Below are 110,444 nucleotides of genomic sequence, written 5' to 3'. Positions count from 1 at the left end.
GAGCCACCTGGACACCGGCGACCCCGAGGCCGTCGCCAGGGAGTGCGCGGCCGGGGATGTGGCGGCCGTCGTCTTCGAGCCCATCCAGGGAGAGAACGGCGTCATGCCGCTGGACACCGCCGTGCTGGCCCGCTGGTGCGAGGACGCGCACGCCGCGGGGGCGTTCGCGGTCGCCGACGAGATCCAGTGCGGGCTGCGCCGGGCGGGCGAGCGGTCGCTCGCGCTGCACGCGAGCCTCCCGGTGGACGCGGTGCTGCTCGGCAAGCCGCTGGGCGGGGGCGTCGTCCCGCTGTCGGCCGCCGTCTGCTCCGACGAGCTCTACCGGCCGCTGCTCGACGACCCCTTCCGGCACAGCGCGACCTTCGCCGGGCAGCCGCTGTGCGCGGCGGCCGTCCCTGCCGCCCTGACTGCCATCGAGGACCTCGCCGACCAGGGCGCCGCGGTCTCCGCCTGGATGGCCGCCGGGCTCGCCGAGCTCATGCGCGCCCACCCGGGCGCGGTCACCGCGATCCGCGGCCGGGGCCTGCTGTGGGGGGTCGACTTCGCGTCCAAGGAGCTGTCGGGAGAGGTCCAGATCGGGCTCGCCAGGCGCGGCCTGCTCGTATCGCCCTGCCTGAGCAGGCCGGAGACGCTCCGGCTGCTGCCGCCGCTCATCGCGACCAGGCGCGAGGTGGACCGCGCGCTCGACGCGCTGACGTCGGCGGTCGAGGCGGCCGAGGCGGAGGTGGCGCGATGACCGCACCCGTCCGCGCACCCGTGCTCGGCGCCGATCTGTCGCCGGAGGTCTGGCCGGACACGAGCGCGCTGCTGCCCCCCGACGCGCTGGAGGAGATCGCCGGGCACGCCGCCGAGGCGGATCTGCGCGGGGCCCCTCCGCTGGAGAGCCTCGCCCTGCTGAAGAAGCTGAACTGGCCCGGCCTGCCCGTCCCCCGCGACTTCGGCGGCGCCGGTCTCGGGCTGACCGGCTGCTGCGCCGCCCAGCGCGCCCTCGGGGCCGCCGACCCCGGGCTCGCCGTGGCCGTCAACATGCACATGTTCTCCGTCGGCCTCATGGTGGAGCACTGGCGTCGCAGGACGGACACGTCGTGGCTGCTCATGGAGGCGATCGCCACCCAGAACCGCCTGCTGGCGTCGGCCTTCGCCGAGCCGAACCTGGGCGGGTCGGCCTCCCGCTCCACGCTCACCGCCGTCCCGGTCCAGGGCGGGTGGGAGGCGTCGGGTGTCAAGCGCCCGTGCTCCCTCATCAAGGAGGCCGACCTGGTCTGCCTCCAGCTCGCCACATCGCCCGCCGGTGGGCCCGGCGGCGGGCCCGGCGACGTCATCGTCGCGCTGCTGCCGACCAACGCGCCGGGACTGTCCGTACGGGAGGACTGGGACACCCTCGGCATGCGTGGCGCGGCCTCGAACACGCTGCTGCTCGACCGGTGCGTCGTACCGGACGAGCTGGTCTTCTACCGGGCGCCGGCGGGCGCGGAGGACGACGACATCCTGGCCGCCGGGGTGGTCTGGTTCGCCCTGACCGCCACCGCCTGTTACCTCGGCCTGGCGGCGGCGGCGCTCGACGCGGCCGCAGACCTGCTGCGCCGCCAGCGGATCGCCCATCTCGACGCCGCCCGCGCCGAGCTGCCGAGCTACCAGGCGGCGATCGGCGAGCACGTCGCCGACCTGCTGACCCTGGAGGCCGCCTGCGCGAACACCGCCGCCCGGATGGACGCCGGGGTGGCGCCCCAGACGCTGCTGGCCGGAGCGCTCGCCGTCAAGCAGCGGGCCGTCAGGGCGGTGCCCGACCTCGTCGCCGCCCTCGCGGAATGCGCGGGAGGGGCGTCCTACGCCAGGAAGGGCCCTCTGGAGCGCCTGTGGCGCGACGCGCAGGCCGTCCGTTTCCACCCGCCGACCCCCGCGGCGACCCGCCAGTACCTCGGGCGCAGGGCGCTGGGCCTGCGGGCCTCGCTCGATCTCGACGAGTCCTCTCCCGGGCTGCGCGCGCCGGCCGTCCCCTGAAGGAGTTGATTGCTGTGGACCGCAGTGAGCTGTCCGTCCTGGTCCGTACGAAGATCGCCTCGGTCATGGGCGTGGCGGAGACGGAGGTGACCGAGCAGACCGACCTCCGTGAGGAGTACCAGGTCGACAGCCTGGAGCTGATGGAGATCGGCGCCCGGCTGGAGTCCGCCCTCGGCGTGCGGATCAAGGTCGACGCGCTGCTGGAGATGGAGAACGTGGGCGACGCGGTCGACGCGTTGCACCGGCTCAGCCTGGAGCGGGCGTGAGTGAGCGCGGTGGCCGCCGGCACCGCGTCGCGATAACCGGCCTCGGCCTCAAGGCCCCCGGCGGGCTCACCGTGGACGAGGCCATGGAGGCGCTGCTGTCCGGGAAGTCGGCGGCGGAGACGCTGCCGCACCTGGTGGAGGCGCGGTCGCCGGTCACGTTCGCCTGCCGGGTCCCCGACTTCGAGCTGTCCTCCTATCTGGGCCCGCGGGAGTGGCGGCAGATGGACCGCTCGGCCGTCCTCATGGCCGCCGCCACGGCCGACGCCGTACGGTCCGCCGGCCTGGCCGAGACCGGCCAGGAGGACATGGGCGTCGCGGTGGGCACCGGCATGGCGGGGCTGGACGTCGCCGCCGAGGTGGCCCCGGCGCACGTGGACGACCCGGCGGGGATGCCGACCTACACGGTGCTGCGCATCATGGCCAACTCGGCCGCCGCCCGCGTGGGGCTGCGCCTGGGCGCCAAGAAGTCCTGTCTCACGTACGCCACGGCGTGCGCCAGCGGCGCGACGGCGATCGGCGAGTCGATGGAGAAGATCCGCTCAGGTGAGCTGGAACGCGTGGTCGCCGGCGGGGTCGACTCGGCCCTGTCCCCGCTCGTGCTCGGCGCGTTCTTCCGGGTCGGGGCGGTGTCGCGGCGCAACGACGATCCGGGGGCCGCGTCGAGGCCGTTCGACCGCGACCGCGACGGCTTCGTGATGGGCGAGGGCGCCGCGATGATGGTGATGGAGCGGTGGGAGTCGGCCGAGGCGCGCGGCGCGACGATCCTCGGGGAGGCCCTCGGCTACGCCTCCACCTCCGACGCCCACCACGTCGTCGCCCCCGTGCAGGACGGGTCAAGCGCGGCGGCCTGCATGCGCCTCGCCCTGGCCGACGCGGGCCTGGCCCCCGCCGGCATCGGCCACGTCAACGCCCACGGCACCGCGACGGTCCTCAACGACCGGGCCGAGGCCAGAGGCATCGCGGCCTGTTTCGGCGACGACATGCCGCCCGTGACCGCGTCCAAGGGCGTCACCGGGCACCTCGTCGGCGGCGCGGGGGCGTTCGAGGCGGTGATGGGGCTGGTCTGCGCCGCGCGGGGACTGGTGCCGCCGGTGGCGAACCTCGGCGGCGGCCCGGACGCCGACCTGCTGGACCTGGTCACCGGCGGGCCGCGGCGGATCCCTCCTGCGCCCGTGCTGTCCAACTCCTTCGGGTTCGGCGGCCACAACGCCTGTCTCGTGCTGGCTCCCGCCGCCTGGGACCGGCGGCCGTGAGCGCGGGAGGCGGGGGACGCGGCGGAACGCGTGTGCTGCTCACAGGGTCGGGAGGCGTCGTGGGCTCCGAGGTGGCCCGGGTGCTGGCCGAGCGCGGCGCAGACGGCGAGGGCGTCGAGCTGACCCGGGTCACCCGCACCGCGCGGCAGGCGGGAGAGGTGCGCTGGGCGATCGGCGCCGAGCCTCCGCCGGAGGAGCTGGCCGGGCCGTGGGACGTGATCGTGCACACGGCCGCGTCCACCCGGTGGACCATGACGAGGGACGAGGCCGTCGCGGCCAACGTGAATCCGGTCAGGAGCGTGCTGGAGCTCGCCGGGCCCGCCACGCATCTCGTGCACGTCTCCACGGCGTACGCCGACGGCCGCGATCCCGGCGACGATCCCGGCGGCGGTCCGCCGTCGGAGTTCGGCCGGTACCGCAACGCGTACGAATGGTCGAAGGCGCGGTGCGAGGATCTCGTGCTGGAGCGCGCGGGGCCGGTGACCGTGGTCCGGCCGCCCCTCATCCTCGGTCGTGCCGGTGACGGCGCGATAGCGCGCTTCTCGGGCCCCTACACGCTCTTGCAGACGCTGGTGTCGGGGCTCGCCGCCGCCGTGGTGGGCGATCCGGGCGGGTACGCGGAGATCGCGCCGGTCGACCAGGTCGCCGACGTCATCGCCGACGCCGTCCACGGGCCCGCGCCTCCCTCGCCGAAGGTGGAGGTGGTCGCGGGCGGAGCGGCCAGCATGACCCTCGCCGGGCTCATCGACGTGGCCTGCTCCACGCTCAACGCGCTGCGCGCCGAGGCGGGCGTGCCGCCCATCGCCCCGCCGCCGTTCATCTCCGCCGAGCGGTGGCACCGTTTCTTCCTGCCGCTCGCACGGCAGCACCTGTCGCCCGTCCAGTCACAGGCCGTCGAGCTGCTCGGCATGTTCGAGAGCTACACGAGCATGCCCCGGCCGTTCACGCCGACCCGGCCGGTCGCCGACCCCGCGCTGATCCTGGTGCGGTCGATCCGGTGGTGGGCGCGGCAGCGGCCCCGGCTGGCCCTGCGCGTCCCCGAGCCGTGGGCGCTGATCGGCTGAACCGGCCCGTCCACCAACCGGGTGTCCACTAGGGGAAATGCCGTAACCGGACAGCGGAGCCGCATGGACGCCCGCGCCGCGCGGGTTGAAGAATCACGATCGTCCGACTCCCGGAGAGGAGGTGTTGACAATGCACCTGACCACCGAGGAACTCGAGGGTCTCGCGGAGATCGTCGTGCGCGCCGAGAGCGCCGCGGACGAGCTGCGCCCCGCGGTCGTCGAGTAGAGGGCACACCGGTGCCGGGAGGCCGTCTCCCGGCACCTTCCCCAGCTCACTCCCACACAGCCCGCTCCCGCCCATCCCACACAGCCCACCCCAGCCCAGCTCATGCAGGGAGGACGCGTGAAGCTACGCCGGACGGCCCCGTTCCTCGTGGGTCCCGCAGGGGACCCGGCGCTTCTCCTCGACCGCGCCGAGATCCCGGCCGAGGCGGCGTGCGGCGCCGAGTTGCTCGACCGGATCCGCGCGACTCTCGTCACGGGGGCGGCGGACGCCACGCTGACCGTCGAAGAGGCGCAGGCCATCGTGCTCGGGCAGTACGAGGCGTGCCTGGAGTTCATCTACTCCCACCCGTCCTGGAGCCGTGTGCGGGCGGGGGAGGCGACCCGTTTCCTCCACGCCTACCTGCTGGAGAACCGCCACTACCTGGCCGCCGCGCCGTTCCGCATGGCGACCGGCGTCGGCGGCAGCCCGCGGCCGGACGCGCTCAACGAGCTGCAGGCCCGCCACGTGGTCGAGGAGGCCGACCACGACACCTACTTCGAGAACGGCCTGGCCGCGATCGGCTGCGACCGCGCCCTGGTGCGGGCCGCCCGGCCGTGGCCCGCGACCGTCGAGTGGATCCACCTGATGCGCACGGTCGCCGACTCCGGCCCCCTGCCCGCCGCGCTCTGCTCCGGCCTGCTGGAGTTCACCGCGGGCAACCGGACGGCAGTGGCGGGCTGGCACGAGCACGTCGCCGCCGGCGGCCAGGTGAGCGCCGACGCGATGGCCGCCATCTTCGAGCACGTCAAGACCGACCTCGGGCTCGGCCACGGCTCGAACTGGAAGGAGGCCATCGAGGTGGCGGGCCTCGTGACCGCCACCCAGCTGGCCGACTCGCTCAACGAGATCACCCTGGTCGCGGAGGCCATCGTCCGCTGGCTCGACTCCCTCGACGAGGGGCTGTCCGGCGACCTCGTGGGGGTCATGCCCGAGCTCACGAGGGACGCCGCGGCCGTCCCCGCCCTGCTCGGCGGGGAGGCCGACGGCCTTCCGGTGTGGCCCGCCGAGATCCTCCACCTCGCCGCGCACGGCGATCCCTCGCTCACCACGGGCATGCGCGCCGCCCTCGCGACCGCGTTCGCGTACGGCGAGGGCGTGATCGAGCGGACGGCACCGGTGGAGCAGGCCGCGGGCCGCCTCGCCGGGCCGTACGCGCACCAGCCGGTCGACGGCGGCGGCGCCGCGCTGGAGAAGCTGGTCGGCGAGTGGATGCGGGCCATCGACGGGCACCGCCTGTGGACGGAGATGACCGAGCGCCCCACCCTGCCCCTCGTGTACGGCTGGCTGGTCGAGAACCACCACTACGTGGCGGCGATCTGGCAGCACTGCGGCGCCGGCATCGCCGCCTGCCCCGACCCCCGGCTGCGGGCGCTCCTCGTCCACCACCTGGAGGAGGAGTTCGAGCACGGCGCGATGTTCCGCGAGGGCATCGACAAGGCGCGGGGCGGGGACTTCGGCGGGCTGCCTGTCGCCCACATGCGGCCGCTGCCGACCACGCGATCATTCACCGGGATGCTGCGCGGCCTCGCCCAGCGGGACTGGAAGGCGTACGTCCTCGGCGTGGCCTACCTCCAGCTCACGCTGCGGGCCGAGGGCGACGGGCCGGCGGCCCGGCACGTCTCCTTCTACGAGGCCGTCACCGGCCGACTGCCCGAGGCCCGGCCGCTGCTCGACGTGATGCGCCGGCACGACGCGGAGGACACCGACCTCGGGCACGCGCACGACGTCAGGCAGATGCTCGACCTGCTGTCCGAGCACTCGATCGGGCCGGACACGCTCGCCTCGGCCGCGCTCGTGCCGCAGCTCACGTGGAGCTTCCTCGACGGCATCCGCTGCCACTACGCCCACGGCCCGGCGGCGGTGGTGCAGCGCGCCGGCTGGCACACGGACGCCGTGACGGGGTCGTGACGGGGACGACGCCGGCGCCCCCGGAGTCCGAGCGCGGCCACCGCACGCGCGACCTGCCCTTCCTGCTGCTGTGGGGAGGGCAGAGCGTGTCGGCGGCCGGCGACGGCATGGCCCTGCTCGCCCTTCCCCTGCTGGTGCTCCAGCAGACCTCCTCCCCTGTGCTCGCCGCGCTGGCCGCCACCCCGCAGACCATCGCCTACCTGCTGTCGGGTCTGTTCGCGGGGGCGGTCGCCGACCGCCTCGACCCCCGGCGGCTCATGCTCTGGTGCGACACCGTCCGGCTGGCTCTCTTCTCGCTGCTCACCGGGCTCGCGCTGGCCGGAGCGGCCCCCGTCGCCGTCCTGCTGGGGCTGGCCGTCGCGGCGGCGGTCTTCGGCGTGCTGTTCGACACGGCGCACGCGGCTCTGCTCCAGGGCATCCTGCGGCCGTCGCACCTCGTCGCCGGCAACTCGCGGCTGGAGCTCACCACCCAGCTCGGCCTGCTCGCCGGCCCGGCGCTGGCGGGGGCGGTGGCGGCCGGCTTCGGGCTCGGCTCCTGCCTGCTGGTCAACGCCGCCTCCTACGGCGTCTCGGTCGTGACGCTGTGGCTGCTACCGCGCGGGGCGGTGAAGCGAGACATCCGGGGCGGCCTCACGGTCCGGGGGGCAGCCGCCGACCTGCGCGAGGGCCTCGGCTACCTCCGGCGGCACCGGCTGGTCCGGGCCGTGTGCTCGCTTCAAGTAGTGATCAACTTCGTGCTGGCGGTGGAGACCCTGGTCGTCTTCTACGCCGTCCACACCCTGGACGGCGGGCCGGGCGGGGCCAGCCTCGCCCTCGCCGCCGGGGCCGCGGGGGGCGTGCTCGGAGCCGCCGCCGCCGGCCCCGCGGGACGCCGGTTCCCGGCGCACAACCTGATCGGCGGCGCCCTGCTGGTGCTCGCCGCGGCACTGGTGGCGGCGTCGGCGGCCTCGTCGGCGGTCTGGCTCGCGGCGGCGAACGCCGCCATCGGGCTGACGAGCGTGCTGGCCACCGTGCACATCCGCGCGCTGCGTCAGCGGGTGGTGCCGCCGGAGCTGATCGGCCGGGTGACCGCCACCGCGCGCACGTTCGCCGTCGCCGCCTACCCGCTGGGAGCCGTCGTCGCCGGCCAGCTCACCGCGCTGGCCGGGAACAGCCCGCGCGTGCCGTTCGCGGTCGCGGGCCTGCTGGGGGCGGGAGCGGTCGTGGTGGGCTACCGGACCGGGCTCCGCCCGGCGGCCGAGTGATCGAGGGAGCGCGCATGCCGACGCGTTGGGGCCCGGGCAGGCTCGGGCTGGGCTGCATGGGGATGTCGTTCGCCTACGACCCCGAAGGCCGGGACGAGGACACCTCGCTGCGGGTGATCAGGCAGGCCCTCGACCTGGGGGTGACGTTCGTCGACACCGCCGACGTGTACGGCCCGTACACCAACGAGGAGCTCGTGGGCAGGGCGCTGGCCGGGCGCCGGGAGGAGACGGTGCTGGCCACCAAGGCGGGCCTGGTGGCCGACGAGGCCGGGCGGCTCTACCACATGGGCCGGCCCGATCACGTCCGCAGGGCGATCGACGGCAGCCTGCGCCGGCTCGGCACCGACCACGTGGACCTCTACCAGCTCCACCGGGTCGACCCGGACGTACCGCTGGAGGAGAGCTGGGGGGCGATGGCCGAGGCGGTCGCGGCCGGCAAGGCCCGGGCCATCGGGCTGTCGGAGGTCACCGTGGACCAGATCGAGCGGGCCGCCGCCGTGCACCCCGTGGCGAGCGTCCAGTCGGAGCTGTCGCTGACGACCCGTGACCCGCTGGCCGAGGTGGTGCCGTACTGCGCCGCACACGGGATCGCGTTCATCGCGTTCGCGCCGCTCGGACGGGGGCTGCTCACCGGCCGCTTCGCCTCCGCGCCCGTCCTGTCCGAGGGCGACATGCGGCGGCGGCTGCAACGCTTCCAGCCCGCCGCGATGGCCGCCAACCGGGCGATCGTCGACCGGGTCGGTGCCGTCGCCGCCCGCCACGACGCGACGCCGTCCCAGGTGGCGCTCGCCTGGGTCCTTTCGCTGGGGGAGCACGTGATGGCGATCCCCGGCACCAAGAACCCCCGGCACCTGGAGAGCAACGTCGCGGCGGCCGGTCTCAGGCTCACGCCGGACGACCTCGCGGAGCTCGCCGCGCTCCCGGAGCCGGCCGGCACCCGGCACTGACCTGGCGAAAGGACGGACATGCACCCCGAACCGCGATTCTTCGGTGTCTTCGAGATGCTGAGCCGGATGAACCTCCCGCTGACCGAGGTCATGCCGGTCTACACCGGCTACTACGCCGCCCTCTACGACGCGCTGTCCGAGACGTACGAGTGGGACCTGGACGACTACCTCAAGCTGGCCGACCGGAGCCCGGGGGGTGTGCTGGAGCTGGGCTGCGGCAGCGGGCGGATCACCGTGCCGCTGGCCAGGGAGGGCCATCAGGTGGTCGCCCTCGACTCCTCCCCTGACATGCTGGCCCTGCTGCGCCGCCGGCTCGCGAAGGAGGACGAGAGCGTGGCCGGGCGGGTGACGATCGTCCGGTCGGACATGCGCGGCCTGCGGCTCGACCGGCGCTTCGGCCTGATCCTGCTGCCCGCCAACAACATCAGCCTGCTGGCGGACGAGGCCGACCGGCGGGAGGTCTTCGCCCGGGCACGCGAGCACCTCGCCCCCGGCGGGCGGTTCGCCTTCGACAACGCCCTGGCGGAGGACGAGCGGCTGCTGACCCAGAACGGCGATCTGGTGGCCTTCCCCGCGTCCTCCGCCGGTGAGGAGCAGTTCGTGCTGAGCGCCCACCGCTACCTGCCGGACGAGGGCGTGCAGCTCATGAACTTCTACGCCGAATCGGTGGACGCCTCGGGGCGTACGCGCAGATTCCTCGGCGGCTGGACCAAGGCCGTGCTGCCCGACGAGGCGATCGACGACCTGCTGGCGGAGGCCGGCCTGCGGACCGTGGAGACCCAGACGTACGACCTCGACTTCGACCGCCGCCGCATGCGGCTGTACACCTGCGTCGCCGGCGGCTGAGGGAGGTCGCTAACGTCTGACGCATGAGCTCGTCCTTGACCGTGCTGGGAGCCTGCCCGCTGGACTGCCCCGACGGGTGCTCCTGGACCGTGACCGTGCGGGACGGCGAGGCCGTCGCCCTGCGGGGCAACCGCGACCATCCCTACACGCGCGGCGCCCTCTGCGTGAAGGTCAACCGCTACCTGGAGCAGGCCCGGGCGGCCGACCGCGTCCTCCACCCGATGCGGCGGACCGGCCCCAAGGGGTCGGGCCGGTTCGAGCGGATCGGCTGGGACGAGGCGCTGGCGGAGATCTCCACCCGGCTGACCGCCATCGTCACCGAGCACGGCGGCGAGGCGATCTGGCCGTACCAGGGGACCGGGTCGCTGGGCTTCCTCCAGGGGACCGACGCGGCGCTGCCCGCCCGCTTCTGGAACGCCCTCGGCGCCTCCCGGCACGACATGAACATCTGCTCCCGGGCCGGCAACGACGGCCTGCGGTACACCAACGGCACCCCCGGCGGCATGGACCCGGAGACGTTCGCCCTGTCCCGGCTGATCCTCCTGTGGGGCACCAACACCCTCACCAGCGGCCACCACATGTGGAAGTTCGTCCAGGACGCCCGGGCCGCCGGGGCGTACGTGGTGGCGATCGACCCGGTCAGGACGCGTACGGCCGACCAGGCCGACGAGCACCTGCCGATCCGGCCGGGCACCGACGCCGCGCTCGCCCTCGGGCTGCTGCACGTCGTGCTCGACGAGGGCGCGGAAGACCGCGACTACATCGAGCGGCACACCCACGGCTGGGACGAGTTCGAAGCCGAGATCAGGAAATATCCCGTTGAAAGGGTCGCGGAGATCACCGGGCTGCCCGCGGACCGGATCAGGACCCTCGGCGTACGGCTCGCGCACACCCGGCCGACCGGCATCCGGGCCACGATGGGCATCCAGCGCCACGAGGGCGGCGGCACGGCCATGCGGACGATCGCCTGCATCCCCGGGGTCACCGGCGACTGGCGGTATCCCGGCGGCGGAGTGGCCTACTCCACCTCCGGCCACGTCCCGCTGCGGCCCGACCGCCGCCCCGACCTGCTCCCCCACCCGGTCCGCACGCTCACGATGACCCGCCTGGCCGACGGCCTCGACGACTCGGTCAAGTGCCTGTGGGTCTACGCGGCCAATCCCCTCGGCTCGACCTCCGACCAGAACCGGATCAGGGCGGCGCTGGAGCGCGAGGACCTGTTCACGGTCGTGATGGAGCAGTTCCCGACCGACACGGTCGACTACGCCGACATCGTGCTGCCCGCGACCATGCAGATCGAGCACCTGGACGTGCACGCCGGCTACGGGCACATGTACCTCATGTGGAACGAGCCCGCCGTCGAGCCGCCGGGCGAGTGCCTGTCCACGACGGAGACGTTCCGCCGCCTGGCCCGCCACATGGGCCTGACCGAGCCGTCCCTGTACGACACGGACATGGAGCTGGCCGAGCAGGTGCTCGCGAGCGGCGGGATCGCCATCGAGGAGATCCGCAAGCGCGGCTGGGTCAGGCTCGACGTCGCCGACCCGTTCGTGCCGTTCACCGAGGGCTTCCCCACACCCAGCGGGCGGCTGGAGTTCGTCTCCGAGCGCGCCGAGGCGGCGGGCCTCCCCCGGGTCGCGGGCTACGTCCCTTCCCTGACCGCCCGTACGGCTCCCGCCGACCGCGAGTTCCCGCTCACGATGATCACCCCGGCGTCGCACACGTTCCTGAACACGACCTTCGGCAACAACCCCGAGCTGCTCAAGCGGTCGAAGGGGCCCCGCGTGCTGGTCAACGAGGCCGACGCCACGCCACGCGGGCTCGCCGACGGGCAGGCCGCGCGGGTGTTCAACGGCAGCGGGGAGTTCACCGCGTACGTCGAGATCAGCGACCGGGTGCGGCCGGGGGTGGTCGCGGCGCCGAAGGGGCACTGGCCCAAGCTCAGCGCGGGCGCCAACCCGAACGCCGCGATCGACGAGCGCGACGCCGACATGGGCCGGGGCGCGGTCTACCACGACACCATGGTCGAGGTCGCCCCGCTCTGATCAGCCGTCGTGCTCGGCGACGGGCTCCACTGGGATCGATCAGCCGAGCCGCAGCTTGAACCCCTCGTGGGAGGCCGTGAACCCGAGCGAGGAGTAGAAGCGGTGCGCGTCGGTGCGCGCCTTGTCCGAGGTGAGCTGCACCAGGCCGCAACCGCGCTCGCGGGCCCGCTCCACCGCCCACGTCATCATGGCCCGTCCGATCCCCCGGTTCCGGTACGGCACGGCCACGCGGACCGCCTCGATCTGGGCCCGTTCCGCGCCGCGCCGAGACAGCCCGGGGATGTAGGTGAGCTGCATCGTCCCCACGATCTCCCCGCCGGACTCCACGACGATCAGCTCGTTGCGCGGGTCGGCGTCGACGGCGGTGAAGGCGGCGTCGTAGTCGGGTGCGGGGCCGGCCGGCGCCTCGCGGGCCGCCGTGACGGGGTCGTCCACCATCAGGGCCACGATCACCGGGACGTCCGCGCGCCGGGCCGTACGGAAGGAGAGGGACATCCCGAGAGCCTAACCGGGGCGGCTCAGGGGGTGGTCAGGGACTTCCCCGATGCCCGGGTGCCCCTCTCGGAGGCACGCTGTAAGCATGAACGAACTGACCAGAATGGACGAGATGTCCTTGACCGGGGCGGCCCTGCGCGGCGCGCCTTGGGGGGCTGCGGCGATCTCCGGTGGAGCGATCGCGGTCACCAGCTTCCTGATGGGCGTGGTCCTTCCCGGACCGGCCGACCTCACCTGGGCTCTGTGCTCGGGGATCACCCTGTTCGCTCTCGTCGCCGGGATCGGCGCCATCTCCAAGCCCGACCAGGGTGACCGGGTGACGCGCCAGGCGCGGAACTGGGCGCTGACGCACCCGTGGCGGTTCGCCATGTTCCTCGGGCTCGGCGCGGCGGCCCTGATGTACCCCGTCCAGTTCGTCGTCGACGGCGAGGGTTTCTTCGGCGCCGCCTGGGACGCCATGTGGGGCGGCCTGATGGTGCTGCTGGTCACCGCGTTCATCACACACTCCATGAGGGGACGCGCCCGGCGCTCCTAGACATAGCCGGGCGGTCCCGGACGATCAGTTCCGCACACGGTCAGTGATCACAGGCGGTCAGCGATGAAGCTGACCGCCTGACTTGTCTTTCCGGCCACGCGTCCCCCCGCGACATGGCCGCACACCCCCGCTGACGGTTCACAAGGTGATCGACGGCTGAAACCTCTCAAGGGCCGCGATCAGAATGCCGCCGCCCATCGCACGCATCGCGACCCGCTGATCCCGTCGCGGCGGCACATCGCACCCGCCGATTGCGGCCGCGCATTGCGGCAAAAGGCCTCCTGAGCACTCGATTTGCGATTGCATGCCATTAATGGAGACAATGAGCGCGCCAAGGACGATGCGCATTCATGCGCAGCCGGATCGGCGACGGCCAGCATCGCACAAGCCGTCGCCCGCGTGATTACACAGGTTTCGCCGCAATCGGTCAGGCCAAGGACTGCAGCCTTGTGAACCGGCCTACGGCGGACGGATCTGCACCAGATGTGACCTGCACGTACGTGACCTGCACAGATCGACTCGCACAGACATCGACTGCACCGGCGACCGGCCGGCGACCCTCGGATCACGGCACGGACAGTGCGCCACCCGAAGTTTCACTCGATTATCTCCTCCTATTAACGTGCCGGTAATACCTGCCGCGCCAAAGGACTGACAACGGGTGGGGCTTTCGGCGAATGCCGCAATTCTTGCCGCCGTTTTCCGGCCGCTCACCGTACGGTTACCACGGAGGAATGTCCTTGAAATTCACCCGCATCATTTCCGCAATGACGGCGACGGTGAGCATCGTCGTCCTGATGGCGAGTCCCGCGAGCGCCACCTTCGACCCCATCGGCACCGAGCCCGTCGGCCCGTACGCTCAGCCGGCCGACGGGAACGTTCCCAAGCGGGGCTGCACCACGACACTGACGGACCCCAAGAACGCGGCCGGCAGCACCCCGGCGGTCCAGGTGATCTACGCCTGGCACGACGGCAACGGGAACAACTACGAGAGCTACGTCGACCGGATCGCCAAGATCGTCGACAGGATGGACTGGTTGCTCGACGAGTCGACCAACTACGACCAGCACATGAAGCTCAGTTGCCGTACGGGCTACACCACCGGCACCTACACCGGCTACGCCCACGCGCTCGTCATACCCGAGAAGATCGAGAACGCCAATATCACGGGCGAGACCTCCGCGGACGTCGTCGCCACGGACCTGGCGGCGGCGGGATACGACAGCGCGAACCGCAAGTACGTGGTGTTCGAGGACTTCGACGGGACGGGGCAGGCCTACTGCGATCCCGCCAGCCAGGTCTGCGTGGGGGGCGCCGACGAGTGGGACAGCGGCACCCTCATGCACGAGCTGGTCCACCTGGACGACGTGGACCACGCCAAGGTCAGCGAGGTGCCGGACGTCTTGTCGGTGAACGACCTGATGAGCAGCCAGTACAACGACTGGCAGATCGACCAGGAGTTCAACACCTACTACGACCCGAGCGAGACGTCGGCGACGTTCTGGACGTCCAACTATCCCGACCCCCGAAGGCTGAACCTCGCAACCTGGCCGTACTTCACCACGCCGACCTGCTGTGACGTGGGGTACAGCAACGACCTGCTGACCGCGCAGGAGCGCACGATCGAGGACCAGGCGCCGTACGGGTACCCGTCGGGCTTCACCGCCTCCGGCGGCGGATGGATGCAGGTCACCCCGCCCGGGCCGGACAGCCAGACCTCGGCCCGGTGGTACGACGGCCGCCGGTCGCTGACCATGAACGTCCAGTCGTACGCCGAAGGGCTGGTGTCGGTCACCCGCAGGCCGCCGGTCACCGCGGGGCAGCGATACAAGTTCTTCGCCCGGCTGACGACAGGCACCTCCGGCGACGTCAAGCTACGGCTGTCCTGGTACAACTCGTCGGGCTCCCCGATCTCGAACAGCGACAGCTCGACGTACTCCCTGTCGTCCGGCTGGAACGAGTACGCCGTCTCGGCCATCGCGCCGGCCGGCGCGGCCACTGTGCAGCTCTCGGTGGCCAGCCCCATCGGCCAGACCTTCGCCTACCTGCTGGACAGCCTGCAGCTGAACCAGTGCAACAACGGCAAGACCGCCGACGGGTGCCGCCTCGACGGCTGACCCGCCACTGGATGACCGCCCGCCCGGCCGCCTCGGCGACCGGGCGGGCCGTCGTGTGCCAAGACTCACACCACGCGGATGGCAATAAAACGTGCGTAGAGATGGTTACCCACGGGTAGCATAGGTTTATAGTTACCCACCAGTACGTTACCCCCGGGGTCCGGTTCTAGGAGCACAGACGAATGGGTCACTACAAGAGCAACCTCCGCGACCTGGAGTTCAACCTCTTCGAAGTGTTCGGGCGTAAGGAGATCCTCGGCACCGGCCCGTTCGCCGAGGTCGACGAGGACACCGCGCGCAGCATCCTCGACGAGGTGAACCGTCTGGCCACCGGGCCTCTCGCGGAGTCGTTCGAGGACGCCGACCGGCATCCCCCCGTGTTCGACCCGGCGACCCACAGCGTGACGATGCCGGACAGCTTCAAGAAGTCGTACCAGGCGTGGGTGGACGCCGAGTGGTGGCGGCTTGAGCTTCCCCCGGAGCTCGGCGGGACGACCGCGCCCCGGAGCATCGTGTGGGCGATGGCGGAGATGGTGCTGGGGGCCAACCCCGCCGTGTGGATGTTCGCCTGCGGCCCCGCCTTCGCGCACCTGCTGCACGAGTGGGGCACCGACGAGCAGAAGCGGTTCGCCGAGCTGGCCGTCGAGCGGCGCTGGGGCGCCACCATGGTGCTGACCGAGCCCGACGCGGGCTCCGACGTCGGCGCCGGCCGCACCAGGGCGGTCGAGCAGCCCGACGGCACCTGGCACATCGAGGGCGTCAAGCGCTTCATCACCAGCGCCGAGCACGACATGGCCGAGAACATCTTCCACCTCGTGCTGGCCCGTCCCGAGGGCGCCGGTCCCGGCACCAAGGGCCTGTCGATGTTCCTCGTGCCGAAGTACCTGGTCGATCTGGAGACCGGCGAGCCGGGCGAGCGCAACGGCGTGTACGTGACGAACGTCGAGAAGAAGATGGGCCTGAAGGTCTCCACGACCTGCGAGCTCACCTTCGGCGACCGGCACCCGGCCGTCGGCTATCTCGTGGGCGGCGTGCACGACGGCATCCGGCAGATGTTCATGGTCATCGAGCACGCCCGCATGATGGTGGGCGCCAAGGCCATCGCGACGCTGTCCACCGGCTACCTGAACGCCCTCGACTTCGCGAAGAACCGCCTCCAGGGCGCCGACCTCACCCGATCCGGTGACAAGACGGCCCCGCGCGTCCCGATCACCCACCACCCCGACGTACGCCGCGAGCTCATGCTGCAGAAGTCGTACGCCGAGGCGATGCGGGCTCTGGTGATCTACACCGCGACCGTCCAGGACACGATCCAGATCGCCGAGTTCGAGGGCCGCCGCGACCCTGCCGCCGAGGCGCTGAACGACCTGCTGCTCCCTCTGGTCAAGGGCGTCGGCTCCGAGCGGTCGTCCGAGCTGCTCATCCGCTCGCTCCAGACGCTGGGCGGCTCCGGCTTCCTGCAGGACTACCCGATCGAGCAGTACATCCGGGACGCCAAGATCGACTCGCTGTACGAGGGCACCACGGCGATCCAGGGCCTCGACCTGTTCTTCCGCAAGATCCTGCGCAACCAGGGCGCCGCGCTGGGGTCGCTGCTCGGGGAGATCAAGGCGTTCGCCGGCTCGGAGGCGGGCAACGGCCGGCTAAAGGTGGAGCGCGCCCTGCTCGACGAGGCCGCCGACGAGGTCAAGGCGATGGCGGACACGATGGCCGGCTGGGCCATCGGCTCGATGGAGACGCCGCGTGAGGTCTACAAGGTGGGCCTCAACACCACCCGGTTCCTGTTCTGCCTGGGCGACCTCGTCCTGGGCTGGCTGCTGCTGCGCCAGGCGGAGGTCGCGCTCAAGGCCCTCGGCGAGGCCGCCGCGGACACGGACACGGCTTTCTACACCGGCAAGGTGGGAGCCGCCGCGTTCTTCGCGCAGACCGTGCTGCCCCGGCTGGCCGCCGAGCGCCGCGTGCTCGCCGCCACCGGCCAGGACCTGATGGACCTGCCCGAAGACGCGTTCTGACCTTCCACGTTCGTACGGCTGCCCCCCGGCGGCAGCCGTACGAACGCGAGCATCAGGCGGCGCCGGCGGGTAGGGGCCGGGCGGCGCTGTCGTCGTCGGTGTTGATCGTCTGGATCAGCTCCTCCCGGTCGGGGGTGCTCTCCGGACGCAGGAAGCCGATGAGCGTGAACAGCACCAGTGACGTCGCCACCGGCGCGGCGGTCGACACGGCCGTCGAGACCCCGTGCAGCCCGTAGTTCGTCAGCCAGAAGACGAACAGGCCCGCCGCCCACGAGGTCAGCGCGGCCGTCGGCCCCGAGCGGCGGAACAGCGGCAGCATGCCGAGCAGCAGCGGGATGGAGATCGGGCCGATGAGCCCGGCGACCCACTTGATCACGACGGTGATGATGTCCTTCAGCGCGGGGCTGTTAACCTGGGTGGCCACGCTCATCGACAGCGCGATGAACGCCACCGTGGTGACCCGCGCCGCGATCAGGCCGGCCCGGGTGTCCCACTCGCGCGCCCTGCGGGACAGCACCGGGATCACGTCACGGGTGAAGACCGACGCGATCGCGTTGGCGTCGGAGGAGGCCATCGCCATCGTGTGCGAGAAGAACCCGGCGACCACGAGCCCGAGCAGCCCGTGGGGGATGAGCTGCGTGGTCAGCAGCGCGTAGGAGTCGCTGGCGTCCGGCTTGTTCGCGTGGACCAGCAGCGGGGCCGCCCACATCGGGAAGAACAGCAGCAGAGGCCAGACGCCCCACAGCGCGGCCGACAGCCTCGCGCTCCGGGCGGCGTGAGCGGGGCTGGTGGCCGCCATGTAGCGCTGGGCCTGGTTCCACATGCCGCCGTTGTACTCGAACGTCTTGATGAACAGGAACGCGAGCAGGAACGTCACGGTGTACGGGCCGTTGAGCGGCTGCGCGTGGTCGGGCGGGAGCCTGTCCCACACGCCGCCGATGGCGCCGACGCCGCCCAGCTTGGCCAGGACGGCGCCCAGCATGACGAGCCCGGCGACCAGCTGGATGACGAACTGCCCGAAGTCGGTGAGAGCGTCTGCCCACAGGCCGCCGACCGTGCAGTAGACGGCGGTGACCACACCGGTGAGGAGGATGCCCTGGTTGAGGCTGAGGCCGGTGAAGGTGGCCAGCAGGGTGGCGATGGCCGCCCACTTGGCGCCGACGTCCACGATCTTCAGCAGGCCGCCCGACCAGGCGATCGCCTGCTGCGTCGGCACGTTGTAGCGCTTGGCCAGGAACTCCAGCGGGGAGCTCACCTTGAGCTTCGCCCGGATCCGGTTCAGCCGGGGGGCGAACAGCACCGAGCCGATCGCGATGCCGATCGCGATGGGGAACGCCCAGGTGAAGTACGAGGTCGCTCCCCACAGATACGCCAGACCGGCGTACCCCGTGAACATGACCGCGCTGTAGCCGGACATGTGGTGCGAGATCCCCGCCAGCCACCAGGGCATCCTGCCACCGGCCGTGAAGAAGTCGCTGATGTTGTGGATGCGGCTGTGCGAGTACAAGCCGATCCCGACCATGACGACGAAATAGCCGCCGAGCACGATCCAGTCCAATGCGGTCATGCGCGCCAGACCTCCGGGTGAACGTGCGGCACCACGGACCGTCAACCGCCTGGCCCCGTTACGATGCGCCCGCCCCGCACGCCCCGTCAATGGCGGAAATCCAGGTCATGGACCCCGCGGAGCCCGTACGAACACGGTGACGCAGGTCATCCGCGATTCACACATATGAACGCTTTCCGCGTATCTGAATCGTTATCCGACACGGCCTTGATCTCGCACATGACGGCGGGTGAAAGTGTGCGGCGAGTGACACATCGAAACGCGGACACCCAGGACCCCTCACCGCCTGGCATCGGTGAACGTCCCGAACCTGGAGGCCCATGGGAAAAGGCCCGCCGGCCGGAGTCTCCCGCCTCGCCGATCGAGCCGCTAGCGTGCCCGCCTATGACCCCGCCTATGACCCCGCCTATGACGGAGCCCTCGTTCATTCACGCCACCCGCGAGTCCTACGACGCCATCGCCGTCCACCACCCGGGCGGGATCGGCCCCGATCTGGAGGGCAAGCCGCTGGACCGGGCGTTGCTGGCCGTGTTCGCGGAGTGGGTGCGGGCCGCCGGCAACGGTCCCGTCGCCGACGTGGGCTGCGGCGAGGGCGGGATCACCAGGGCCCTGCATGATCTGCGCGTGGACGCGTTCGGTGTCGATCTGTCTCCGGAGATGGTCGCGCTGGCCCGCCGGAGGCATCCGGACCTGCGGTTCGAGGTGGGGTCGATGCTGGCCCTGGACATACCGGACGGATCTCTCAGCGGCGTGCTGGCCTGCTACTCGATCATCCACGTTCCCTGGGAACGCCGTCCGGAGGTGTTCGCCGAGTTCCACCGGGTGCTGGCACCGGGCGGGCACCTCATGCTGATCTTCCAGGTGGGTGACGATCGCGGGCACCGCGATGAGCTGGACGGCCTGGAGATCTCACTGGACTGGTACCGGCAACGACCCGACGAGGTGGCGGACCTGCTGGACGAGGCGGGGTTCGAGGCTCGCGTGAGCATGGTGCGGGCCCCTGAACCCGGCGTGGAGAAGGTCCCGCAGGGCTACCTGCTGGTACGCAAGCCGCCCGGCTCCCCCCGGCACTCCCGTTGAGAGGCCTGCTCAGAGGTCGTACTGGACCGCCGCCCGGGCGGCGAGGATCGGCGCGATGGACTCGGTGACCACTGCCCGGTGCACGGGGTGGTCGCGGTAGACGACGTAGTCCTCACGCGAGTCGAAGCCCGCCACCACGGCGAACGAGAAGTTCCCCTCGTTGATCCCCGCGTCCGCGCCGATCTGATAGCTCCGCACCTCGGGGATGGCGTCCGGCAGCGTGCTCAGCCGCTCGGCGACCTGTGCCTTCTGCTCCTCGGTGGCGTCCTCGGTCCAGCTCATCAGCACCACGTGCCGGAACATGATCCTCCTCAGGGAAAAACGACGGGCCCCATCTTCTCACCCGCCGGCGGCCGGACGGGCCGCGGCCCTGGACGGCCGCGGCCTGCCGGCTTCGTCAGCTCCAGGCGAGCATCCGCAGCGGGTCCTCCAGCATGGCGCCCACCTCGCGGAGCACGTGGGAGCCCAGCTCGCCGTCGACCACCCGGTGGTCGAACGACAACGCGAGCGTGGTGACCTTGCGGACGGCGAGCTGCCCGTCCACCACCCAGGGCATGTCCCTGATCTGGCCGAACGCCAGGATCGCTACCTCACCGGGGTTGAGGATGGGAGTCCCGGCGTCGACCCCGAACACCCCCACGTTCGTGATGGTGATCGTGCCTCCGGTCAGCTCGGCCGGCTGGCACCTCCCTGCGCGGGCGCGCTCGGCCAGCTCGGTCAGCGCCCGGGCCAGCCCGGGAAGCGACAGCGTGTGCGCGTCCTTGATGTTGGGCACGATCAGCCCCCGCTCGGTGGCGGCCGCGATGCCGAGGTTCACGTAGTGCTTGACCACGATCTCCTCGCCGGTCCACGAGGCGTTCGCCATCGGGTGCCGCCGTACGGCGGTGAGCAGGGCCTTGGCGACCAGCAGCAGAGGGGAGACCTTCACCTCGGCGAAGTCCGGGAGCCGCCGCAGCCGCTGGACCGCCTCCATCGTCTCGGTCACGTCGACCTGGAGGAACTCGGTGACGTGCGGGGCCGAGAACGCGCTGGCGACCATCGCCTGCGCGGTCGCCTTGCGCACACCCCGGACGGGGATGCGCTCCTCCAGCTCCGGCGCCCCGCTCCCGCGCGGCGCCGTCACCGGAGCCGCCACCCGCGTGTCCGCCACGGCGGCCTGGACGTCCTCACGGGTGATCGAGCCCTGGGGCCCGGTGCCGGTGATGGTGGCGAGGTCCACGCCCAGGTCCCGGGCGAGCTTGCGCACCGGAGGCTTGGCCAGCACCCCCACCCTCCCGGCGGAGCCGGCCGCGGGCACCTGGACGGCCGGAGGCACGCGGACGACCGGAACGGCCGGAGCCTGAGCCTTAGCCGGGGCCGGGGCCGGGGTCTCCGCTCCCGGCTTCCTCGGGCGGCGCCTGGTGGAGCTGGTCTTGACCCCGTAGCCGACGAGCACCGGGGTCCGCACCTCCTTCTGAGGAGCGTCCTTCTGAGGAGCGGGCGTCGGCACCAGGTCCTCCGCGAGAGCCTCGGAAGCCGTGGGGCCGCCGTCCTCGTCCCCGCCGGTCTTCACCGCGATGATCGGGGAGCCGACGTCGACGGTCTCGCCCTCGGCGGCCATCAGCGACGACACGGTGCCCTCGAACGGGCACGGCAGCTCGACCACGGCCTTGGCCGTCTCGATCTCGACGATCGTCTGGTTGATCCTGACCGAGTCGCCCGGCGAGACGTGCCACTTCACGATCTCGGCCTCGGTCAGGCCCTCGCCCACATCGGGGAGCTTGAACTCACGCAGCACGAGAATCCCTCCCTTTTCAGTAGGCGAACGAGCGGTCGACGGCGTCGAGCACCCTGTCCAGGTCGGGGAGGTAGTGGTCCTCCAGCCGCGACGGCGGGTAGGGCGTGGAGAAGCCGCCGACGCGCAGCACGGGCGCCTCCAGATGGTAGAAGCAGCTCTCGGTGATCCGCGCGGCGAGCTCCGCCCCGAAGCCGGTGAAGACCGGCGCCTCGTGCACCACGACGCACCGGCCGGTCCGCCGCACCGAGTCGGTGACCACGTCCATGTCCAGCGGGTTGAGCGAGCGCAGGTCGATGACCTCCAGGTCGCGCCCGTCCTCCTCCACGGCCGACGCCGCCTCGACGCAGGTCTTGACCATCGGCCCGTACGCGATGAGCGTGGCGTCACGGCCCTTCCGTACGACCCGGGCCCGGTCGAGCGGCAGACCTGAGCCGAGGAGATCGACCTCCGCCTTGTCCCAGTAGCGGCGCTTGGGCTCGAAGAAGATGATCGGGTCGTCGCAGCGGACGGCCTCCTGGATCATCGTGTACGCGTCGGCGGGGTTGGAGCAGGCGACCACCCGCAGGCCGGCGGTGTGCGTGAAGTACGCCTCGGGAGACTCCGAGTGGTGCTCGACCGCGCCGATGCCGCCGCCGAACGGGATGCGTACGACGACGGGCAGCTTGAGCGTGCCGAGCGAACGCAGCGGCATCTTGGCGAGCTGCGTGATGATCTGGTCGGCGGCGGGGAAGACGAACCCGTCGAACTGGATCTCGCACACCGGCCGGTAGCCGCGCAGGGCCAGGCCGATCGCCGTCCCGACGATGCCCGACTCGGCGAGCGGCGTGTCGATCACGCGTTCCTCGCCGAAGTCCTTCTGCAGCCCGTCGGTCACGCGGAAGACGCCGCCCAGCTTGCCGACGTCCTCTCCCATGACGAGGACCTTGGAGTCGTCCTCCATCGAGCGGCGCAGCCCCTCGTTGAGCGCCTTGGCGAGAGTGAGAGTGGTCATCGCTCGAACCCCGCAAGGTAGCTCAGGTACTGCTGGCGCTCCTCTTCCATGAGGGCGTGGGCGTCCGCGTACACATGCTGGAACATCGCCTCGGGCGGCGGGTCGGGCAGCGCGAGGCAGCGCCCGCGCACGTCCTTGCCGAGCGCGTCGGCCTCGGCCTCGATCTTCTCGAAGAACTCCTGGTCGGCGAGCTGGTTGCGGAAGAGGTACGCCTTGACCCGCTCGATGGGGTCCTTCAGCTTCCAGGCCTCCAGCTCGTCGGCCAGGCGGTAGCGGGTGGGGTCGTCGGAGGTCGTGTGCGCGCCCATCCGGTAGGTGAACGCCTCGATGAGTGTGGGCCCCTGCCCCTCGCGGGCGTTCTGCAGCGCCCGCCGGGTCACGGCCAGGCAGGCGAAGACGTCGTTGCCGTCCACCCGGACGCCGGGGAAGCCGAAGCCGGAGGCCCGCTTGTAGAGGGGGATCTTCGACTGCTTCTCCAGGGGCTCTGAGATCGCCCACTGGTTGTTCTGGCAGAAGAACACGACCGGGGCGTTGAACACCGACGCCCAGATGAACGACTCGTTGACGTCGCCCTGGGAGGTCGCGCCGTCACCGAAGTAGACGATCGAGGCGGCCTCCGCGCCGTCGCGCTGGACGCCCATCGCGTAGCCCACCGCGTGCAGCGTCTGGGAGCCGATGACGATCGTGTACAGGTGGAAGTTGTGCTCCGCCGGGTCCCATCCGCCGTGGTTGACTCCGCGGAACAGGCCGAGCAGCTTGACCGGGTCCACGTCGCGGCACCAGGCCACGCCGTGCTCCCGGTAGGTCGGGAAGGCCATGTCGGCGTCGGTGAGCGCGCGGCCTGAGCCGATCTGCGCCGCCTCCTGCCCGAGCAGCGAGGCCCAGATGCCCAGCTCGCCCTGGCGCTGCAGGGCGACGGCCTCAAGGTCGACGCGGCGGACCAGGACGAGGTCCCGGTAGAGCGAGCGGACCTCTTCCGCGGTCAGCTCGATGTCGTAGTCGGGGTGCTCGACCCGCTCACCCTCCGGGGTGAGCAGCTGGACGAGCTCCGGGGGTGCGTCAACACCGCGAGGGGCGTCGGCTGTCACGTGCCACTCCTGTGCGTCTTGGGCCGTCCGCGGATGGGGTCGCCACCGCCGGCGGATCGGGCGGTCGTGCGTGCGGCCACGGGGGTGGGCGGCCGCGCGCGTGTTGCGGACATCGTGGCAGAGGTCACACCCCACAACGCAACCTCTGCCTTCGACTCCACATCTTCCCGATTCCCGGCCCCGGCTGCGCCACACTCCCCGCGGCCCTCCTCCCGGCTGTCGCTAGGCTTGGCGCGTAGCGACCCCCATCCAACCTGGAGGAACATCGTGGCGCGCGTCATCGTCGACGTCATGCTCAAGCCGGAGATCCTCGACCCGCAGGGGCAGGCGATCGCCCGCGCGCTGCCCAGGCTCGGTTTCTCCGGGGTTTCCGGCGTGCGGCAGGGCAAGCGGTTCGAAGTGGAGCTGGACGGCCCGGCCGACGAGGCCGCCCTTTCAGAGGTCCGCAAGATGGCCGAAACCCTACTCGCCAACACCGTCATCGAGGACTTCGCCGTCCGTATAGAGGACTGAAGTGGCATAAATCACACCATGTCGGCGGAGATAAACCCCCACCTAGTGGACATCGGTCGGTCCCAAAACCGGCCGTCAGGTGTGCTCCAAATAACAGGGACGTGATTTTGCGGTTAGCCCCGAATGATCGGGGAAGCCTTCCTTGGTGACCTTCGACACCGGGGAGGGGATCCGGTGGATATTGAGTTTTCGCTGGCCATGCCACGCGATGCGATAGGCATCCCGATGGTGCGACGGATGGTGGGAGACGCACTCCTGTCCCTCGGCGTCACCAGGGAGTGCGTGTCAGACATACTCCTGGCGACCTCCGAAGCCTGCGCCAACGCGGTGCGGCACGGCGGTCCTGCCAATCGCTACGAGGTCATGGCCACAATCGGAAACGGCCGCTGCGAGCTGCGGGTCGCCGACCAGGGGAAGGGGCTGCACAGCATTCCCAAGCAGTATCCGTCTGGAGACGCGGAGAACGGCCGGGGCATTTTGATCATGCGGGCCGTCGTTGACGACCTCTCCTTCGACACAACCCCCGGCCGCGGCACGACCGTGCGCCTGTCGAAGGAGCTCGACTGGGACGAGGACGCCATCGCCCACCATCTCACGCTGGACCGCCAGCTCGCCGGGGTCTGACCATCCGACCACCTGGCCGCCCCGCTCCCGCGGGGCGGCCCATACCGGCGACTTCGATACCCTGAGGTGTACCGCCACAGACCACCGTCAGTCCAGGTGACGGTGGCGTGCGCCTTGGAGGGAACCCACGTCATGAGCGAGTGGCGCGAGCGAATCCGCCCACACCGCGCGCTGCGCGAGCCCCGGACGCGACGCGAGGGGGCGGCATGAGCGCCCGGATCGGCGTCGTCACCTTCCCCGGAACCCTCGACGACCAGGACGCGGCGCGGGCCGTGCGGCTGGCCGGCGCGCAGGCCGTGCCGCTGTGGCACGCCGACCACGACCTCAAGGAGGTCGACGCGGTCTTCCTGCCCGGGGGCTTCTCCTACGGCGACTACCTCCGCTGCGGCGCGATCTCGCGCTTCTCCCCCCTCATGGACGAGCTGATCCCGGCCGCGCGGGCCGGCCTGCCGGTCCTCGGCACGTGCAACGGCTTCCAGATCCTGTGCGAGGCCCACCTGCTGCCCGGAGCGCTCACCCGCAACCAGGGCCTGCACTACGTCTGCCGCGACCAGCGCGTCCGGGTGGAGAACACCGCCACGGCGTGGACGGCCGACTTCGAGAGCGGCCAGGAGATTCTCCTGCCGGTCAAGCACGGCGAGGGCCGATACGTGGCCGACGCGGCGACGCTGGCGGCCCTGGAGGACGAGGGCCGGGTCGTGTTCCGTTACGTCGGCGGCAACCCGAACGGATCGCTCGGCGACATCGCGGGGATCACCAACGAGACGGGCAACGTCGTGGGTCTCATGCCCCACCCCGAGCACGCGGTCGAGGACCTCGTCGGCGCGCCGAGCGTGGACGGCCGCGGCTTCTTCACGTCCATCCTCAAGAAGCTGGTGAACGCATGACCCTGGACAGCGTCAAGCGGGCCCAGGAGACGCCGGACGAGCGGCAGCCGTACGCCGAGCTGGGCATGAAGGACGAGGAGTACGAGCGGGTCCGGGCGATCCTCGGCCGCCGGCCCACCGGCTCCGAGCTCGCCATCTACTCGGTCATGTGGAGCGAGCACTGCTCCTACAAGTCGTCCAAGGTGCACCTGCGGCAGTTCGGCACCAAGGCGCCCGAGTCGGAGGCGCTGCTCGTCGGCATCGGCGAGAACGCGGGCGTGGTGGACATCGGCGACGGCTGGGCCGCCACCTTCAAGATCGAGTCGCACAACCACCCCTCGTACGTCGAGCCCCACCAGGGCGCGGCCACCGGCGTCGGCGGCATCGTCCGCGACATCATGTCGATGGGCGCCCGGCCGATCGCGGTCATGGACGCGCTGCGCTTCGGCGGCGCGACCCAGCCGGACACGCGCCGGGTGCTGCCCGGCGTCGTCGAGGGCATCAGCCACTACGGCAACTGCCTCGGGCTGCCCAACATCGGCGGCGAGCTCGTCTTCGACCCCTGCTACATCGGCAACCCGCTGGTCAACGCCCTGTGCGTCGGCCTGCTCCGCAAGGACCAGATCAAGCTGGCCACCGCCCCCGGCCCGGGGAACAAGGTCGTGCTGTTCGGCGCCCGGACCGGCGCGGACGGCATCGGCGGGGCCTCCGTGCTGGCCTCCGCGACGTTCGAGGACGAGTCGCAGGCCAAGCGGCCCGCCGTGCAGGTGGGCGACCCGTTCATGGAGAAGCTGCTGATCGAGTGCTGCCTGGAGCTCTACCAGGCCGACGTGGTGGTCGGCATCCAGGACCTCGGCGCCGCCGGGGTCTCCTGCGCGACGACCGAGCTGGCCGCCAAGGGCACCGGCGGCATGCACGTCGACCTCAACCTCGTCCCGCTGCGCGACCCGTCGCTGCGGCCCGAGGAGATCTTGATGAGCGAGTCGCAGGAGCGGATGATGGCGGTCGTCGCCCCCGGCGACATCCCGGCCTTCATGAAGATCTGCGACAAGTGGGACGTCCCGGCCACCGTCATCGGCGAGGTCACCGACACCGGCAGGCTGGTCATGACGTGGGACGGCGAGACGATCGTCGACATCCCGCCCGGCACGGCCGCCGACGAGGGCCCCGTCTATGAGCGGCCCTTCCACGAGCCCGCCGGCCAGGCGGCCCTGAACGCGGACGGCCCGGAGCGGCTCCCCCGCCCCGACGACCTCCGCGCGACCCTGCTCACCCTGCTCGGCTCGCCGAACCTCGGGTCCAAGGAGTGGGTGACCTCCCAGTACGACCGGTACGTCCGGGGCAACACGGTCCTCGCCCAGCCCGCCGACGCCGGCATGCTGCGGATCTCCGAGACCATGCCGGGCGCGGAGGAGTCCACCAGGGGGATCGCGCTGGCGACCGACGGCAACGGCCGCTACGCCAGGCTCGATCCGTACACGGGGGCGCAGCTCGCGCTGGCCGAGGCGTACCGGAACGTGGCCGTGACCGGCGCCCGCCCGCTGGCGGTGACCAACTGCCTCAACTTCGGCTCCCCGGAGGACCCGGAGGTCATGTGGCAGTTCGCCGAGGCCGTACGCGGGCTCGCCGACGCCTGCAAGACGCTGGGCGTGCCGGTGACCGGCGGCAACGTGTCGTTCTACAACCAGACCGGCTCGGCGGCCATCCACCCGACCCCGGTCGTCGGCGTGCTCGGCGTGATCGACGACGTCGCCAAGCGGGTCAGGTCCGGCTTCACCGCTCCCGGGCTGCGCGTCGTCCTCCTCGGGGAGACGCGTGAGGAGCTGGGCGGCTCCGAGTGGGCGCACGTGCTCCACGACCACCTGGGCGGGCTGCCCCCGAGGGCCGACCTGGAGGCGGAGCGCGGCCTCGCCACCGTGCTGCTCACGGCGGCCTCACAGGGCCTCGTCGAAGGCTCGCACGACCTGTCGGACGGCGGCCTGGCGATCGCGCTGGCCGAGTCGTGCCTCGCACAGGGTGTCGGGTGCTCGGTGACCCTGCCGGGCGACGACCCCTTCACCGACCTGTTCAGCGAGTCGGCCGCGCGGGCGCTGGTGTGCGTGCGGCCGGAGGCGTTCGAGGCGCTGGCCGAGCTCTGCGGCCGCCACGGGCTGCTCTGCCACGGTCTCGGCACCACCGGCGGGGCGTCGCTCGCGGTCGAGGGCGCCTTCGAGATCTCCCTGGACGAGCTGCGGGAGACCCACTCCGGCGCACTGCCGGCCATCTTCGGCTGACCCCCCTACGCGTGAGGCCCTTCCGGACACCCCGGAAGGGCCTCCCACGTCACGCGGCCGAGTACGGGCTGGATGATGGCGGAAATCGACGAGTGTCAGGAGTTCACGACGCGGAGGGCGCCCGACCGGCGGCCGGTGAGGCGGTCGAGCGCGGCGGAGGTGGCGGAGTCGGCGGGGAGGTAGACGACAAGGTGCTGGCTGTCCCGGGCGGGCAGTTCGAGGACCTCGCGGGCCAGGCGCAGCTCCCCCACCTCGGGATGCGTGAGCCGTTCGGCGCCGGACGCCGCATTGCGGCCGAGGGGACACCTCATCCGCTCGGAGAAGGGGGCCCCGGCGACGGCGGCCAGCTCCTCCGCCAGGGCCACGAAGTGGCGATCGGCAGGGGGCGAGGCCGATCTGAACCAGGTGACAAGGTCGTCGGCGACGGCGTCCCAATCCGGGTAGGACGTCCTGGCCCGAGGGTCGGTGAACGCGTACCGGACGAGGTTCGGCGAGTGGGCGTCGAGGAGACCGATGGGGGCGGCCAGCCGTTCGTAGCCCCGGGTGAAGGCGAGAACGTCGGTCAGCCGGTTGAGCAGCACGGCGGGGGCGGGCTCCAGCCGGTCGAGCAGGGCCCGGACGGTGGGACGAACCTCGCGGGCCGGTGGCGCCGCTCCGGTGCAGGGGAAGGAGTCGGCGCTCACCGCCTTGGCGGCGTTGCGCAGGCGCATGCGATCCTCCGCCGACAGGAGCAGGGCGTCGGCCAGTGCGTTGAGGACCTGGGGCGACGGCTGGCGGTCGCGCCCCTGCTCCAGCCGCGTCAGGTACTCGACGCTGATTCCGGAGAGTGTGGCGAGCTCCGACCGCCTCAGTCCCGGGGTGCGGCGTCGCGGCCCCTCAGGGAGGCCCACCTCAGCGGGCGTCACGGCCTCCCGGTGTGCACGAATGAACGCTCCCAGCTCGTTGTCGCTCACGACCTCCAATGTACCGATCCGGCCCTCCTTGATCGTGGCCCTGACAGGGCCAGCATCGACGCGGTCTCCCTCGGCGGCGCGGTGCCCGGCACGGTTGGTGACATGACATCCCCTGCGACGGCTTCCCCCGTGCTCCGCATCGCCGTGATCATCGCCAGCGTCCGGGAAGGCCGGTTCGGGCCCGTCGTGGCCGACTGGTTCGTCTCCCGGGCGCGTACGCACGGCGGCATCGAGATCGACCTCATCGACCTGGCCACGGTGGCCCTGCCCATGGCCCTCCCGCGGCGCGGCGGGCCCGTGTCGGCCGAGGCGGCCACGGCGCTTGAGCCCCTCACTCCGCGGATGGACGCGGCGGACGGCTTCGTGGTGGTGACCCCGGAGTACAACCACAGCTATCCCGCGTCGCTCAAGAACCTGGTCGACTGGCACTTCACCCAGTGGCAGGCCAAGCCCGTCGCGTTCGTCTCGTACGGCGGGATCTCCGGAGGCCTGCGGGCCGTGGAGCACCTGCGCCACGTCTTCGCCGAACTGCACGCCGTCACGGTGCGCGACACGGTGAGCTTCCACGGGGCGTGGGAGCGGTTCGAGGAGGACGGCCGGCCGAAGGACCCCGAGGCCGTGGACGCGGCGGCCAAGACCATGCTGGACCAGCTCGCCTGGTGGGCGCTGAGCCTGCGGGAGTCCCGCGAGAAGCGGCCGTACACCGCCTGACGGCTCCGGCCGGAAGGAGAAGGCCCCTCCAGGAACTCCTCTGGAAGGGCCTTCTCCTGTCCCCGTACGCGCGCCACCCGCGCAGGCGAGGCGCGTACGGCTACGCCTTCAACAGCGCAGACTGTGGGGGCCGATCCTGGTGGAGCCCCCATTGGCTCCACCGCGTCTCAGGCCCGGGTGGGCGTCAGGCGGAGACACAGATGACGTAGACGGTGCCACTGGCGTTCTTTCCCGACACCTTCCAGCCGGCCGGCTTGCCGCTGCTGAACGTCGGGGAGCTGACCCAGAACTGCCCGCTGCTGCTGCCGCTCGCGTCGTAGCCGCCGCCCGTGGCCACCTTTCCGGAGCCGCAGGAAACGGACTCGGTGCCGCCCTGTCCCCCGAAGGTGAAGCCCTCGGACTTGTACGTGATGGTGGAGCCGGCGGAGGATCCCGACGCGCCGTCCTTGCCGTCCTTGCCGTCCTGACCCTTCGGACCGGCCGGGCCCGCCGGGCCCTGCGGACCGGCGGGCCCCGCGGGGCCCTGCGCACCGGTCGCACCCTTGAGGCCGTCCTGACCCTTCGGGCCGGCGGGGCCTGCGGGGCCCTGCGGACCGGTCGCGCCCTTCTCCCCGTCCTTGCCGTCCTGACCCTTCGGACCGGCCGGACCGGTGGCTCCCTTGTCGCCGTCCTGACCCTTCGGCCCGGCGGGGCCTGCGGGGCCCTGCGGACCGGTCGCGCCCTTCTCGCCGTCCTGACCCTTCGGACCCGCCGGGCCCTGCGGACCGGTGGCTCCCGTCGCTCCGGTGGCGCCCTTGAGACCCTGCGGGCCGGTCCTGCCCTGCGGGCCCTGGGGGCCGCTCTGGCCCTGCAGGCCCATGTGGCCCTGCGGTCCGGTCTTGTTCCACGACACCTTGTACTCGGCGGGCTTGCAGGTGGTGGTCACACCGACAAGGCGCATGTACCGCGTCGTCTTGTTGACGCACGCGTAGTAGACGGTGTCGCTCGCCGACGAGGCGGTGGCGACACCTCCTACGACGAAGAGGGAGCCGGCGAGCGCACCGACCGTGAGGAGACCGATGCTGCGTCCACCCGGCAACTTGAGGGCCACGACTGACCTTTCTGAAGCATGTGAGTTTTGGAACGTTTGAGAACCATGTGATTCACGGTTCAACCAGCCCGCCGGTTGGCACGACGGACATCACGTATGCGCATCAGGCCTGTGAGTAATGCTGCGCAGTCAGACATGGCGGCTGATCTCACTATCGGGATAATCAGCCGCATACTGGTGATCGACCGGTGGAGGAGCCGTGCCCCCCGACCCCGCAACAGCCGTATCCCGTGAGGCGTACCTGCCGCCGGCGACCCAGCCGGTGCGGGGCGTCGTGTGGGCGATCCACCTGATCCTGCCGATGCTCGGCCTGTGGCTGCTGCTGGCCCAGCCCGGCATCGACGTCGAGTGGTCCGACAAGCACAGCCATTTCTGGCTCATCCTGGTCGTCGCGGGGGTCAACGTCGTGCTCGGCGGGCTCATCGCCCGCGCGTCGGCCCGGCGCCGCGACGCCCGGCTGCTGCTGGTCTCGCTGGTCTTCCTGAGCAGCGCCGGCTTCTTCCTCCTGCACGGGCTCGCCACCCCGCAGGTGTTCCTCCCCAACGGCACGGTCGGCTTCGACCTCGCCCAGCCGGTGGGCCTCGCGATCGCCTCGATGTTCGCCTTCGTCTCCGCGCTCCCTCTCGGCGACCGGGCCGCGGCGGCCGTGCTCCGCGCTCAGGGGGCGCTGCGGGCCGGTCTCCTGCTGGTGCTGGCCGGCTGGGGGGTCGCCTCCCTGGTCCCCGGCCTGACCCCGCTGAGCGACCCGCTCCCGCCGCACGGCGCCGGGCTGGGCGTGTTCGCGCTGGCCGGGGTGGCCCTCTACGTGGTGGCGGCCGCGATGATGTTCCGCCTCCACCGCAGGCGCCCGGCCGCCGTACTGATCAGCCTCATCACGGCGTACGCGCTGCTGGCCGAGGCGATGGTCGCGGGGATGCCCCACCGCAACTGGCACCTGTCCTGGTGGGAGTGGCACCTCCTGCTGACCTTCGCGTTCGGCTTCGTCGCCTACAGCGCCTACCTCCAGTTCCGCCGCGAGGGGGCGGCCGGCGGCCTGTTCGACGCGGTCACGCTGTCGGCCACGGCGCGCCGCATCCAGGCGGACTACGAGCGGGCCCTGGAGGAGCTCGTCGCCCACCTCCGGGGCGGGACGCGTTCCAGCGCGCCGATCAGCACCAGGCTGGCGGGCCGTTTCCGGCTCACCGAGGGCCAGGCCGCCGTGCTCGACCGTGCGGGCGCCGCGCTCGCCGCCGAGCGGGAGCTGTCCGAACGGCTGGGCGCGCTCGTCGAGGTCGGCCGCCAGACCCGCGTGCGCCTGCCCGAGTCCGAGCTGCTCACCGCCGCCCTCCAGCGCGTACGGCAGGCGTACGGCGACGTGGGGCTCAGCCTGATGCGGGCCGGTCGCCTCGTGCCGTACGACGGGACCTCCGGCCCGCCCGTCGAGGAGGGGCCCGGCCTCCACGCGCTGGCCGCGGGCATGGTCCTCGACCGCGGCGACCGGGTGGTCCACCCGCTGACCGTGAAGGGGCGGCTGGCGGGCGCGCTGTCAGTGCCCGTCGGGGTGACGCGCCAGGACGAGGCGCTGGCGGCCACGCTGGCGGCACAGATGTCGATCTCCCTGGAGAACGCCCGGCTCTACCAGGAGATCGAGACGCTTTTCCGGCAGTACATGTCCCCTGACGTGGCCGACTCCCTGCTCTCCGACCCCGACCAGGCCGCGCTGGGCGGCAGGCTCACGCAGGTCACCGCGCTCTTCGCCGACCTGCGGGGGTTCACAACGTTCTCGGAGCGGGTCGCGCCCGGCGAGATCGTCGAGATGCTGAACCGCTATCACACGGCGGCCGTGCCGTGCATCCTCGGCAACGGCGGCACGATCGTGCAGTTCGTCGGCGACGCGCTGCTGGCCCTGTTCAACGCCCCCGCCGAGCAGCCCGACCACGCCCTCCGGGCCGTCCACGCCGCCCTCCAGATGCAGGAGGCGTCCGCGAAGGTGTCGGCGCACGTCGTCGCGGAGCAGGCGGCGGGGCTGCTCTCACCGGTGGAGTGGCCGACCTTCCGCGTCGGCGTGAACACCGGCCCGGCCCTGGTGGGCAACATCGGCAGCCCGGAGTTCCGGGGGTTCAACGCGATGGGCGACGCGGTGAACGTCGCGGCCCGGCTCCAGGCGCTGGCGGAGCCGGGGACCGTGGTCATCGGCCAGTCCACGTACGACCTGATCGGCCCGGCGGAGGTGGTGTCGCTCGGCGACCTCGCCCTGAAAGGCAAGCGGAGCACCGTCCACGCCTACCGGCTGGTCGCCCTGGCCCACCGGTGAAACGGGCTTTACGGGCACCCCGCGCTGGGCCAAGACTGAGCACGGCGTCGACGCGGCATCGGCCGCGGTGGAGGACGCACGCGGTGGAGGAGGTACGGGGTGACCAGTCCTGAGCCCGGGGAGTTCCTCGCGCTGCTCACCGAGGAGGAGGCCGACGACCTGCGGGCCGCCGGCCGTGCCCGCCGGTGGGAGCGCGGGGCGACCGTGATGAGCGAGGGCGAGACGGCCGACTGGGTCCTGGTGCTCACCCGCGGCCGGGTGAAGGTCTCCTCGCACACGGCGAGCGGCAACGAGGTCGTCCTCGCCGTACGGGGGCCGGGCGCGCTGCTCGGCGACATGTCGGCGCTCGACGGCGATCCCAGGTCGGGGACGGTGACGGCCCTTGAGCCCATCGAGGGCCTGATCGTCCACGACTTCCCCGGCTATCTGCACGACCACGGCCGGGTCGCGGTGCTGCTCATGCGGCTCGTCATCGGACGGCTGCGCGACTCCGACCGCAAGCGGATCGAGTACGGCGCGTTCGACATCACCGGGAGGGTCGCGACCCGCCTGGTCGAGATGGCCGAGCGGTACGGCGAGCCGACGAACGGCGGGGTGAAGGTGGCGCTGCCCCTGTCCCAGGACGAGCTGGCCGGCTGGACGGGAGCCTCCAGGGAGGCCGTCAGCAAGGCGCTGCGCACACTGCGGGACCGCGGGCTCATCGAGACCGGCAGACGCCAGGTGATCGTCTACGACCTCGACGGCCTGCGCAGGCGCGCCAGGTGATCGACGACCACGACGGCCCGGGCGGGCGCGCCCGCTGACCGCCACGCCGCGCCCGCCCGGACCGCCGGAGCCGCCAGGACCGCCGCGCCCGCCCGGACCGCCGGAGCCGCCGGAGCCGCCGGGACCGCCGCGCCCACCGGGGCAGCCGGGCGTCCACCCCAGTCCCGGCTCGCCCGAGCACGCCGGCGCTCTCAGGTACGCCTGGCGGGTCTGCTCGGTCACCGGGCTCGGGCTCGCGCTGATCGGCGTCGGCTCCAGCACGCTGAACGTGGCGCTCCCCGAGGTCGTGCGGCACTTCCGGGCCGGCCCCCTCGCGTCGAGCTGGGTGCTGCTGGCGAACTCGCTGGTCAGCACGGCGACGCTGGTCCTCTTCGGCCGTGTGGCCGACCTGCTCGGCAGGCGGGAGGTCTACCTGGTCGGCTTCGCCCTGTTCACCGGGGCGTCGCTGCTGGCCGGGCTGGCTCCGGACGTCGGCGTGCTCATCGCCGCGCGAGCCGTACAGGGCCTCGGTGCGGCGATGATCCTCGCCAACGGCACCGTGATCATCACCGGCGCCTTCCCTCCGGACCGGCTCAGCCAAGGGCTTGGCGTCTACATGGCGATCCTTTCGGTGGCGCAGCTCGCGGGGCCGACGCTCGGCGGCCTGATCGCCGACACCCTGGGCTGGCGGTGGATCTTCTGGATCAACGTCCCCGCCGGGGTGGCGGCGCTCCTGTGGGGAGCGCTGGTCCTGCGGAAGACCCCACGGGGGCCGAGGCGGCCGGTGGACGCGCTGGGCAACCTCGTCGTCTTCGCCGCCCTGTCCGCCGCCCTCATCGCGATCAGCCAGAGCGACCCGCTCGCGGGAGTCATCGCCGTCCTGCTCGTTCCCGCGCTGGTCCTCGTGGAGCGCAGGGCCGCCAACCCGGTGCTGAGTCTCACGCTGTTCGGCGGCCGGATGCTGGTGTTCGCCAACCTCGCGTCGTTCGGCAACGCGCTGGCCCGCTCGTCGCTGATCCTGCTCGCCGGCCTCTACTTCCAGGCGGCGCGGGGGGTCGACGCGCTGGCGGCGGGCCTGGGCGTCCTCCCCGTCCCGGTGGGGATGACCGTCGCCGCGCCGATCGCGGGCGCCCTCGGCCGCCGTGTCACGCCGTACGCCCTGTCCGTCGGCGGCTGCGTCCTCACCGCGACCGGCCTGCTGGTGCTCACCCTCTCGGCCGGCGCCGCCACGCCGTACTGGGTGATCGGAGCCGGGCTCTTCCTCACCGGCTGCGGCAGCGGCGCCTTCCTGACGGGCAACACCACGCAGGTCATGAGCGCGCTGCCGCCGGGGAGCCTGGGGGTCGTGAACGGCTTCCGCATCATGATCATGAACACGGGGAGCGTCCTCAGCGTCGCGACCACGCTGACCGTGCTGACCGGCTCAGTCCCGGCCGGGCTGCGCGCCCAGGTCTACGCGGGCACGCTGTCACGCGTGTCACCGGTCGCGCTGGAGCGGCTCATGACCGGCTTCCAGCGGACCTACCTGGCACTGCTCTGCGTGGCCGTGCTCGGCGTCCTCTGCGCCGCCATGGCCTCCACGCCGCCCAGCAGCAGGTCGATCCCGAAGGCGTAGTACGCGTCCGCGTCGGGCTCCTTGTCCAGGGCTCTGCCGAAGGCGACCATGCACGGGAAGCGGTCCGGGGGGAGCGCCTCCAGCGACAGCCGCTTCTGGCGGCGGCATTCCGCCCTTTCCTCGGGCGTCATGCCGACCGATCCCACCTGCTGCGTCTCCACGAGAGCGATGACCCCGTTGAGCAGGTACGACGAGATGAGATAGCCCTCCTCCAGCGAGAAGCCGGCCTCCGAGAGCATGCCGAGGGCGGCCTCGGTGGCCCGCGAGAAGCTGTCCACCTGGTGCTTGTGGAGGGCGGGGAAGAGGCCCGTCATCGCGGGATGGCGCCGCAGCACCGTCGTGAGCGCCTCGGCCATGATCCGCAGCCGGTCGGCCCATGGGGACGAGGGGTCGGGCTCGGGGGTCACCTCGGCCAGGACGTGGTCGGCCACCGCGTTGAGCAGCAGCTCCTTGTTCTTGAAATGCCAGTAGAGGGCCATCGGCGTGACGCCGAGCTCCTGCGCGAGCCTCCTGACGGTCACGGCGCCGAGCCCGTCGGCGTCGGCCACCTCGATGGCCTTGTCCACCACGGCCTGCCGGGTGAGTCTGTCCGCGCCCACCATGCTCAGCTCCCTCTTCCCTCCCTGCGTAGTTGACAACTATACGCCGTATAAGCTCTCCTGTACGAGGTACATGTACGCCGTACATGTACCTCGTACAGGTTCGTATTCTGAGGAGAACTCATGACCGGACGATGGTGGGCGCTGGCCGCGGTGTCGCTCGCGACCTTCATGACGTACCTGGACAACAACGTGGTCAACGTGGCGCTGCCCACGATCCAGCGGGACCTCGGGCTCACGATCTCCGGCCTGGAGTGGATCGTGAGCGCGTACATCCTGGTCTTCGCGGGCCTGTTGCTCGTCGGGGGCAGGCTGGCCGACGTCTTCGGGCCCCGCGCGACGTTCTTCACGGGGTTGTCGATCTTCACGCTGGCGTCCGTCGCCGCCGGGCTCTCCGGCGGCCAGGAGACTTTGGTCGCGGCGCGGGCCGTCCAGGGCATCGGCGCGGCGCTGCTCACTCCCGCGTCGCTGGCCCTGCTGCCGAGGATCTTCCCGGATCCCCGTGAGCGGGGGACGGCCATCGGCATCTGGAGTGCCGCGGGAGCGCTCGCGCTGGCCGTCGGGCCGCTCACCGGCGGAGTGCTCAGCGAGAACGCCGACTGGGGGTGGATCTTCCTGATCAACGCTCCGATCGGTGTGATCACCGCCGCGGTCGGCCTGCGGGCGATCCAGGTCCCGCGCACCTCGGGAGCACGCGCAGGGCTCGACCTGCCCGGCCTGGTCACGTCAGCCCTGGGGATGTTCGCGCTGACCTACGCGCTGATCGAGGGGGAGTCACGCGGGTGGACGTCGGCTCCGATCCTCGCCTCGTTCGGGCTCGCGGCGTCGGCCGCGGCGGCCTTCGTGGTCATCGAGGCCCGTACGGCCCAGCCGATGATCGACCTCAGCCTGTTCAGAGAGCGGATCTTCAGCGGGGGCCTGCTCTCGATGGGCCTGTGGTCGTTCGGCGTGTTCGGCATCTACTTCTTCACCGCGATCTACCTGCAGAGCGCGCTGGGCTTCTCCCCGATCGAGGCGGGCGCCGGGTTCGTGCCGATGGCCCTGCTCATGGCCGTGCTCGCGACGGTCTCGCCGCGGATCGCCGAGCGGTTCGGCAGCGCCCGCACGGTCGCCACCGGCCTCGGCCTGATGGCCGCGGCGATCGGCGGCCTGTCGAGCGCCGGCGAGGGGAGCGGCTACCTCGACCTGCTCCCCTGGTTCCTGCTGTACGGCGCGGGTGCGGGGCTGCTCGTCCCGCTGACGAACGTCGTGCTCGGGGCGATGCCCCAGAGCCGGGCCGGGGTGGCCTCCGGCGTGCTCAACGTCTCGCGTGAGGTCTTCGGGCTGCTCGGCATCACCATCCTCGGCGCCGTCCTCACCGCGCGGGAGAACGCGGTCATCGGGGAGCCCCTGCACCGGTTCCTGGAGGCCTACCGGTTCACGCTGATCGTCGCCGCCGCGATCGTGCTGGTGGGCGTGCCGGTGAGCCTGTTCTCGCTGCGCCGGGCCCGGGCCGCCGCCCCGGCGACCGAGCCGGCCGTCGTCCCCGAGCCCGTGGGCTGAACGACTGGGCGACAATGGGCGGATGCCGCCACGCAGACTCGACCCGGGGAAGGTCAGGGAGGCGCTCGACGCCCAACTCGTCGAGCTCGACCAGCCGCCGTTCGACGGCCCCGACGCCGCCGCAGCCGACGCGTGTGTGCGGGCGGTGCTCGGGGCCTACGACGCCGGGCTCACCCCGGTCAGGGACGCCGCCCGCTTCGCCGTACGGCACCTGCTCGACGTGCTGGTCGCCCGGGCGCCGGGGCGGTCGGTGGAGGTGAGGGTCCCGCCGTACGCGGCGGCGCAGTGCGTGGAGGGGCCCCGGCACACCAGGGGCACCCCGCCCAACGTCATCGAGACCGACCCCCGCACCTGGCTGGAGCTGGCCACGGGACGGCTGCGCTGGCCCGACGCGATGGCCGCCGGGAGGATCGCCGCCAGCGGCGCCCGGGCCGACCTGTCCGGCCACCTGCCGGTGTGGTGACCCAGGGAGCTCACTCGGTCCCGAGGTGGCTCTCCAGGCAGCGCTGAACGGCTGCCTGGTCCGGGAAGCGCGCAGGATCGAAGCACTCCCCCAGGTTCCTGCTCTGGTACCAGTTGTAGACGACGACCGCGAAGATCACCCCGAGGACGAGGGTCAGCGCGCTGAGGACGACCCCGGCGACCGCCCGCCGCCTGTTGGAGTTCTTGGCGATGGCCACGATCCCGATGACGAGGCCGACGACCGCCACGACGGTCCCGACGCCGCAGACGAGCAGCAGGACGAGCGCGCAGATCCCGAGCACGAGGGCGGCCGTGCCCAGCCCTCCGCCGGGGCGCTGAGGGCCGCCGTACGCGCCGGGTGGCGGTGGGGGCAGCGCGCCGCCGTAGGGCTGCTGGCCGTAGGGTTCCGGGCCGCCGTAGGGCCCCTGGCCGTAGGGCGGCTGCCCTCCGTACGGCCCCTGACCTGGGAAGGGACCCTGGCCGGGCGGCGGCCCCTCACCCTCGTGGGGGCCGGGGCCGTCCGGCCCGCGCGGAGGGCCGGGGTCGTCAGGTGTCGCCACGCCAATCCCTCCCGTATCTGATTATGGGGCATGCCACAACGCCCAGGCTCTCCCGTCAACACCGGTGTGACCAGGGACGACACGGCAAAGAGCGGTCGATCGTTTCGGCCCGTGGAGGGCATCCCCCGGTTCGAGCAGCGGCAATGCCCAAATAGACTCGGGAACGTGTTGAAGGGCGACGGCCGGTTGGGCCATGACCTCGACTCCCAGGATCGGGCACCTCAGGACGCCTGCGGCGTCTTCGGTGTCTGGGCACCCGGGGAGGACGTCTCCAAACTCACCTACTACGGCCTTTACGCACTGCAGCACCGCGGGCAGGAGTCCGCGGGCATCGCTGTCAGCGAAGGCAGCCGCATCCTCATCTACAAGGACATGGGCCTGGTGGCCCAGGTCTTCGACGAGTCGATCCTGGGCACCCTGCGCGGGCACCTGGCCATCGGGCACTGCCGCTACTCCACGACGGGATCCAGCGTCTGGGAGAACGCACAGCCCACGCTGAGCTCCACCGACGGCGGCGGGCTCGCGCTCGCCCACAACGGCAACCTCATCAACACGGCGGTGCTCGCCGAGCGGCTCGCTCCGGGCACGATCCGGGCCACCACCGACACCGAGGTGCTCACCGCCCTGCTTGCGCAGGCCGGCTCGCGCCCGGTCGAGGACGTCGCGGCCGAGCTGCTCCCCGAGGTGGGGGGCGCCTACTCGCTCGTGTGGATGAACGAGACCACGCTCTTCGCGGCGCGCGACCCGCAGGGCATCCGCCCTCTCGTCCTCGGGAGGCTGGAACGCGGCTGGGTGGTCGCCTCGGAGACCGCCGCGCTCGACATCGTCGGCGCGTCGTTCATCCGGGAGATCGAGCCCGGCGAGCTCCTCACGATCGACGAGCGCGGCGTGATCTCCCGCCGCTTCGCCCCGGCCGCCCCCAAGGGCTGTCTGTTCGAGTACGTCTACCTCGCCCGCCCCGACACCACCATCGCCGGGCGGGGCGTGCAGTCCACCCGCGTCGAGGTGGGCCGGGCGCTCGCCCGCGAGCACCCCGTCGACGCCGACCTCGTCATCCCGACCCCGGAGTCCGGCACGCCCGCCGCCATCGGCTACGCCGAGCAGAGCGGCATCCCGTACGGCCAGGGCCTGGTGAAGAACTCCTACGTCGGACGCACGTTCATCCAGCCGTCGCAGACCATCCGGCAGCTCGGCATCCGCCTCAAGCTCAACCCGCTGCGCGAGGTCATCGAGGGCAAGCGCCTCGTCGTCGTCGACGACTCGATCGTGCGCGGCAACACCCAGCGGGCCATCGTGAAGATGCTGCGCGAGGCCGGGGCCACCGAGGTGCACGTGCGGATCTCCTCGCCGCCGGTCGCCTGGCCCTGCTTCTACGGCATCGACTTCGCCACCCGGGCCGAGCTGATCGCCGGATCGCTGTCGGTGGAGGAGATCCGGGCGTCCCTCGGAGCCGACTCGCTCGGCTACATCTCCCTCGACGGCCTGACCCGGGCGACCACCCTGCCCGCCGACCGCCTCTGCCGCGCCTGCTTCGACGGCGAGTACCCCATTCCCATCGACCAGGACCGGGTCGGCAAGTACGTGCTGGAGGCCCGGGGATGACGAGCTACGCAGCGGCCGGCGTCGACATCGAGGCCGGCGACCGCGCGGTCGAGCTGATGAAGTCGCGCGTGGCGCGGTCCCGCCGCCCTGAGGTCGTCGACGACGCCAGCGGCTTCGCCGGGCTCTTCGACGCCTCGGCGTTCCTGCGCTACCGCCGCCCGTTGCTGGCCACCTCGACCGACGGCGTCGGCACCAAGGTCATGCTGGCCCAGCGGCTCGGCAAGCACGACACGATCGGCATCGACCTGGTCGGCATGGTCGTGGACGACCTCGTGGTGTGCGGGGCCGAGCCCCTGTTCATGACCGACTACATCGCCTGCGGGAAGGTGGTGCCCGAGCGCATCGCCGACATCGTCGGCGGCGTGGCCGAGGGCTGCCGGCTCGCGGGCTGCGCGCTCGTCGGCGGAGAGACCGCCGAGCACCCGGGCGCGATGGGGCCGGACGAGTACGACCTGGCGGGCGCCGGCACGGGCGTCGTCGAGGCGTCCGAGCTGCTCGGCCCCGACCGTGTGCGGCCGGGAGACGTCGTGCTCGGGCTGGCCTCCAGCGGCGTGCACTCCAACGGATACTCGCTCGTCAGGCACATCATCGCGACCGCCGGCCTGGGCCTTGAGCAGGAGATGCCGGAGCTGGGCCGCACCCTCGGCGAGGAGCTGCTGGAGCCCACCCGCGTCTACTCCCTCGACTGCCTGGAGCTGATCCGGGAGACCGAGGTGCACGCGCTGGCCCACATCACCGGCGGCGGTCTGGCGGCCAACCTCGCCAGGTCGCTCCCGGCGACGGCCGACGCCGTGCTCGACCGCGGCTCGTGGACGCCTCCAGCGATCTTCGAGGTGCTGGCCGGCCACGGCAGGGTGCCTCAGGCCGAGATGGACAGGACCTTCAACCTGGGTGTGGGAATGTGCGCGATCGTCCCGGCCGGCGAGGCCGACAGGGCCCTCGCGCTGCTGGCCGGGCGCGGGCTGCCCGCCTGGGTCCTCGGGGAGATCGTCGACGGCGGCGGAGAGGCCCGCTTCCGCTGATCACCGACAACGGCCGGCCGGCGGATCGGCATGAGATGCCGGAAACACTGGGAAAGATCGGAAACACGGGAACAGGGGAAACGCCGAAAGCGCGCCCCGGAGACTCCGGGACGCTCAACGTGTCGGCCATAGATGAACCACCCGGCGGGGAACATCACCCGCCGGGCCGCTCACCTGGCGTTCAGGAACCGCTCAACGACGCCCGCCACGGTCACTGTCACCGTCATCGTCGTCGACGGCCGCGTAATCGGCGTAGCGATCAGCCAGCTCGTCGTAAGGGTCATGCTCGTCACTGTGGCCGGAATCGTCCTCGTCCACGACTCCGAGCTCCGCGCGCAGGCGCTCAAGATCTGTGCCGCCGCTGTTGTACTTCAGCTGACGGGCGACCTTGACCTGCTTGGCCTTGGCTCGGCCGCGCCCCATTGGCTCGACCCCCTCATGCGGGGTCGTGCCCGACCCCTCGTCACTAACGCACCGCGCACCGACGCCACCTGGCTTCAGGCGTCAGTCTCTCGTTCGCCTATTACCGTACCTGGTTTGTGCGCCGCTCGGTACGTGGTACGAGCGGCGCCGGTCAGCGCCGGAGCCAAATGCCCCTTAGCCGACCGACTTCTGACATTCTGCGCTCTGCCAGCCTATCCGCTGCGGCGCCGGGAGGAACGCCTTCCTCATCGGCCATCTGGAAGATCTTCAACGTGGTGTCGAAGATCCTCTCCGCCCGGGCCCGCGCCCTGGCCATGTCGAAGCCCTCGATCTCGTCCGCCACCTGGATGACCCCGCCGGAGTTCACCACGTAGTCGGGAGCGTAGAGCACGCCGCGCTCCGCGAGCTGCTTGTCCACACCGGAATGGGCCAGCTGGTTGTTCGCCCCGCCGCAGACGATCTTCGCCTTGAGCTGCGGGACGGTCGCGTCGTCCAGTGCCCCGCCGAGCGCGCAGGGGGCGTACACGTCGATGTCCGCCGACTTGAGAGCGGCGGCGCCGCCGGCCGCGACCTCGACACCGGGGTGACGCCGCAGCACGCCTTCGACCGCGCGCTCGTCCACGTCGCAGATCAGGACCCGCGCCCCGTCCTCGACCAGGTGGTCGACCAGGCGGTGGCCGACCTTGCCGACGCCCTCCACGCCGACGCGCCGCCCGCTCAGGGACGGGATGCCGTACAGGTGCTGAGCGGCGGCCCGCATGCCCTGGAACACGCCGAAGGCGGTGAGGATGGAGGAGTCCCCGGCGCCGCCGTGCGCCAGGGTCCGCCCGGTGACGTAGGAGCACTCGCGGGCGACGACGTCCATGTCCTCGCTGTAGGTGCCCACGTCACAGGCGGTGTAGTAGCGGCCGCCCAGCGACTGGACGAACCGGCCGTACGCCCGGAGCAGCGCCTCGCTCTTGCCGGTGGCCGGGTCGCCGATGATGACCGCCTTGGCCCCGCCGTGGTCGAGGCCGGCCAGCGCGTTTTTGTACGCCATGGCCCGGGAGAGGTTGAGCACGTCGGCGAGCGCGGCCTGCTCGCTCTCGTAGGGGTAGAACCGGGTGCCGCCGAGCCCCGGCCCGAGGGCGGTGCTGTAGATCGCGATGATCGCGTAGAGCCCGCTGCGCTCGTCGGAGCAGAACACGACCTGCTCGTGGCCTACCGGATGGACGGGGTTCGCGTCGCTGCCTGGGCTTGGGTCCTTGTGAGAGAGCCCGAAGACGTCGGTCACGGTGGTGACTCCTGATCGCCTGTGTACGCCGCCTCGTTGCGGCGATTCCCTCCCATCTTACCCGAGGGCACCATAAAACGATCATGAACAGTGAGACGGTGCTGCACATGACCGCGGCGACGTGGCACGATTCTGCTGTGCTCCCCTACGCCGCCTATCTCCGCGTGTACGAGCCGCTGACCGCTTTCGCCCCCCAGGACCAGGCGCGGTGGGCCCGGTACGCCGAGTCGCGCGACCGGCCGCGCCGGGCTGGGGCGCTGGAGGTCGAGCACGGCGAGTCGGTCCGCCGGCTGCTGTGCGTGCCCCCGCTGCCCGCCCCGGAGCGGGAGAGCCCCAACGCCTACCTGCGGCGGGTCGAGGAGACGCTCTACGTCTGCCCGTGGCAGAGCAGGCTGCGATCCTGGCTGGCCTTCGCCGAGTTCCGGGGCGGCATACCCGTCAAGCTCGCCAGCCGGTTCGTCCCCCAGGCGATCGCCGAGCAGACGGCGGACGACTTCGACCGGTTCAAGCGCCGGGAGCAGTCGCTGCGCACCCACATCAGGACCAGCACGTGGCACGTCCCCACCTCGTGGTTCGTGCCGTTCGACTCCAAGGAGCGGTGGCTCGTCCTCGGCTCGGAGCAGTCGGCCGAGCAGTCCGCCGAGCCGGCCGCCCCGGCGACCGCGGCGCCGCCCCGCAACATGCTCTACGTCACCTCGATGGCGCAGGCACGCCGCCGGGTGGCGCGCGCGCTCGTGGTGATCCGGCGGCACGTCGGCCACGTCACGGCCCTCACCGAGGTGGAGGAGGTGGGCCGGTGGCTGGAGGAGTTCCACCCCCACTCCCTGGTGGAGCTCGACTACGGCGGGCTCGTCCACCTGATGGACGACGCGACCCTGCAGGGCGACCAGTCCGTGGCGGAGGTCTCGACCGCTCTCGCCAGTTTGGACAACGGTCAGGAAGAACTTGCCTTCGCGATGTACCAGCGGGTCATCCTCCGCTGGAGGGCGATAAAGAACCTGGAAACGGCAAACTGATCGTCATCAACAGGTTCTGACCTGCAGAATCTGGTCACGACATAGTCGATCTCACATCTACGAACTGAGTAGTTTGCCGTTTTCACTGCGATACCACGAAACGTGTCGCTAGAATCACCGAGCGTGACATCAACCCGTGGTCGAGACGTTGCGCCCAGAGGGCTCGCCAATCGCACTACGTGGCTGTATGGTCACATCGGGTGATGCCGTAAATGGTCCTAGAAACCGCACGTTTTTGATCATTTACGGCATCCGTGGCAAGCGCCAGACAAGTCGCAGGATCGCTGCCGGCGGTCCACACGGAGGAGAGGCCGCACACATGTCAGCTCGTACACCCGAGGCCGAGCCACTGCTCACCCCGGCGGAGGTCGCAACCATGTTCCGCGTCGACCCCAAGACCGTGACCCGGTGGGCGAAGGCGGGCAAGCTGACGTCCATCCGCACGCTCGGGGGCCACCGGCGTTACCGGGAGACGGAAGTCCGGGCGCTGCTCGCGGGGATTCCGCAGCAGCGGTCCGAGTAGGACGTGGCCGTCGCCGCGCCAGGGGGGAAGTACGGCGCGCTCGCGTCGCGGATGTGAGCGCGTCCACCAGTGTCACTCCCGTGGCCGACACGGGCCACGGGACGGTCCGGGGCCCGGCGCCGCCCGCCCGGCGCCTCCCCGCCTATCGGACCGCCCTCCTCGCGGCAGGCCGCTCCTTCCGGGGCTCGGGCAGCAACGTCCGCAGCAGCCCCTCCACGTCGCCGTCCTGCCCGGCCGCCGCCCTCAGGAGCGCGACCATCTGGTCCATCAGCAGGCGCTCGAGCGTCGCGCGGTCGATGTCCCGGTGCTCCAGCCAGTCGAGCCCCGCCGTCTCGACCGACGCGACCCATGATCTGAGCGTGATGCGCAGCGCCGGCCCGGGGGCGGTCACCCGCATCTCGTTCATGATCAGCCACAACATGCGCCGCCGTACGCCGTCGACGATCTCGCCGATCTCACCTGTCCGGTTGGCCGGGCCGCCTCTGAGCAGCGCGGCGAACCCGGCCGCGTGCTCCTCGACGAAGTCGAAGTAGCGCGTGAGCCCCCTCGCCAGCTCCTCCAGAGGGCCGCCGCCGCCCTGCGGCCTGAGCCGGGCCTCCAACTCCTCGGCGGCGCTGCGCAGCGCCGCCACGTAGAGCTCCTGCTTGCCGCCGAAGTAGTGGTAGACGAGCGCCCGAGACGCGCCCGCGAACGCGGCGACGTCGTCGATCGAGACGTCCTCCGCGTCGTGCCTGCTGAACAGTTCGAGTGCGGCAGCGATGAGCTCCTCCCGCCTCCGGTCGACGCTGAGTCTGCGCCGTGCCGGCCGTGCGCCGTCCTCCGCGTGGGGTGTGGCACTCACACCTCGAACCCTAGCGGGTGGAGCCCCCGGCGAGGGGGCGGGCCGGATCAAGAGATCCCCCGGGAACGGCCTCTCGGTGCATCGCCGTTCCCTTCGTACGGCTAGCCTTCCCAACGCCCGATTAAGAGGAACGAAAGCGCGTTAGGGCGATCAACCCGTACCCTCTGGGCAACTCGATCGTTTGGTGTGTCAGGTGCACGTCCACGCATCGTGGGGAGAACCATGTCAGGACCGTCCATGCAGACCACTGCCCGGAACCACGTCGGGGTGCCGCTACCCGACGGACTGTCCGATGGGTTCAGCCCACGGCCACGTCCGACGATCCGGAACGTGGCCGAGCGGGCCGGCGTCTCCAAGTCGCTGGTGTCCCTCGTGCTGAGGGGCTCGCCCCACGTCAGCGAACATCGCCGTGAGGCCGTCCTCCAGGCCGCCAGAGAGCTCGGCTACCGGCCCAACGCCGTGGCCCGCAGCCTGGTGGAGGGGCGCACCCACCTCGTGGGCGCACTCGTGGCGGATCTGCACAACCCGTTCTTCGCCGAGTTCCTCGACGGCCTGCAGGAGAGCCTGCACGGCGACGGCCTGCGCCTGCTGATAGGCAGCGGCCGCTGGGACCCGGCCTTCGAGGACGAGGCCGTGGAGGCCTTCCTGGAGTTGCGCGTGGACGGGCTGGTCCTGCTGGGCGTGGCGCCGTCCAGCGACACCCTGGCCGAGGCGGCGGCGTACACGCCCACCGTGGTGGTCGGCGAGCGCGACGTCGAGCTCGACGGCGTCGACATCGTCGTCGACGACGACCAGCTGGGGGCGCGCCTCGCCGTCGACCACCTCGTCGAGCTGGGCCACCGGCGCATCGCCCACATCGAGGGCACCCCCTCGTCAGCGGCCCGCTGCCGCTGCGAGGGCTACCTGGTGGCCATGCGCCGCCACGCGCTGGCGCCGTACATCATGGTCGAGCACGGCGACTTCACCGAGGAGGGCGGACGGCGGGCGGCGCTGGCCCTGCTCCAGCGGGAGCCCCGGCCGACCGCGATCTTCGCGGCGAACGACATCGTGGCCATGGGCGTGCTCACCGCGGCCAGCGAGCTTGGCCTGCGGGTGCCCGAGGACCTGTCGGTGGTGGGATACGACAACACCCACCTCGCGGCCGTGAACCACATCTCGCTGACCAGCGTGGACCAGCCCAGGCGCGCGATGGGACGGTCGGCCGCCGCCCTGCTCAGCGACCGGATCACCGAGCCCGGCAAGGTCGCCAGGCTGCGTCAGGTGACCCCGCAGCTGGTCGTACGGCGCAGCACCGGCCCCGCTCCAAGCGAGGCTCAAGGCTAGGTCAACCCCCGACGTGTCCCCTCGCGGGCGGTGTTTACTCGAGCCGTGACGCCGGCCCCCCGGCGGGTCGCGACACAGGGAGACCCGCCCAGGCCGGTGACCGCGTATTCGCGAGAATCGGGGGGATTCATGCGTGATCCTGAATTGGTCTCCTGCGCCCAGCGCGCGGCAGGCGAACTGGAGCGGGCCTGGGCGCACTGGCGCGAGACCCGCGGGCTGAGCGGCGAGGACGTCGCGGAGTCGGTGGCCAGCTACGTCGCCCACTCCATCGACCACCCCTGGGGCCGCCCCAGGGTGGTGCTGGGGCTCGACGCCGAGGACGCCCGCGAGCTGGCCGCGCTGCTGCACCGGCAGGAGCTCGCCGAGCCCGCCTGGGTCGGTCGCTTTCCGGCATAACGGTCAGGTCACGAGCGCTCTCCGCGTAAGTTGGGTGCCGACACACCTCCGCGAAGGGACTCCAGCGTGATCAGTCGACCACTCGCCGCCGCAGTCCTGGGCCTGTGCGGTCTGGGATCCGTCGCCTGCGGCGGCGCGGGCGCGTCGAACGGCGCGGCCTCCGGTCCGGAGACATCCGGGGCGTCCGCGGCACCCGCGGCATCCGCGGCGGACACGCGGACGGCGCCGGCCACGCCCGGCAGTCCCACCTCCCGTACGGCGAGCGCGTCGTCCGCCCGCACCAGGCCCCTGGCCGGCAAGGTGGTCGTCATCGACCCCGGCCACAACGGCGGCAACTGGCGGCATCCCGAGATCATCAACAAGCAGGTGAACATCCTCACCCAGCGGAAGGCCTGCGACACCACGGGCACGTCGACGAACGACGGCTACAGCGAGTCCGCGTTCACCTGGGACGTGTCCAACCGGCTGGTCAAGCTGCTCAAGGCGCAGGGCGCGACCGTGAAGCTGACCCGCCAGAACAACACGGGCGCCGGGCCGTGCATCATCGAGCGGGCGGCCATCGGGAACCGCGCCCACGCCGACGCCGCCATCTCGGTCCACGCGGACGGCGCGGCCTCGAGCGCGCACGGATTCCACATCATCATGCCGAAGAAGATCGGCGGCCCGGTGGACCCGGTGGTCAACTCCTCCCGGCGGCTGGGGATCACGATCCGTGACGCCTTCCACTCCGGGACCGGCCTGCCGTACTCGACGTACATCGGCAGGAGCGCGCTGAACTACCGGAGCGACCTGGGCGGGCTCAACCTCTCCACGGTTCCCAAGATCTTCATCGAGTGCGGGAACATGCGCAACGCCGCCGAGGCGGGCAAGTTCAAGGACCCGGCGTTCCGCCAGCGCATCGCCGCTTCGCTCGCGAAGGGCATCGAGCGCTACCTCGGCTGACCTCCGTCAGCGCTCAGCCCTCATCGGAGCCGCCACCAGGCCGCATCGCCACCGGGTTGAGCGCCGCGCCCGGTCCGGAGGCGGCCGAGGGCGGTGATGACGGCTTTGGCATCATCTGGGCATGGATCACCTCCTTCCCCGGCCTCGATCGGCCGAGACGGCGCCGGGATCGTTCGAGCTCCTGCCCGGCGCCGTCGTCCGCGGCCCCGCTCCCCTCGCCGACTCCGTACGGCTCGCGCTGGCCGTGCTCGACCTGGCGGTGCTCGATCTGGGCACGGGCGACGCCTCCGGCGCGGCGGTGACGGTGGAGGAGAGCCCCGGCCTGGGCCCCGAGGCGTACACCCTGACGATCACGAGCGGCGGAGTGCGGATCGCGGCCGGAGACCGGGACGGCGCCTTCCACGCGGGGCAGACGCTGCGGCAGCTGCTGCCCGCCGACGCGTTCCGGTCGGCGCCGCTGCCCGGGACGCGGTGGATCCTTCCCTGCGGGCGGGTGGAGGACGCTCCGGGGTTCTCCTGGCGCGGCGCGCACCTCGACGTCGCGCGGAATTTCCTGCCGAAGCGGGAGGTCCTGCGGCTGATCGACCTCCTGGCCGTCCACAAGCTCAACCGGCTGCACCTGCACCTGGCCGACGACCAGGGGTGGCGGGTCGAGAGCAGGACGTTCCCGCTGCTCCACGAGGTGGGCTCACACCGCGAGCGGACCATCACGAGCTATTACGGCGAGGACCAGACCTTCGACGGGACCCCTCACGGCGGCTACTACACGCTCGCCGACCTGGCGGAGATCGCCGCCTACGCGCGTGCGCGGGCCGTCACCGTCGTCCCCGAGATCGACGTGCCGGGGCACGCCTCGGCGATCCTGGCGGCGTATCCGGCGCTCGCCGCACGGCCCGGCGACGGCTACCGCGTGCTGGACCGGTGGGGCATCGCCTCCGCGATCCTGTCGCCGCTGCCCGCGACCGTGGACTTCCTCACCGCGGTGTTCGACGAGATCGTCTCCGCGCTCGGCGGCGTGCCGTACTTCCACATCGGCGGCGACGAGTGCGTCCTGGACGACTGGACCGCGTCGGCGGAGATCTCGGCGTACCAGGCGGAGCTGGGCCTGGAGACCACGGGCGACCTGCATGCCTGGTTCCTGCGGCGGCTGGCGGACGGGCTCGCGGAGCGCGGGGCCCGCGCCGTCGTGTGGGACGAGGCCTTCGTCAGCGGAATGCTCAGGCAGGACACGATCGTCATGCCCTGGCGCGGGGAGCACGTCGCCCGCCGGGCCGCCGCGGCGGGGCACGAGGTGGTCGCGACGCCGGTGTTCCCCCTGTACTTCGACTACGCGGAGGCGTCGTCGGCCGAGGAGCCGATCGGGATCGGAGACGCGATCACCGTCGCCGACGTGGCGGCCTTCGCGCCCGCGCCGGCGGACTGGACGCCGCCGGAGCGCGAGCGGGTGATCGGCGCGCAGTTCCAGCTGTGGAGCGAGCGCATCCCCGACGGCCGCACGCTGGACTATCGCGCCTGGCCGCGTGGCTGCGCGGCCGCCGAGGTCACGTGGACCGGCGGGCCCGCGCAGGAGGGGTTCGCGGGCCGCCTGGAGACCCATCTGGAGCGGCTGGACGCCTTCGGCGTGGAGTACCGCCCGGTGTCAGGGCCACGGCCGTGGCAGCGCGGCGGCACCGGGTGGCGGCGCCACCGGCCGAGTGTGGTCGCGGTGCACGACGTCATGCGCCATCTCGACGAGCTGAGCCGGTCGGCCGACTCCACCCGGCCCAGCATGTGACCGGACCGGCATGTGACGGGACCGGCATGTGACGGGACCGGCATGTGACCGGACCGGCATGTCGCAGGCCAGGCATGTGGCCGGCCCGGGATGCGAGGGCCCTGGGATGTGAGCGGCCGGGAATGTGGGGCCCTGGGATTTCGAGAGCCGTCAGCCTGCGAGGGCGTAACCGGCTTCCTCGACGGCCCGCCGTACGGCGTCGTCGGTGACGCCCTCGCCGCTGACCTCCACCCTGCCGCTGGCCAGGTCGACCTCCACCCCGGTCACGCCGGGAATCTCGCCGACCTCCTCCTTGACGGAGCTCACGCAGTGGCCGCAGGTCATGCCCTGGACGGTATAGGTCTGCACAGTCGTGATCCTTTCAGCTGAGGGAGGGGATTCAGGCGGTCCTGCCGACGACGTCACGGACCGACGCGTACCCGTGGCGCCGCAACCGGCGGGCGAGCCCCCGGTGGATCCGGTACGGCCACAGCGGCCCCTCGTAGATGAGCCCGGTATAGCCCTGGACCAGCGTGGCGCCGGCCAGCAGCCGCTCCCACACGTCGTCGAGGTCCTCCACGCCGCCGACCGAGACGATCGTGAGCCGGTCGCCCGCCTTCTGGTGAAGCCTGCGCAGAACCTCCAGCGACCTGGCCTTGAGCGGCCGCCCGGACAGGCCTCCGGCCTCGGTGCTCGCGACGCCCGCGCGGCTGATCGTGGTGTTCGTGGCGATGATCCCCGCCAGGCCGAGCCCGGCGGCGAGCTCGGCGACGGCGTCGATCTCCTCGTCCGGAAGGTCGGGCGCGATCTTGACCAGCAGCGGGGTGCGTCCGGCGGCGTCCTTCACGGCCGCCAGCAGCGGCCGGAGCCGGTCCACGGCCTGGAGGTCGCGCAGCCCCGGCGTGTTCGGCGAGCTGACGTTGACGACGAGGTAGTCGGCGAAGGGGGCGAGCGTCCTCGCGCTCGTCACGTAGTCGCGGACGGCGTCGGCCTCCGAGACGACCTTCGTCTTGCCGATGTTGACGCCGACGACGGCCGGGACGCTCCGGACCCTGCGCAGCCGCCGCGCCGCCGCCGCGGCCCCGGAGTTGTTGAAGCCCATCCGGTTGATGATCGCGCGGCTCTCCGGCAGGCGGAACAGCCGGGGGCGCGGGTTGCCGGGCTGCGCGTGCGCGGTGATCGTGCCGACCTCGACGTGACCGAAGCCGAGGGCCGCGAGCGGCGCGACGCACCCGGCGTCCTTGTCGAATCCCGCCGCCAGCCCGAAGGGCCCCGGGAAGTGAACGCCGAAGGCCTGCACCCGCAGCGACTCGGCGCGAGGCGCCAGCAGCCGGTGCAGCAGCCGCGTGACCGGCGGCAGCATACCGAGCAGGCGGAGCAGCCTGATCGTCAGATGGTGGACGGCCTCCGCGTCGAAGCGGCTCAGGACCTGCGTGAACACGAGTCGATACATCGACGCAAGACTATCGTCTGCCGCGGTCGCGGAGGGTCTCAGGCTCGGCCGGCCCATGTTCGGGAAGGCCCAGGAGACCGTGGCGGGTCTCCTGGGACTCCATCGACCGCGGGAGGCCGGCCAGCCACGGCCGAGGCCGCCGGCGGGCTCCGGCCTCAGACGACGTGGTCCGGATTCGGGACATTGCGAGCACTCTGCTCGCCCAGCAGTTCCGCGGCGAGCTCGGAGACCTTCCGCCGGCTGTCCCTGGCCTGCTTGCGCAGGCCGGTGAACGCCTGTGACGCGGTCAGGTCGTGCTTGCCCATGAGGTAGCCGATGGCGCGTTCGATCACGATGCGGTAGTCGAGCGCGTACTGGAGCTGGTCGGCGAGCACGGCCTTCTCGTCCGCCTCGATGGAGGCCACGAGCACCTGCTCGATCACGTGCGCGTACGCGTGGAGCGCCTGGGTGTCGGACTCCTGCCAGTCGTGCGGCTGGTCCTGGTAGACGTTCAGCGTGCCCACCGGGACTCCGCCGAGCCTGATGGGCACGCCGGCGACGGCCCTCACCTCGGGGTGCAGCAGGTCGGGCAGGCCCGGCCAGCGCGGGTCCTCGCGCACGTCGACCGTGGTCACCGCCGTGTCCCCCGCGTAGGCGGCGACGCACGGCCCCTGGGCCATCACCGCCTGGGCACGCTCCAAGCTGCGGCCACGCTCGTCGGTCGCGAACAGGTAGCGGAGCGTGCGATCCTCCTCGGCGAACATCAGCCCGGCGCCGGAGTATCCGAATAGCCGGTCGACGACCTGCACGATCCGCTCAAGGTGGTGCACGATCCCGGTCGCCGACCTGTCCTTCTGCAGGCGCCGCATGCTGGCGACAAGAGCTTCAGGATCGATGTGGGTCATTCCGTATCCTCTCGTGAACCTCACCTCAGCACCGGCATGACCGTGGAGAGATGGCGATTCGGCCATCACAACTGCCCGTCTTGGCCGCGTTCAGTCCTGGTCTCGGCCAGGACCTGGAGAACGATGACCATCAGCTCGCCCAGGCACGAGCCGGCCTCCGCCTCGGCGCTGTCCCAGACGCGGCCCGCGCGGGCATAGAAGTCGAGGACGCCGATGAGCTCCGAGCCCTCGACGAGCGGTACGGACAGAACGGAATGGACGGGAAGGGCATGCACGGCCACGTGGGGAAACCCCAGGGGGCTCGCGGCATGCAGATCGTGTATCGCGACGAGGTCGCCGTGAGCGGCGCTCTCTATCGCGGGGCCATCGCCCACGGACTCCTGGGCGGACTCCAGCGAAACGCCGTCGTCGTCGGTCGCGCCGACGGCGCGCAGCCGGTCCTGTCCGTCGAGCAGCATCAGGGCGGCACCGTCGACCCCGAAGAGATCGGCCATGCCGACGAGCACGTTTTCAAGAACTGACGACACATCCGATGTCATCGCGAGGCCATTCCATGACGAAGAGGCCGCGGACACAGGGCGGATTGCCCCTAAGCCTAGTGGGCCCCCAGAGGTTCCGGCCATGCGGTGCGGCCTGTTCGCCACGCCGCCGGAGGATACGAGCACGGCTCGCCTTCCCCTGAGGTGGGTGGGAAAGGCGAGCCGTGGTGTGGAGGAGGCATATGTGAGAAAAGAGCCATATATGGACGCGAAGCGGGAGCGAGTCGGGCCCGGATCGCGCGAGGGTCCCCTCGCCGGGGGCGTCGTCAGCGCTTGGCCTTCTTGCCCTCCGGGGTCACCGCGTACCACTCGCCGCCGAAGTCCTTGACGTCCTGCCCGGTCGTGTCGCCGGCCTTCTGGTCCTTGGCGTAGTAGTACAGCGGGTGCTTGTTGTAGGTGACCTGCGTGCCGCCGTCCGCCCGCTTGAGCGTGCCGAGCAGATCGCCCCGTACGCCCTGACCGGCCTGGGGCGGACCGGAGGTCAGCACCGGCGGCCACGCGGCGGCGCACGCATCCGTGCAGGTCGTCCGGCCGTCCTTGTCCTTGGTGAACAGGTAGACGGTGCGCCCCTCCACCCCGGCCAGGATCGTGCCGAGCGGAGTGCGCGCGACGACGATCGGCACGGCGCCCGCGGGGGTGAGCAGGATGGTCGGCGTGGGTGAGGCCGAGTAGCCGGGCGTCCCCACCGACGTGGACTCGGTGGGGGACTCGGTGGCCGTCGTCTCGGCCGAGCCGGTGGGCTCGTTGTGCTCGTCGGCCGCGACGCGACCGGCGGAGCCCTGCTCACCGGCGCTGCCGCAGCCGGACACGAGCAGGCCGGCCGCCACCGCGGCGGCGGCGTACAGCAGTTTGGTCATCTTCAGCCTCCAGGGATGTGGGCGATCGCGTCCCAGGAGACACGCGGCGACGCGGGGGCCGCCGCCGAGACGTCGAATTCAGGGACATCCCTTTGCCGTGCCGTGGGACCTCCATGGGGCGGGCGTTGTGGCGGCACCCTCACGACGGCCCGGTACGCTCCGTCCCCGGCGGCGTTCACTCACGTCCGAGCCGGCCCTCGGAAGGCGGTACGCGGCCGGATCACCGGGAAGCCGTAGGGGTGGGGACACGACCTCGGATCGCCGACACAGAAATCGGCGAGGCCCTCCTGCCCCGTCCAGGGAGGCGGGCGATGCGATGCTGAGAGCCTCTGGCACCGCGGCCGTGATCGCCTGACCTGCGGCGAAGGCGGTGTTTCCGGGTTTTCCGATCGCGTGACGACAAATCGCGCGATCAAGCAATCATGTGACGGACAAGGAGCATCCCGATGACGGAGCGTACGAACCCACGGCCCGTGGAACCGTCCGACCTGAAACGACGCATCGGCCGTACGGGAGTGTGGCTCTCGTCGCTGTCGCAGGAACCCGCCGCGCGGGTGCGCGGCGCCGCCGCCGAGATCGAGCGGATGGGCTACGCGACCCTGTGGATCGGTGAGACGCCCTCGTCGCGTGAGGCGTTCACCCATGCCGCGCTGCTGCTGTCGGCGACCGACAGCATGCACATCGCGACCGGCATCGCGAACGTCTGGGCTCGTGACGCGGTCGCGGCGGCGAACGCGGCCAAGACGCTGGCGGAGGGGTGGGACCACCGCTTCGTGCTCGGGCTGGGTGTCAGCCACGCGCCCCTCGTGCGAAGCCGCGGCCACGACTACAGCTCTCCGCTTGAGTTCATGAAGGACTATCTCGACGCGATGGACCAGGCCGCGTTCGACGCGCCGCTCACCGAGACGCCACCGCGGCTGCTGGCCGCCCTGCGCCCGAAGATGCTGGAGCTCGCGGCCGAACGTACACAGGGAGCCCATCCGTACTTCATCCCGGTGGAGCACACGGCGCGAGCGCGGGCGATCATGGGATCGGAGGCCGTCCTCGCCCCCGAGGTGGCCGTCGTCGTTGAGACCGACCCCGGCCGGGCGCGCGCCGCGGCCCGGCGGTACGCGGAGGTGTATCTCGGCCTGCCCAACTATGTGAACAACCTGCGTCACCTGGGCTTCTCGGACGCCGACTTCGAGAACGGCGGCAGCGACGCGCTGATCGACGCCGTCGTCCCCTGGGGGGACCCGGACACGATCGCCGAGCGGGTGCGGGCGCACCACATGGCGGGCGCCGACCATGTCTGCGTCCAGCCGATCGCGGACGATGTCGAGACGCAGCTCGATCACCTGCGCCGGCTCGCTCCCGCGATCAACGGCTGATCGCGGTGGTCGCGATGCCGCAGGGTCCGCGCGGGCAGGTGCCCGGGAGCGGAGAGGGAGCGTTCACCCCGCCAGACCCCACCGGACTGGAGGCGTGGATCCGGCAGGTCCTCAGGCTCGCCGGTCCACGGGTGTCCACGTCGATGCCACCGCTCCCTTCCGCCGCCCATCCGGGGGAGGAGTGCCCGCCGTCCCGGGAGTGACGCCCACGTCAGCCCAGCGTCGGCCCACGGCAGGTCACGTCAGCCACGTCAGCTCCCGGTCAGCCCGGGCCGGCCGGGCCGCGGCGGACCTGCTCGGCCAGCCGTTCCAGGCTCTCGTCGAGGGCCTTCTCCACGGCGTCGGCCGGAGGAACGTGGCGCTCGTCGAAGAAGGACAGGTGGACGGTCACGTCGCTGCTGTCGTCGGCGATGCCCGCCACCTGCAGCCATCCGGCGTACCTGTCGTCGTCGCGGGTCCCCCACTCCATCCGGAGCTGGTCGCGCTCGGCCCGCAGCAGCGCCCGGGCGTCCTCGCCCGTGCCGTCCTCGTGCACGGTCACCGCGGGCGGCTCCCCCGCCTGCACGTGCAGGTCGCGCGGCATCCACAGGTCGAGCCTGCCGATGTCGCACGCCTCGTCGAAGACATGATCCGCTGAGGCCGGCATCCTGCGGGACCGCTCGAATTCCGTCATCGTCGATCACTCCTCGCTCTCTCGGGTCATCCGGTCCCTACCCATGGCCACCGCGTCAATCCGGTATCCACCGTTGACGCCTCCGGCTGTGCACGCGAGAAGGTCAACTCTTGATTGCGTCAAGAGTTGACGGTAGAAAGAGACTGTGCACGAAGAGACGTCAGAAGACACGTTCTTCCGCGAGCTTGGCGGCTTGTGCGCCGAGCTGCGACAGGCGTTCGCCCGGCACGTGGGCATGAGCCCGCAGCGAGTGCAGGTGCTCATCCGCCTGCGGCGCGACGGCGAGACCAGCCACAGCGATCTGCGCCAGGCTCTGGGCGTCGACGGTGCGAGCGTCACCCGGCTGGTCAAGGAGTTCGAGGCCGAAGGGCTGGTCAGGCGCCGTCTCGACCCGGCGGACAACCGCTACACCCTGGCCGCGCTGACCCCCCGCGGCGAGCGGGTGGCGAGCGACCTGGAGCGATCGCACCAGGCGTACCAGGAGCGGCTGCTCGCCGGCGCCACCGCACAACAGCAGGAGATCGTGCTGGACGTCCTACGGCGCGTCCGCGCGAACATGACCGGCCAGGAGGGCCGATGACGGACGAAGTGCGGGCCGCCGCGTTGCGCATGTACGCGGCGTTCAACGCCTACGAGCACACCGCCACGGACAAGATCTTCACACCGGACTTCTTCAGCCATCCTCTGGGCACCACGGGACCGGAAAGCGTCACCCGGTCCTGGCAGCGGTTCCACGAGACCTTCCCCGACGCGCAGGTCGTCGTCGAGGACATGGTCGTCGAGGGGAACACCGCCGCCGTCCGCACGAGCGTGCGGGGCCTTCCCGGGCAGGAGCCACCGACCATGCTGGAGATCTTCCGGGTGCGCGACGGGCGTATCGCCGAGCTTTGGGGCCTGTCCTCCCTGCGCCGCGACCCCTGAGGCCGGCCCGAGCCGCCCGGCGCCGGAGCACGTCCGGGTCGCCGGGAGCGGCGGGGCACGGCACCCCCGGCGAGAGCGCGGGCACCTCCAGGACGTATGGTCCGGTGCATGACGGATCATTACGATGTCGTGATCCTCGGCGCGGGACCGGGCGGCTACGTCGCAGCGGTCCGGGCGGCCCAGCTCGGGCTCAGCACGGCCGTCGTCGAGGAGCGCTACTGGGGCGGCGTCTGCCTCAACGTGGGATGCATCCCCTCCAAGGCGCTGCTGCGCAACGCGGAGCTCGCCCACCTGTTCACGCACGAGGCCAAGGCGTTCGGCATCCGGGTGGACGGCGAGGTGACCTTCGACTACGACGCCGCGTTCCGGCGCAGCCGCAAGGTGGCGGAGGGCCGCGTCAAGGGCGTCCACTACCTCATGAAGAAGAACGGCATCACCGAGTACGACGGGCGCGGCACCTTCACCGACCCCCACACGATGCAGGTGGAGGGCGCGGGCGGCACCACCACGGTGACGTTCGACCACTGCGTCGTCGCGGCGGGCGCGACCACCCGGCTGCTGCCGGGGACGACGCTGTCGGAGCGTGTCGTGACGTACGAGGAGCAGATTCTCAGCGAGAAGCTGCCGGAGAGCATCATCATCGCCGGGGCGGGCGCCATCGGCGTCGAGTTCGCCTACGTGCTGCACAACTACGGCGTCAAGGTGACCATCGTCGAGTTCCTCGACCGCATCGTGCCGCTGGAGGACGAGGAGGTCTCAGCGGAGCTCGCCCGCCGCTACCGGCGGCTCGGGATAGAGGTGCTGACCTCCACCCGCGTCGAGTCCATCGACGATCCGGGCGACGACTCGGGCGACAAGGTGCGTGTCACGGTGACCCGGGGCGCCGAGACGCAGACCCTCGAAGCGGACAAGGTCATGCAGGCCATCGGCTTCCAGCCGCGCGTCGAGGGCTACGGGCTGGAGCACACCGGCGTACGGCTCAACGGGCGCGGAGCCATCGAGGTCGACGGGCGATGCCGGACCAGCGTGCCGCACATCTTCGCGATCGGCGACGTCACGGCCAAGCTCATGCTCGCGCACGCGGCCGAGGCGATGGGCATCGTGGCGGCGGAGACCATCGGGGGCGCGGAGACGATGGAGCTCGACTACGTCATGATCCCCCGGGCCACCTACTGCCAGCCGCAGATCGCGAGCTTCGGCTACACCGAGGAGCAGGCTCGCGAGCAGGGCTTCGACGTGAAGGTGGCGAAGTTCCCCTTCACCGCGAACGGCAAGGCGCACGGCCTGGGGGACGTCACCGGATTCGTCAAGATCCTCAGCGACGCGAAGCACGGCGAGATCGTGGGCGCCCACCTCATCGGCCCCGAGGTCACCGAGCTGCTGCCCGAGCTGACGCTGGCGCAGCAGTGGGATCTGACCGTCCACGAGGTGGCACGCAACGTGCACGCGCATCCCACGCTGGGCGAGGCGGTCAAGGAGGCGATCCACGGTCTGGCCGGCCACATGATCAACATGTGAGGCTTCAGGACCGGGTGACTCATGGGCCTGGGTGAGTCAAGGCCAGGACTCAGGCCGGGGACTCAGGCCAGGTGAGTCGGGACGGGTGAGTCGGGACGGGTGAGTCGGGACGGGTGAGTCAGGGCCCGGGAAGGAGCCTCGCGATGCCGATCCCCACCCCGCCGCCCTCGCGAGACCGGGCCGGCGTGTCCCGATCGGCCCCGCTTCGGACCGCCCCGCTTCGGACCGCCTTCCTTCGGACGGCCGTGCGGTGGGCCGGCCGGCCCCGGGTGGTGGACGTGACGGTCACGGCGGCCGTGGCGGCGGCGACCCTGTGGCCTTCGCTGAGCTGGGCGTCGGGCGGGTGGTGGAAGGTCGTGCTCGCGCTCGCCGCCTCCGTGCCCCTGCTGTGGAGGCGGCGGGCACCCGTCCGCGTCGCCGTCCTCGTGGGGGTGGCGACGACGGGCCTGTCCCTCGCGCAGGCGATGCCGCCCCTGCCGTACGGAGCTCTGGCCGGCACGTACACGGTGGCCGCGCTCAGTCCCCTGCGCTGGCAGCTTCCGGCCGTCGCCTGCTGGGCGGTCTCGCTCGCGGTGTCGTTCGCCGTGCCGGGGGAGCCGCTCGACTCCCTTGGCTACGTCGGGATGGCGTTCGTCACCGCGTACGCGCTGGGGATGGGCGCACGGGCCCACCGGGCCGAGGTCGCCGCGCTGGAGGAGCGCGCCCACCGGCTGGAGGAGGAGAGCGCGGCCGCGGCGGCGCGGGAGCGGGAGCGGATCGTCCGCGACATGCACGACATCCTCACCCATTCGGTCGGCATGATGATCGTGCAGGCCGAGGCCGGGGTGCTGACGGTCCGCCCCCAGCCGGACCGGGCGGAGGCGGCGTTCGAGGCCATCGGGCGGACGGGGCGGGAGGCCGTCGGCCAGCTCCGTCACATCTTCGGTGTGTTGCGCGCCGGCACCGCCCGCGTGGAGCCCTCGCCGGGGCTGGACGACCTCGACCGCCTGGCCGAGCAGGTCAGGCGGGCCGGCCTGACGGTGACCGTAGAGTCACGCGGCCCGGCGCGCCCCGTCTCCGCCGAGGTCGGCGTGACGGCCTACCGGCTGGTCCAGGAGTCGCTGACCAACGTGGTCAGGCACTCGGGGGCCACCGAGGTGCGGGTACGCCTGGACTGGTCGCGCGACGAGCTGCGGATCGAGGTGGCCGACGACGGACGTGGCCAGGACGGCGGCCACGGCCCGGCCGCGTCAGTCGCACGCCGGACGGCGGAGTCCCGCGGCGGGCACGACGCGAAGGGCACAGGAGACGGGCACGACCTGGAGGGGACGGGCGGCGGGCAGGGGCTGGCGGGCATGCGGGAACGGGTCACCGCCTGCGGTGGTACGGTGCGGGCCGGGCCCGGCGGCGCGGGCGGGTTCACCGTCGTCGCGTCACTGCCGATCGGGCTCCCGGCCTGAGAGGTGAGCCGCTGATGCTTCGCGTCCTCGTCGCCGACGACCAGGACCTCTTCCGCGGCGGCTTCTCCATGATCTTGGATGCGCAGCCCGGCATCACGGTGGTCGGGGAGGCATCCGACGGGGCCGAGGCCGTGCGCGCGGCCGTCGAGCTCCGCCCCGACCTCGTGCTGATGGATGTCCGCATGCCGCGCATGGACGGGGTCGAGGCGACCAGGCGTATCTGCGCGTCCACCACTGCGCGTGTCCTGGTGCTGACCATGTTCGACCTGGACGAGTACGTGTACGCCGCCCTGCGGGCGGGGGCGAGCGGCTTCCTGCTCAAGGACGCGCACCGGGACGACCTGGTCGGCGCGGTCCGGGTGGTCGCGGCCGGCGAGGCGTTGCTGGCCCCCTCGGTGACCCGCCGGCTCATCGCGAGCCTGGCCCGGACGGGCCATGCCGTACCGCGCCTGGAGGCGCGGCTCGGCGAGCTGACCCTCCGGGAGACGCAGATCCTGGCGCAGGTGGCGCGCGGGCTGTCGAACGCGGAGGTCGCCGCCGAGCTCGTGGTCAGCGAGCACACGGTCAAGACCCACGTGAGCAACATGCTGGCCAAGCTGGGCCTGCGGGACCGGGCGCAGGCCGTCGTCTTCGCGTACGAGTCCGGTCTGGTCGTCCCGGGGGCCTCGGATCGGGAGTGAGGGCGTCGCCCTCAGGAGTGAGGCCGGGTTCACTCCCGGCGGCGATCCCCTCCTCGCCTGTCGCGGGCAGCATCGGAGCCCCACCCTGTGAGGAGCCCGATGCGCACGAACCCCAATCCCACCCGTCTCACCGCGGCGGCGGTGCTGGGAACGGGCCTGTCGGCCGGTCTGCTGTACTTCGGCACCGGCCTGGACCCGATTCCCTGGCTGACCTGGATCGCGCCCCTGCCCGTGCTGCTGCTCGCCCCGAGGGTGTCCGCCTTCGGGGCGGCCGTCGCGGCACTGACGGCGTGGACCGCCGGCGGGCTCGGCATGTGGAGCCTGTACCGCGACCGGCTGGAGCTGCCGCTCCCGCTCGCACTTCTGAACCTGCTCACTCCCGCTCTGGTCGCGGCCGTCGCCGTGCTGACGTTCCGGGCGCTGCTGCGGCGGGCCCTGCCGGCACTGGCGGCGGTGGCGGTGCCGGCGATCTGGGTGAGCGCCGAGTACCTCGTCGCCGTCCTCACCCCCAACGGCGCGATCTGGACTCTGGCCGCCACCCAGGCCGACCTCGTTCCGGTGCTCCAGATCGCGGCGATCACCGGCGCGTGGGGCGTCTCGTTCCTGGTCGCCGGCCTCCCGGCCGCTCTGGCGGCGGCGGTCTCGCCCTGGCCGCCCGGCACAGCGGGGTCGCGGTGGGTGGGGGCCGGAGCCGTGGTCGTAGTGATCCTGGCCGCCGGAGCGGGAGCCGTACGGTTGAGCCTGGCGGCGCCGCACGGGCCCGCGCTGACGGTGGCGATGATCGCCTCCCGGCAGCAGGACGACTGGGCGCCGATCGACACCCCGCGTGGCCGGGAGCGGCTCGGCGAGGTGGTGACGCGCGTGCGTGCGCTGCCGCCGGGAACCGGCGCCGTCGTGCTGCCGGAGGGGGGCTTCGTCACGACGTCGGCCCGTCTGCCCCTGATCACGGCGCCGCTGGCGGCACTCGCGCGAGAGCGGGGTCTGGACATCGTCGCGGGGGTCATCGTCACCGACGCCAACTACAACGCCGCGATGTTCTTCCCCGCTTCAGGAGGGGCTCCGGCCGTCTACCGCAAGCAGCACATGGTGCCCGGCGTCGAGCCGTACACACCGGGCGACCGGCTGCTCGTGCTGCCCGGCGTGGGCGTGGCGATCTGCAAGGACCTCGACTTCCCCGAGCTGGCCAGGCAGTACCGGAGCCGCGGGGCGGAGCTCATGCTGCTGCCGGCGTGGGACTTCGACGTCGACGGCAGGCAACACGCGCGGGTGGCGCTGATGCGCGGTGTGGAGAACGGCATGTGGCTCGTGCGCGGCGCCGCCGACGGCGAGCTGACCGTCTCCGATCCGTACGGACGGGTCGTGGCCGCCGCCTCGACGACGGGACACGCGCCGACCACGCTCACGGCCACCATCCGGACGGGTGGAGCGGACACGTTCTACACCCGCGCCGGGGACTGGTTCGCCTGGCTGTGCGTGGCGGCGGCCGTCCTGGCACTCGCCGTCGCCGGGCGGCGTCCGCGCGGGGAACGACGTGGGCGGGGCGTCACTCGCTGAGCCCCGCCACGGTGGCGGGGACGATGCGATAGCCCCGCTGGAAGACGAGGTTGTGCAGGTCGGCGGTGACGATGGCGCGCAGGGTGGGAAGCTCGGCGGCGGCCTGTTCGGGTGTGAAGACGTTGAGCGGCCAGTCCCCCACCGTGCCGCCCCTCAGATGCGGATGGTGGAACCCGGCGCCGTAGAAGGCGCGGATGACGATGGGGTCGACGCGCGCCGCCCGCTGCTCCGGCCAGGAGAGCTCCCACACGGCGCTGACGCCTCCGTTGGCCGCGCGAACGCCGGTGGCGGTCGTGCGACCCGTGCCCAGCAGCAGATGGGTGTCGATCTCGCCGAGCGCCTGCCGCGCGACCGGATCGAGCAGGTCGGCGGCGGCGGCGAAGAGCAGCCCTTTGTCGCTCCTGGTGACCGCGCCGCCATGGGTGTCGTCCCGTAGGTCGGCGAAGTGGCGCAGCAGCGCCGAGGTGTGTCCGAGGTGGGCGTCGTTCATCTCTGCCTTCCACATGGTGTCCGTGCCTGCCCGGAGGTCCGGCGCGTGCCGTGCCGCCCCTCCGCTCCGAACCGCAACAACGGACGGGCCTTGATCCGTACCGCCGTACCGGCCGCGCGTGGCAGGTCAGGAGGGGTAGGCGGCGGTCTTGACGAACGCGACGCGGTCCAGGGGGACGGCTGTGCCGGTGTCGTCGACGAACGCGACGCTGAGCAGGCGGCCGTCGTCCACGGCGCGACGCTCGACGGTGGGTCCCCCGTCCAGCGGACGGTGCGCGTCACCCCACTGCTGGAGCGCGCCGAGCACCACGCGGAGCTCCTCCCCCGCCGGGGTCGGGTGGTATCCGTACCGGATCCGCGCCCCGGGCTCACGGTAGGGCCGCTTCTCGAGCACGCCCGCGGCGACCAGGGTGGCGAGCCGATCGCTCAGCACGTCCGGGGCGACGCCCAGCTGCTCGCGGAAGTCGGCGAACCTCGTCACCCCCGCCAGCGCCTCGCGCAGGATCACGAAGGTCCACCGCTCGCCGAGCACCTCCAGGGTCCTGGCTATCGAGCACGTCTGCTCCGTCTGCCCTGCTCCAGCAACGTTCACCGCCATGTCGTCATTTTATCCCGCTGGGTTGCCACAACCAATCCAGGCAGCTAAGTTGGGAAAACCTACACAGCATGAGGAGCAGACACATGGGCATCGAGAACTCCGTCGCACTGGTCACCGGGGCCAATCGCGGGCTCGGCCGCCACCTGGCCGCCGCGCTGGTCGAGCGGGGCGCGGCGAAGGTCTACGCGGCGGCACGCAACCCCTCCACCATCGACCTTCCCGGCGTGCACCCGCTGCGGCTCGACATCACCGACCCCGAGCAGGTGGCCGCCGCGGCGGCCGCGGCCGGGGACACGACCCTCCTCATCAACAACGCGGGGATCTCCACCGGAGCGAGCCTGCTCGGCGGCGATCCCGCCGACATCCGGCTGGAGCTGGAGACGAACTTCTTCGGCACGCTGAACATGACGCGCGCCTTCGCGCCCATCCTCACCGCCAACGGCGGCGGCGCGGTGCTCAACGTCCTGTCGGTGCTTTCATGGCTGCACATTCCGCCGTACGGGGCCTACAGCGCGGCCAAGACCGCCGCGTGGTCGCTGACCAACTCGCTCCGTCTCGAACTCGAACCGCTCGGCGTCTCGGTGGCCGCCCTGCACGTCGGCTTCATGGACACCGACATGGCCGCCGGTGTCGACTCCCCGAAGTCCGACCCGGCCGTGGTGGCCGCGGCGGCGCTCGACGGCGTCCAGGCCGGAGCCCGCGAAGTCATCGCCGACGATTTCAGCCGCCAGGTGCGGAGCTCCCTGTCCGCCGACCTCGAAGCGTTGTACCCGAGGCAGGCGGCGACGGCCTGACCACCACGAGCCCGGAGCCGGTTCAGAGGCGGCATACGCGCGGGCTATGGCCCTGGATAATTATGGCCGGGGATTTGGGGCGGACCCAATTGCCGGCGGTCACGACCGCGTTTTCGGCTGCCCAAGGCCGGGCACCTTAAACACGACGAGATTGCCGGCTCCAAACCTCATGTAACAAAGCCAGACGCCTCCGGTCACGCGGACCGACCGCGCATATCCGTCGCCGATTCGTAAGCGATCGTCAATCCGTGTGCAAGCGGCGACGCCTAAGACTGGAGGTCCAGGAACACCGGGGAAAACGACCGGCCCGAAGATCACCACCCTGCCTGACGGGGGTGAGGACGGGTCGTAACGGGAGGAAACCGTGACCGGGGGCCGAGCGCAAGAGCTTGCCGTCAAACGCCACGACGTCGAGGAGTGGCTGCGAGCGGGGGAGCACGCGCTCTTTGTAGAGGGGGATCTGGCGGCCGGCCGCCACTGGTTCGACGCGGCCTACCGAGAGGCGGAGCGGCGGGGCGACGGGGAGACGATGGCCAGAGCCGCCCTGGGGCTGGGGGGCCTGTGGGTGCACGAGCACCGGACGGCGGCCGACGCGGCGAAGGTCAGAACGCGCCAGCGCCGCGCCGTCCAGCTCGTCGATCCACGATCCTCGGTGGCGCTCCGGCTGCGCATCAGGATGGCCGCCGAGGACGACTACCGTACGGGCGGCCACGGCGCCATCCTCGCGGCGGTCGCCGAGGCCAGGGACTCCGGGGATCCGGTGGCCCTGGCCGAGGCGCTCAGCCTGGCGCACCACTGCGTGCTCGGGCCAGAGCACGGGCCCCTGCGGCGGGAGCTGGCCCAGGAGCTGATCGGCGAGTCGTCCAGGACGGGCCGCCGCAGCGACCTGCTGATGGGGCTGCTGTGGCGGACGGTCGACCTGTTCGCCGACGACGACCCGCACGCCGAGCGCTCCCTCGCGGAGCTGAGCGGCCTGCTGGTCCACGACGACCACCTCGCGGCCGGGTTCGTGGTCAGCGCGATCGAGGTGATGCTCGGCATCCGGGCCGGCCTGTTCGACCGGGCCGAGGCGGCGGCGTCCGTGTGCGCCGAGCGCGGGGCGGCTGCGGGGGACGTCGACACCACAGGGTGGTACGGAGGGCAGCTCGCGACGATCCGCTGGTATCAGGGGCGCGTCGCCGAGCTCCTCCCGTTGTTGTCCGAGCTGGTGAACTCGCCGACGCTCAGCTCGATCGACAACTCCTATTTCTCCGGGCTGGCGGTCGCCGCCGCCACCGCGGGAGACCGGCGGCAGGCGGCCGGCGCGCTGGCCCGTCTCCGCGGCCGGAGCCTGGCGGACCTGCCGCGATCGAGCAGCTGGCTGATCACCATGTACGGCGTCGTGGAGGCGGCGTACATGCTGGAGGACGCCGAAATCGCGGCCGAGGCGCACGCGCTGCTCGCCCCGTTCGCGCGGCTTCCCGTCATCGTCAGCCTCGGCGTCGCCTGCTTCGGATCCGTGCACCACAGCCTGGGGATGGCCTCTCTGACCGTCGGCGATCTGGACGGTGCCGTGGAGCATCTGCGTGCGGCGGTGCGCCACAACCTCTCGCTGGGGCACTGGCCGGCCGTCGTCCTTTCGCGTCACCGGCTCGGGGAGGCCCTCGCGCTCCGGCACGGGCCGCAGGACGCGGCGGCGAGGCGGGAGGCGGCGCTCGCCGCGCAGGAGGCGGACCGGCTGGGAATGGCGCTGCCCGCCGCCCGGCGGCCGCCCCAATCCCTCCCGGAAGGGCCCCGGCACTCCCCCGTGGTGACCGTGCAGCGCCGCGGCCGGCGGTGGGAGATCGAGCTGGACGGCCGGACCGCGCTCGTCGACCACAGCGTGGGAATGGGACATCTCGCGGTCCTGCTGGCCAATCCCGGGCAGGAGATCCCCGCCGCCGACCTGGCGGCGGGTCCCGGCCTGCCCGCCACGACGCCCGCCCTCGCGGCGTCCCCCCAGTCGATGCTGGACGGCCTGGCCAAACGTGACTACAAACGGCGGCTGGCCGATCTGCGGCACGAGATCGAGCAGTTGGAGTGGATGGACGAGCAGGAGCGGGCCGCCGTCCTGCGTGCCGAGTTCGACTGGCTGGTCGACGAGCTCACCGTCGCGACCGGCACGAGCGGGCGGCAGCGCGAGCTCGCCGGCCCCGACGAACGGGCGCGGATCGCGGTGGGAAAGGCCATCCGGCGCGCCCTCGCCCGCGTCGCGCAGGCCGACGCCGTCATCGGCGAGGAATTGCGCGCCACCGTGCAGACCGGCCTGCGCTGCAGCTACCGGCCCGCCTGACCGCGGTGGCCGTCCCGCCGGGCGGTACGACGCCCTGCCCCGGGTCAGACCGGGAAGGTCACCCCGGTGAGGCGCTCCGACTCCCGCCACAGACGCCGTCGGGCCTCGCCCTCGTGTGATCGGGCGTTGGAGCTCACCCGCACGGGATGGCCGGTCGTCGCGAAGCGTCCGTCCGGACCGTAGTACTCGCCTCCCTTGGCGGCGGGGTCCGTGGCCGCGCGCAACGTGGGAAGGGCGCCCGCCGCCGCGTCGTGGGTCACCAAACCCCCGATGGCCCAGTTGACGGCCTTGAACCAGGCCGGCGCGTGGCGGAGGAGGTCAGTCTGCACTCCCCCCGGATGGGCCGCGAGCGCGGCTGTGCGGGCGCCCGCCGCCGCGAGGCGGTCTTGCAGCTCGTACGTGAACATCAGGTTGGCGAGCTTGGACCGCCCGTACGCGGCGACCCGGTTGTACGCCCGCTCCGACTGGAGATCGTCGAAGTCCATCCGGCCCTGGCGGTGGCCGTTGCTGCTCACCGTGACGACCCTCGATCCGGGAACGGCCGACATGTGGCCGAGCAGCAGCCCGGTCAGCGCGAAGTGGCCGAGATGGTTGACGCCGAACTGCTGCTCGAACCCGTCCTCCGTACGGCCGTGGGGAGTCCACATCAGGCCGGCGTTGTTGACGAGCAGATCCACCGCCTGATGGCGGGCCACGATCTCCTCCGCGGCCTCCCGGACGGAGGCGAGCGACGCCAGGTCGAGGCGGACGACGCCCACCGCGGCCCGGAGGTCGGCGGCCTGGATCCGGGCGGCGGCGTCCTTGGCCCTGCCGATGTCGCGGCAGGCCAGCACGACCGCCGCGCCGCGGCCCGCGAGCACCTTGGCCGTCTCCCAGCCGATGCCCGAGTTGGCGCCCGTGATCACGGCCACCCGCCCGTCCTGGTCCGGCACGTCGGCGGAGGTCCACCGTTGTCTTCCACTCATCGGGCTCCTCCTATAATCGGAACGTGCGCCCCGCTTCGAACTATACGGAACGCCCGCCCCGGTTGTCGAGGGAGAACCCATGACGTCCGGCAGACCCCCGCGCGCCGACGCCCTGCGCAACCGCGCACGGGTGCTGGAGGTCGCCCACGAGGTCTTCGCGGCCGAAGGGCTGTCGGTCCCCATCGACGAGATCGCCCGGCGGGCCGGTGTGGGAGCCGGCACCGTCTACCGGCACTTCCCCACGAAGGACGCCCTCTTCACGGCCATCGTCGTGGCCAGGATCGACCGGATCAGCGCGAGAGCCCGTTCCCTGGCCACGGCCGGCGACCCGGGTCAGGCGTTCTTCGACTTCTTCGCGTACATGGTCGCCGAGGGCATCGCCAACAAGGGGCTCGGCGAAGCCCTGGCCGGCGCGGGGGTCGACGTCGAGGCGCTCGCCGCGGCGAGCGACCAGGAGCTTCAGAGGGCGCTCGCCGATCTGCTCACCCGCGCCCAGCGGGCGGGAGCCGTACGGGACGATGTCGGGCCGAGAGAGGTGAAGGCGCTCATGGGAGGCTGCGCCACGATGGAGCGCCAGCTGGGGGCGAGCGCTCCCGGCCGCATCACGACGATCACCTGCGACGGGCTCCGGCCGCCGGGGGCGCGCACTCCCCCCGGATGACGTGACGCGCCGCCGCCCGGACGGCTACGTCAGGGGTTGGAGATGAAGTGCAAGATCACGTTGTGGACGTGATGGCATTTCTGCTCGCCGCGGAAGTCGACCTCGTACACGTGGGTCCCCACGTTGACGGCGATCGACCCCGAGGAGAAGAAGGACCCGGCGAAGGACTTGTTGCTGACCACACTGACGCTCGTGATCTTCGAGTACGGGATGCTGGTGATCGCGACCTTCTTCCCGACGAAGGACTTGTCCTGGATGATCACCCGGCGGTCGGTGAGCCCCAGAAATCCCGTTCCGGCGCCGATGGCGTCATAGACGGCGATGATCTGCTCGCCCTGCAGGAGGCCACTTTGGATCTGCTGGAGCTGGTCGGGCCTGTCGTACGGGATGGACTGGTTCACGGGAACTCCCCACACTGACGGCACGGGCTCCTGTCAACGGTGACCGTGCGGGTTCACGGGCCGATCTCGGATCATGCACCATACCGACACGTTCCGCCGAGATGTCCACGCCGAACTCGGAACCGGTGGAGAGCCGGCGGTGCGGGCCGACGCGCGTGACCACGTCGCCCAGGCCGTGGCCGCGTACCGGACCCGGACCGCCGGTTCCGGCGGGACGCCGGGCGCCGGGCGCCGGCCGCTGAACCCGTACCGGTCGTGCCGCGCGTCCGCGGGCCGGGATGAATTAGCGTGTCCCGGACGGCGGAGGCGCGATGACGGCGACGAAGATCGATCCACCTCACATGGAGCGGCCCGGACGGCGGCCGGAGCTCGACGCGATCCGGGCTCTGGTGGTGGTCGGGCTGGTGTTCTTCCATTCGGGTCTGGTGTTCGACACCCGCGACGACTACTACGTGAAGAACGCCCAGACCAGCGACGCGCCCACGATCATCGCGGGTCTGTGCGTGGTCTGGGCGATGCCGATGCTCTTCCTCATCGCCGGTCTCGGGTCGTGGCACTCGCTGCGCCGTCGCGGGGCCGGCGGGTTCACCGCCGAACGGCTGCTACGGCTCGGCGTGCCGCTGGCCTTCGCCACCCTCACGATCATCCCGGTGCCGCAGTGGCTCCGGCTGAAGGCCGATCCCGCCTATCACGAGTCGTACCTGCGGTTCCTGCCGAGATTCTTCACCGTCCGGCTGGACCTGACGAACTTCCCGTTCATCCTGCGGGGCGAGTACTTCGAGTTCGGGCACCTGTGGTTCGTGGTGATGCTGCTCGTGTACGCGCTGCTGCTCGCCGCGCTGTACCGCTGGTTTCCCCGGCGCGACGGCCGCCGGGTCCGTGAGCTGCTTGCGGGGGTCGCGCGGCGCCGCGGCGCCGTCCTCGCGCTCCCGGCCGTGCCCGTCGCGCTCATCACCGCACTGGCCGGAATGGAGGAGGCCTTCGCCGGGTGGAGCCGCTGGGCGTACCTGCTGTTCTTCCTGTACGGCTTCGCGCTCGCCGCCGACGACCGGCTCCGGGCCGCGATGCGCCGTGACGCGGCACTCGCCGTGGTGTCCGCCCTGGTCCTGCTGATGATCGGCATGCCGGGCTTCCTCGTCGCGGGCGACGCCCCCGGCGCGGATCCCTTCACGGACATGACCGCGCTCGCCATCGGCGTCCGCCTGCTGTACGGCGCGGCGGGATGGTGCTGCCTGGTCGCGATCCTCGGCCTTCTCGACCGCCGACGGACGGCACGGGCCGCCGCTCCGGACGCCGCCCCGGCCCCGGCCACACCGCCTGGCGTCGCCCCGAGGAGGCGGCTGTACGGCTACCTGGTCGCCGCTGTGCTCCCGCTGTACATCCTCCACCAGCCGATCCTCGTCGCGGTCGCGTACGAGGTGGTCCGCTGGGACGCCCCGGCGGCGGTGAAGTACGTGGTCATCGTGGCGGCCTCGCTCGCCTTGAGCCTCGCGGCGTACGACCTGCTGGTGCGCCGCACACGGCTGACCCGGTTCCTGTTCGGCATGCGCGGCTGACGCGTCACAGGCCGTACGTCTCCAGCAGGTGGAGCCAGAACTCGCTCACGGTCGGGAACGCCGGGACGGCGTGCCACAGCTTTTCGAGGGGCACCTCTGCGGTCACCGCGATGGTGGCAGCGTGAAGGTGGTCGAGGACCCCGGGGCCGGCGAAGGTGACGCCGAGGAGCACGCGGCGATCCTCGTCGACGACCATCTTGGCCCGGCCGGTGTAGCCCTCGGCCTGGAGGTAGGCGCCGGGGACCGCCCCCATGTCGTACTCCACCGCGCGGACCGCGAAGCCGTCGGCGCGGGCCTGGGACTCGGTCCGCCCGGCCACGCAGACCTGTGGATCGGTGAAGATGACCTGGGGCGCGCCCCGGTCGTCGGCGATGTCGCGGAGGGCCGGCAGGCCGTCGGGCAGACCCTTGGCCCGTGCGGCGATCACGTCGCCGCACACCCGGGCCTGGTACTTGCCCATGTGGGTCAGCAGGTTGCGCCCGTTGACGTCGCCGACCGCGTAGAACCAGCCGCCGGGGACGGCCGTCGCCCGCATGGTGGCGTCCACCTCGATCGGGCCGCTCCCCCGCAGGCCCACCGTCTCCAGGCCCAGGTCGCCCACGGCCGCCCGCCGGCCCGTGGCCACCAGGACCTCGTCGGCCTCGACCGGCGAGCCGTCGGCGGTGTGGACGGTCACGGGCCCGCCCGGGACCGGGCGCTCCACCCGGGTGGGCAACCGGCCGAAACGCACGTCGATGCCCGACTGCCGGAACGACTCCACCAGCAGCTCGCCGGCGAACGGCTCGGTCCTGGAGAGCAGGCGGTCGCCGCGCACGAGCAGGGTCGTCTCCTGAGCGCCGAGGGCGTGCAGCGCCTGGGCCATCTCGCAGGCGACGGCACCCCCGCCGATCACGACGAGCCGCTTCGGCACCTGCTGGACGCTGGTCGCCTCCCGGTTCGTCCACGGGAGCGCCTCCCACAGCCCCGGAACGTCGGGGATCAAGGGGTCGCTGCCGGTCGCGACCACGACGGCGTGCCGGGCACGCAACGCCGTGACACCGCCGTCCGGTGTCGTGACCTCCACCTTCAGGGGGCCGGCGAGGCGCCCCCGGCCCCGGACGAACGTCGCCGGGACGTCCTCGATCCAGCTCACCTGGTCGCCGTCGTCGAAGTTGGAGACGGCCTCGTCGCGGCGGGCCAGCACGGCGGCGGTGTCGATCGGGCCGCGCAGCTCCAGGCCTGGCACCCGGCCGACCTCGGCCGCCAGCTCCACCGGCCGCAGCAGCGCTTTGCTCGGGATGCACGCGTAGTAGTGGCACTCGCCGCCCGCGAGGCGCTCCTCGACGACCGCCGCGGTCAGACCACCGCGTACGGCTCGCGCGGCGACGTTCTCACCGACCGGTCCGGCGCCTATCACGATCACGTCGAAGACGTCGTCCTCATCCACCATGGACCCCGCACCCCCCGCTGTCGCAGGTCAGGCCACCGTGTTGTTCACACGAGTCTTTCACCGTCTCGGGCGAAAGGATGGAAAGCGACCGCCAGACGGACATCATGGATCGTCAGGCGCGCCGTCATCGGCGGGAGGCTCTCGCAGGCGAGGTCAACCGGCCTCGGTGAGGTCGGTGGTCGCGGCCAGGTCGGTGACGACGTCCACGAGCCGCCGCACGGCCGGTGAGGTCTGGTCCGGCCGCCAGACCATCTCGGTGGACACGGTCGCGCCGGCCAGCGGCACGAACACCACACCGGTGCGGCGCATGGTCCGGGACGACCGCGCCAGCCGGGTCACGCCGACTCCGGCCGCGACGAGACCGAGCAGGACGCGGATGCTCGCGTCTCGCTGGACGACGTCCGGCGTGAAGCCGGCCTCACGGAACTCGTCGTCGTACGCGCGGTGCCATGGTTCCCACGAGCCGCGCGGGGTCAGCACCCAGCGCTCGTGCGCGAGGTCGTGCAGGTGCAACTCGGCGCGTCCCGCGAGCGGATGGTCCTCAGGCAGCACGGCGCAGACCTGTTCGGTGACCAGAGTGCGCGACGCCAGCCCGTCGACCTTCGGAGGGCGGGTGAAGGCGACGTCGTAACGCCCCTCCATCACCCCCTGGACCAGGGGCGCGATCGTCGTCTCCTCCGTCTTCAGCGTGAGCCCGGGGAGGCGTTCGCGCACGGCCCGGACGACCGGCGGCAGCAGATAGTTGGCCGTGGTCGCCAGGAAGGCGAGACGGAGCGTACCGGCCTCGCCGCGCACCGCCCGCCGGACGACGGCCACGGCCTCGTCGGCCCGCGCGAGCACGGCCCGGGCCTCGGGGAGGAGCAGCGCTCCTACGCCGGTCAGCGTGGTGCCCCGGCTGTCGCGCTCGAACAGCTTCGCGCCGAGCATCCGTTCCAGCGCGCTGATCTGCTGGGACAGCGACTGCTGAGTGATCAGGAGCTGGGCGGCCGCCCCGGTGAAGCTCGACTGCTCCGCGACGGCCACGAAGTACCTGAGCTGCCGAAGCTCCGGGGCCACAGGCACAGGCTACCGCCGGTCCAGGCAATAGGTGTTGGACGCCCCAGACACGTAGACACCAGCATTGTTTCTGTCATTCGACGCATAAAGGGAGAAACGATGACAAATCACACCGACGGTCGCGTCTGGCTGATCACGGGATGCTCGTCCGGCTTCGGCCGCGAGCTCGTGCTGGCGGCGCTGGCCGCGGGCGACCGGGTGATGGCCACCGCACGCCGTCCCGAGACGCTGTCGGGGCTGGCGGACATCGGCGGGGAACGGCTCAGCACGGCCGCGCTGGACGTCACCGACCCGGCCTCCGTCGACGCGGCGGTGAAGGCGACGCTGGCGGTGTTCGGCCGGATCGACGTGGTGGTGAACAACGCCGGCAGCATGATCCTCGGCGCCGTCGAGGAGGTCTCCATGGACGATCTGCGGGCGCAGATGGAGGTCAACTACTTCGGCGCGGCCGAGGTCACCAGGGCCGTCGTGCCGCTGATGCGGGAGCGGGGCAGCGGGACGATCGTGCAGATGAGCTCGCTGGGCGGGCTCAAGACCTACCCGGGCTTCGGCGCGTACCACGCCGCGAAGTGGGCGCTCGAAGGCCTGTCCGAGACGCTGTCGGCCGAGCTGGCGCCGCTGGGAGTCCGCGTGCTCATCGTGGAGCCGGGCGCGTTCCGTACGGAGTTCAACAGGAACATCCGCAAGGCTCGTGAGATCGGGGCCTACCACCAGACGTCCGGCGCCACCCGGGAGATGACGAACCAGCTCCTGGACGCAGAGCCGAACGACCCGGTGAAGGGCGCGGCGGCCATCCTCCAGGCCGTCGGCAGCGCGAACCCGCCGCTGCGCCTCGTCCTCGGCGATGAGGCGGTCGACGGCGTACGGGAGCACCACGAGGCCCTCCTGGCCGAGGTCACCGCGTGGGAGACCCTGAGCCGCTCGACCGCCATGTCCTGAAATCAGCCTCCGGTTCGACGGAGCATCGGCCGGCCCGCCCCCTTGAGACGGCCGCCGCATGACTCAGGCGCCGGGGCGGGCCCGATCCGCCTCGGCGCCGCGGAACCGGACGAGCCTGACGAACGCCTCCTGGCTCGCCTCGGGGCCGTCGTCGGCGAACGCGCGGCTGCGGGCGAACTGCCGCAGCGGCTCGGTGTAGTGGTACCGGTCCAGGCCGCCCGGCTCCAGAAGGTGCAGGTCCACGAGGGATTCCAGCAGCGCGGCGGCGTCGTCCAGCGGCAGTTCGAGTACGGCCGCGGCGGCGTCGAGCGAGACCTCCGGCCCGTCGGCCATGGACAGCAGCCGGAACGCCCGCGCCTGCGCGGGTGACAGCTGCTCCATCACCGACATGTACGGCCGCTCGATGGCCCGGCACTCCGGCGGGAGCACCGGCGAGCCGGGGCCGGGCCTGCCGAGCCGCCGATTCGCCTCCGCGATGCTCCAGCCCGGCCGCGAGGCGATCCGCGCGCCGAGAGCCCGCAGCACCTGAGGCTGGCCGGCGGTGCGCCTGACGAGCTCGCGGATGTCCGACGGCTCGGCGCGCACCCGGCCGGCGCCGATGAGCCGCTCCAGCAACGCGATCGAATCGTCCTCGCCCAGCCCGCCCAGCGTCAGCCAATGGACGTACGCCAGGCCGTACAGGCGTTGCCGCGCGGTGATCACGACGGCGGACCCGCCGGAGCCGGGCAGCAGCCGCCGCACCTGTTCGGCGTCGCGGGCGTCGTCCAGCACGACGAGCAACCGGCGTCCCGTGGTCAGCGTCCGCCACAGCGCCATCCGCTCGCTGAACGACTCGGGCAGCCCCGCGCCCGGCACGCCGACGCCGCGGAGCAGCTCCGCCAGCGGCTCGCCGGCCGTGCCGAGGTCGACGAAGAGCCGGCCGTCGGGGAAGTCCGCGGCGATCTCGTGCCCGAGGTGCACGGCGAGGGCGGTCTTGCCGATGCCCGCGAGCCCCTCGACGCCGACCACCGGCACGCTCGCGTGCGACGGGGTCAGGGCGCCGGCCATGACTGAGCGCTCCTCGTCGCGGCCGACGAAGTCCGGCAGGTCCGGCGGCAGCTGACTGGGCCCGTGCTGTGTGGGCCCGTTCTGTGTGGGCCCGTGCGGCGCGGCGGGGACGGACGCCGGCGTGGCCGGGGCGAGCAGCGCCGGGTCGGACGCCAGGATCCGCCTCTGCATCTCCTTCAGGTCCGGCCCGGGATCCAGGCCCAGCTCGTCGGCGAGCAGCCGCTGCACCTGCGCGAAGACGGCGAGCGCGTCGGCCTGCCGGCCCGACCGGTAGAGCGCCAGCATCAGCAGCTCGCGGGGCCGCTCGCGCAGCGGCTCTTCGGCGATCACCTCCGCGAGCCCGGCGGCCGCCTCGGCGTACCGGCCCGACTCGATGTCGGCCGCCGCCAGGTCCTCGATCGCCGTGAGCCGTACCTGCCCGAGTCGTACGCGCTGGAACTCGGCGTAGTCTCCGTTGACCCCGGCGAGCGGGGTGCCGTGCCACAGATCCAGCGCGGCCCGCAGCGCGTCCGCCGCGGCGGGGGCGTCACCGGCTCGGCTCGCCTCCCTGGCGACCCCGAGGTGCCGCTGGAAGCCGGCGAGGTCGAGGTTCTCGGTCCGCAGGGCGTAGCCGCCGCCGACCGACTCGATCACCGCCGCCGGGTGGCCTGGGCCGAGCGCGCGGCGCAGCCGCGACACGTACGAGCGGACCACGCCGACGGCGGCGCGCGGCGCCGCGTCGCCCCAGATCGCGGCGATCAGCTGGTCGGGCGAGGCGGGCTGCCCGGCCTGCAGCAGGAGGATCGCGAGGATCGCCCGCTGCTGCGGTGAGCCCAGCTCGATCTCGTCGTCGCCGCGCCATGCGCGCACCGGGCCGAGCACCTCGAACCGCAGCCGCTCCCCCACCAAGGCCCCCTCCGGAAACCGACCCTATGGCCAACCCCGGCAACGGCCCGCGTACGGCCGTTATTCCAGGTCAGTCCGGGCCGAGAAGGTCGGCGAACGGCGTCGGCTCGAACGGATCACGGCCGGCCGGCGCGCCCCGCCGGTGGATCTCGGCGACGAGCTGGGCCGCCGCCCGGTCGATCCGGTGGGCCAGGAGATCAGATGCGGTCGCGCCGCCCCAGTCTTCCGGGGCCGCGAACACCGACGTCGGCACGACCACGCCTCGCAGGTAGGCGAACAGCGGACGGATCGCGTTCTCCGGCACCAGCGAGTGCCGCGCGGTGCCGCCGGTCGCGCCGATCAGGATGGGTTTGTCCGTCAGCGCGTCGTCGTCCAGCATGCCGAGGACGTCGAAGAACGCCTTGAACAGCCCGCTGTAGGACGCCGTCAGCGTCGGCGTGACCGCGATCAGGCCGTCGGCTCCGATCACCGTTTCCAGCGCGTCCCGGAGCTTCTCGGCCGGGTAGCCGCTGACCAGGTTGTCGACCAAATCATGCGCGTGATCGCGGACCTCGATCACGCGCACCTCGGCGTCGTCACCGACCTCGCGCAGCTCGCGTTCCGCGGCCGCGGCCAGCCGGTCGGCGAGCAGCCGCGTCGAGGACGGGCGGCCCAGCCCGGCGGACACCACGGCGATGACGCGCTTCATCGGACCTGCTCCGCCTTCGGTGAGTTTCATCGGACCTGTGCCGCCTTCAGCGACTCGTGGGTGGGCGGCTCGGGGATGTGCGCCGGTCGCCGCGCCGCGAACTCCTTGCGGAGCACGGGGACGACCTCCTCGCCGAGGAAGTCGATCTGCTCCAGCACCGCCTTGTGCGGCAGGCCCATGCCGTCGACGTTGAACAACTGGCGCTGGTAGTCGCCGAAGTCCTCCCGGAAGCGGAGCGTCCGGTCGATGATCTCCGCCGGACTACCCACCGACAGCGGCGTCTGCCGCATGGTGTCCTTGAGCGACGGCCCGTTGCCGTACACCGGGGAATTGTCGAAGAACGGCCTGAACTCGGCGATCGCGTCCTGAGACTTCCTCCGCATGTACACCTGCCCGCCGAGCCCCACGATCGCCCGGTCGGCCGGCCCGTGCCCGTAGTGCTCGAATCTGGTCCGGTACAGGTCGATCATCCGGCGGGTGTGCTCCGCCGGCCAGAAGATGTTGTTGTGGAAGAACCCGTCGCCGTAGTAGGCGGCCTGCTCGGCGATCTCGGGGCTGCGGATCGAGCCGTGCCAGACGAACGGCGGCACGCCGTCGAGCGGGCGGGGGGTCGAGGTGAACGACTGCAGGGGCGTACGGAACCTGCCCTCCCAGTCGACCACGTCCTCACGCCACAACCGGCGCAGCAGCGCGTAGTTCTCCACCGCGAGCGCGATGCCGTCGCGGATGTCCTTGCCGAACCACGGGTATACGGGGCCGGTGTTACCCCGGCCCATCATCAGGTCGACCCGGCCGTCCGCCAGGTGCTGGAGCGTCGCGTAGTCCTCGGCGATCTTCACCGGGTCGTTCGTGGTGATCAGCGTCGTCGACGTCGACAGCAGGATCCTGCTGGTCCGCGCCGCGATGTAGCCGAGGATCGTGGTGGGCGAGGACGGCACGAACGGCGGATTGTGGTGCTCGCCCATCGCGAAGACGTCGAGGCCCGCCTCCTCCGCCCTGAGCGCCGTCTCGATCATGCGCTTGATGCGCTCGTGCTCGGTCGGCGCGCGCCCGGTCGCGGGGTCGGGCGCGATGTCGCCGACGGTGAAGATGCCGAAGTGCATGGTGATCACTCAGCCCGTGAACTCGTCGCGCACCGCATCGAGGCTCCACGTATCGGTCATCGGGACCAGCTCCCCCTGGGTCATCCGCGACCGGTCGTTCCGGTCACGTTCCCATCGAAGCGCCGCCACGTTGACGCCTCCTGCACACGTCCTTCACGCGCCGTGCACGCCCGCCGCGTCGTCGCCGGCGGCGCACCCCCACGAGACGATCCGACTTCTCGATGACCACGCCCCCACCCGGAGGCCGGGGTCAGGACTGTGGGGGTGCGTCACTGAGTCCACGCAGAAGCCGGCGGACATGGGCCGGGGCTTCAGCTGGGTCCACCGGTAGATGTTCGACCAGCAATCGGTACCAGAACGGACCGAATACGAGGTCGACGGCGTGGTCGACATCCAGCCCGGCGGGTACTTCACCGCGATCGACGGCGCGTGTGAACACAGCGGCCAGCACATCGCGGCGGCTCTGCACCCAGCCGCGGAACGCCTCAGCGAAGACCGGGTCCAGCTGAGCTTCGGCCATGAGGCCACGAAGCGCCCTGACCCGAGCTGGATGCTCGGCGACCCGGTACAACGCGGTGACGAAAGTCGTCAGATCCTCCACCAGGCGGTCGCTGTCCGGCATCGGCATGCGCTCGGCGACCAAATGCCCGTAGGCCTCCATCACCAGCTCGGCTTTCGACGACCACCACCGGTAGATGGTGCTCTTGGCCACGCCGGAACGGGCCGCCACCCCCTCGATGGTGATGGCGGCGTATCCATCGTCCTCCAGGATCTGCACCGCCGCGCGGAGCGCGTCGTCATGCGCGTCCGCGCTACGCACCCGGCCTCCGACGCGGCGGGGGCGGTCGGCATCAGCGGCGGACGAACCTGGAGACATGGACATCACCGTAGCAGCGTGCTAATTTCAATCGAAACGCTACGTAGCGTTTCGATTGGAGTATCACATGAGCACGATCGTCGTATCGCACGGCTACGAGGCCGACAGCGACAGCGTCTGGTTCCCCTACCTCCGCAAAATGCTGGAAGCCCAAGGACATCGGGTGCGGATCCCGAACCTGCCCGACAACACGGCGCCCCGGCTCGCCCCTTGGCGGACGGCCCTTCGCGACTGTGTGGCGGACACCGACCCCCGAGACACCGTCCTCGTCGGACACAGCATCGGAGGCGTCAACGTCCTTGGCCTGTTGCAACAGCACGACGTCAACACCGCCGGCGCCTTCGCCGGCGCGGTCCTCGTGGCGACTCCCGCGCACGTGCCGGCCGGTTATGAAGCCCTCGCGGACTTCTTCGCCGAGCCGTTCGACTGGCCCCGGCTGCGCCGGGCCGCCGAGCGGTACCGGTTGCTCACCGCCGCTGACGACCCGGTTCTTCTCCCGGATCCGATCCACCACGTCAAGGCCCTCGTCACCGGCCTGGAAGCAACCGCCGTCCTCACTGCCACCGGCGCTCACTACGGCGCGCGCCCAGACGACCACATCGACCTACCCGAAGCTGTCCGACTCGTCTTGGACTGCCTGTCGGCAAACCCGTGAACCGCCGCAAGTCCAGCGACGCCAGCCGACACGCCACCCCCGGGACACCCAATCACCGACTGCAGCGCCGGCTATCGATTCCACCGGACCACTCGCCTCAACCTCTCGATCCGGCTGAACACTGACCGACAAGACAGCGCCTTGCGGCGCGGTTGGCGGCCAACTGTCACAGGATCGAATTGGGAGCAGGTCCTCCTATCATCGGGGGAGAAGCTCTGGAGGAGACCATGCGCCCTACGCCGGCGGACCTCGGCGGCCCGTGCAACAACCTCGCACTGCGCAAGGCGGCCCGGTACCTCGGCGCGACGTACGACAAGGCCCTGGCCCCGGCCGGTCTCCGCGCGACGCAGTTCAGCATCCTGCAGACGCTCGGCGCCCATGGAGAGATGACGATCACCAGCCTCGCAGAGAAGATCGCCATGGACCGTACGACGATGGCCTCGAACCTCAAGCCGCTCGCACGCGGGGGCCTGGTGACCGTCGAGTCGTCGGCGGCCGACCGCCGCGCACGGATCGTCACGATCACGCCGGAGGGCCGCTCCCGGCTGGACGTCGCTCTGCCGCTGTGGCGATCCGTGCAGGCCCGGTTCGAGGAGAGCTTCGGAGCCGACGAGGCGGCCCGGCTGCGCACCTCCCTCGAAGCCGTCCTCCGCACCGGCTTCCAGCCCTGGGCCGAATGAGGCCCGCTCAGCGCAGGTAGAAGTCCTTGCGCGCGGCCACGAAGGTCTCGATCGTCTGGGCCGGCGCGCCCGTGAGGCGTTCGACGTCGTCGGACGCGCGGTCGTAGCGGTTCTCGCGGTGGAGCCGGGCCATGGTGGCGATGTGCTCTTCCGTGTGCGGCGGCAGGCCCGCCTGCGCGAGCACCTCGGCCCGCCACCGGTCCAGCGGCACATCGGCATAGGACACCGGACGCCCCAGCGCCCGTGAGAACTCCTCGGCCATCTCGGTCATGTCGACCGCGCGCGGCCCGGTCAGCTCGTAGACGCGCCCGACGTGCGGAGCCGGATCGCGCAGCACGGTGGCGACCACCCGGGCGACGTCGTCCACGGCCACCGGCGACGTGCGCCCCGACCCGAACGGCAGCGCGATCGTGCCGTTCTCCCGGATCGAGCGCGCCGCCAGCGTGGTGAACAGCGGATTGTCCAGGAACGACGTCGGCCGGATGTGCACCACCGGCAGGCCCGACCAGTTCAGCACCTGCTCCGCCAGCCAGTGCAACCGCTGCTGGTGCGACTCCGCGGTGCTGGTGGCGGTCATCTGCGACACCGTCATCTGCGACATGCCGACCAGGCCGGCGAGCTCTCCGTGCTCCCGCGCCACGGCGGCCACCACGGTCGCTGCCAGCAGGTGGTCCGGCGACACGGGCATCGCGAAGTACATCCGCCCGGCGCCCTCCAGCGCGGCCGCGACGCTCTCCGGCCGGGTCAGATCGCCGACGACCACCTCCGCGCCGAGCGCGCGCAAGCCGGCCGCACGATCATCGTCGCGGCGGACCATCGCGCGCACCGGCACATCCCGCGCACGCAGTTTCTCCAGGACCGTACGGCCCACGCCGCCGGCGCCTGCGATGAGGACAAGGTCGTTGGCAGCCATCGGTCGATCTCCCTTTCCGCGACCCGCGAGCGCCGCTTTCGCTTCGCGACAATTACGAGCATATGCTCCTATCTGCTGAACGCAAAAGCCGCCAGAGAGGAGGGCGGTAAGCCCGCTCGCCGTCAGTCGGCCGCGAGCCGGGGTCAGATCAGCTTGGCCGGGGTGATGGGCAGGTCGCGGACGCGCCGGCCGGTCGCGTGGTAGACGGCGTTGGCCACGGCGGCGGCGGTTCCCACGATGCCGATCTCGCCGATGCCCTTGGCGCCCATCGGATTCAGCCGGTCGTCGTCCTCGTCGATCCAGACGGCCTCGATCCGCTCGATGTCGGCGTTGACCGGCACGTGATACTGGGCCAGGTCATGGTTGACGAAGCCGCCGAACTCCAGGTCGGTGATGGTCTCCTCCATCAGCGCCATACCGATCCCCATGGTCATGCCGCCGATGAACTGGGATCTGGCGAGGGTCTCGTCGATGATGCGACCGGCGGCGAACACGCCGAGCATCCGCGAGATCCGCACCTCCCCCGTGTCGGCGTCGACCCGCACCTCGGCGAACTGCGCCCCGAAGGCGTGCGTGGCCAGCTTGGCGGCGGCGCCGACCGCCTCGGTGGTGTCGGCGAATCCCTGCTTGCCGTCGCCGCGCACCAGGTCCTCGCAGGCCATCGTGACGGCCGAGCCCCACGAGGCGGTGCCCATCGAGCCGCCGGCGAGCGGGGCGTACGGCAGATCGCTGTCCCCCAGCTCGACGCGGACCACGGCCGGGTCGGCGCCCAGGGCGTCCGCGGCGATGCGGGTGAGCGCGGTGCGTGCGCCGGTGCCGATGTCCGCGGCGGCGATCTTGACGACGTACCCGCCGTCCTCGACCGCGGCGCTCGCCTGGGACGGACGCCGCCTGGCCGGGTAGGTGGACGCGGCGACGCCGGTGCCGATCAGCCAGCGACCCTGACGGCGGATGCCGGGTGACGGGTCGCGTTCGTCCCAGCCGAACCGGCGGGCGCCCTCCCGCAGGCAGGCGACCAGATTGCGGGAGCTGAACGGCATGCCGCTTTCGGGCTCGGCGTCCGGTTCGTTCGTCACGCGCAGCTCGATCGGGTCGAGCCCGGCGGCGACGGCAAGCTCGTCCATCGCCGACTCCAGCGCGTACATGCCGGGGCACTCGCCAGGGGCCCGCATCCAGGACGGCGTGGCCACGTCCAGGCGCACCAGGCGATGCGCGGTGCGCAGCGCGGGCGTCGCGTACATGACGCGCGCCGGGGTTGCGGTCTGCTCGGCGAACTCCACCAGCGTGGAGCTCTGCTCGGCCACCTCGTGCTCCAGCGCGAGGAGGCGGCCCGCGGCGTCGACGCCGGCGCGGACGCGCTGGATCGTCGGCGTGCGGTAGCCGGTGACGTCGTACATCTGCCGGCGGGTCAGCGCGACCTTGACCGGCCGGCCCACGGCCCGTGCGGCGACGGCGGCCAGGACGGAGTTCGGCCTGGCCGTGCCCTTGGAGCCGAAGCCGCCGCCGACGTGCCTGGCCACCACCCGCACCCGCTCGGGCGGTACGCCGAGCGCCTGGGCGATCATGTCGCGGTCGGCGGAGGCGCCCTGCGTGGAGTCGTGGACCGTCAGCTCGCCGTCGCCGCTCCACATCGCCACCGAGGCGTGCGGCTCCATCGGGTTGTTGTGCATGACCGGGGTCGTGTAGGTCACGTCGATGGTGGCCGCCGCCTCCGCCAGCCCGGCCGCGACGTCGCCCTTCTCGGTGTCCGCCGGGTAGTCGGGGTTGACCTTGTCCGGCTTGTAGAGGCCGGGATGGTCGTCACGAAGCCGTACGTCGTGGGGCTCGGGCTCGTAGGACACCACGACCGCGCGGGCGGCGGCGCGGGCGTTCTCGTAGGTGTCGGCGACGACGGCCGCGACGAGCTGCCCCCGGTAGGCCACCTCCCGGTGCTGGAACAGCGCCAGCTCCCCCGTGACGTCCTCGCCGAGCTCCGGCGGATCCTCGCTGGACAGCACGGCCAGCACGCCCGGCATGGCCAGGGCGGCCGAGGCGTCGACGCCGGTGATCCGGGCGCGGGCGAACTCGGACTGGACGGGGTAGCAGTAGGCGACGCCCTCGGCGGGATACTCGGCCGAGTAGAGAGCGCGGCCGGTGACCTTGTCGTGCCCTTCGACGCGGTTCACGGCGCCAGCTCCAGAAGGGTGCGCACGATCAGGTTGCGTGCCATCGGCACCTTGTACGCGTTGCGCGGCAGCGGGCGTGCCCGTTCCATCTCGGCCTCGGCCGCCGCGGCGAAGGCGTCCTCCCCCGCGCGGGAGCCGCGCAGCGCCTGCTCGGCGTGGTAGGCGCGCCACGGCGCGTGCGCGACGCCGCCGAGCGCGACCCGGCAGTCCGCGACGGTCCCGTCAGCGTCCACGTCGAGGACGGCGGCGATGGAGACCAGGGCGAACGCGAACGAGGCCCGCTCGCGCACCTTGCGGTAACGGGAGGCGCCGGGCGGCGGGGCGGGCAGGACCACGGCGGTGATCAGCTCGCCCGGCTCCAGCACGGTGTCGCGCTCAGGCTCGTCCCCGGGCAGCCGGTGCAGGCCGGGCATCGGCACGACCCTCTCCCCGCCGGGGCCGGTGACGTGCACGCGGGCGTCCAGCGCGGCGAGGGCCACCGCCATGTCGGACGGGTGGGTCGCCACGCAGGCGTGGGAGTGGCCGAGCACGGCGAGGCCGGCGTGGTCGCCCTCGATGGCCGGGCAGCCGGATCCGGGGAGCCGCTTGTTGCACGGCTTGGAGACGTCCTGGAAGTACGCGCAGCGGGTGCGCTGCAGCAGGTTGCCGCCGACGGTCGCCATGTTCCGCACCTGCCCGGACGCCCCCTCCAGCACCGCGCGGGCCAGCATCGGGTAGCGCTCGCGGACCAGCGGATGCGCGGCCAGGTCGCTGTTGCGTACGGCGGCGCCTATGCGCAGCCCGCCGCCGTCCGGCTCGATGCCGTCGAGCGGGAGGCGGCTCACGTCGACCAGCGTGTCGGGCCGCGCGACGCCGAGCCGCATGAGGTCCACCAGGTTCGTGCCGCCGCCGAGGTACATCACGCCCGGCCTGAACATCGCCACGGCTTCGGCCTGGTCGGCGGCTCGCGCGTACTCGAACGCCTTCACCCGGCCACCTCGGCGATCGCGGTCACGATGTTGGGGTAGGCGCCGCACCGGCACAGGTTGCCGCTCATCCGCTCGCGTATCTCCTCGGCCGTCAGCTCGGGATCGGCGGTCAGGTCCTCGGTCGCGGCACTCGGGCCGTGCTCGGCGAGCATCCCCACGGCCGAGCAGAGCTGCCCGGGGGTGCAGTATCCGCACTGGAAGGCGTCGTGCTCGATGAAGGCCGCCTGCAGCGGATGCAACTCCTCTCCGCCGGCCAGACCCTCGACGGTGGTGACGTCGCGGCCCTCCTGGGCGACCGCCAGGGCGAGGCAGGCCAGCGCGCGCCGCCCGTCGATCAGCACGGTGCAGGCGCCGCATTGGCCGTGGTCGCAGCCCTTCTTCGAACCGGTGAGCCCCAGGCGCTCGCGCAGCACGTCGAGCAGGGAGACGCGCGGATCCACGTCGATCGCCCGGTCCACGCCGTTCACCGTGAGGGTGATCTCCATGGGCGCTCGCTTACCCGGCGGTATCCAGCTGAATCCTTCTTATCCACGCTTTTGCCCGCTGTTGGGGCAATGGTGGATCGCGGCGAGATAGTCCCGATACCGCCGCGACGTCGCCGGCATCGGAGACCAGCCCGGCATAGCCGTCGGGACGGATCAGCACGAGAGCGCGAAGCCTTTCTATCGTGGGATGGTGAGTACAGAGGCGTCCGCACCCGTCCGCCGTCGCCGGCACGGCAAGCGAGCTGATGCCGTTCGACCTGGTCATGGACCTCCAGCCCCCGAAGCCCGCACGCGTCCAGTCGATCGTCGACGAACTCTTCCTCCCCCTCCTGCAGGCTCACGCACGCGTTCAGCAACACGGCCTCCATCGGATCGAAGGGAAGAAGAAATGGAACCCGTACGCACCGGGCGACGGCCCCTTCTCATCACATCTCTCGTAGCGTTCACTGTGACGGCCACATCAGCGGCCGCGTCGCCGGCTTCCGCCAACGAGCCGTCACCCTGTCAACAGCGGGGCCACTCCAGGCCCACGATCGTCCTGGTCCACGGCGCCTGGGCCGACGCTTCGAGCTGGAACGGCGAGGTGGCCTCGCTCCAGCGAGCCGGTTATACGGTGCGCGCCATCGCCAACCCGCTTCGCGATCTCACCACCGACAGCGCCACCGTCGCCGATTTCCTGCGGACCGTCCCCGGCCCGATCGTGCTCGCCGGACACTCGTACGGAGGCTCGGTGATCACGAATGCCGCGGCGAGCGTCCCGAACGTCAAGGCGCTGGTGTACGTCGACGCCGCGGCGCCCGCTGTGGGAGAGACCACCGGTCAGCTCAGCGGCTCCGATTCCGCGCTCGGCAAGGATCCCGGCGCCCTCTACGACATGGTGTCCTACCCGGGAGCACCCCGGGGAGCGGCGGATCTGTACCTCAAGCGGGAGGCCTTCGTCCGCTCGTTCGCCTCGGACCTCCCGAGGAGCACCGCCACACGTCTGTGGGCCACCCAGCGAGCCGCCTCGACCAGCGCGTTCCAGACGCCGTCGAAGGCCGCGGCGTGGAAGACGATCCCGTCCTGGTACTTCATCAGCACCGGCGACCGGATCATCACCCCGTCGTCAGAGCGATCCATGGCGAAGCGGGCGCACTCGAAAGTCACCGAGTTCCGCGGCGGCTCCCACCTGACCCTGGTGTCGCACCCGGACGCGGTGACGTCGGTCATCAGGTCCGCGATCTGCTCCGTACGCTAGGCGGCTCGGCCGGGCGGCGTACGCGATCCGTGCCCGCGGGACGGCGAGCCCCGGCGCGCGGATCGGCGCCCAGGGCTCAGGGATTGACGGCGCTCACCAGCCAGACGGCGCCGGGGATGCGCACCCCCTCCGAGGTCTCGTACGCCTTGAGACCCGCCCGCAACTCCTCCCGAGCCCGTTCGACGACGGCCGGGTCGACTCCGTCCAGATTGAAGCGGACCGGCCCCTGGCTGAGGATGAACTCCGCCGCGTCGGCGGCGTCGCGGCCGTAGTCCATCGGCGCCTCCACCCCGGTGACGCTCACGTCGGCGAACCCGGCCGCACCGAGCACCTCATGGATGCGGGCCGGGTCGGTCAGGGATCCCATCCCCCGGGCGGCGGGCGAGGGCCCGCGCATCAGCGGCTTCAGGGCCGCGGTGGCGCGGGCGTAGTCACTGTCGGGGGTGCCGCCCTGCGGGCCCACGAACACGAGCCGCCCGCCGGGCCGAAGGCCTCGCCGGATGTTGGCGAACCCGGCCACCAGGTCGTCGAAGAACATCACCCCGCCACGGCTGATCGCGACGTCGAAGCCACCGCCGGGAAAGGGATGGACCTGGGCGTCCCCCTGCTCGAACCGGACGTTGGCGATGCCCCGCCCGGCCGCGTCGGCGCGGGCGCGCTCCAGCATCGGCGCCGAGATGTCGACGCCGACGACACTCCCCCGGAACGCCTGGCGTGCGGCCGTCAGCGTCGGCTGGCCCGTACCGCAGCCGATGTCGAGGACGCGGTCGTCCTCGCCGATCGCGGCGGCTCGGAAGAGCTCGTCGTCGAAGGCGGCGACTATCGCGTTGTACCGGACGGCGTTGTTCGCCCAGTTGACCCCTTCCCAGCCGTTCCATGCTTCCGCGTGATGGGTGTTGGCGATGGCCTGCATGAACTCCCCTGACTGTAGTTGAACTCTAGAGCTGAACTCTAGATATAAGCTACAGCCATGAGTCAGGTCAAGAGCGGGGACAAGCGGGCTCGCCAGCCCAAGGAGACGCGCAGGCGCATGATTGAGGCCGCGCGCGACCTGTTCGTCCAGCGTGGATACGGCGCGACGGCGCTGCAGGAGATCGCGGACCGGGCCGGCGTCGCCGTGCAGACGATCTACTTCACGTTCGGCAACAAGCGCGCGCTGCTCAAGGAGCTTGTCGACGTGTCGATCGCGGGCGACGACGAGCCGATCGCGACGATGGACCGGCCGTGGTTCCGCGAGGCCCTGGCCGCCGAGACCGCCGACGCGCAGCTACGGCTCCACGTCCAGGGCACGGGGAGGATCCTGCAACGAGTGGCTCCGATCGTCGAGATGCTGCGCGCCGCCGGCTCGGCCGACCCGGGGATCGCCGAGATGTTCGGCCAGGACACCGACCCGAGGTTCACGGTTCACGCGGCGGCCGCCCGGGCGCTCGCGGCCAAGCCGGGGATCCGCCCGGGGGTGACGGCCGAGCATGCCGCCGATCTGCTGTTCGGCCTGCTCAGCCCGGAGCTCTACCTGCTGTTCGTCCGCGACCGCGGCTGGTCGCCCGGCCGGTGGGAGAGCTGGGCGTACGACACCCTGAGCTCCCAGCTCCTTTCTGACCACCAGGCGTCGCACGATCCGGTCAGACAGGAATGAACAGCGCCTCGAACGGCGGGTCGCCGACGCCGGTCGTGACGTGCCCTGTTCCTGTGATGTCAGCGGCGAGCACCAGGTCGCCGGGGGCGAAGCGACGCCGGCTGCCGTCGCTGACCGTCACCTCGATCGTTCCGCGCAGCATCACCACCCACTGCTCGCGCGGCGCTGGGTGCGCGGTGCTGTCGAACGCGGCGCTGCGCACGAACTGCACGCCGCCGATCGACGGCAGCTCGCCGACCGCCATGGGCGGCACTCCGCCGGCGACCTGCCTGCGTTCGACCGCGATCTCGCCGTCCTCGAACGCCGATCCGCCGTCCTCCATGGGGGCGATCCTGGTGAAGCGCATCAGTTCACCCCGATGAACTGGTGGTCGGTGCGGATCCGTTCGTCGCCGTCCAGAGCCAGAACGTCCAGGCCGCCGCCGACGGCCTCGCCCGTGCGGATCAGCACCATCGACCACCGGACGCCGAGCACGCCGGGCAGCAGGAGGAGCGGCTCCCCTGCGGTCTCGAAGGCGTGCTCGCCCGGCGCGACGAACATCTCGTAGGCGCGGGTCACCCTGGCGTTCAAGGCCTCGTGCCCGCGGACCTCCAGCGGTGGCACGGGAAACGCGAGCGCCGACGCGGCATCGCGGATCGTCTCGGGTGGGTCCACCAGCACCTGGATCCCGTCGGGCGCCCACAGGTCGCGGATGAGCGCGCCGCGCGCCGCCGGATCGGGCTCGTTCCACTGGGCGACATAACGGTCGGCCCATCGCTTCGCATCGAGAGGGTTGCTCATGCGCAGCAGTGTGCGGCCCGGCCCTGCGGCACGGCGATTCCCCGCAGGGAATCGCGCCACTTCGGGCGTCCAGTATGAATGGGGATATGACAGTGCTGGCGCCACCCGACCGGTTCGCCCATGTGCTGCGGCGCTGGCGGACGCGCCGCCGCGTCAGCCAGCTGGACCTGGCGATCAGAGCCGACACGACCCAGCGCCATCTGAGCTTTCTCGAACAGGGACGCTCGCGCCCGGGACGCGCCATGGTGATCCGGCTCGCCGAGTCTCTGGATCTGTCGCTGCGCGAGCGGAACGAGCTCCTCCTCGCGGCGGGCTACGCGCCGATCTACGCCGAGTCGAGTCTCGACGCCCCCGAGCTCGGACCGGTGCGCGAAGCGCTGGTGCGCATCCTCGACGGGCACCTGCCGTACCCCGCGGTCGTCGTCCGGCCGTACGGCGAGCTGGTCGCCGCGAACCGCGCGTTCGACGTCCTTTCCGAAGGCGCCGCGCCCGCGCTGCTGGAGCCCCCCGTCAACGTGCTGCGCCTCGCCCTGCATCCCGACGGGACGGCCCGCCGGGTCCGGAACCTGGCCGACTGGGGCCGCCACATCACCGGCAACCTGCGCGGCCAGGCACGGCTGAGCCCAGACCCTCGCCTGGAGGAGCTCATCGCCGAGCTGGACGGCTACCTTCCCGGCGTGGCCTCCCCGGCCGAGCACCTCGGCTTCGCCGTACCGCTGCGGTTGCGCGTGCCGCAGGGCGAGCTGCACCTCATCACCACGCTGACGTCGTTCGCGACCGCCACCGACGTCACACTGTCCGAGCTGCGCCTTGAAGCCTTCCTGCCCGCCGACGAGACCACGGCGACGATTCTCAGGCAACGGGAGGCTCTCCACGGTTTCCAGAAAAAATCTTGAGGTGGGCTGTAGTAGAGGGCCTTTCCCGTTCGTCATCCACCTGACGGAAGGAGAGCACCGATGGACATGACCACTGGTGCGTCCGCGACGGCCATCACCGATTCCACGACAGGAGCAGCCCGATGAGGTATCTGATGCTGGTGTGCACCGATCCCAACTACACGCCGGGCCAGGACGACGGCGCGCCGGACGTGGAGGACTGGGTCGCGGAGACGGACGGCAAGGGGATCCGGCTGATGGGCAACCGCGTCCGGCCGGCGAGCGACGCGACCACGGTCCGCGTCCGGGGCCGTGAGGTGCTGCTGACCGACGGCCCGTACGCGGAGACGAAGGACCAGATAGCCGGCTTCGACATCCTCGAATGCGCCGACCTCGACGAGGCCGTCGAGGTCGCGTCCAGGCATCCGATGGCGTGGTCGGGGATGATCGAGCTGCGCCCGTTCTGGCCGGACGACGAGGGCTGACGCCGAGACGGACGACGCTGGTGACAGCTCAGGTGAGGGACCGGGTCGCCGGGATCTACGCCGAAGGGTGGAGCCGGATCGTGGCCACCATGATCCGGTTCACCGGCGGCGACTGGGACCTGGCCGAAGAGTGCGCGCAGGACGCGTTCGCGCAGGCCCTTGAGAAGTGGCCGGGAACAGGTGTGCCGGACCAGCCGCTGGCGTGGCTGACCACCACGGCGCGCCGCCGCGCGATCGACCGGATGCGCCGCGCGTCGACTGAGGCGGCGAAACTGCGAAAGGTGGCCGCGATGGACCTGGAGCCGCCCTACCCGAGCGACAGCGAGATCCCCGACGAGCGGCTGGAGCTCATGTTCACCTGCTGCCATCCGGCGCTGAGCCTCGACGCCCAGGTGGCGTTGACCCTGCGGAGCCTGGCCGGCATGAGCACCGCCGAGATCGCGCGCGCGTTCCTGGTGCCGGAGCGCACCATGGGCCAGCGCCTGTTCCGGGCCAAACACAAGGTCGCGCACGCGGGCATCCCGTTCCGGGTGCCGCCGCCGCACCTGCTGCCGGACCGCCTTCCCGCCGTGCTCCACGTCCTCTATCTGCTGTTCAACGAGGGGTACGGAGACCCGCGGAAGGCCCGGCTGTGCCAGGAGGCCATCCGGCTCGCACGGGTGGTGACGGCGTTGATGCCTGACGAGCCGGAGGCGCAGGGCATGCTCGCGCTGATGCTTCTGCACGATGCCCGGCGGCCGGCGCGCACGGACGACGCCGGCGATCTGGTCACGCTGGACGAGCAGGACCGCTCGCTGTGGGATCGGGCGCTGATCGCGGAGGGCGCCGCGCTCTGCGAACGAGCGCTACGCCGGCGCCGCGCCGGGCCGTTCCAGCTCCAGGCGGCCATCGCGGCGTGCCATGCCACCGCACGGGCCGCGGCCGAGACGGACTGGCCGCAGATCGTCGGGCTGTACACCGAGCTCGCGCGCATCGCACCGAGCCCGATCGTGGATCTGAACCGCGCCGTGGCGATCGGCATGGCCGACGGCCCCGATGTGGCGCTGCCACTCGTCGACGCGATCGCCGCGACCGGCCGTCTCGACGACTACTACCTGTTGCACGCCACGCGCGCCGACCTGCTGCGGCGCGCCGGCCGTGCGCGGGAGGCGGCGGAAAGTTACCGCGCGGCGCTCGACCTCGCCCCTACCGACGCCGAGCGACGTTTTCTGCTCACCCGGCTACAGCGTGCCTGACGGGACGGTTCGGCAGCGGAGCGCTCGGAGCCGGCGTCGTACCGGCTACCCCGTCGTCCATCGCAGATCGGGCAGGTTGACCACGATGGCCTCCTGCGTGCTGCGCGCGATGACCACGACCGCCTCGGTGCCCGGGTCGGGGTTCTCCTCGCGGTGCGGCACGAAAGGCGGCACGAAGACGTAGGAGCCGGGGCGGGTCTCGACCCTCACCTCCCGTGGCTCGTCCCCTTCGAGATCGAGGAACACGAACGACGGTGTGCCGCTGACCACGTAGATGGCGGTCTCGGAGTCGCCGTGGTGGTGGTTCGCCGACGACGTGGCCGGGGCGACGTGGGTCTGCCCCATCCAGAGGCGCGACGCCCCGACCGTGGCCCCGCTGATCGCGGCCCGGCGGTACATGCCCGAGGTCTGCGCCGTCTCCGACGTCAGCCCTCCAGGGACGACGTGGTGCAGCCGGCGATGGAACGGGTCCTCCGGCAGCCCGGGCGGGATGATGCCGTCAGCCATGGTCGTCCTCCTCGTCCACCGGCACGCCGGCAATCATGGTGCCTGATCGCTTAGTGGAGGGCCAGGGCGCCATTCGGTCAGGCGGCCGTCCGGTCACGGCGCAGCCGCTCGGGCGATCGCCTCGGCATACTGTTCGCCGGTCATGCCGCTGCTGGTGCCGGGGTAGTTCTGGTACAGGTCGTGCCGGTCGTCCGCCCACATCTGGTAGTCCCGGCGCGCGTCCTGCTCGTCCTGGCCGGTCGCCGTGGCCACCTGCTGCCAGGTCACGCCCGCCTGGAGCGCCCGGTCGACGTGGGCGAGGCTCCGGACGCTTCGCGCGATGGACTCGGCCAGCGCCAGCAGCTCGACATGCTCGCCCGCGGTCAGCGGCGGATAACGGCCGGCGTCGCCGTGGCGGCTGGGGTCGTAGTCTCCCCTGGACTTCAGCGTGTCGATCGCCTGCACGTGCAGGTCACGGTCGGACAGCTCGTGCCACCGCTTCAGCCGCGCCGAGATCGGGACGTCAGACAGCTCGTGCGGGCTGGTGGGGCCGTCGTGGAGGGGGCTGGTCATCTCGTCTCTCCCGCGAAAATCGATCAGCTCGACGCCCGATCGACAGGCACGTCAGGGCTTTCGGCTAGGCCGCAGCATAGTCGTCCTCTTCGACCGCGCTCCTGACGCGGACGGCGGACGGACGGCTGTGGTCAGGAGGTCAGCGAGGCCAGCTCTCGCCATTGCGGCAGGGGCATGGCTGAGCCGGCGCCCACGACGTGCAGACAGACATGGTCGGCGCCGGCCTGGTGGTGGGCCCGAATGCGCTCGCCGACGGTCTCCACATCTCCCCAGGCCACGATGCGGTCGATGAGCCGGTCACTCCCCCCGCGGGTGAGGTCCTCCTGGGCGAATCCCTGGCGGCGCAGGCTTCGGGCGTAGTGGTCCATGCCGAGGAACACATTGAGGAATTCGCGGGCTGCGGTGCGGGCCTTCGCGGGGTCGCGTTCGAGTACGACGGCCTGATAGGGCGCGATGAGCGGACCGTCGCCGAGCCGGCTCCTCGCCGCGGACGTGTATTCCGGTGTGACCATGAACGGATGCACGCCGGCGGTGCGTCGTCCTGCGAGTTCGGTCATCTTGGGACCGAGTGCCGCCATGAGCCGCTCGGCGAGGGGTACCGGTGCGGGGGCCTGGTCGAGCTCGTCGAGGTAGCCGCCCATGTCGGCCAGTGGGCGGTACGGATGCCCCGCGCTTCGGGCTGCTGCCGGGTCGCTGACGCCGAGGCCCAGCAGGTGCCGACGGCCGTAGGTGTTCTGGAGGTGCGCGTGCCCTGCCGCCATGTCGGCGGCGGGATGTCGCCAGATGCTCGCGACTCCGACGGCCACCTTCGCCGTCCGGGTGGCTTGCAGCAGCCGTTCCGAGTCACCGAGGATGTCGCCGCCTCCCAGGCCCGGTATCCACAGGGCTCCCCAGCCCAGTTCGTCGAGTTCGGCCGCGGCGTCGGAGATCTCGTACGGATCAGCCATCCGCAACTCGATACTCCAGATACCGGTCAGTCCGAGGTCCATCGCTTGTGTCCTATCTGCGCAAATGCCGCGGTAAGCGTCGTGCTCTTACTCCTGCCGGGCCAGGAGGGGGGTGACTTCGCGGCAATGTCGATCGGTCCGCGACGGCGGCTCCCGGCTCGGCGCCGGAGGGGACGGGCGTCGGTCAGATCTGGTTGCGCCCGCCGTCGACGAAGAGCTCGATGCCGGTGATGAAGGTGCTCTGGTCCGAGGCGAGGAAGACAACGGCGCTCGCGACCTCGTCGGGGCGCCCGATACGTCCCATCGGGATGGTGCCGGCCATGTAGGACTTGAGCTGGTCGGCCCCCGCCTGGTCGGGGGCGAGACCGTCGATGCCGGGGGTGTCGATCGTGCCGGGGCTGATGGCGTTGACCCGGATCGAACGACCCTTGAGTTCGGCGGCCCAGGTGCGGGCGAAGGAGCGTACGGCGGCCTTGGACGCCGCGTACACGCCGAACGCCTCGTTGCCGAGGGTGGCGGCGTTGGATGCCTGCAGGATGATCGAGGCGCCGTCGTTGAGCAGCGGCAGTGCCTTCTGGACGGTGAAGAGCACGCCCTTGGTGTTGGTGCCGAAGGTCTGGTCGAAGTGCTTCTCGGTGACCTGCTCCAGCGTGGAGAACTCGCCGCCGCCCGCGTTGGCGTAGAGCACGTCGATACGCCGGCCCTGCTGAGCCACGGCCTCGTACAGCCGGTCCAGGTCGGCCAGATCGGCCACGTCGCCGCGTACGCCGGTCGAATTGCGGCCGATCTTGGCCACCGCGGCGTCGAGTGCGTCCTGGCGGCGGCCGGTGACGAAGACGTACGCGCCCTCTGCCGCGAAACGCTCCGCGGTGGCCAGGCCGATTCCGCTGGTGCCTCCGGTCACGATCGCCGTCTTGCCCTCAAGTTGTCCCATGGCGGGTGCTCCTGTTTCCGATGTGAGTGCGCCCATGCGAGCCGCACAGGTTTTTTAGTGCTCACTAAGAAACTAGGGAGTCCGGAGGTGCGTGTCAACCCGATGGAGTGCTCGCGCGGCCCCGACGAAGCCGCACTGCCGTGCGTGACGGCCTGTCGCCAGGGCACTGTGGGGGCGCTGCGGGAGGGCGCTGTGGGAGGGCGCTGCGTGAGGCGCCGCCACCGGCGGCGGAGACGCGCTGCCGGGCGAGGACGGCGAGGTCGGGGCCTGCGGTCAGGCGTCAGCCGGGCGCGGCCAGACAGTCATGGCCGTGTCAACGATCTGATGCAGGTGTTCCCGGCTCGCCCCACCGGCGGCCTGGACCGCGATGCCCTGATAAATGGTGGTGAAGTAGCGAGCGAGGCCGTCGGGATCTGTGCCGGCGGGAAGTTCGCCGTCGCTACGGGCCCGCCGCAGCCGCTCACGCAGGGCCGTCTCGCCGGCCGCGCGGCGTGCCGTCAGTTCATCGCGTGCGGCCTCCGCGCCCGGTGAGCATGCGAGCGCGCCCTGCACCGTGATGCATCCGCGCGGGTGGTCAGGATCCGTCGTGGCGTCGGCGGCGCCGTGCAGGAGGGTTTCCACGGCCGCTCGCGCCGTCGGCTGGTCGAACGCCTCACGGATGTACCGGGCGGGGCCGTCGGCGTAGCGGTCGAGCACCTTGCGGAACAGCTGCTCCTTGTTCCCGAAGGCGTTGTAGAGGCTGGGCGCGTTGTTGATGCCCATCGCCTTGGTGAGATCGGAGATTCCGGTGCCTTCATAGCCTTGACGCCAGAACACCTCCAGTGCCCGGTCGAGAGCCGCGTCGCTGTCGAAGGAGCGCGGTCGTCCCCCTGCCATGATCACTCCGATTCCGCGCAGAATTTGTAGCTACTGCTAAATATATGGCCCGCCGGACATTCCCGAGCGGCCGTCGAGCCGCCTCGCGCGGCCGATCAGAGCTCCGCGACTCTGGCCAGCGCCGTGTCGACGGCGGCCCGGGACGCCGGGAGCAGGGGGAGCCGGACGCCGGCCGTCGGGATGCGGCCCTGGGCGTGGAGGACGCCCTTGAGCACCGTGGGGTTGGGCTCGGCGAAGAGGGCGGCCGACAGCGCGGTCAGCCGGTGGCCCAGCTTCCGGGCGCGCGCCGCCTCCCCGGCGTGCCAGGCGGCGGCGAGCTCCACGTACGACCCGGTGGCCAGGTGGGCCGAGGCCAGGATGCCCCCGGTGGCGCCGAGCGCGAGAAGCGGGGAGACGAAAAGGTCGTCGCCGGCCAGGACCGCGAAGTCCTCCGGGAGATCGCCGAGGAGTTCGACGGCCTGTTCGTCGACGCCGCCGGCCGCGTACTTCATGCCGGCGACGCCGCGCAGCGCGCCGAGTGCGCGGAGGCAGGCCGCGCTGAGCGGCTGCGCGGTGCGGTAGGGGACGTGGTAGACGATCAGGGGTACCGGGCTGGTCGCGGCGAGGCTGGTGAAGTGCGCGAGGACGCCGGCCGCCATCGGCCGGGTGAAGTACGGGACGGGCACCAGGGCGGCCGTCACGTACGGCAGATGCGAGAGGTCCGCCAGCGCCGCCGCGGTCGCGCGGGTGTCGTGCGATCCCGCGCCGACGATGAGCGTGGCGCCGCGTTCCCGGCAGACGCGGCTGCAGACGTCGACGACCGTGCGCTTCTCGTCCGCGGTGAGCGAGGCCGGCTCCCCGGTCGTGCCGAGAGCGACGATGCCGCGCGCGCCCGCGTCGAGCACGGCGTGCGCGAGCCCTTCGAGGCTGACGGCCGCGACCGTGCCGTCGGCCGCGAAAGGCGTGATGAGCGGGACGTGGATCCCGGCCAGGGTCTCGGTGCTCAGAACGTCGGAGGTACGGGTATCAGGGCGGGAAGTCGCGGGGCTCATGGGATCGATGGTGGCTCGGAGGATTTACCCAGGTCCAGTTACCTTTTCCGGCCTGAAGCATAAGCTGAGCCGATGCTCGACCTTCGCCGCCTCCGCCTGCTCCGGGAGCTCGACCATCGCGGCACCATCGCGGCGGTCGCCCAGGCCCTGGCCTTCAGTCCGTCGGCCGTGTCGCAGCAGCTGGCGGTTCTGGAGAGGGAAGCCGGTGTGCCATTGCTGGAGCGCACCGGCCGCCGTGTGCGTCTCACACCGGCCGGACGCAACCTCGCCCGGCACGCCGAAGCACTGCTGGAACGCCTCGAACTGGCGTCCGCCGAGCTGGTCGACGCCCGCCGGGGCCTCGCCGGGCCACTGCGGATCGGCACCTTCCCGACCGCGGCCCGGGCGATCCTGCCGGCCGCGCTGGTCGAGCTGGGTCGCCGGCACCCGGCGCTGGAGCCGATGGTGTCGGAGATCGACCCCGCCGCGATCGCCGACGCGCTGCGAGCCGGCGAGCTGGACGTGGCGCTGATCCACGACTACGACTTCGTCCCACGGGCCGCGACGCCGGGCCTGACCGTGGCACCGCTGTGCGCCGAGTCGATGTATCTGGCCTCCGCGTCCCGGCTGGACGCGCCGCCGGACCAGGTCGTCGCACAGTGCGAGGCGGCCGACTGGATCACGGCTTCGCCGGGCACGGCGTGCCACCAGATGACGATCCGTGCCTGTCAGGCCGCCGGCTACACCCCCCGGGTCCGGCACCGCATCGACGAGTTCTCCACGGTGCTGGCCCTGGTGGCGGCCGGGCAGGGCGTCGCGCTCGTCCCCCACCTCGGGACGTTCGACGCCCCGCGGGGCACGGTCCTGACGCGGGTGCCGATCCGGCGGCGTACCAAAATCGCCTTCCGGAGCGGCGGCGGAGGGCATCCCGCCGTGGCGGCGATCACCGCGGCGTTACGTAGTTCTGTGCCCGTCGGCCTGGACGCCGAGTAGACGGTGGACGCAGCGGTCGCCGCCTGGCCGAGCCGGTACGGAACACACGGCTCCCCTTCACAACCGGCGGCCGTCACCCATTACATGAACATCCCGTCGTGTCGCCCCGTACTCAACTCTGCGGTCAGTACACCTAGGCCTCCCGGACGGGCTGGTAGGTGAGGGAGACAAGGCTGTCACCGACGGTGCGCGCGCCGATGAGGTGCATGATTTTCCGGTCACCGGTCTCGCCGAAGAGCCGCTCGCCAGCTCCGGCCACGGCCGGGTAGACGATGAGCCGCAGTTCGTCGACGAGGTCGTGCTCCATGAGTGTGGGCACGAGCCGGCCGCTCGCATAGACGACGATGTCCCCGTTCACCTTTCGCTTCAGCTTCGAGACCTCGTCCACCACGTCGCCCTTCAGGACGGTGGAGTTCTGCCACTCGAGATTTTCGATGGCCGAGGACACGACGTACTTGGGCAGGCTTCTCAACCTGTCCGCCCACTCGCCACTCCGGGACACCCATCCCCGCGCGACGAAGTACTCGTAGCTCCGTCGCCCCAGTAGCAGCGCCTCGGTGCCCAGCGCCTCGGCGATCAGGACCTTGGCCCACGCTTCACGGTCCGCCTTGGCCGGGTCGAACCAGCCGCCGAACCTGAAGCCCTCCTCACCGGTCGGGTCCTGGATAACTCCGTCGAGCGAGGCGGTCTCGCTGATCACGATCTTTCCCATGTCGCTCTCCTTGTTGGCGTCGCCGACTTCCACCGATCTAGACGTCGCGTCATCGGGAAAGGGGGCGCTCGTCAACCGCCCCTTTCGCCCTCCTGCCGGCGTCCGTACAGGATGGAAGCGCAAGACAAGGTGCGGGAGAGGTGGCCGGAGTGGAGTTGGTGAGAGCCAACCTGATCAGCAGAGCGCGGGCCAGGGACGGCGAGGCGTTCCGTGCGCTGACCGAGCCGCACCGCCGCGAGTTGCAGGTGCACTGCTACCGGATGCTCGGCTCGTTCCAGGACGCCGAGGATGCGCTTCAGGACAGCTTGCTGGCCGCCTGGCGGGGTCTCGAGGGGTTTGACGGCCGCGCCTCGATCCGCACGTGGCTCTACCGGATCGCCACCAACCGATGCCTCGACGCGCTCCGCTCGGCCAGCAGACGCCCGGCCAAGGAGTGGGACATCCCCGGGGTTGAACCGCCCGAACCGACTCGGCTCGGCGAAGTCGTATGGCTGGAGCCCTATCCCGAGGCCCTCCTTGAAGGTGCGTTCCATGTGCCGCTCGGCCCGGAGGCCCGCTACGAGCAGACCGAATCCATCTCCCTGGCCTTCGTGACCGCGCTCCAGGTCCTGCCGCCTCGCCAGGTCGCCGTCCTCGTCTTGCGCGACGTTCTCGGATTCCACGCCAACGAGGTGGCCGACATGCTGGACACGACCGTCGAATCGGTCAAGAGTGCCCTCAAGCGGGCGCGCGCCGCCCTGCAGCGCCGACAGTCGACAGTCGCCGGCCGCGAACCGCCTCCCGCCGCCGATTCGTCTGCGGAGGAGGCGATCGTGGCGAAGTTCGTCAGCGCGTACGAGTCCGCCGACATCGACGCGCTGGTGGCCCTGCTGACCGACGACGTCTTCACGTCCATGCCACCGCTGCCCCTCGAATACGAGGGCCGAGACGTCGTGGCCCGCTTCTGCGCCGGCATCTTTCGCGCCGGCCGGACATTCGACCTCGTGCCGACGCGAGCCAACGGTCAACCGGCGTTCGGGGCATACCTGCGCGCTCCCACCGGTATCCGCCACGGGACCGGCCTGGTCGTCATCACCCTCACCGGCGACCGGATCTGCGCCATGACCCGCTTCGAAAACAGCGTGCTCCCATCGTTCGGGCTGCCGCGATCGCTCCCTGCCCTCCGGGCCGTGCCGCTGGTCAGCCCATGCTCTTGGCGCCGTCCAGGGACTCGCGGATGATGTCGGCGTGGCCGGCGTGCTGGGCGGTCTCGGCGATGATGTGCATCAGCACCCGGCGGACCGACCACGCGCTGTCATGGAACCACGGGGCTTTGGGAAGCGGCCGGGTGGCGCCCAGGTCGGGCAGGGTGGCGACCAGGTCGTCGACCCGGCGGGCCACCTCGGCGTAGTCGGCCAGCACACCGGCCAGCGTCTCACCGGGCAGCAGCCGGAAGCCGTCGGCCCACTGGGCCAGGTCGGCCTCGGTCATGGCGGTGAAGTCGCCCATCGCCGACGGGCCCTCGAGGATGAAGTTCGCCCAGTTCCGCTCGACCGCGGTGACGTGCTTGATCAGGCCGCCCAGGCACAGCTCGCTGACGGTGGTCCGCCGCGCGGCCTGCTCGTCGGTCAGGTCGCGGGTGGTGAAGCGCAGGAAGTGCCGGTGGGTGGCCAGCATCGCAAGCAGGTCGGCGCGCTCGCCGGTGACGTCCGGCGTCTGGGACAGGTCCGGGCTGGTCAGTTCGTTCACGGTCATGGTCACGGCCTTCCGTCGTTCCTGTCGGTCAAGGACCACGCTAGAAGCCATAGCGGTCACTTTCTGGCCTGAAAGGCGGAGAGAATCGAGGACATGGCGAACACCAGCTCCCGGACGCTGCGGCTGCTGTCCCTGCTCCAGACCCACCGGCACTGGCCGGGCACCGAACTGGCCCAGCGGCTGGAAGTCTCGGCCCGCACCCTGCGCCGGGACGTCGACCGGCTGCGCGAGCTGGGCTATCCGGTCGAGGCGCAGCGCGGCGTCGACGGCGGCTATCAGCTCGCCGCGGGCGCGACACTGCCGCCGCTGGTGATCGACGACGAGGAGGCGGTCGCCCTCGCCGTGGGGCTGCAGGTCGCCGCGCAGGGCGCGGTGGAGGGCATCGCCGAGTCCTCGGTCCGGGTCCTGGCCAAGGTGGTGCAGGTGATGCCCGCCCGGCTGCGGCGCCGGGTGGAGGCGCTGCGCGCGATGACCGTACCCGCCGGCTGGGGCGGGCCGGCCGCGTCGGGCGTCGACCCGGGTGCGCTCACCGCGATAGCGCTGGCCTGCCGGGACAGCGAACAGCTCCGCTTCTCCTACACCGCCGCCGACGGCCGGCACACCGACCGGCACACCGAACCGCACCGGCTGGTCTGTCTCGGCCGTCGCTGGTACCTGGTCGCCTACGACCTCACCCGGCACGACTGGCGCAGCTTCCGGGTCGACCGGCTCACCGCGCCGCAGGCCACCGGATCCCGGTTCCGGCCCCGCGACCTGCCCGCCACCGACGCCGCCGCGTTCGTCCGCGCCGGTCTCGACAATCTGCACCGCCCGTACCAGGTAGAGGTCCTGGTCGACGCGCCTGCCGCGACCGCACGAGCACGGATCGGCCAGTGGAGCACGATCGAGGAGGTTGACGCCGAGCACTGCCGCATGCGCATGGCCGTCGACAACCTGGACTGGCCGGCCATGGCGCTGGGCGTCCTGGGCGCCGACTTCCACGTCGTCAACCCGCCCCAGTTGCTCGACCACATCCGCGACTGGAGCGCTCGGTTCGACCGGGCCCAGACCTTCTCTCACCTGGCGTGAACCATCTGGGCTGCGGCTGACATCAGGCGCCCGTGCCGGGCCCTGGCGGCTCGCCAACCCCGCAAGTCAGTCATGCGACTAACTATCGGCACGGATGTCTGCTACCGTGGTTTTCAGTCAGCCAACTGACTAAGAACTGAGGAGCGTACGTCATGATCGTTGTCACCGGCGCCACAGGGAACGTCGGCCGGAGTCTCGTACGACTGCTGGCCGGGACGGGCGAGCAGGTCACCGCGGTGTCTCGCCGCATCACGGAAGCCGACGTCCTCGAAGGCGTGCGCGCCGAGGCCGCCGACCTGGGCGACGTCGAGAGCATGCGTCCGGTCCTGGAGAAGGCGGACGCGCTGTTCCTCCTGGTCGCCGGGGAGGACCCGCAGGGGTTGGTGGGTGCGGCCAAGGCCGCGGGCGTCCGCAAGCTCGTACTGCTGTCCAGCCAGGGTGCCGGGACCCGCCCGCACGCGTACGAGCACGCAGTCCGGTTCGAGACGGCTGTACGCGAGTCGGGGCTGGCCTGGACGATCCTGCGCTCAGGCGGCATGGCCTCCAACGCCTACGCGTGGGCCGAGCCGATCCGGCTCCACCGCACCGCCTACGCGCCCTTCGGCGACGTGGGCCTGCCGTTCGTCGACCCCGACGACGTGGCAGCCGTAGGGGCGGCCGTCCTGCGGGAGGACGCGCACGACGGCGCCACCTATGTGCTGACCGGGCCGGCGGCGACCAGCCCGCGCGAGCGGGTGGCGGCGATCGGTCAGGCGCTGGGCGAGCCGGTGCGCTTCGTCGAGCAGACCCGGCAGGAGGCCTACGAGCAGATGGCGCAGTTCATGCCGCTGCCCGTGGTCGAGGGGACGCTGGCCATCCTCGGCGAGCCCACTCCGGAGGAGCAGCGCGTCAGTCCGGACATCGAGCGGATCCTGGACGTCGCCCCGCACACCTTTGGCGAGTGGGCCAAGCGCAACGCCGCCGCCTTCCGGTGACCAAGGGCCTCCCGGCTGATCACGTCCTTCCCGTCCGGGCCGCGTGTGGCCACCCTGACCACGCGCGGCCGGCGGCCGGGTAGTGCCTCAGATCGCGGCGGGCCGAATGATCGGCCTCAACCTCTGATACGGAGCCTCGCCATGCCTGTCTGGCACATCCTCGGCTCCAGGATGGTGACGCCCGTCCGGCCCGCCGTGTGACCTCGGTCTCATTCCGGGTTCAGCCGTCAAGATTTTCCGTCCGGAGGGATCTGTACTCGTGCACCGCTCTCCCAATCCCGTTCCGGAAGGATCGATCGTGCACCGAAACGCGTTCCGGTCACTGGGCGCCGCGGCCGTCATCGCCGCGACGGCCGTCGTCAGCGCTCCCGCCAGTGCGGACACCTACATGGTGGGCAGCTGCGGGTCTGGTTACTCCGTCGTGGAAGCGATGCCGCTCAGCAGCGACATCGCCCCCGCCACCGGCTCCGGCGTCATCTTCCTCTACTACAACAGCTCCAACGGCAAGAACTGCGCGATCCTGCGCCGCGACGTCGACTTCATCGCGTCGGGAGGCATGGGCATCACGCTCCGGGTCTCCGACGGCCAGGTCGCCACCGACGCGAGCAGCAGCTACCGCTCCTACGCGGGGCCGGTCTACCTGTACGGGCGGGGCCACTGCGTGAGCGTCGACGCCTGGGTGCGCGGCTTCTGGAAGGACAGCGGCTACCTGTCGCACACCGACACCGGCGGCATCGACTGGAGCCACTGCGGCTGAACGGCCGTCTCCGGCCGACCGGCCGGGACACCGTTGTCGACGACCTCCACCAGCGACAGGGGGATGATTATGCGAGGAAACTGCTGCACCTCGCACTGACTCTGGCGATGCCTGCCGGGCTGCTCGTCCTGTCGGCGACCGCAGCCGGACGCGAGCGGATACGGTCACTGCTTAAGGAGCCCGGCGGGCCCGTCTTGTCGTCACCGGCCGTTCACACAGCACAATCGAAGCTCACTCTTCAAGCGGGCTTCGGGGCCGCGCCGTCGCGTCCTTACTGCGGCGCCAGTGTTCCTCGCACCAAGCCAGATGTATCGCCCCGGCCGGGTAGCCGGCTTCGGCCTGTGCCCGCAGCTTCGCGATCGCCGCCTCATCACCCCGCTCGGCCAGCCGCAGGGTCAACTGCTCCTCCTCGATGAACGCCCAATCCTCGGGGTCATCGTCCTCGAGCTCTCGCCGCTCGTCGGCATCCAGGGTGGCCAGGTAGTCCTGGCGAAGACCTTCCGGGTTCTGCCACACAACATCCGAAAACAGCCATGTTTGCACCGCGGCTTGCAGATCACCGTCCTCGGCCTTCATCTCAGCCAACCGCTTCGTCGTGGCCCAGAGGTGGCAGTCGCCATAGGCTCGCGCCCACACCCGCAGCGCGCCTTCGAGATCGCCGCTCTTGGCAAGCAACTCCCCCAACCGCCCTGCCGCGTTCTGGTCGCCGGCGTCGGCCCGAGCCTGCAACTCCGCGATCTCATCCGAGTCGGGCACAAAGCTGCTGGATCGACGTTCCATGACTGGATCACCTCATCCGCGAACCCTGAAGCGCCCGCAAGGGCCACCACCTCACTGAAGGTACGTCCGCGCGCCGTTCAGTACCAGCGATCGCCGGCCGGTAGCGCCCGCGGAGGAAAGACTTCGGGGCGCTGCCCCGAGCCCCGCGCCTCGCCGGCGAGGCAGCCTCCGGGATGAGGGGAGGGCCCCGCCCGGAACGATCTCGCCTGATGATGGTGCCGGTGGTCGCCGGTCCATCATGTCGAGAAGAACCCCGCGCCATGGCGTTCCGACGTCGGCGGGAGCCGGCCGCCCAGACGGAGGGCCGCGCCGCCACCGTTCGGAGCGTTTACCGCGCCTCTTACTGAGACCACCCGAATAACAGAATAAATCGATCCACATATCTTTTTAGGCTGACCAGAATGGAGTATATGGCGTCCCGTCGGACATTTGGTAGCAAGAAGCTAACTTGAGCAATAAGCGACATTGACGTGGATTCGGCATATCGTTCCCGGGTGCCGTCTCAACCGTCTACGGGTCGGGTCGCCCGCGCCCGCATAGTGCCGCCCGCCCAACCAACCCTTTTCGATACACCCGAAGATCGGCTTCTCCATGCTCTGAGGTCGGGTACTCGCGTCCTGTGGTATGGACGCGCGTGGCGGCTTGGCGGTATTGAAACCCCCGAAGGCTACATACGCGGACGTCTCGGATGCGATGCCGAGATGGGTGCCGACCATTGGGACGAGAGGAAACTGGATTTCGTTCCGGCGATCCTGCCTGCGGGCGTCGCTTCACCTTTCGTGATCAAGCTGTCGACCTTCACCCTGGCCTTCCAGGTCAGGTTGCCGACCATACGGGTTACTTCGTTTACAGGAGCCCTTCGCTCGCTTCTGCGGGAGCAAACGGGGGAAGCGTGGGATATATCGTCACCCACAAGTCATAAATCTTTCGACGAGTGGCGCGGCACGGTTGCCAGAATCATTCGCCTGAACGTCCGCCTTCCATCTTCGGACAAGACTGAGATACCTGCCTTCGACGGCCTCTTAAAGGAGTCGCATGTAGAGTCCGCGAGTATGGTGTTGAGATCGGAGCAGGGACTCGAAACCGGCGCGGACGCCATCCGGCAACTGCTGGATCATATCGACCATGGCCACTTTCACGCGTCGGCAACCGGAGTGCGGGAAAACGGTGAGATCGCGGTCGAGACCGTATGGGACAGCGAACTTGAAGGAGAAAGCCTGATCACCGCCGTCGCCGTCGATTCGGGAACGGGCGAGGCGGCCTTCAGCGAGCTTTTCGCAGAAGCAGAGTTCGGCGGATCGGAGCATCTTTCCCGCTGAAGAACCGTCGCAGGTGGCAACGCCTGTTCATCCTCGGCGACGGCGTCAAGCCGTTCGCCACGGCGAGGACCGTACGCTGGAGCCCGTCCGCGTGCGCCTCTTCACCTCGGGGGACGTCCTGCTCCGCTAGCGGGCGGCGAGGTGACGGAAGCGAAGAAGGCCCGGATGTCGTTCACGAGCAGCTCCGGCGCCTGGCGGGCGGCGTAGTGGCCGCCGCGGTCATAGGTGTTCCAGGACACGATGTTGGCGTGGTCGCGCTCCGCGACGGCCCGTATCGCATCGATGTCGTCCGGGAACCGCGCGAGGCCGAGCGGCACGGTCGTGGGGCCTTCGGGAGCGCTCTGCCGCTCCTGCTCGGCGTAGATGCGCGGGGCCGAGCCCGCGGTGCCGGTGAGCCAGTGGATCGAGACGTGCGTGAGCAGCGCGTCGGGGTCGAGGCTGTGCATGACCTGGCTGTTCCACGCGAGCAGGCCGACGGGAGAGTCGCTGATCGCGTAGGCGAGCGTCTGCGGCTGCTGGGCGTGGAGGTGATAGTACGAGGACCTGTTCCGCTGGATCGATCGCAGCGTCGTCAGGGCCTGGCGATCGGCCGGGGTCAAGGTGGACGGATCAAGGGTGTCGGCGGTCGGCGGGAAGGCCATCGACTCGCCGTCCGGGAAGGAGAAGAGCTGCGTGACGTGCACGCCGACGACCGCCTCCGGCGCGAGCCGTCCGAGCTCGGGCGAGATGCGGGAGCCCCAGTCGTTCCCGGCCGCGCCGTACCGGCGATAGCCCAGACGGCTCATCAGGACCGCCCACGCCCGGGCGATCCGCCGCGGCCCCCAGCCCGTGTCCGGCGTCGGCCCCGACCAGCCGAACCCCGGCAACGACGGGACCACCACATCGAACGCGATCGCGGGGTCGAGACCGTGCCGCCGCGGGTCGCTCAACGGCCCCAGCACGTCCAGGAACTCGGCGACCGAGCCGGGCCAGCCATGGCTGAGCACCAGCGGCAACGGGTCGGCCTCGGGGGAACGCACATGAAGGAAGTGCACCCTGGTGCCGTCGATGGCGGTCGTGAACTGGGGATGCTCGTTGAGCCTGGCCTCCCACACGCGCCAGTCGTACTCATCCTGCCAATACCGGACGAGCTCCCGGATCCTGGCGAGGGGAACGCCGTAACCGTCGCCGCCGTCCGCCGGCTCAGGCGGCCAGCGCACCTGGCTGAGCCGCCGCCGCAGATCGTCCAGGTCGCCCTCGGGGACCTCGATCCGGAACGGCCGCAATTCCTCATCGATAGCCTGCTTCTCCACGGGGCATTCCTCTTCTCTCGACAAACGCTCCCCCTTTTACCCGCACATGCATCGAAAGGCCACCGTCATGAGAATCAAGGAGCTCGATCTGACCTTGGCCGACGGCCGCACGCTGCATGTGTACGACACAGGCACAGATACGGACGCGGACGATGCCGGCGACCGGCTGCCGGTCCTCTGGCACCACGGCACGCCGAATCTCGGCACGCCACCCGAGCCGCTCTTCGAGGCCTCCGAGCGCCTCGGCATCCGCTGGGTGTCGTACGACCGCCCCGGATACGGCGGCTCCACCCGGGAGCCCGGCCGGACCGTGTCGTCCGCGGCCCTGTACGCCCGGCACGTCGCCGAGGCGCTGGGCCTCAGCGGCTTCGCGGTCATGGGCCACTCGGGCGGCGCCTCGCACGCCCTCGCCTGCGCCGCCCTGCTGCCAGAGCGCGTGCGGGCCGTGGTGGCCGCGGCGCCCATGGCGCCGTACGACGCCGACGGGCTCGACTGGTTCGCCGGCATGTCCCGCTCCGGCCAGGCCTCCCTGCGTGCCGCCGCCGAGGGACGAGCGGCGAAGGAGCGTCATGAGGCGCGGGCGGAGTACGACCCGGAGATGTTCGCCCCAGCCGATCACGCCGCGCTCGACGGCACGTGGTCCTGGTTCGGCAAGGTCGTCGGCCCGGCCCTGGAGCAGGGACCGGACGGGCTGATCGATGACGACCTCGCGTACGTCTCCCCGTGGGGGTGCGACCCCGCCCAGATCACGGCGCCGGTCCTGCTCCTGCACGGCGGCCAGGACCGGATAGCGCCCAGCTCGTACGGGGAGTGGCTGGCCCGCCGCTGCCCGGACGCCGAACTCCGGCTGTCACCCGGCGACGGGCACATCTCGATTCTCGACTCGGCGGCGGAGAGCCTGGAGTGGCTCCGCGCGACCGCGAAATAGCGGCCACCGCAGCCTGAGGCTCACCTATCAGTTATGCGATGAGGGAGCGATTATGCCCCGCTGTCGTGGATGGGAATGCATGCGGTGACCCGCCAGCCGCCGGTGGCCGGCCCCGCGGTGGCTGTGCCACCGAGTTCCTCCGCGCGTTCGGCGATTGAGCGGAGCCCGACTCCGGGGCGCCATGTGGCCGGCTCGCTTCCGTCGTCGCTCACGTCGACGTGCAGGTTGTCGTCGATGCGCAGCGTTATGCGGCAGTTGCGGGCGCTGGAGTGGCGCAGCACGTTCGTCAGTGCCTCCTTCGCGATCCGGTAGGCCGCGAGTTCGACCGCCGGAGACAGGGCGGGCATGGGATGGGGCGCCTTGATTTCGACGGCGACCTCTCGTTCGGCCTGCCTAGGAATCGCCGCCACGTGTTCCCGCAAGGCGCCGTCGAGCCCGAGTTGATCAAGCTCCATGGGGCGCAGGCCGTGGACGATGTGCCGTACGTCGTCGATGACCGCTCGCAGGTCGGTGCGCAGCTCGCCGATCAGCTGACCGACGGCCTCGACGTCGGATCGCAGAAGGCGAGACGCCGCGTCGGCCCGGAACGCCAGGCCGGTCAGTGAAGGGCCGAGGCCGTCGTGCAGCTCGCGCTGCAGGCGTACCCGCTCGGCTCCCGCGGCTTCTACGGTGGCGGCGCGGGCTTGGCGCACCTGTTCGGTGAGCTGGAGGGCGTGCAGGGCGACCGCGAGGGGTGTGCCGATCAGGTTGAGCGTGTCGCGATCGGCGGAGTGCAGGCTGCTTTCGCCGCGGCGTAGCTCGACGCGGATCGTGCCGACGTGGTCGCCGCGGTAGCGCAGCTCCATATCGGTGGTGCCGCCGTCTTGCGGGGTGCCCGCTTGGGAGAGGACCGCGTCGTCCGAGGCGTACAGCGCCAGCCAGGGGATGCGCAGGGCGATGCGGGTGCGGTCGAGTACTTCCGCGAGGTCGCTGTCGTGATTGAAGGTCTGCCCGACCTGTTGTGCCGTGCGGGCGGGGTTGGACCGGCCGCCGTAGAAGGCCCGGTCGGTGAGGCGCTGCATCAGCAGGCGTACGGGCGTGAAGCCGATCGCAACCGCGATCGCCGCGCCGGCTTGCACACCCCTTTCGGCGGTGGGAGGCACAAGCGTGGAGAAGGCCGCGACGAGGCCGGCGTACGCGGCGACGATCACTGTGATCGTCAGGCCGTACAGCAGTGTCCGGGAGAGCACCAGCCGGATGTCGAACAGCTGGTGGCGCACGATCGCGACCCCTACGGCCAGGGGGATCAGTACGAACGACAGCAGCAGCAGGATCGGCCCGTCGCCGGTGATCCAGCGTTGTGTGTTGAGCAGGAGCATGGCGATCAGCGCGAGGATGAGCCACAGCAGTTGGCGCTTCGTGCGCTCGTCGCCGCTCCGATACCGGACTACAAGAGCCGCGATCCAGGCGAGGTTCAGTGGGATGAACAACAGGCTGGATATCGTGTCGGCGAGGTTGGGCTGTACGAGGCCTATGTCGAGGATCGAGGTGACGCCGGGGTGGCCGAAGAACGTACCGGTGGAAAGGACGCTGCTGACAGTCACATACAGTCCGGCGGCGATCGTCAGCCATAGGACCGGAAGCCAGCGTCGTGACGGCAGCCGCTCGTCGGGAAACAGCAACAGCGCGATGTTGGCGAGGAAGCCGATCCCCAGCTGCCAGCCCGCGAAGTAGAAGGTGACCAGCGTGCGCTCCATCGGCAGGGGCCACCCGTGTTCGAGCCCGTACGTCAGCAGCATCCCGCTGGCAGCGGTGACCAGATGCCCCAACCCGCTGATCATGAAAAGTGTGCCGACCCGGTGGCCGGGCCTGTACCACCCGATGATCGAGCCGGGCAGGGTGAACCCGATGCCGAACACGATGTTGGTGATCGCGTACGTGTCTATCCAGTCCCGCCAGGAGACACCGGCGAGGTCGGCGAAGACGATGGCGGTCGCGGCCAGAACGGCGCCGGCGATTCCGGCGGCGGCGACACGGACGTGTGAATCAACCACGGCGACCGAGCCCGGCGTCTTTGGCGATCACGATCGCCTCACCGCGGGTGGAGACGCCCAGCTTGAGCAAGATCGCCGAGACGTGGTTCGCGATTGTCTTGTGCGACAGGTGTAACCGCTGGGCTATCGCCCCGTTGGTCGCTCCTGTGGCCACCTCGTCCAGCACCTCGCGCTCGCGGGGGGACAACTGCGGGAGAGGTGGTCTCGGCGCCGACAGCCGGTCGATCAGCCGGCCCGCCACCGCCTGCGAGAAGATCACATCGCCCGCGGCCACCGCGCGGATCGCACGCTCGATCTCGTCGGACTCGGCGGTCTTCAGCAGGTAACCGCGGGCGCCGGAGCGCAGCGCCTCGGTCACCATCGCATCCTCGTTGAACATGGTCAGGACCAGGACCGCCGTACCCGGGTATTCGCGTATCACCTTTCGGGTCGCCTCGATGCCATCCATTCCGGGCATGCGCAGGTCCATCACGACCACATCCGGGCTGTGCAGCGCGACCTCCCGCAAGGTCGCCTCGCCGTCCCCGGCGTGTGCCACCACCTCGATGCCCGGAATCGTGCCAAGCAGAAGCGCGAGCCCGCGCCGTAGCGCCGGATGATCGTCGGCGAGGAGCACCCGTATTGCAGCGGGCTCGCCGCGACTCGTGTCCATGCGCAAAGTATGACCATGGCCGGCGCGGCCGCAGGAGTGCACAATCCCGGTCGCCATGGGTACGCGTTCCCGATCGAGCCGGGAATCAGTCCTCTCCTCGCATGCCAGCCGAGGAACGCCGCCTCATCCGCTCGCACCGCCCACCGTCGCAGACTGACGTCACACGCCGCTGGGGCGCGATGTGGGCTCGCAACAAGGTCGTGGCCACATCCGCACCCCCGGACCCGACACCCACGTACACGAACCGGCCGGCCTCACCGCGGCCATGGCAGACAGGGATCATCATGCGACACTCCCCCCGCGCCCGCTTCTTCGGTGCCATCGGCATCGTGGGCGGCGTGCTCTTCCTCGCCGGCTGGGCTGTCGTGTTGGGCGACCCAGCCGTGCGGACGACCTCCTGGTACATCGGCAACGCGCTCGGCGCCATCGCCTGTGTCGCCGTCGCCGTACTGACCGCCGGGCTCGCCGCGTTGAAGGAGGCCGGACCGGGCCTCCCGGCACGGATCATCCAGGCTCTGTGGCCCGTCAGCTGGCTGCTGCTGAGCATCGGCGGGGTCATCATGCTCACGACCGGCCAGGTCACCGCTCTCCTGCCGGTCGGCGGCATCTTGTCGGTGCTCGTGGCGCTCGTCGCGGGGATCCTCATCGCCCGGAGAGCCGACCTGTCGCGCGGCCGGCGATGGGCGCCCCTCGTCTACGGCGTCGGAGGCTTTCTGCTGACCTTCGCCCAGAGCGACCGGCACGACCCGCTGACCAACGTCGTCGACCTGGTGACCTACCTCCTGCTCCTCGCCGTCGGGATCGCGCTCTTCGCCGGGGCGAAGGAACACCAGGCAGTCATGGACCGTACAACGGGGGCAGCGCGACCGGCGGGCTGATTCCGTCTACTTGTCGGGGCGGCCGAAGGCGCGGCCGCCTCCGGCGAAGCGCCGATCACGGTTCCCGGGTCACACCGCTTGATTGCTGGACGGGCCCTTGTGAGGCCGGCACCACGATCTCTTCGGCGTCCTTGTCACGGGTCACCCAGAGGTAGACCAGCGCGCCGATGAACAGCACGATCGAGGTCCACTGGTTGATTCGCAGCCCCAGGAGCGTCACCGCGTGGTTCACTCCGCCCACCGGGTCGATCCGCAGCCCCTCGATCCAGAACCGCCCGAACGTGTAGCCGGCTACGTAGAGGGCGAACAGGCGGCCGTGGCGCAGCGTGAACCGCCTGCCGGCCAGGATCAGCGCGAAACCGAGCGCCGCGTCCCACAGCGACTCGTACAGGAACGTCGGGTGGTAGAGCACGCCTGTCACGCCGCCGTGCGCCTGGTCGATCTCCAGGCCCCACGGCAACGTCGTCGCGCTGCCGTACAGCTCCTGGTTGAACCAGTTGCCCCAGCGGGCGATCGCCTGCCCGAACGCGATGCCGGGCGCGACCGTGTCGGCCACGGCGCCCAGGGACAGCCCCCGGCGGCGGCAGGCCAGCCACATGCCCACGCCTCCCAGGGCGACCGCGCCCCAGATGCTGAGCCCGCCTTCCCAGATGAACAGCGCCTGATAGGGCTCCTTGATCGCACGCGGGCCGAAGTAGATCTGCCAGTCGGTGACGACGTGGTAGAGGCGAGCGCCGATCAGGCCGGAGACCACCGCGGGGACCGCGACGTCGCTGATCGCGCCCTTCTCGCCGCCGCGGGCGCGCCAGCGGCGCTCACTGAGCCAGATGCCGAAGAGGATCGCGATGACGAAGCACAGTGCGTAGGCCCGGATCGGGAGGAATCCGAGATACCAGACCCCTTCGGAAGGGCTGGGGATCGAGGCGAGGGGCATGCTGGTGAGGCTAGTCAACGTCGGGCCACTCGGCCGCCCGCGTGACCTGATCGCAAACCTTGCCGAAGACAGCCGCGTCGGCGTCGGCCGGCTCGCGCCTAACCCGCGTTGGCGCGGCGGGCCGTGCTGAACCGGCGCTGGTAGGCGGCGGGGCTGATCGACAGCTTCCTGGCGAAGACCCGCCGCATGCTTTCGTAACTGGGGAACCCGGCGAGGGTCGCGGCCTGCGTCGCGGTGTGTCCTTGGTCGAGCAGTGCCCTGGCCAGGTCGAACCGGATGTTCTCCACGTAGCGGGCGGGTGGCATGGACAGCTCGTCGCGGAAAAGCCGGGTGAGGTGCCGGGTGCTCACGTTGAGGTGTTTCGCGAGTTCACCGAGCGAGTGGTCCTCGCGGGGGTTCGCCGTCACCAAGTCGGTGATCTTCCGGAGAGCCGCCGAGCGGGGCGGCGGTCCTTGGAGCGGTGCGGAGAACTGGGACTGGCCGCCCGCACGCTGCATGTACACCACCAAAGCGCGGGCGACGTCGCGCGCCAGGCCGGGCCCGTGGTCCTCTTCGACGAGAGCGAGCGCCAGATCGATGCCGGCCGTCACCCCCGCCGACGTGTACGTGGTTCCATCGCGAACGTAGATCGCGTCGGGCTCGACGCGGCACGTCGGGCACCGGGCGGCGAGCTCGTGCGCGGCCCTCCAATGCGTGGTCGCGCGCTTGCCGTCGAGGAGGCCGGCGGCGGCGAGGACGAACGCCCCGGTGCAGATCGACACGACCCGGCCGGCCACAGCCGCCGGTATCCGTGCGGCGTCCGCCAGGTCGCCGGGGACGCGGGCGCGCGGATACAGGTCGGACCCGGCCACCAGCAACGTGCCGAAAGCCGGCTCCGCGGAGACGGCGCCGTCGACCCCGATCCGGACTCCGAGGCTCGACGTGACGGCCGCACCGCTCGGCGACAGCAGCACGATCCGGTAGCCGGCACCGAACCGGTTCGCCTCCTTGAACACCTCCGCGGGACCGGCGACGTCCAGCAACGTCACTCCGTCGTAGACGAGGATCGCGACGTGATGAGGGGCGGCGTTCACCGCTCCGGCCCTCCGAGGCCGGATCCGCGCGGAGACCGGCCGGACCCCGGCGGCCCTGACCGCCGCCGGGCCGGCGACGCGGAAGGCATGGACACCGTTCATTGGTAGCACACCATCACCGCAGATCACGGGCCGGTGGAGCACGCAACTCTGTCCGGATATAGGTGATTCCTGGCCAGACGAAGGCGGCGCCGTACGCCGATCAGCAGGGAACATGAAACTCGGACACA

The 110,444-nt window shown here is 71.3% G+C and carries 110 protein-coding genes (1 of these 110 only partly in view); 59 read left to right on the top strand and 51 right to left on the bottom strand.

Annotation, left to right across the window (positions count from 1 at the left end):
• The 10 genes from AB0B72_RS08910 to AB0B72_RS08865 all read left to right on the top strand — a co-directional run.
• Positions 1-736, top strand: partial view of an aspartate aminotransferase family protein gene (locus AB0B72_RS08910; RefSeq protein WP_367738026.1) — the 3' portion only. The gene continues 530 nt to the left of window position 1, outside the view; 736 of the gene's 1,266 nt are visible here — the last part of the coding sequence; its start codon lies beyond the left edge, outside the window; the stop codon is at positions 734-736.
• Positions 733-2,001 (top strand): acyl-CoA dehydrogenase family protein, encoded by a 1,269-nt coding sequence (locus AB0B72_RS08905; protein WP_367738025.1) that lies wholly within the window; start codon positions 733-735, stop codon positions 1,999-2,001. The genes AB0B72_RS08910 and AB0B72_RS08905 overlap by 4 nt, the downstream gene beginning before the upstream one ends.
• Positions 2,002-2,015: 14 nt before the next feature.
• Complete coding sequence (locus AB0B72_RS08900; RefSeq protein ID WP_367738024.1) at positions 2,016-2,267, top strand: acyl carrier protein; 252 nt, start codon at positions 2,016-2,018, stop codon at positions 2,265-2,267.
• Positions 2,264-3,520 (top strand): beta-ketoacyl synthase, encoded by a 1,257-nt coding sequence (locus AB0B72_RS08895; protein ID WP_367738023.1) that lies wholly within the window; start codon positions 2,264-2,266, stop codon positions 3,518-3,520. Before AB0B72_RS08900 ends, AB0B72_RS08895 begins: the two co-directional genes overlap by 4 nt.
• Positions 3,517-4,584 (top strand): SDR family oxidoreductase, encoded by a 1,068-nt coding sequence (locus tag AB0B72_RS08890; protein WP_367738022.1) that lies wholly within the window; start codon positions 3,517-3,519, stop codon positions 4,582-4,584. The genes AB0B72_RS08895 and AB0B72_RS08890 overlap by 4 nt, the downstream gene beginning before the upstream one ends.
• 343 nt (positions 4,585-4,927) lie before the next feature.
• Positions 4,928-6,757 (top strand): hypothetical protein, encoded by a 1,830-nt coding sequence (locus AB0B72_RS08885; protein ID WP_367738021.1) that lies wholly within the window; start codon positions 4,928-4,930, stop codon positions 6,755-6,757.
• Positions 6,754-8,001 carry an MFS transporter gene (locus tag AB0B72_RS08880; protein WP_367738020.1) on the top strand — a complete coding sequence of 416 codons (1,248 nt, stop codon included), beginning with the start codon at positions 6,754-6,756 and terminating at the stop codon, positions 7,999-8,001. Before AB0B72_RS08885 ends, AB0B72_RS08880 begins: the two co-directional genes overlap by 4 nt.
• A 14-nt stretch (positions 8,002-8,015) precedes the next feature.
• Complete coding sequence (locus AB0B72_RS08875; RefSeq protein WP_367738019.1) at positions 8,016-8,948, top strand: aldo/keto reductase; 933 nt, start codon at positions 8,016-8,018, stop codon at positions 8,946-8,948.
• Positions 8,949-8,966: 18 nt separating this feature from the next.
• Positions 8,967-9,794, top strand: coding sequence for a daptide-type RiPP biosynthesis methyltransferase (mpaM, locus tag AB0B72_RS08870; protein WP_367738018.1), 828 nt, complete (start codon positions 8,967-8,969; stop codon positions 9,792-9,794).
• Between the two features lie 23 nt (positions 9,795-9,817).
• Complete coding sequence (locus AB0B72_RS08865; protein WP_367738017.1) at positions 9,818-11,839, top strand: molybdopterin-dependent oxidoreductase; 2,022 nt, start codon at positions 9,818-9,820, stop codon at positions 11,837-11,839.
• Between the two features lie 39 nt (positions 11,840-11,878).
• On the opposite strand, the gene AB0B72_RS08860 is transcribed toward AB0B72_RS08865, so the two are convergent.
• The gene (locus tag AB0B72_RS08860; RefSeq protein WP_367738016.1) at positions 11,879-12,334 is read right to left on the bottom strand and encodes a GNAT family N-acetyltransferase; all 456 of its coding nucleotides are present in this window, start codon (positions 12,332-12,334) and stop codon (positions 11,879-11,881) included.
• Positions 12,335-12,419: 85 nt separating this feature from the next.
• On the opposite strand from AB0B72_RS08860, the gene AB0B72_RS08855 reads away from it, so the two are divergent.
• On the top strand, positions 12,420-12,869 hold the full coding sequence (locus tag AB0B72_RS08855) for a hypothetical protein (protein WP_367738015.1): 450 nt from the start codon (positions 12,420-12,422) through the stop codon (positions 12,867-12,869).
• Between the two features lie 138 nt (positions 12,870-13,007).
• On the opposite strand, the gene AB0B72_RS08850 is transcribed toward AB0B72_RS08855, so the two are convergent.
• Positions 13,008-13,217: a hypothetical protein gene (locus AB0B72_RS08850; RefSeq protein WP_367738014.1), complete on the bottom strand. Its 210-nt coding sequence runs from the start codon at positions 13,215-13,217 to the stop codon at positions 13,008-13,010.
• A 419-nt stretch (positions 13,218-13,636) separates the two neighbouring features.
• On the opposite strand from AB0B72_RS08850, the gene AB0B72_RS08845 reads away from it, so the two are divergent.
• Together AB0B72_RS08845 and AB0B72_RS08840 are read left to right on the top strand one after the other, a co-directional pair.
• Positions 13,637-14,986 carry a hypothetical protein gene (locus AB0B72_RS08845; protein WP_367738013.1) on the top strand — a complete coding sequence of 450 codons (1,350 nt, stop codon included), beginning with the start codon at positions 13,637-13,639 and terminating at the stop codon, positions 14,984-14,986.
• A gap of 182 nt (positions 14,987-15,168) precedes the next feature.
• Positions 15,169-16,998: an acyl-CoA dehydrogenase gene (locus AB0B72_RS08840; RefSeq protein ID WP_367738012.1), complete on the top strand. Its 1,830-nt coding sequence runs from the start codon at positions 15,169-15,171 to the stop codon at positions 16,996-16,998.
• A gap of 52 nt (positions 16,999-17,050) precedes the next feature.
• Here the strand turns inward: AB0B72_RS08840 and AB0B72_RS08835 are convergent, their stop codons facing one another.
• Positions 17,051-18,565, bottom strand: coding sequence for a sodium:solute symporter family protein (locus AB0B72_RS08835; protein WP_367738011.1), 1,515 nt, complete (start codon positions 18,563-18,565; stop codon positions 17,051-17,053).
• Between the two features lie 408 nt (positions 18,566-18,973).
• Here AB0B72_RS08835 and AB0B72_RS08830 point away from each other — a divergent pair, with 408 nt between their 5' ends.
• Positions 18,974-19,645: a class I SAM-dependent methyltransferase gene (locus AB0B72_RS08830; RefSeq protein ID WP_367738010.1), complete on the top strand. Its 672-nt coding sequence runs from the start codon at positions 18,974-18,976 to the stop codon at positions 19,643-19,645.
• A gap of 9 nt (positions 19,646-19,654) precedes the next feature.
• Here AB0B72_RS08830 and AB0B72_RS08825 read toward each other — a convergent pair whose 3' ends face one another.
• The 4 genes from AB0B72_RS08825 to pdhA form a co-directional block, all read right to left on the bottom strand.
• The gene (locus AB0B72_RS08825; protein ID WP_367738009.1) at positions 19,655-19,948 is read right to left on the bottom strand and encodes a Dabb family protein; all 294 of its coding nucleotides are present in this window, start codon (positions 19,946-19,948) and stop codon (positions 19,655-19,657) included.
• A 94-nt stretch (positions 19,949-20,042) separates the two neighbouring features.
• Positions 20,043-21,422 carry a dihydrolipoamide acetyltransferase family protein gene (locus AB0B72_RS08820; RefSeq protein ID WP_367738008.1) on the bottom strand — a complete coding sequence of 460 codons (1,380 nt, stop codon included), beginning with the start codon at positions 21,420-21,422 and terminating at the stop codon, positions 20,043-20,045.
• Positions 21,423-21,438: 16 nt separating this feature from the next.
• Positions 21,439-22,413 carry an alpha-ketoacid dehydrogenase subunit beta gene (locus AB0B72_RS08815; protein ID WP_367738007.1) on the bottom strand — a complete coding sequence of 325 codons (975 nt, stop codon included), beginning with the start codon at positions 22,411-22,413 and terminating at the stop codon, positions 21,439-21,441.
• Positions 22,410-23,501 (bottom strand): pyruvate dehydrogenase (acetyl-transferring) E1 component subunit alpha, encoded by a 1,092-nt coding sequence (gene pdhA, locus AB0B72_RS08810; RefSeq protein WP_367738006.1) that lies wholly within the window; start codon positions 23,499-23,501, stop codon positions 22,410-22,412. Before pdhA ends, AB0B72_RS08815 begins: the two co-directional genes overlap by 4 nt.
• 267 nt (positions 23,502-23,768) lie before the next feature.
• Here pdhA and purS point away from each other — a divergent pair, with 267 nt between their 5' ends.
• The 4 genes from purS to purL all read left to right on the top strand — a co-directional run bounded on the left by purS (position 23,769) and on the right by purL (position 27,777).
• Positions 23,769-24,014, top strand: a complete 246-nt coding sequence (purS, locus tag AB0B72_RS08805; protein WP_367738005.1) for a phosphoribosylformylglycinamidine synthase subunit PurS — start codon at positions 23,769-23,771, stop codon at positions 24,012-24,014.
• A gap of 198 nt (positions 24,015-24,212) precedes the next feature.
• Complete coding sequence (locus tag AB0B72_RS08800; protein WP_367738057.1) at positions 24,213-24,638, top strand: ATP-binding protein; 426 nt, start codon at positions 24,213-24,215, stop codon at positions 24,636-24,638.
• A gap of 206 nt (positions 24,639-24,844) precedes the next feature.
• A complete protein-coding gene (gene purQ / locus AB0B72_RS08795; RefSeq protein WP_367738004.1) occupies positions 24,845-25,525 on the top strand; it encodes a phosphoribosylformylglycinamidine synthase subunit PurQ in 681 nt (226 codons plus the stop codon).
• Complete coding sequence (gene purL, locus AB0B72_RS08790) at positions 25,522-27,777, top strand: phosphoribosylformylglycinamidine synthase subunit PurL (protein ID WP_367738003.1); 2,256 nt, start codon at positions 25,522-25,524, stop codon at positions 27,775-27,777. The genes purQ and purL overlap by 4 nt, the downstream gene beginning before the upstream one ends.
• 95 nt (positions 27,778-27,872) lie before the next feature.
• Here the strand turns inward: purL and AB0B72_RS08785 are convergent, their stop codons facing one another.
• On the bottom strand, positions 27,873-28,730 hold the full coding sequence (locus tag AB0B72_RS08785; RefSeq protein ID WP_367738002.1) for a helix-turn-helix domain-containing protein: 858 nt from the start codon (positions 28,728-28,730) through the stop codon (positions 27,873-27,875).
• 102 nt (positions 28,731-28,832) lie between these two features.
• Between AB0B72_RS08785 and AB0B72_RS08780 the strand changes: the two genes are divergently transcribed.
• Entirely contained in the window at positions 28,833-29,441 is a 609-nt protein-coding gene (locus AB0B72_RS08780; RefSeq protein ID WP_367738001.1) for an NADPH-dependent FMN reductase, read from the top strand.
• 184 nt (positions 29,442-29,625) lie between these two features.
• On the opposite strand, the gene AB0B72_RS08775 is transcribed toward AB0B72_RS08780, so the two are convergent.
• Entirely contained in the window at positions 29,626-30,531 is a 906-nt protein-coding gene (locus tag AB0B72_RS08775) for a hypothetical protein (protein ID WP_367738000.1), read from the bottom strand.
• A gap of 199 nt (positions 30,532-30,730) precedes the next feature.
• On the opposite strand from AB0B72_RS08775, the gene AB0B72_RS08770 reads away from it, so the two are divergent.
• The 3 genes from AB0B72_RS08770 (at position 30,731) to AB0B72_RS08760 (ending at position 35,183) form a co-directional block, all read left to right on the top strand.
• Positions 30,731-32,824: an adenylate/guanylate cyclase domain-containing protein gene (locus AB0B72_RS08770; protein ID WP_367737999.1), complete on the top strand. Its 2,094-nt coding sequence runs from the start codon at positions 30,731-30,733 to the stop codon at positions 32,822-32,824.
• A 99-nt stretch (positions 32,825-32,923) separates the two neighbouring features.
• Positions 32,924-33,589 (top strand): Crp/Fnr family transcriptional regulator, encoded by a 666-nt coding sequence (locus AB0B72_RS08765; protein WP_367737998.1) that lies wholly within the window; start codon positions 32,924-32,926, stop codon positions 33,587-33,589.
• 34 nt (positions 33,590-33,623) lie between these two features.
• Positions 33,624-35,183, top strand: a complete 1,560-nt coding sequence (locus AB0B72_RS08760; RefSeq protein WP_367738056.1) for an MFS transporter — start codon at positions 33,624-33,626, stop codon at positions 35,181-35,183.
• Here AB0B72_RS08760 and AB0B72_RS08755 read toward each other — a convergent pair.
• Positions 35,090-35,785 carry a TetR family transcriptional regulator gene (locus AB0B72_RS08755; RefSeq protein WP_367737997.1) on the bottom strand — a complete coding sequence of 232 codons (696 nt, stop codon included), beginning with the start codon at positions 35,783-35,785 and terminating at the stop codon, positions 35,090-35,092. The genes AB0B72_RS08760 and AB0B72_RS08755 overlap by 94 nt on opposite strands.
• A gap of 120 nt (positions 35,786-35,905) precedes the next feature.
• On the opposite strand from AB0B72_RS08755, the gene AB0B72_RS08750 reads away from it, so the two are divergent.
• Together AB0B72_RS08750 and AB0B72_RS08745 are read left to right on the top strand one after the other, a co-directional pair.
• Positions 35,906-37,324: an MFS transporter gene (locus tag AB0B72_RS08750; RefSeq protein ID WP_367737996.1), complete on the top strand. Its 1,419-nt coding sequence runs from the start codon at positions 35,906-35,908 to the stop codon at positions 37,322-37,324.
• 22 nt (positions 37,325-37,346) lie between these two features.
• Complete coding sequence (locus AB0B72_RS08745; RefSeq protein WP_367737995.1) at positions 37,347-37,787, top strand: sterol carrier family protein; 441 nt, start codon at positions 37,347-37,349, stop codon at positions 37,785-37,787.
• A gap of 10 nt (positions 37,788-37,797) precedes the next feature.
• Here AB0B72_RS08745 and AB0B72_RS08740 read toward each other — a convergent pair whose 3' ends face one another.
• Entirely contained in the window at positions 37,798-38,346 is a 549-nt protein-coding gene (locus AB0B72_RS08740; RefSeq protein ID WP_367737994.1) for a hypothetical protein, read from the bottom strand.
• Positions 38,347-38,511: 165 nt separating this feature from the next.
• Between AB0B72_RS08740 and purF the strand changes: the two genes are divergently transcribed.
• Positions 38,512-39,948 (top strand): amidophosphoribosyltransferase, encoded by a 1,437-nt coding sequence (purF, locus tag AB0B72_RS08735; protein WP_367737993.1) that lies wholly within the window; start codon positions 38,512-38,514, stop codon positions 39,946-39,948.
• Positions 39,945-40,970 (top strand): phosphoribosylformylglycinamidine cyclo-ligase, encoded by a 1,026-nt coding sequence (purM, locus tag AB0B72_RS08730; protein ID WP_367737992.1) that lies wholly within the window; start codon positions 39,945-39,947, stop codon positions 40,968-40,970. Before purF ends, purM begins: the two co-directional genes overlap by 4 nt.
• A 192-nt stretch (positions 40,971-41,162) precedes the next feature.
• On the opposite strand, the gene AB0B72_RS08725 is transcribed toward purM, so the two are convergent.
• Positions 41,163-41,393, bottom strand: a complete 231-nt coding sequence (locus tag AB0B72_RS08725; protein WP_367737991.1) for a DUF3073 domain-containing protein — start codon at positions 41,391-41,393, stop codon at positions 41,163-41,165.
• 151 nt (positions 41,394-41,544) lie between these two features.
• Entirely contained in the window at positions 41,545-42,666 is a 1,122-nt protein-coding gene (locus AB0B72_RS08720) for a Leu/Phe/Val dehydrogenase (RefSeq protein ID WP_367737990.1), read from the bottom strand.
• A gap of 83 nt (positions 42,667-42,749) precedes the next feature.
• Between AB0B72_RS08720 and AB0B72_RS08715 the strand changes: the two genes are divergently transcribed.
• Positions 42,750-43,682, top strand: coding sequence for a hypothetical protein (locus tag AB0B72_RS08715; protein ID WP_367737989.1), 933 nt, complete (start codon positions 42,750-42,752; stop codon positions 43,680-43,682).
• Positions 43,683-44,001: 319 nt separating this feature from the next.
• Positions 44,002-44,205, top strand: a complete 204-nt coding sequence (gene bldC / locus AB0B72_RS08710) for a developmental transcriptional regulator BldC (RefSeq protein ID WP_013133571.1) — start codon at positions 44,002-44,004, stop codon at positions 44,203-44,205.
• Positions 44,206-44,347: 142 nt separating this feature from the next.
• On the opposite strand, the gene AB0B72_RS08705 is transcribed toward bldC, so the two are convergent.
• Positions 44,348-45,046 (bottom strand): TetR/AcrR family transcriptional regulator, encoded by a 699-nt coding sequence (locus AB0B72_RS08705; protein WP_367737988.1) that lies wholly within the window; start codon positions 45,044-45,046, stop codon positions 44,348-44,350.
• 222 nt (positions 45,047-45,268) lie between these two features.
• Here AB0B72_RS08705 and AB0B72_RS08700 point away from each other — a divergent pair, with 222 nt between their 5' ends.
• From AB0B72_RS08700 to AB0B72_RS08685, 4 genes are all read left to right on the top strand, one after another.
• A complete protein-coding gene (locus AB0B72_RS08700; RefSeq protein ID WP_367737987.1) occupies positions 45,269-46,369 on the top strand; it encodes a LacI family DNA-binding transcriptional regulator in 1,101 nt (366 codons plus the stop codon).
• Positions 46,370-46,498: 129 nt separating this feature from the next.
• Positions 46,499-46,765, top strand: a complete 267-nt coding sequence (locus AB0B72_RS08695) for a hypothetical protein (protein WP_367737986.1) — start codon at positions 46,499-46,501, stop codon at positions 46,763-46,765.
• Positions 46,766-46,831: 66 nt separating this feature from the next.
• Positions 46,832-47,707 (top strand): N-acetylmuramoyl-L-alanine amidase, encoded by an 876-nt coding sequence (locus AB0B72_RS08690; RefSeq protein ID WP_367737985.1) that lies wholly within the window; start codon positions 46,832-46,834, stop codon positions 47,705-47,707.
• Between the two features lie 121 nt (positions 47,708-47,828).
• Entirely contained in the window at positions 47,829-49,481 is a 1,653-nt protein-coding gene (locus tag AB0B72_RS08685) for a beta-N-acetylhexosaminidase (protein ID WP_367737984.1), read from the top strand.
• 150 nt (positions 49,482-49,631) lie between these two features.
• On the opposite strand, the gene AB0B72_RS08680 is transcribed toward AB0B72_RS08685, so the two are convergent.
• From AB0B72_RS08680 to AB0B72_RS08660, 5 genes are all read right to left on the bottom strand, one after another.
• Complete coding sequence (locus tag AB0B72_RS08680) at positions 49,632-49,829, bottom strand: heavy-metal-associated domain-containing protein (RefSeq protein WP_367737983.1); 198 nt, start codon at positions 49,827-49,829, stop codon at positions 49,632-49,634.
• 31 nt (positions 49,830-49,860) lie between these two features.
• Positions 49,861-50,913, bottom strand: a complete 1,053-nt coding sequence (locus tag AB0B72_RS08675; RefSeq protein ID WP_367737982.1) for a quinone-dependent dihydroorotate dehydrogenase — start codon at positions 50,911-50,913, stop codon at positions 49,861-49,863.
• A gap of 155 nt (positions 50,914-51,068) precedes the next feature.
• Positions 51,069-51,797 carry a GAF and ANTAR domain-containing protein gene (locus tag AB0B72_RS08670; protein WP_367737981.1) on the bottom strand — a complete coding sequence of 243 codons (729 nt, stop codon included), beginning with the start codon at positions 51,795-51,797 and terminating at the stop codon, positions 51,069-51,071.
• Positions 51,798-51,862: 65 nt separating this feature from the next.
• The gene (locus AB0B72_RS08665) at positions 51,863-52,336 is read right to left on the bottom strand and encodes a GAF domain-containing protein (protein WP_367738055.1); all 474 of its coding nucleotides are present in this window, start codon (positions 52,334-52,336) and stop codon (positions 51,863-51,865) included.
• Between the two features lie 266 nt (positions 52,337-52,602).
• Positions 52,603-53,193, bottom strand: coding sequence for a hypothetical protein (locus AB0B72_RS08660; protein WP_367737980.1), 591 nt, complete (start codon positions 53,191-53,193; stop codon positions 52,603-52,605).
• Positions 53,194-53,639: 446 nt separating this feature from the next.
• Here AB0B72_RS08660 and AB0B72_RS08655 point away from each other — a divergent pair, with 446 nt between their 5' ends.
• A complete protein-coding gene (locus AB0B72_RS08655; RefSeq protein WP_367737979.1) occupies positions 53,640-54,563 on the top strand; it encodes a TIGR03620 family F420-dependent LLM class oxidoreductase in 924 nt (307 codons plus the stop codon).
• A gap of 262 nt (positions 54,564-54,825) precedes the next feature.
• On the opposite strand, the gene AB0B72_RS08650 is transcribed toward AB0B72_RS08655, so the two are convergent.
• Positions 54,826-55,236: an SRPBCC family protein gene (locus tag AB0B72_RS08650; protein ID WP_367737978.1), complete on the bottom strand. Its 411-nt coding sequence runs from the start codon at positions 55,234-55,236 to the stop codon at positions 54,826-54,828.
• Between the two features lie 145 nt (positions 55,237-55,381).
• Here AB0B72_RS08650 and AB0B72_RS08645 point away from each other — a divergent pair, with 145 nt between their 5' ends.
• The 6 genes from AB0B72_RS08645 (at position 55,382) to AB0B72_RS08620 (ending at position 61,348) form a co-directional block, all read left to right on the top strand.
• Positions 55,382-55,816 (top strand): MarR family winged helix-turn-helix transcriptional regulator, encoded by a 435-nt coding sequence (locus tag AB0B72_RS08645; protein ID WP_367737977.1) that lies wholly within the window; start codon positions 55,382-55,384, stop codon positions 55,814-55,816.
• The gene (locus AB0B72_RS08640; RefSeq protein ID WP_367737976.1) at positions 55,813-56,157 is read left to right on the top strand and encodes an ester cyclase; all 345 of its coding nucleotides are present in this window, start codon (positions 55,813-55,815) and stop codon (positions 56,155-56,157) included. Before AB0B72_RS08645 ends, AB0B72_RS08640 begins: the two co-directional genes overlap by 4 nt.
• 108 nt (positions 56,158-56,265) lie before the next feature.
• On the top strand, positions 56,266-57,675 hold the full coding sequence (gene lpdA / locus AB0B72_RS08635; RefSeq protein ID WP_367737975.1) for a dihydrolipoyl dehydrogenase: 1,410 nt from the start codon (positions 56,266-56,268) through the stop codon (positions 57,673-57,675).
• Positions 57,676-57,953: 278 nt separating this feature from the next.
• On the top strand, positions 57,954-59,114 hold the full coding sequence (locus AB0B72_RS08630; protein ID WP_367737974.1) for a sensor histidine kinase: 1,161 nt from the start codon (positions 57,954-57,956) through the stop codon (positions 59,112-59,114).
• 14 nt (positions 59,115-59,128) lie between these two features.
• Entirely contained in the window at positions 59,129-59,794 is a 666-nt protein-coding gene (locus AB0B72_RS08625; RefSeq protein WP_367737973.1) for a response regulator, read from the top strand.
• A gap of 99 nt (positions 59,795-59,893) precedes the next feature.
• On the top strand, positions 59,894-61,348 hold the full coding sequence (locus tag AB0B72_RS08620) for a nitrilase-related carbon-nitrogen hydrolase (RefSeq protein WP_367737972.1): 1,455 nt from the start codon (positions 59,894-59,896) through the stop codon (positions 61,346-61,348).
• On the opposite strand, the gene AB0B72_RS08615 is transcribed toward AB0B72_RS08620, so the two are convergent.
• Together AB0B72_RS08615 and AB0B72_RS08610 are read right to left on the bottom strand one after the other, a co-directional pair.
• On the bottom strand, positions 61,338-61,838 hold the full coding sequence (locus AB0B72_RS08615; RefSeq protein ID WP_367737971.1) for a hypothetical protein: 501 nt from the start codon (positions 61,836-61,838) through the stop codon (positions 61,338-61,340). The genes AB0B72_RS08620 and AB0B72_RS08615 overlap by 11 nt on opposite strands.
• 126 nt (positions 61,839-61,964) lie before the next feature.
• Entirely contained in the window at positions 61,965-62,435 is a 471-nt protein-coding gene (locus AB0B72_RS08610; RefSeq protein WP_367737970.1) for a winged helix-turn-helix transcriptional regulator, read from the bottom strand.
• 83 nt (positions 62,436-62,518) lie between these two features.
• Here AB0B72_RS08610 and AB0B72_RS08605 point away from each other — a divergent pair, with 83 nt between their 5' ends.
• The gene (locus AB0B72_RS08605; protein WP_367737969.1) at positions 62,519-63,229 is read left to right on the top strand and encodes an SDR family oxidoreductase; all 711 of its coding nucleotides are present in this window, start codon (positions 62,519-62,521) and stop codon (positions 63,227-63,229) included.
• A gap of 364 nt (positions 63,230-63,593) precedes the next feature.
• On the top strand, positions 63,594-65,540 hold the full coding sequence (locus AB0B72_RS08600; protein ID WP_367737968.1) for a hypothetical protein: 1,947 nt from the start codon (positions 63,594-63,596) through the stop codon (positions 65,538-65,540).
• Between the two features lie 44 nt (positions 65,541-65,584).
• On the opposite strand, the gene AB0B72_RS08595 is transcribed toward AB0B72_RS08600, so the two are convergent.
• Positions 65,585-66,505 (bottom strand): oxidoreductase, encoded by a 921-nt coding sequence (locus AB0B72_RS08595; RefSeq protein ID WP_367737967.1) that lies wholly within the window; start codon positions 66,503-66,505, stop codon positions 65,585-65,587.
• 79 nt (positions 66,506-66,584) lie between these two features.
• On the opposite strand from AB0B72_RS08595, the gene AB0B72_RS08590 reads away from it, so the two are divergent.
• Entirely contained in the window at positions 66,585-67,166 is a 582-nt protein-coding gene (locus AB0B72_RS08590) for a TetR/AcrR family transcriptional regulator (RefSeq protein WP_367737966.1), read from the top strand.
• Between the two features lie 29 nt (positions 67,167-67,195).
• Here the strand turns inward: AB0B72_RS08590 and AB0B72_RS08585 are convergent, their stop codons facing one another.
• On the bottom strand, positions 67,196-67,567 hold the full coding sequence (locus tag AB0B72_RS08585) for a PH domain-containing protein (RefSeq protein WP_367737965.1): 372 nt from the start codon (positions 67,565-67,567) through the stop codon (positions 67,196-67,198).
• A gap of 311 nt (positions 67,568-67,878) precedes the next feature.
• Here AB0B72_RS08585 and AB0B72_RS08580 point away from each other — a divergent pair, with 311 nt between their 5' ends.
• A complete protein-coding gene (locus AB0B72_RS08580) occupies positions 67,879-69,123 on the top strand; it encodes an acyltransferase family protein (protein ID WP_367737964.1) in 1,245 nt (414 codons plus the stop codon).
• Between the two features lie 4 nt (positions 69,124-69,127).
• Here AB0B72_RS08580 and AB0B72_RS08575 read toward each other — a convergent pair whose 3' ends face one another.
• Complete coding sequence (locus AB0B72_RS08575) at positions 69,128-70,552, bottom strand: NAD(P)/FAD-dependent oxidoreductase (RefSeq protein ID WP_367737963.1); 1,425 nt, start codon at positions 70,550-70,552, stop codon at positions 69,128-69,130.
• A 153-nt stretch (positions 70,553-70,705) separates the two neighbouring features.
• The gene (locus AB0B72_RS08570) at positions 70,706-71,608 is read right to left on the bottom strand and encodes a LysR family transcriptional regulator (protein WP_367737962.1); all 903 of its coding nucleotides are present in this window, start codon (positions 71,606-71,608) and stop codon (positions 70,706-70,708) included.
• 99 nt (positions 71,609-71,707) lie between these two features.
• Here AB0B72_RS08570 and AB0B72_RS08565 point away from each other — a divergent pair, with 99 nt between their 5' ends.
• On the top strand, positions 71,708-72,547 hold the full coding sequence (locus AB0B72_RS08565; RefSeq protein ID WP_367737961.1) for an oxidoreductase: 840 nt from the start codon (positions 71,708-71,710) through the stop codon (positions 72,545-72,547).
• 63 nt (positions 72,548-72,610) lie between these two features.
• Here AB0B72_RS08565 and AB0B72_RS08560 read toward each other — a convergent pair whose 3' ends face one another.
• The 4 genes from AB0B72_RS08560 to AB0B72_RS08545 form a co-directional block, all read right to left on the bottom strand.
• Positions 72,611-74,479, bottom strand: a complete 1,869-nt coding sequence (locus AB0B72_RS08560; protein ID WP_367737960.1) for a BTAD domain-containing putative transcriptional regulator — start codon at positions 74,477-74,479, stop codon at positions 72,611-72,613.
• Positions 74,480-74,549: 70 nt separating this feature from the next.
• Entirely contained in the window at positions 74,550-75,167 is a 618-nt protein-coding gene (locus AB0B72_RS08555; RefSeq protein WP_367737959.1) for a CE1759 family FMN reductase, read from the bottom strand.
• 26 nt (positions 75,168-75,193) lie between these two features.
• Positions 75,194-76,270, bottom strand: a complete 1,077-nt coding sequence (locus AB0B72_RS08550; RefSeq protein WP_367737958.1) for an LLM class flavin-dependent oxidoreductase — start codon at positions 76,268-76,270, stop codon at positions 75,194-75,196.
• A 250-nt stretch (positions 76,271-76,520) separates the two neighbouring features.
• Positions 76,521-77,090, bottom strand: coding sequence for a TetR/AcrR family transcriptional regulator (locus AB0B72_RS08545; protein WP_367737957.1), 570 nt, complete (start codon positions 77,088-77,090; stop codon positions 76,521-76,523).
• Between the two features lie 124 nt (positions 77,091-77,214).
• Here AB0B72_RS08545 and AB0B72_RS08540 point away from each other — a divergent pair, with 124 nt between their 5' ends.
• Positions 77,215-77,802 (top strand): alpha/beta fold hydrolase, encoded by a 588-nt coding sequence (locus AB0B72_RS08540; protein ID WP_367737955.1) that lies wholly within the window; start codon positions 77,215-77,217, stop codon positions 77,800-77,802.
• Positions 77,803-78,029: 227 nt separating this feature from the next.
• Positions 78,030-78,482, top strand: coding sequence for a MarR family winged helix-turn-helix transcriptional regulator (locus AB0B72_RS08535; protein ID WP_367737954.1), 453 nt, complete (start codon positions 78,030-78,032; stop codon positions 78,480-78,482).
• A 7-nt stretch (positions 78,483-78,489) separates the two neighbouring features.
• Here the strand turns inward: AB0B72_RS08535 and AB0B72_RS08530 are convergent, their stop codons facing one another.
• From AB0B72_RS08530 to AB0B72_RS08515, 4 genes are all read right to left on the bottom strand, one after another.
• On the bottom strand, positions 78,490-79,395 hold the full coding sequence (locus tag AB0B72_RS08530) for an NAD(P)H-binding protein (RefSeq protein WP_367737953.1): 906 nt from the start codon (positions 79,393-79,395) through the stop codon (positions 78,490-78,492).
• A 143-nt stretch (positions 79,396-79,538) separates the two neighbouring features.
• Positions 79,539-81,560 carry a xanthine dehydrogenase family protein molybdopterin-binding subunit gene (locus tag AB0B72_RS08525; protein WP_367737951.1) on the bottom strand — a complete coding sequence of 674 codons (2,022 nt, stop codon included), beginning with the start codon at positions 81,558-81,560 and terminating at the stop codon, positions 79,539-79,541.
• The gene (locus AB0B72_RS08520) at positions 81,557-82,528 is read right to left on the bottom strand and encodes a xanthine dehydrogenase family protein subunit M (protein WP_367737950.1); all 972 of its coding nucleotides are present in this window, start codon (positions 82,526-82,528) and stop codon (positions 81,557-81,559) included. Before AB0B72_RS08520 ends, AB0B72_RS08525 begins: the two co-directional genes overlap by 4 nt.
• Entirely contained in the window at positions 82,525-83,013 is a 489-nt protein-coding gene (locus AB0B72_RS08515; RefSeq protein WP_367737949.1) for a 2Fe-2S iron-sulfur cluster-binding protein, read from the bottom strand. Before AB0B72_RS08515 ends, AB0B72_RS08520 begins: the two co-directional genes overlap by 4 nt.
• A 448-nt stretch (positions 83,014-83,461) precedes the next feature.
• Here AB0B72_RS08515 and AB0B72_RS08510 point away from each other — a divergent pair, with 448 nt between their 5' ends.
• Complete coding sequence (locus AB0B72_RS08510) at positions 83,462-84,250, top strand: alpha/beta fold hydrolase (protein ID WP_367737947.1); 789 nt, start codon at positions 83,462-83,464, stop codon at positions 84,248-84,250.
• 76 nt (positions 84,251-84,326) lie between these two features.
• Here AB0B72_RS08510 and AB0B72_RS08505 read toward each other — a convergent pair whose 3' ends face one another.
• Positions 84,327-85,163, bottom strand: a complete 837-nt coding sequence (locus AB0B72_RS08505; protein WP_367737945.1) for a class I SAM-dependent methyltransferase — start codon at positions 85,161-85,163, stop codon at positions 84,327-84,329.
• Between the two features lie 57 nt (positions 85,164-85,220).
• Here AB0B72_RS08505 and AB0B72_RS08500 point away from each other — a divergent pair, with 57 nt between their 5' ends.
• The gene (locus AB0B72_RS08500) at positions 85,221-85,886 is read left to right on the top strand and encodes a TetR/AcrR family transcriptional regulator (RefSeq protein WP_367737943.1); all 666 of its coding nucleotides are present in this window, start codon (positions 85,221-85,223) and stop codon (positions 85,884-85,886) included.
• Here the strand turns inward: AB0B72_RS08500 and AB0B72_RS08495 are convergent.
• Together AB0B72_RS08495 and AB0B72_RS08490 are read right to left on the bottom strand one after the other, a co-directional pair.
• Positions 85,873-86,232 (bottom strand): hypothetical protein, encoded by a 360-nt coding sequence (locus AB0B72_RS08495; RefSeq protein WP_367737941.1) that lies wholly within the window; start codon positions 86,230-86,232, stop codon positions 85,873-85,875. The two genes, AB0B72_RS08500 and AB0B72_RS08495, sit on opposite strands and share 14 nt — an antisense overlap.
• Positions 86,232-86,666: a hypothetical protein gene (locus AB0B72_RS08490; protein WP_367737940.1), complete on the bottom strand. Its 435-nt coding sequence runs from the start codon at positions 86,664-86,666 to the stop codon at positions 86,232-86,234. The genes AB0B72_RS08495 and AB0B72_RS08490 overlap by 1 nt, the downstream gene beginning before the upstream one ends.
• Positions 86,667-86,752: 86 nt before the next feature.
• Here AB0B72_RS08490 and AB0B72_RS08485 point away from each other — a divergent pair, with 86 nt between their 5' ends.
• The 3 genes from AB0B72_RS08485 (at position 86,753) to AB0B72_RS08475 (ending at position 89,261) form a co-directional block, all read left to right on the top strand.
• A complete protein-coding gene (locus tag AB0B72_RS08485) occupies positions 86,753-87,562 on the top strand; it encodes a helix-turn-helix domain-containing protein (RefSeq protein WP_367737939.1) in 810 nt (269 codons plus the stop codon).
• A gap of 122 nt (positions 87,563-87,684) precedes the next feature.
• Positions 87,685-88,026 (top strand): YciI family protein, encoded by a 342-nt coding sequence (locus tag AB0B72_RS08480; RefSeq protein WP_367737937.1) that lies wholly within the window; start codon positions 87,685-87,687, stop codon positions 88,024-88,026.
• A gap of 20 nt (positions 88,027-88,046) precedes the next feature.
• Entirely contained in the window at positions 88,047-89,261 is a 1,215-nt protein-coding gene (locus AB0B72_RS08475) for an RNA polymerase sigma factor (RefSeq protein ID WP_367737936.1), read from the top strand.
• 45 nt (positions 89,262-89,306) lie between these two features.
• Here AB0B72_RS08475 and AB0B72_RS08470 read toward each other — a convergent pair whose 3' ends face one another.
• From AB0B72_RS08470 to AB0B72_RS08445, 6 genes are all read right to left on the bottom strand, one after another.
• Positions 89,307-89,768, bottom strand: a complete 462-nt coding sequence (locus tag AB0B72_RS08470; protein WP_367737934.1) for a cupin domain-containing protein — start codon at positions 89,766-89,768, stop codon at positions 89,307-89,309.
• Positions 89,769-89,861: 93 nt separating this feature from the next.
• Positions 89,862-90,320, bottom strand: a complete 459-nt coding sequence (locus AB0B72_RS08465; protein ID WP_367737932.1) for a hypothetical protein — start codon at positions 90,318-90,320, stop codon at positions 89,862-89,864.
• A gap of 131 nt (positions 90,321-90,451) precedes the next feature.
• The gene (locus tag AB0B72_RS08460) at positions 90,452-91,309 is read right to left on the bottom strand and encodes a TIGR03620 family F420-dependent LLM class oxidoreductase (protein ID WP_367737931.1); all 858 of its coding nucleotides are present in this window, start codon (positions 91,307-91,309) and stop codon (positions 90,452-90,454) included.
• A 142-nt stretch (positions 91,310-91,451) separates the two neighbouring features.
• The gene (locus tag AB0B72_RS08455; protein ID WP_367737928.1) at positions 91,452-92,201 is read right to left on the bottom strand and encodes a glucose 1-dehydrogenase; all 750 of its coding nucleotides are present in this window, start codon (positions 92,199-92,201) and stop codon (positions 91,452-91,454) included.
• Between the two features lie 273 nt (positions 92,202-92,474).
• A complete protein-coding gene (locus AB0B72_RS08450; protein ID WP_367737926.1) occupies positions 92,475-93,077 on the bottom strand; it encodes a TetR/AcrR family transcriptional regulator in 603 nt (200 codons plus the stop codon).
• Between the two features lie 95 nt (positions 93,078-93,172).
• Positions 93,173-94,108, bottom strand: coding sequence for a dihydrodipicolinate synthase family protein (locus tag AB0B72_RS08445; protein ID WP_367737924.1), 936 nt, complete (start codon positions 94,106-94,108; stop codon positions 93,173-93,175).
• Between the two features lie 72 nt (positions 94,109-94,180).
• On the opposite strand from AB0B72_RS08445, the gene AB0B72_RS08440 reads away from it, so the two are divergent.
• Positions 94,181-95,080, top strand: coding sequence for a LysR substrate-binding domain-containing protein (locus AB0B72_RS08440; protein WP_367737922.1), 900 nt, complete (start codon positions 94,181-94,183; stop codon positions 95,078-95,080).
• A 133-nt stretch (positions 95,081-95,213) separates the two neighbouring features.
• Here AB0B72_RS08440 and AB0B72_RS08435 read toward each other — a convergent pair whose 3' ends face one another.
• Entirely contained in the window at positions 95,214-95,792 is a 579-nt protein-coding gene (locus tag AB0B72_RS08435) for a dihydrofolate reductase family protein (protein ID WP_367737920.1), read from the bottom strand.
• Between the two features lie 149 nt (positions 95,793-95,941).
• On the opposite strand from AB0B72_RS08435, the gene AB0B72_RS08430 reads away from it, so the two are divergent.
• Positions 95,942-97,012: a sigma-70 family RNA polymerase sigma factor gene (locus tag AB0B72_RS08430; RefSeq protein ID WP_367737919.1), complete on the top strand. Its 1,071-nt coding sequence runs from the start codon at positions 95,942-95,944 to the stop codon at positions 97,010-97,012.
• On the opposite strand, the gene AB0B72_RS08425 is transcribed toward AB0B72_RS08430, so the two are convergent.
• Complete coding sequence (locus AB0B72_RS08425) at positions 96,972-97,526, bottom strand: DinB family protein (RefSeq protein WP_367737917.1); 555 nt, start codon at positions 97,524-97,526, stop codon at positions 96,972-96,974. The two genes, AB0B72_RS08430 and AB0B72_RS08425, sit on opposite strands and share 41 nt — an antisense overlap.
• Before the next feature lie 93 nt (positions 97,527-97,619).
• Here AB0B72_RS08425 and AB0B72_RS08420 point away from each other — a divergent pair, with 93 nt between their 5' ends.
• The 3 genes from AB0B72_RS08420 (at position 97,620) to AB0B72_RS08410 (ending at position 100,325) form a co-directional block, all read left to right on the top strand.
• Positions 97,620-98,594 carry a helix-turn-helix transcriptional regulator gene (locus AB0B72_RS08420; RefSeq protein ID WP_367737915.1) on the top strand — a complete coding sequence of 325 codons (975 nt, stop codon included), beginning with the start codon at positions 97,620-97,622 and terminating at the stop codon, positions 98,592-98,594.
• A 152-nt stretch (positions 98,595-98,746) separates the two neighbouring features.
• Positions 98,747-99,568 carry an SDR family oxidoreductase gene (locus tag AB0B72_RS08415; protein ID WP_367737914.1) on the top strand — a complete coding sequence of 274 codons (822 nt, stop codon included), beginning with the start codon at positions 98,747-98,749 and terminating at the stop codon, positions 99,566-99,568.
• 298 nt (positions 99,569-99,866) lie between these two features.
• Positions 99,867-100,325, top strand: a complete 459-nt coding sequence (locus tag AB0B72_RS08410; protein ID WP_367737912.1) for a spore-associated protein A — start codon at positions 99,867-99,869, stop codon at positions 100,323-100,325.
• Between the two features lie 231 nt (positions 100,326-100,556).
• Here AB0B72_RS08410 and AB0B72_RS08405 read toward each other — a convergent pair whose 3' ends face one another.
• Positions 100,557-101,105 (bottom strand): hypothetical protein, encoded by a 549-nt coding sequence (locus tag AB0B72_RS08405; protein ID WP_367737910.1) that lies wholly within the window; start codon positions 101,103-101,105, stop codon positions 100,557-100,559.
• 701 nt (positions 101,106-101,806) lie between these two features.
• On the opposite strand from AB0B72_RS08405, the gene AB0B72_RS08400 reads away from it, so the two are divergent.
• Positions 101,807-102,424, top strand: coding sequence for a hypothetical protein (locus AB0B72_RS08400; protein ID WP_367737908.1), 618 nt, complete (start codon positions 101,807-101,809; stop codon positions 102,422-102,424).
• A gap of 101 nt (positions 102,425-102,525) precedes the next feature.
• On the opposite strand, the gene AB0B72_RS08395 is transcribed toward AB0B72_RS08400, so the two are convergent.
• Positions 102,526-103,716 carry an epoxide hydrolase family protein gene (locus tag AB0B72_RS08395; RefSeq protein WP_367737906.1) on the bottom strand — a complete coding sequence of 397 codons (1,191 nt, stop codon included), beginning with the start codon at positions 103,714-103,716 and terminating at the stop codon, positions 102,526-102,528.
• Positions 103,717-103,783: 67 nt separating this feature from the next.
• On the opposite strand from AB0B72_RS08395, the gene AB0B72_RS08390 reads away from it, so the two are divergent.
• Positions 103,784-104,644 (top strand): alpha/beta fold hydrolase, encoded by an 861-nt coding sequence (locus tag AB0B72_RS08390; RefSeq protein ID WP_367737904.1) that lies wholly within the window; start codon positions 103,784-103,786, stop codon positions 104,642-104,644.
• 50 nt (positions 104,645-104,694) lie between these two features.
• Here the strand turns inward: AB0B72_RS08390 and AB0B72_RS08385 are convergent, their stop codons facing one another.
• Both AB0B72_RS08385 and AB0B72_RS08380 read right to left on the bottom strand, forming a co-directional pair.
• Positions 104,695-106,677, bottom strand: coding sequence for a sensor histidine kinase (locus tag AB0B72_RS08385; RefSeq protein ID WP_367737902.1), 1,983 nt, complete (start codon positions 106,675-106,677; stop codon positions 104,695-104,697).
• On the bottom strand, positions 106,670-107,293 hold the full coding sequence (locus AB0B72_RS08380; RefSeq protein ID WP_367737900.1) for a response regulator: 624 nt from the start codon (positions 107,291-107,293) through the stop codon (positions 106,670-106,672). The genes AB0B72_RS08385 and AB0B72_RS08380 overlap by 8 nt, the downstream gene beginning before the upstream one ends.
• A gap of 320 nt (positions 107,294-107,613) precedes the next feature.
• Between AB0B72_RS08380 and AB0B72_RS08375 the strand changes: the two genes are divergently transcribed.
• A complete protein-coding gene (locus tag AB0B72_RS08375) occupies positions 107,614-108,207 on the top strand; it encodes a hypothetical protein (RefSeq protein WP_367737898.1) in 594 nt (197 codons plus the stop codon).
• Between the two features lie 55 nt (positions 108,208-108,262).
• On the opposite strand, the gene lgt is transcribed toward AB0B72_RS08375, so the two are convergent.
• Positions 108,263-109,141 (bottom strand): prolipoprotein diacylglyceryl transferase, encoded by an 879-nt coding sequence (lgt, locus tag AB0B72_RS08370; RefSeq protein WP_367737896.1) that lies wholly within the window; start codon positions 109,139-109,141, stop codon positions 108,263-108,265.
• 98 nt (positions 109,142-109,239) lie between these two features.
• Positions 109,240-110,316 carry a GlxA family transcriptional regulator gene (locus AB0B72_RS08365; RefSeq protein WP_367737895.1) on the bottom strand — a complete coding sequence of 359 codons (1,077 nt, stop codon included), beginning with the start codon at positions 110,314-110,316 and terminating at the stop codon, positions 109,240-109,242.
• Positions 110,317-110,444: the final 128 nt, after the last annotated feature.

This window comes from Microbispora sp. NPDC049125, from assembly GCF_040802045.1.
Classification (GTDB): Bacteria; Actinomycetota; Actinomycetes; order Streptosporangiales; family Streptosporangiaceae; genus Microbispora.
This window is presented reverse-complemented; position numbering and strand designations above follow the sequence as displayed.

What these genes read in the sequence shown, in the direction of transcription:
- AB0B72_RS08535 (WP_367737954.1), top strand. Translation starts at nt 78,030, where the DNA reads ATGCGCCCTACGCCGGCGGACCTCGGCGGCCCGTGCAACAACCTCGCA.
- lgt (WP_367737896.1), bottom strand. Translation starts at nt 109,141, where the DNA reads ATGCCCCTCGCCTCGATCCCCAGCCCTTCCGAAGGGGTCTGGTATCTC.
- AB0B72_RS08490 (WP_367737940.1), bottom strand. Translation starts at nt 86,666, where the DNA reads ATGAGCAACCCTCTCGATGCGAAGCGATGGGCCGACCGTTATGTCGCC.
- purQ (WP_367738004.1), top strand. Translation starts at nt 24,845, where the DNA reads ATGAGCGCCCGGATCGGCGTCGTCACCTTCCCCGGAACCCTCGACGAC.
- purL (WP_367738003.1), top strand. Translation starts at nt 25,522, where the DNA reads ATGACCCTGGACAGCGTCAAGCGGGCCCAGGAGACGCCGGACGAGCGG.
- AB0B72_RS08595 (WP_367737967.1), bottom strand. Translation starts at nt 66,505, where the DNA reads ATGAGTGGAAGACAACGGTGGACCTCCGCCGACGTGCCGGACCAGGAC.
- AB0B72_RS08610 (WP_367737970.1), bottom strand. Translation starts at nt 62,435, where the DNA reads ATGGCGGTGAACGTTGCTGGAGCAGGGCAGACGGAGCAGACGTGCTCG.
- AB0B72_RS08660 (WP_367737980.1), bottom strand. Translation starts at nt 53,193, where the DNA reads ATGACCAAACTGCTGTACGCCGCCGCCGCGGTGGCGGCCGGCCTGCTC.
- AB0B72_RS08445 (WP_367737924.1), bottom strand. Translation starts at nt 94,108, where the DNA reads ATGAGCCCCGCGACTTCCCGCCCTGATACCCGTACCTCCGACGTTCTG.
- AB0B72_RS08605 (WP_367737969.1), top strand. Translation starts at nt 62,519, where the DNA reads ATGGGCATCGAGAACTCCGTCGCACTGGTCACCGGGGCCAATCGCGGG.
- AB0B72_RS08830 (WP_367738010.1), top strand. Translation starts at nt 18,974, where the DNA reads ATGACGGAGCCCTCGTTCATTCACGCCACCCGCGAGTCCTACGACGCC.
- AB0B72_RS08460 (WP_367737931.1), bottom strand. Translation starts at nt 91,309, where the DNA reads ATGGACCTCGGACTGACCGGTATCTGGAGTATCGAGTTGCGGATGGCT.
- AB0B72_RS08755 (WP_367737997.1), bottom strand. Translation starts at nt 35,785, where the DNA reads ATGGTGGGCGCGGACAGACTCACCCGGCAGGCCGTGGTGGACAAGGCC.
- AB0B72_RS08625 (WP_367737973.1), top strand. Translation starts at nt 59,129, where the DNA reads ATGCTTCGCGTCCTCGTCGCCGACGACCAGGACCTCTTCCGCGGCGGC.
- AB0B72_RS08400 (WP_367737908.1), top strand. Translation starts at nt 101,807, where the DNA reads ATGGGTGCCGACCATTGGGACGAGAGGAAACTGGATTTCGTTCCGGCG.
- AB0B72_RS08840 (WP_367738012.1), top strand. Translation starts at nt 15,169, where the DNA reads ATGGGTCACTACAAGAGCAACCTCCGCGACCTGGAGTTCAACCTCTTC.
- AB0B72_RS08550 (WP_367737958.1), bottom strand. Translation starts at nt 76,270, where the DNA reads ATGCACTTCGGCATCTTCACCGTCGGCGACATCGCGCCCGACCCCGCG.
- AB0B72_RS08700 (WP_367737987.1), top strand. Translation starts at nt 45,269, where the DNA reads ATGTCAGGACCGTCCATGCAGACCACTGCCCGGAACCACGTCGGGGTG.
- AB0B72_RS08375 (WP_367737898.1), top strand. Translation starts at nt 107,614, where the DNA reads ATGCGACACTCCCCCCGCGCCCGCTTCTTCGGTGCCATCGGCATCGTG.
- AB0B72_RS08480 (WP_367737937.1), top strand. Translation starts at nt 87,685, where the DNA reads ATGAGGTATCTGATGCTGGTGTGCACCGATCCCAACTACACGCCGGGC.
- AB0B72_RS08420 (WP_367737915.1), top strand. Translation starts at nt 97,620, where the DNA reads ATGGCGAACACCAGCTCCCGGACGCTGCGGCTGCTGTCCCTGCTCCAG.
- AB0B72_RS08425 (WP_367737917.1), bottom strand. Translation starts at nt 97,526, where the DNA reads ATGACCGTGAACGAACTGACCAGCCCGGACCTGTCCCAGACGCCGGAC.
- AB0B72_RS08860 (WP_367738016.1), bottom strand. Translation starts at nt 12,334, where the DNA reads ATGTCCCTCTCCTTCCGTACGGCCCGGCGCGCGGACGTCCCGGTGATC.
- AB0B72_RS08815 (WP_367738007.1), bottom strand. Translation starts at nt 22,413, where the DNA reads ATGACCACTCTCACTCTCGCCAAGGCGCTCAACGAGGGGCTGCGCCGC.
- mpaM (WP_367738018.1), top strand. Translation starts at nt 8,967, where the DNA reads ATGCACCCCGAACCGCGATTCTTCGGTGTCTTCGAGATGCTGAGCCGG.
- AB0B72_RS08485 (WP_367737939.1), top strand. Translation starts at nt 86,753, where the DNA reads ATGACAGTGCTGGCGCCACCCGACCGGTTCGCCCATGTGCTGCGGCGC.
- AB0B72_RS08640 (WP_367737976.1), top strand. Translation starts at nt 55,813, where the DNA reads ATGACGGACGAAGTGCGGGCCGCCGCGTTGCGCATGTACGCGGCGTTC.
- AB0B72_RS08530 (WP_367737953.1), bottom strand. Translation starts at nt 79,395, where the DNA reads ATGGCTGCCAACGACCTTGTCCTCATCGCAGGCGCCGGCGGCGTGGGC.
- AB0B72_RS08850 (WP_367738014.1), bottom strand. Translation starts at nt 13,217, where the DNA reads ATGCGCATCGTCCTTGGCGCGCTCATTGTCTCCATTAATGGCATGCAA.
- AB0B72_RS08450 (WP_367737926.1), bottom strand. Translation starts at nt 93,077, where the DNA reads ATGGCAGGGGGACGACCGCGCTCCTTCGACAGCGACGCGGCTCTCGAC.
- AB0B72_RS08715 (WP_367737989.1), top strand. Translation starts at nt 42,750, where the DNA reads ATGAACAGTGAGACGGTGCTGCACATGACCGCGGCGACGTGGCACGAT.
- AB0B72_RS08515 (WP_367737949.1), bottom strand. Translation starts at nt 83,013, where the DNA reads ATGGAGATCACCCTCACGGTGAACGGCGTGGACCGGGCGATCGACGTG.
- AB0B72_RS08835 (WP_367738011.1), bottom strand. Translation starts at nt 18,565, where the DNA reads ATGACCGCATTGGACTGGATCGTGCTCGGCGGCTATTTCGTCGTCATG.
- AB0B72_RS08590 (WP_367737966.1), top strand. Translation starts at nt 66,585, where the DNA reads ATGACGTCCGGCAGACCCCCGCGCGCCGACGCCCTGCGCAACCGCGCA.
- AB0B72_RS08455 (WP_367737928.1), bottom strand. Translation starts at nt 92,201, where the DNA reads ATGGGACAACTTGAGGGCAAGACGGCGATCGTGACCGGAGGCACCAGC.
- AB0B72_RS08500 (WP_367737943.1), top strand. Translation starts at nt 85,221, where the DNA reads ATGAGTCAGGTCAAGAGCGGGGACAAGCGGGCTCGCCAGCCCAAGGAG.
- AB0B72_RS08845 (WP_367738013.1), top strand. Translation starts at nt 13,637, where the DNA reads ATGACGGCGACGGTGAGCATCGTCGTCCTGATGGCGAGTCCCGCGAGC.
- purM (WP_367737992.1), top strand. Translation starts at nt 39,945, where the DNA reads ATGACGAGCTACGCAGCGGCCGGCGTCGACATCGAGGCCGGCGACCGC.
- AB0B72_RS08655 (WP_367737979.1), top strand. Translation starts at nt 53,640, where the DNA reads ATGACGGAGCGTACGAACCCACGGCCCGTGGAACCGTCCGACCTGAAA.
- AB0B72_RS08620 (WP_367737972.1), top strand. Translation starts at nt 59,894, where the DNA reads ATGCGCACGAACCCCAATCCCACCCGTCTCACCGCGGCGGCGGTGCTG.
- AB0B72_RS08415 (WP_367737914.1), top strand. Translation starts at nt 98,747, where the DNA reads ATGATCGTTGTCACCGGCGCCACAGGGAACGTCGGCCGGAGTCTCGTA.
- AB0B72_RS08555 (WP_367737959.1), bottom strand. Translation starts at nt 75,167, where the DNA reads ATGAAGCGCGTCATCGCCGTGGTGTCCGCCGGGCTGGGCCGCCCGTCC.
- AB0B72_RS08615 (WP_367737971.1), bottom strand. Translation starts at nt 61,838, where the DNA reads ATGAACGACGCCCACCTCGGACACACCTCGGCGCTGCTGCGCCACTTC.
- AB0B72_RS08470 (WP_367737934.1), bottom strand. Translation starts at nt 89,768, where the DNA reads ATGGCTGACGGCATCATCCCGCCCGGGCTGCCGGAGGACCCGTTCCAT.
- AB0B72_RS08665 (WP_367738055.1), bottom strand. Translation starts at nt 52,336, where the DNA reads ATGACATCGGATGTGTCGTCAGTTCTTGAAAACGTGCTCGTCGGCATG.
- AB0B72_RS08390 (WP_367737904.1), top strand. Translation starts at nt 103,784, where the DNA reads ATGAGAATCAAGGAGCTCGATCTGACCTTGGCCGACGGCCGCACGCTG.
- AB0B72_RS08675 (WP_367737982.1), bottom strand. Translation starts at nt 50,913, where the DNA reads ATGTATCGACTCGTGTTCACGCAGGTCCTGAGCCGCTTCGACGCGGAG.
- AB0B72_RS08365 (WP_367737895.1), bottom strand. Translation starts at nt 110,316, where the DNA reads ATGAACGGTGTCCATGCCTTCCGCGTCGCCGGCCCGGCGGCGGTCAGG.
- AB0B72_RS08580 (WP_367737964.1), top strand. Translation starts at nt 67,879, where the DNA reads ATGACGGCGACGAAGATCGATCCACCTCACATGGAGCGGCCCGGACGG.
- AB0B72_RS08435 (WP_367737920.1), bottom strand. Translation starts at nt 95,792, where the DNA reads ATGGGAAAGATCGTGATCAGCGAGACCGCCTCGCTCGACGGAGTTATC.
- AB0B72_RS08670 (WP_367737981.1), bottom strand. Translation starts at nt 51,797, where the DNA reads ATGACCCACATCGATCCTGAAGCTCTTGTCGCCAGCATGCGGCGCCTG.
- AB0B72_RS08465 (WP_367737932.1), bottom strand. Translation starts at nt 90,320, where the DNA reads ATGACCAGCCCCCTCCACGACGGCCCCACCAGCCCGCACGAGCTGTCT.
- AB0B72_RS08495 (WP_367737941.1), bottom strand. Translation starts at nt 86,232, where the DNA reads ATGCGCTTCACCAGGATCGCCCCCATGGAGGACGGCGGATCGGCGTTC.
- AB0B72_RS08905 (WP_367738025.1), top strand. Translation starts at nt 733, where the DNA reads ATGACCGCACCCGTCCGCGCACCCGTGCTCGGCGCCGATCTGTCGCCG.
- AB0B72_RS08405 (WP_367737910.1), bottom strand. Translation starts at nt 101,105, where the DNA reads ATGGAACGTCGATCCAGCAGCTTTGTGCCCGACTCGGATGAGATCGCG.
- AB0B72_RS08800 (WP_367738057.1), top strand. Translation starts at nt 24,213, where the DNA reads ATGCCACGCGATGCGATAGGCATCCCGATGGTGCGACGGATGGTGGGA.
- AB0B72_RS08865 (WP_367738017.1), top strand. Translation starts at nt 9,818, where the DNA reads ATGAGCTCGTCCTTGACCGTGCTGGGAGCCTGCCCGCTGGACTGCCCC.
- AB0B72_RS08725 (WP_367737991.1), bottom strand. Translation starts at nt 41,393, where the DNA reads ATGGGGCGCGGCCGAGCCAAGGCCAAGCAGGTCAAGGTCGCCCGTCAG.
- AB0B72_RS08745 (WP_367737995.1), top strand. Translation starts at nt 37,347, where the DNA reads ATGCCGCCACGCAGACTCGACCCGGGGAAGGTCAGGGAGGCGCTCGAC.
- AB0B72_RS08825 (WP_367738009.1), bottom strand. Translation starts at nt 19,948, where the DNA reads ATGTTCCGGCACGTGGTGCTGATGAGCTGGACCGAGGACGCCACCGAG.
- AB0B72_RS08505 (WP_367737945.1), bottom strand. Translation starts at nt 85,163, where the DNA reads ATGCAGGCCATCGCCAACACCCATCACGCGGAAGCATGGAACGGCTGG.
- AB0B72_RS08440 (WP_367737922.1), top strand. Translation starts at nt 94,181, where the DNA reads ATGCTCGACCTTCGCCGCCTCCGCCTGCTCCGGGAGCTCGACCATCGC.
- AB0B72_RS08750 (WP_367737996.1), top strand. Translation starts at nt 35,906, where the DNA reads ATGACCGGACGATGGTGGGCGCTGGCCGCGGTGTCGCTCGCGACCTTC.
- AB0B72_RS08540 (WP_367737955.1), top strand. Translation starts at nt 77,215, where the DNA reads ATGAGCACGATCGTCGTATCGCACGGCTACGAGGCCGACAGCGACAGC.
- AB0B72_RS08780 (WP_367738001.1), top strand. Translation starts at nt 28,833, where the DNA reads ATGACATCCCCTGCGACGGCTTCCCCCGTGCTCCGCATCGCCGTGATC.
- AB0B72_RS08650 (WP_367737978.1), bottom strand. Translation starts at nt 55,236, where the DNA reads ATGACGGAATTCGAGCGGTCCCGCAGGATGCCGGCCTCAGCGGATCAT.
- AB0B72_RS08685 (WP_367737984.1), top strand. Translation starts at nt 47,829, where the DNA reads ATGGATCACCTCCTTCCCCGGCCTCGATCGGCCGAGACGGCGCCGGGA.
- AB0B72_RS08575 (WP_367737963.1), bottom strand. Translation starts at nt 70,552, where the DNA reads ATGGTGGATGAGGACGACGTCTTCGACGTGATCGTGATAGGCGCCGGA.
- AB0B72_RS08565 (WP_367737961.1), top strand. Translation starts at nt 71,708, where the DNA reads ATGACAAATCACACCGACGGTCGCGTCTGGCTGATCACGGGATGCTCG.
- AB0B72_RS08855 (WP_367738015.1), top strand. Translation starts at nt 12,420, where the DNA reads ATGAACGAACTGACCAGAATGGACGAGATGTCCTTGACCGGGGCGGCC.
- AB0B72_RS08695 (WP_367737986.1), top strand. Translation starts at nt 46,499, where the DNA reads ATGCGTGATCCTGAATTGGTCTCCTGCGCCCAGCGCGCGGCAGGCGAA.
- lpdA (WP_367737975.1), top strand. Translation starts at nt 56,266, where the DNA reads ATGACGGATCATTACGATGTCGTGATCCTCGGCGCGGGACCGGGCGGC.
- AB0B72_RS08875 (WP_367738019.1), top strand. Translation starts at nt 8,016, where the DNA reads ATGCCGACGCGTTGGGGCCCGGGCAGGCTCGGGCTGGGCTGCATGGGG.
- bldC (WP_013133571.1), top strand. Translation starts at nt 44,002, where the DNA reads ATGTCAGCTCGTACACCCGAGGCCGAGCCACTGCTCACCCCGGCGGAG.